This window comes from Larkinella rosea (assembly GCF_003858635.1).
GTDB lineage: Bacteria > Bacteroidota > Bacteroidia > Cytophagales > Spirosomataceae > Larkinella > Larkinella rosea.
The window spans coordinates 230,687-346,029 of the sequence record NZ_RQJO01000009.1; the positions used below are offsets into that span (position 1 = coordinate 230,687).

Genomic DNA, 115,343 nt, shown 5'->3' on the forward strand with positions numbered 1-115,343 from the left:
AAGGTGAACGGCGAAGCGATGAAAAACGGAGCCGGTTTTGTGACGTCTAACCTGTTCTTTATCAACGAACAAAAATACTTTGCCTCCACGGACGGTTCCTACATCGATCAAGATGTTCACCGCATCTGGCCGACCTTTACCGTGACGGCCGTCGACCGCCAGGCCGGTAAATTCAAAACCCGCGACGCGCTCAGTTCGCCAATGGGCATGGGTTACGAGTATCTCGACGGCTCAGCAGCCGACAAAATTCCCGGTCCGAACGGGCTGATCAGCTACCGCAATTCCTACGACATGGTGGAAGACGCGACCGTTGCGGCCCGGCAGGCGAAGGAAAAGCTCACGGCCAAATCGATTCAATCCGGAAAATACGATCTGGTGCTCGATCCGAATCACCTCGGGTTGACCATCCACGAATCGGTCGGACACGCCACGGAACTCGACCGCGTGTTGGGCTACGAAGCCAATTATGCCGGAACAAGCTTCGCGACGCTCGATAAATGGAAATCGAAAAACTTTCAATACGGCAGTAAACTGGTCAATATTGTGGCCGACAAAACCCAGCCGCACACGCTCGGAACCGTGGGCTACGACGACGAAGGTGTTCCGGGGAAAGAATGGGATTTGATCAAAGACGGTATTCTGGTGAATTACCAGGCCATTCGCGATCAGGTCAAAATGTTGGGCGGTACCGAATCGAACGGCTGTTGCTACGCCGACAACTGGGATTCGATCCAGTTTCAGCGGATGCCGAACGTTTCGCTCAAACCGTCGGCGGAAAAACGCAGCGTTTCCGACATGATCAAAGGTGTCGACAAAGGCATTTACATCATGGGTCGTGGTTCTTATTCCATTGATCAACAACGGTATAACTTTCAGTTTGGCGGGCAATTGTTCTACGAAATCAAGAACGGACAGATTGTCGGGATGCTCGACGATGTGGCCTACCAGTCGAACACGCAGGAATTCTGGAACTCCTGCGTACAGCTTTGCGACAAGGACGATTACCGGACATTCGGTTCTTTTTTCGACGGAAAAGGCCAGCCTTCGCAAGTGAGCGCCGTCTCGCACGGTTGCCCCACCACCCGCTTCAACGGCGTCAATGTGATCAATACCGGGCGGAAGATATAAAATCAGTATTCGGTGAGAACGTACCCACGGACTTTAGTCCGTGTTCATTATCGGGTCTAAAAACACGGACTAAAGTCCGTGGGTACGTTTTACCGAATACCGTAAACCTCTCTAAAAACATGGCGATCTTAACGAAAGAAGAAGCGAAAAAGATAATCGATAAGGTTTTGGGCTATTCCAAAGCCGACGAGACAAGTGTGAGCCTGAACGGAAACCGGACCGGTAACATTCGCTACGCCCGAAATACGGTTTCGACGAGTGGCGAAACCGATAACCTGGCGCTGGCCGTTACGGCGGTTTTTGGTAAAAAAGTCGGTTCGGCAACCATCAACGAATTTGACGATCAGTCGCTGGAAAAAACCGTTCGAAGAGCGGAGGAAGTAGCGCGGCTGGCGCCCGAAAATCCGGAATATGTACCGATGCTGGGTCCGCAGAAATACATCGAAACCGCATCTTACGCCGAAAGCACGGCCAAAATCAATCCGGAATTCCGGGCGCAGGCGGCTTTCGACAGCATTGAACCCTGCAACAAGAAGAATCTGACCGCAGCCGGTTACCTGGAAGATACGACCGGTTTTTCGGCCATTGGAAACAGCAAGGGACTCTTCGGCTACAATCCGGTTACATCGGCCGTTTTTTCAGTAACGACCCGAACGGCTGACGGCACCGGTTCCGGCTATGCGTCCCGCGATGTTAATGATGTGTCGAAACTGAGCACCAAAGAAGCCACCGAAGTGGCCATGAACAAGGCGCTGGCGTCCGTCAATGCCAAAGCGCTGGAACCGGGGAAATACACGGTGATCCTGGAGCCGACGGCGGCTGGTGACCTCATCAATCTGATGATGAATAGTTTAGATGCCCGCAATGCCGAAGAAGGCCGGAGTTTTCTGAGCCGGAAAGGCGGAGGAACGCGGCTGGGCGAAAAATTCTTTGACGAACGCATCACGATTTTTTCCGATCCGGCGAACGTTGAAATTCCGGGTTCGCCCTTTACCGGGGGTGGGGGAGGCCGGTTTGGTGGGGGTGGCGTCGACGGTCGTCCGCAGGAAAAAACGCTGTGGGTCGAAAACGGCATTGTCAAAAACATGAGTTATTCGCGGTATTGGGCGCAGAAAAATAATGTCAAAGCCGTGCCTCCTGCCGGCGGCTTTATTGTGCAGGGCGGAAATCAATCACTGCTGGATTTAATTAAAAGTACCCAAAAAGGAATTCTGGTTACCCGGTTTTGGTACATCCGCGCCGTCGATCCGCAAACGCTGTTGTATACCGGTTTGACCCGCGACGGAACCTTTTTGATTGAAAACGGACAGATCAAATACCCGGTCAAAAACTTCCGGTTCAACGAAAGTCCGGTGATTATGCTGAACAACATCGAAGCACTGGGGAAAGCCGTCCGGTCGGGCGGCAATCTGATTCCGCCGATGAAAATCCGCGATTTTACGTTCAGTAGTTTGTCGGATGCGGTGTAGCGGTTTTCCGCCGTTGGCCAAAACGGCCGGTGCGTGAAATAAACTCGTATTTTGCGCACCGACCCATTTTCATTCCCATGCACGTCCTGTTCCCGAATTATTTCCGAAGTATGGTTGGCCTGATCCTGCTGGCCGGTTTTTCAGCATGGCGTCCACCGGTTTCAACGACTTTTGCCACCGATTATCTCCGGTTCAGTTTCGACCAGTCCGGTAATCTGTACAGCCTGATCGATAAAGCGACTTCCAACGAGTATGTGCCCACCGGCGAAAAGGCTCCGTTGCTTTCGCTGATGCAGGATTCGGTGGTGATCAAACCGCTGTCGATGACGTACAATGCCGCCAAAAAGCGACTGGTTTTGCGGTATCCCAACGGGTATTCGGCAACGATTGCGGCCGAAAACAAAGGAAGTTACCTGCGTTTCGAACTGCTTTCGCTGACACCCCGTAACGACATCAAGCTGGTGGTTTGGGGACCGTATCCGACCACGATCAACCAGCAGATCGGCGAAACCGTTGGCGTGGTGCACAACGGAACGTTCGGCATCGGAATTCAGGCGCTGAACGTCAAAACGCTGGGCGGTTATCCAACCTACGACAACGACATCGACCCGGCTTACGACATTTTCCAGACTAATTCACTGGTGGATATTGCCAGCGATCAGAAAGTGCTTTACCGGGGTCAAACCGCCAAACCCACGTCGTCGGGCAGTGTTTTGCAGGCCTATTGCCGAAACCGGTTTGCCGACCGGATTATTTCTAACTGGGAACATAAAAGCTACCTGGCTCCGGCCTTCAGAGATGGCGGTGTGATTGGTTCCAAAATTGCGCTGTGGGGCGCCCCCGAAGCGCAGCTTTTGCCGGTTATTGAAAAAATAGAACTGGGTGAAGGCTTGCCGCATCCGCTGCTCGATGGCGTATGGGCCAAGCGGAATCCGCTGGCGACGGCGTCGTACCTCATTCTGAATTTTGGCGAAAACAACGTCGAGGACGTGATCAGCCTGACCAAGAAAGCCGGTTTGCAGTACTTTTACCACGGTGGCCCGTTCGACACCTGGGGTCATTTTAAGCTGAACACCAAGGAGTTTCCGAACAATTGGGCCAGTCTGCGGGCGTGTGTTGCGAAAGCCGAAGCCGCCGGGCTGAAGGTGGGTGTGCATACCTTGTCCAACTTTATTACTACCAATGATCCCTACGTAACGCCGGTTCCGGACGGGCGTCTGGCCAAAGTCGGAAAAAGCGTGCTGACGACTTCGGTCGACGAAAAGGCCACGCAGATCGTGATTCAATCGCCGGTATTTTTCGATCAGATGAAGAACAATACGCTCAAAGCCGTGGTGGTGGGCAATGAGATTATCCGGTATCGGGCGGTGTCGGCCACGGCTCCGTGGACGTTGCTGGATTGTGTGCGTGGCGCGTTCAAAACCACTCCCCAGAGCCATCCGGCAGGCGCGGAGATCGGCAAACTGATGGACCACGGCTACCAGGTTTTTCTGGCCGATTATCCGTTGCAGGAAGAAATGGCCGGTACGCTGGCGAAACTGTACAACGAAACCGGGTTGCGTCAGATTTCGTTTGACGGGCTGGAGGGCACCTGGGCCACCGGCATGGGCCAGTACGGGATTCAGTTGTTTGTTAAAACCTGGTATGACCAGTTGAAACCGGGGCTGAAAGGTGCCGTTATCACCGATGCCAGCACGCCGGGGCATTATTTCTGGCATTCGTTCACGCGCATGAACTGGGGCGAACCCTGGTATGCGGGTTTTCGGGAGAGCCAGACGCAGTACCGGCTGAAAAATCAGGATTATTTCCGGCGCAATCTCATGCCGGGCATGTTGGGCTGGTTCAGTATCAAGCCGGAAACCAGTCTCGAAGACCTGGAGTGGATGCTCGCCCGGGCCGCCGGTTTCGACGCCGGTTTTGGGCTGGCTACGTCGATTGACGATCTGCGGAAACACGGTTTTAGCGATGTTCTGCTGAATACCATCAATGTCTGGGAAACCGCCCGGCTGTCCGGTGCGTTTTCGGCGGAACAAAAACAGCAACTGCGTGACATCGGCCGGGAGTTTCATCTGGAAAGCGCGGGCGATGGCGTCTGGCGGTTAGCGCCGGTTCATCAGGCTTACCTGGTTCATGAACAGAAAGTCCGGCAGCCCGGCGAACCAGTCGCTTCGACCTTCGCATTCACGAATCCGAATGATGAGCAACCGCTGCGGTTTACGCTGCAACTGACGGCGGGCGAAAAAGGAACGACTTCCGGGCTGGAAAATCCGGTGATCGAAATCAACAACTACAGCCGGATCGAACTCCCGTTTACGCTCGAAGAAAACCAGCTGGTTCAGTGCGACGGCAAATCCCTCAATCTGCTGGATCGCCAGTGGCATGTCCTGAAAACGATTACCTTACCTGCCGGTATTCCCAAACTGATGCATGGTAACAACACGGTTCGGATCGACGGGGCTTTTCAGGGATCGAAAGCCGCCACGGCCAAAATGGAAATCCGGTCGATGGGCGAGCCGCTATTGATCCGGAAAGGTACCCGGTAAATGCTTTCCTGAAGTGGCCAATATCCTCCAATCCGGGGTATGGTTTCAATGGAGTAAAGTTGCATTTTAGCCGGAAGTCAACTGGTTTTTGACGAAGCTCCGGCGCACTGACGCCGGTTAGATTAAAGGAGGATTTACTATTACTTATTCCTTTTTTGAAATAAATTCATTCGATTGGGACTGAATTTCGTTTAAATTGAACAACCTAACTTTATCAAAAACTGATTTTGAACCGTCGAGATTTTCTTCAGCTGACCGGGTTGGGCACCGGCGCTTTCCTCTTGCCCAACAGCACGGTTTTCGGCCGCTCGGTTGCGCCGGAAGCGTTGCTGGAACCCGGGTTAGACGTGGCCGTTAAGAAACGCCTGGCCGATGCCGCCCTGAATGCGGCCAAAGCCAAAGGAGCCAGTTACACCGATATTCGGATTGGCCGGTATTTGCGGCAATTTGTAACCACGCGCGAAGACAAAGTACAGAATATTGTCAATACCGAGTCTTTCGGTGTCGGGGTACGTGTGATTGTCGATGGCTGCTGGGGCTTTGCTTCCGTGGTCGATGCCAAGAGCGAAGCCCAAACCGCCAAAGCCGCCGAGGATGCCGTGGCAATTGCCAAAGCCAATGCCCGGTTGATGAAACAACCCGTACAACTCGCTCCGCAAAAAGGGTTTGGCGAGGTAAGCTGGAAAGCACCGATCAAGAAAAATGCCTTTGAAGTGCCCATCAAAGAGAAGGTTGACCTGCTGTTGACAGTCAACGATGCGGCCCTGAAAAATGGGGCTAACTACGTCAATTCGGTCTTGTTCATGGTCAACGAGCAGAAGTACTTTGCATCGTCGGACGGTTCGTACATCGATCAGGACATTCACCGGATGTGGCCCACGTTTAATGTAACGGCCATCGATCCGAAAACCGGTAAATTTGAGACGCGGGGCGAATTGAGCGCGCCGATGGGCATGGGGTACGATTACCTTCAAGCGAATCCGAGCGACAAAATAACCGGGATTACAACCCGCTACAACAGAGGCTACGACATGCTGGAAGACGTGACGGCGGCCGCTAAACAGGCGAAGCAAAAGCTCACGGCGAAGTCGGTTGAAGCCGGAAAATATGACCTTGTGCTGGACCCATCGCACCTCTGGTTGACCATCCACGAATCGGTGGGCCACCCGCTGGAGCTGGACCGCGTGCTGGGCTACGAAGCCAATTTTGCCGGAACCTCCTTTGCCACCCTCGATAAATGGAAGTCGAAAACCTTCAATTACGGCAGCAAGCAGGTGAATCTGTTTGCCGATAAAACACAGGTGGGTTCGCTGGGCGCCGTGGGTTGGGACGACGAAGGCGTGGCCTGCAAAAAGTGGGATCTGGTAAAAGAAGGCACGCTGGTAAACTACCAGGCCATTCGCGATCAGGTGCACATCCTCGGCGAAAACGAATCGCAGGGCTGCTGCTACGCCGATAGTTGGGGTTCGGTGCAGTTTCAGCGGATGGCGAATGTGTCGCTGGCGGCTGGCAAAACGCCCTTGTCGGTGGAGCAGATGATCAAGGACGTCAAGAAAGGCATTTACATCATCGGCGATGGCTCGTTTTCGATTGATCAACAGCGGTATAACTTCCAGTTCGGCGGTCAGTTGTTCTACGAAATCAAGAACGGACAGATTGCTGGAATGCTGAAAGACGTGGCGTATCAATCGAATACGCAGGAATTCTGGAACTCCTGCACCCAGATTTGCGACGAGCGGGATTACCGTCTGGGCGGTTCGTTCTTCGACGGAAAAGGCCAGCCCATGCAGGTAAGCGCTGTCTCGCACGGCAGTTCGACCACCCGTTTCAACGGGGTCAATGTGATCAATACAGCACGGAAAATATAAGTTCAGTTTACAGTTTTCAGTGTTCGGTTTTCGGTCGGCTAACGCGAGCTATACGAATGCGTCAACCAGCCGAAAACTGTAAATCGAAAACCTTAAACCCATAACCGATCTTAAAAATATGGTTCTTCTAACCGAAGCGGAAGCGAAGGCGTTGCTTCAGAAGGTGTTAAGTTATTCAAAGGCGGACGAATGCGTGGTGAATTTGTCGGGCGGGGAGAGCGGCAATATCCGCTATGCCCGGAACGAGGTGTCGACCAGTGGGTCCACCATTAACCAGAATTTGCAGGTGCAGTCGGCCTTCGGGAAAAAAGTTGGTGTGGCCACCATCGACGAGTTTGATGATGCTTCGCTGGAAAAAGTGGTGCGCCGGGCCGAAGAACTGGCACACCTGGCCCCCGAAAATCCTGAATATGTCAGCGTTCTTGGACCGCAGCAATACCTGAAATCGACCGGTTTTTTTGAATCGACAGCCAAAATTACCCCCGCAACCCGCGCTGAAGCGATTGCCAAAAGCTTAGATGTATCGGGGAATCAAAAGCTGGCGGCTGCCGGTTTTCTGGAGGATTATCGCGGTTATTCGGCCATGATGAACTCCAAAGGACTGTTTGCGTATTACCCCAGCACGAACGTGAATTTTTCGCTGACGGTTCGCACGGACGACGGCACGGGTTCGGGATACGTGACGCGTGGCTACAGTGATTTTTCGAAACTGGACACCAGTTCGGCCACCAAAATTGCGGTCGAAAAATGCCTGGGTTCGGTGGGCGCACGGGCGCTGGAACCGGGAAAATACACGGTGATTCTGGAGCCGACGGCGGGCGTGGTGCTGCTCGAAAATATCTTTTTTGGGATGGACGCCCGCAGCGCCGACGAAGGACGGTCGTTTCTGAGCAAACCGGGAGGCAAAACCAAGCTGGGTGAAAAGATTGTGGATGAGCGGGTTACGATTTTCTCCGATCCGACCAATCCGGAATTGCCGGCTTCTCCTTGGGCGGGCGATGGTCAGCCGCGGGAGAAGATCAACTGGATCGAGAAAGGCGTTGTGAAAAACATGGCCTACTCGCGTTTCTGGGCGCAGAAGAAAGGGGTAAAACCGGTTCCGTTTCCGAGTAACGTGATTATGGCGGGGGGCACAGCCTCGCTTGATGACATGATCAAGAGCACGCAGCGCGGCATTCTGGTGACCAAACTCTGGTACATCCGCACCGTCGATCCGCAAACGTTGTTGCTGACCGGTTTGACGCGCGACGGTACGTTTTACATCGAAAACGGCAAGATCAAGCACCCAATCAAGAATTTCCGGTTTAACGAAAGCCCGGTCATTATGTTAAATAATCTGGAAGCATTGGGAAAACCGGAGCGGGTGGTCAGCACCGAATCGAATTCAAACTACCTGATTCCGCCGATGAAAATCCGGGAGTTTACATTTAGTAGTCTTTCAGACGCGGTATAGATACAAGGTGTTACACAGAGTTTATCAGGGAACATCAGAGGTAATCAGAGGAGTTCTCTGATAAACCCACATAATCTCTGATTAACCCTGCGTAACAATCTTTATCTGAAGAATTTTGTTAATTCGCTAAAACAATGCGGCTATGAGCAGAACAGAAGTAATTATTCAGGAAATAAACACGCTAAATTCGGATGAATTAGAGGTCGTTTATCGTGAACTTCTTAAACGACTGAACCGAATTGGCCGAATCAAAACAACCCTGACTAAATTCCGGGGAAAAGGCGAAAACGTATGGGCGCAGGATGCGCAGGAACATATAAATAAATTACGGGAAGATGACCGTTTCTAGAATTTTTATTGATACGGCACCGCTGATTTATCTACTACAAAATCATACTGAATTCTACCCAAAAGTGGCTGAATATCTGTCTCAGGCCGTTGAAAACAACGTTGAATTTGAAACCAGTGTGCTGACTGTCAGCGAATTTTGTGTTAAGCCCGAACAGACTGGACGGTATGATTTAATCGAAGATTTCGATATTTTTCTAAAAGAGCTTGACTGCCGGTTAGTTGATGTAACCTTGGAAATTGCAAAAACCGCATCGAAACTCAGAGCCAAATACTTGTTTTTAAAAGCTGTCGATTCGTTACAGATTGCCACTGCAATTGAGAATCAATGTGACAGGTTTCTGACGAATGATAAAAAGCTTAAAGGCATACAGGAAATCGAAATAATTGTGATTGCTGAGCTTTAACCAGGTTCGCGATCAGGTAAATAGTATATTTCATCAACGCATTTTGAAACCGTTCTTTTTCACGCGCATCCAGTATACTTCCGGCGATTGGGATACGGACCAGCGAATGCCGTCGAATCTGCTGCATTCCCTGGTCGAGTATACCACCATTCCGGTCGATGAGAAAGAGAAAGTGGTGCCATTGACGAGTAATGAGCTTTTTAAAAGCCCGTTCTGCTACCTGAGCGGCCATAAGCTGGTCGAGTTTTCGACGCAGGAACGCGATCACTTCAAACGCTACGTCCAGAACGGCGGTTTTGTGTTTGTCGACGACTGCAACCACGACATCGACGGTCTTTTTGCCAAGTCGTTCGAGCAGGAAATGGCCCGCACGTTCGGCCCGAAAGCATTGCAGAAAATTCCGAATACCCACCCGATTTACAATTGCTTCTTTCATTTTGACGAAGGCCCGCCCACTACAACGTTCGAGTTGAACGGCTGGGGCGATGACCTCGTCCACGATTACCTCAAAGCCGTTCTGATCAATGGACGCATTGGGGTGCTTTACAGCAATAAAGATTACGGTTGCGAATGGGATTATGACTTCCGCAACAAACGATTTCTGGCCGAGGATAATACCAAATTTGGGGTGAATATTGTCACGTACGCATTAACCGCCTGATCATTGGAAACAAAGGAACTGACGCATTATAAAACCGTAGTAGCCAAACTTCCGCAGCTGAAAAAAGAAATCGGCAAGGTGATTGTCGGACAGCAGGAAGCCATCGATGAAATCCTGATTTCGCTGCTGGCGGGCGGTCATTGTCTGCTGGAGGGTGTGCCGGGATTGGCGAAAACGCTGATGGTGAAAACAATGGCGGAGGCTTTGGAGATGAATTTTAAACGGATTCAGTTTACGCCAGATCTCATGCCGGGCGATATTATCGGTACGGAAATTCTGGAAGAAGATCACAATTCCGGTAAGAAATTCTTCAAATTCAACCGGGGGCCGATCTTCGCCAATGTGGTGCTGGCCGACGAAATTAACCGGACGCCCCCCAAAACGCAGGCAGCTTTGCTGGAAGCCATGCAGGAATACAAAGTGACCTATGGCGGAACTGACTACGAATTGCCCCGACCATTTTTGATCATTGCAACCCAGAATCCGATTGAACAGGCCGGAACCTATCCGCTGCCGGAAGCCCAGCTTGACCGGTTTTTACTCTACATCCGCTTGCGTTACCCGTCCGAACAGGAAGAATTGAACGTGTTGAAAAGCACCACCGGAACCAGCCGACCGGAACTGAAAACCGTATTGACCGATCAGGAAATTATTGATTTGCAATACCTTACCCGGCAGGTTCACATCGGTGATGAACTGATCGGATCCATTAATAAACTTGTTCGTTCAACGCGCCCGGAAAGCAGTTCGTCAGCCTTTGTCAAGCAATGGTGCGACTGGGGGGCGGGGCCGCGCGCCGGACAGGCCCTGGTGTTGTGCTCGAAAGCGAGAGCGGTTTTGAATGAGCGGTTTTCAGTGATTCCGGAAGATATTCAGACATTGGCATACCCGATTCTGCGCCACCGCATCGCTCTGAATTTCAGGGCCGAAGCGGAGAATATTACGACGGATCAGGTGATTCGGGAGTTATTAAAGTGAAGTTATTTCGCAGAGTTGAGCGGAGTTAAAAAGAGTTCAGCGAAGAAATACTATTTAGAACTCTGCTTAACTCATTTTTTACTCCGCTCAACTTCGCGAAACAATCTTTATCATGCTAGCAACAGATCTCATCAAACTCAACAACCTCCAACTCGCCGGGAAACTGGTGAGCGACGAGTTGTTGCTGGGGATTCATGCCAGTAAGCGGTCGGGTTCGGGGACGGAGTTTGAACAATACCGCCATTATGAACCCGGCGACGATCCCCGGCGCATTGACTGGAAACTGTATGCCCGGACGGACAGGCATTTAGTGCGGGAATCGGCGACGGAAAGCAATTTGCAAATCCGGTTTTTGCTGGACTTATCCGGTTCCATGAATTACAGCGAACAGAGCGTTAGCCGACTCGAATACGCAAAAATACTGCTGGCTTCGCTGGCTTATTTAGGCTATCGGCAAAGCGACCAGATGAGTTTATACGCGCTGCAAAACGGAGCATTACAAACGTTGGTACCGACCGGTAAACAGGCGTTTCAACGGATTTTATTTGCCTTGCAAAAGGCCGAAGCTTCCGGGCAATGGTTGCCGCAACAGGCTCGCTTTCCGGAGTTTCAGCAGAAACAAAAAGAACTGCTGGTGATGGTTACGGATTTCCTGCAAGCGGATAACGAATGGCTGGAACTGATTAAAACCGTAGCCAGTCCGCGCCGGGAAATTGTGATCTTTCAACTGCTGGGTGATCAGGAAACGGATTTTAACCTGAGCGGTTTTTACCGGTTTAAAGATTTGGAAACCGATCAGGAAATTGAAGTTCAGGCAGAAACTATTCAGGGAACTTTTCGTCAGGCGGTTTCTGATTATTTTAAAAAAATAGAGGAAGAATTGTTGCTGCCGCACGTTCATTTGATTCGTACAAAACTCAATGAACCTGTTGCGAGGGCATTGAAGGGTTTTCTGACCAGACGGAGGATTTAATGGAGTTTCTACAACCGGTATTGCTGTGGGGAATCGGGGCCATTGGTATTCCGATAGCCATTCATTTCTGGCACCAGAAAAGGGGTAAACCCATGGCGTGGGCGGCTACCCGTTGGTTACAGGAAAAGAACCAGCAACCGCAGCGGGGAGCAAAGCTGGATAAAGTTTTATTGTTGATTATCAGGTGTTTGCTGCTTATTGCGCTGGCCGTTTTGTTAAGTCGGCCCGTTGTTACCTGGTTCGCTAAATCAGCAGCTGTTCCGAAAATTCACCTGGTTCAGCCTGAAAAACGGGTGGTTGATAATTTTCGATTTGAATTGGAAGAAGCGATCAAAAAAGGCGAAACCGTTTACTGGGTTAATTCCGCAACGGAGTTAGTAAAAAAAACGGATCAATTACCTGAAGAACGGTTTTTTAACCCGATACAATTGCAATCATCGATTAACAAGGTAATCGGCAATCGGTCGGAACTTCATCTGTATCTGATGAATAACCAGCAGTTGGCAACCGTACCGTTTATTCGGGTTCCGGCCCGGTATAAATTGCATACGGTTAGTGATTCTTCCAGCAAACCGAATAGGAATTACCTGGAGTTAACAGCTACTAAAAAAGTATTTGTAAACCAATTCAATCAGTTGGCAAATCGCCCGGTTTTAGAATCGCCCGGTCGATTTCAAACAGTTCCGGTGCATACCGGCTCATTAACGGTGTTTGTTAATTACCAAAATAAACTGGAAGAAAAAACCGTACTCGCGGCACTCAATGCACTTTCGGAAGTGTATGCGCTCGATTTAGTCATTGATTTCCGGGCAAATCCGGCTCGAAAATACGACTGGATTTTAACCGATCAGGAGGTTCATAAACCGCTGCCGGAAATACTTTACGTTGTGTCAGGAAAACTTAAAATTCCGATCCGATCCAATGTGATTTATACAGAAGAAAAACTCAGTCCGAAAACCGCCGAGATCGCCAGGAACGGGCAATTGCCGGAATGGTTGGGTGAGTTGTTAATCCGGCATTTTAAACTCAATCCGAGTTCGATGTCACTCACTCAGGAGCAATTAAATGCCCTGTTTATTCCCGTAAATCAAATGGATCAGAAGCAGCCGGAACGTATCCGCAACTGGATTTTGCTGGCATTCGTTTGCTTGGTTGGCGCAGAGCGTTGGATGGCTTTGACGAAGAACGCATGAACGAACTGAAACGCACGGTATCGGCCCTTGTTTATCAACTCATTGCCAATGCGTTGCTGAAGAGTATTTTGCTGGGTATCGCGGTCGGTTTTGGTTCCCGGATTTTCCGTTTTTCGTTCGAAATGACCGCTTTTTTTGGCATTCTGGGGTTTGGTTTGGGAGCCTGGTTATCCCGGCTTTTTCAGAACAAAAAACCGCAGGCAATCGCCATTATTCACCGAACGATTGGTGATGCGGAATATAGTTTGCCGTTGCTGGATAAAGACGAGTTGAATGTCGCCGAACGGCTTCAACTGGAGCGATTAAATGACCGAATTCAGACCATCCGGATTCCGGTTCGGCAGCTCTTTTCGGTCGTGTTTTCCAAAACCGGTTTGTACGTTTTGCTGGTTTTTATTTCCGTGGTTATTTCTTACGGTTTTACTGATTTTAAACCGTCCAATCCGGTTCATAAATGCTTATCCGAATCCAATTTTTCAAGTCAGAAAGAAAACCGCCCGGTTATTCCTGTTTTTCAAACCGCTTTGGTGCACACTCACCCGCCGGATTATACCGGTTTGCCCGACAAAGAATCGTCCGACCTGAACGTTACGGCTATCAGTGGGTCACGTCTGACCTGGCAAGTACGATACAGCAATCAGAAGAATGTATCTGTTCGATTGATCAATGGCCGCGGTGAAGAACTGGTATTTAGAAAGACAGCGAATTATTTTGAATACCGCGACCAACTGGTGAGTTCAGGGGTTTATGCCATCAAAGCTTACTGGAATTCTCCGTCGAAAAAAGATTCGTTGATTTATCAATCCGACTTCTACCGACTGGAAGTTCAACCTGATCTGGCGCCTAGAATTCAGCCGGATTCCAAAGAGTTATACCGTTTTCATTTCCTGAACGATGATAAAAATCTGCGTATTTCGGCCCGGGTTTCGGATGATTTTAAAGTCAGGCAGTCGTTTATTGTAGCAACCTTAGCGCGTGGTTCCGGAGAGAATGTCAAGTTTCGGGAAGTAAAATTTCCGGTGCGGCAATCAAATTTTAAAGATGCCCATCTAACCAAAACAATTGATTTGAAAGCGCTCCATTTCGCGCCGGGCGATGAATTATATTATTACTGGGCCGCTATCGATAATAAAGAACCGGAGGCCAATTTCGCCAAATCGGAAACGTATTTTGTCGTGTATAAAGACACGTCGAAAGTAGAAGAAGCTGAATTGGCTACGATGGCGGTTAACATCATGCCGGAGTATTTTCGGAGTCAGCGGCAGATTATTATCGACACGGAAAAACTGATCGCTAAACGTAAAAAACTCGCAGCCAGGGATTTTAAAAGCACGTCGAACGAAATCGGTTTTGACCAGAAAGTGTTGCGGTTGCGCTACGGACAGTATTTGGGTGAAGAGTTTGAAAATTCGATTGGCGGACATGACCTGGCGGCTGAAGGGAATGTGCTGGAAGGATTTATCCACAAACACGACACGGAAGAAGAGAAAAACGCGCCGAAATCCTTCGCCTTCAAATCCATCGAAAAAGCTGAAAACGAGCAGAAAAAGACGTTGCCTGCACCGGATGAACATGGTCATGACCACGGCAAGAGCGAGTCCATGGGTGGAAAGGACGACCCGGTGGCGGCTTTACTGGAACAATATATTCATTCGCACGACGATGGTGAAGTCAATACGTTTTATGAGCAATCGACCCGAAGTTTACTGAAGATGGCGCTGGAACAGATGTGGCAATCGGAGTTACACCTACGTTTATATGAACCGGAAAAGGCGTTGCCGTTTGAGAATAAAGCGTTGATTTATTTAAAGGCAGCCCAACATAAAGCCCGGACTTTTGTAAAGAAAAGTGGTTATGATCCGCCCCCAATTAAAGAGAAGGAAACCCGCTTAACCGGTGAATTAAACAAAGTCAATACCAGCTATAGCCAGGAACGAATGTATAATCAAATTCAGATTGAAAAACTGGTAAGTAACGTATTGGGTTATCTGGACTTGAATGCATTGACGCCCCAACAGCGATTAAGGGTTCAGCAATTGAGCGCAGCACTCACTTCTGAAGTCGTCAATAGCAATTTATCAAATTGGTCAATCATTACGGTTTTGCAAAAATTGGGTGCAGGCAAACCGCTTTCGGAAAAAGAGAAAACAGGATTAAAGACAAAATTATATCCCCTCGCCGGAGCCACAACCCGAAACGGACAGCGATCCACGATCGGATCGTATTCGAGCGAACGGAGACTTGAACAGTCGTTCTGGCGCCATTTGAAATGAGATTATTCGATTCTTTTACCATCACGTTTAATCCCTCTGAACCAATTAGCTGGGTCATTCTGGCCCTATTGGTACTGTTATTTATTGTAAAAGTTTGGTTAATCGTCAGAAGCAAATCACTTTCGATTCAGCGAAGATGGATTCGATTTGGTTTAAACGGGTTATTGTGGATTCTTCTGGTTGGATACTTTTTGCAATTGGAATGGGTGATACCGGCGAATTCAAACCCGGTTTTAATTGCCGATGCAAATGTGCCCGCTACCTATTTAAACAAGCTGAAAGATAGCCTGAAAATTGCCGACGTTGTTCGGGTTAATGCGTTAAATACCGCATTGTTTCGTTCGCGTCTTTTTGATGGGATGATCGATTCGGTTACGTTAATTGGTACCGGTTTTGCACCCGATGTGCTGGGGCAATTGAGTCGTCAGACTGTGCAATGGATTCCGTATGATCCACCCGATCAACTACAACTTATCAGGTGGAAAGGAATGATTCGGAAAGGCGAGATGCAGCGCGTGAGCGGTTCGATTTATTCCTCGCAGAAACAGGTACTTAAAATACAGTTTGGCAACCAGACGTTGGACAGTTTATCGTTGCGCGCCGGGCTGAATGATTTCACACTGGAGTTTCCCACTTTTGTGCAGGGCCGTACTGAAGTGGAGTTGGTTCTGAATCAAAAACCGCTCGATACGCTTCGCTTTTTTGCCCGAAATCCGGAGCCGGTTTCCTACCAGTTTATTCTTGACAGCCCCGATTTTGAAAGTAAAACGCTCGCCGATTGGCTGGGCAAACAGGGGCATTCCGTTCAGTTGATTGCTACCATTTCGAAGGATATCCGCAACCGCGTTAACATCAACCGGGGGGATGTCGCGGACGTGCTTATTACCGATCCTGCTAATGCCACCAATCCGGTTGTAAAGAAAGCCGTTGCGCAGGGTAAACCCGTTCTGATCATGAATGTATCGGATGCCGAAACGGAGTGTAAAACCGTCAATCAGGCATTGGGAACGAACTGGAAACTCAGGAAAACCGCCAACGAAACCACCGTTTCAGTCGGAAACGGAGTTCGGGCACTGCCTTACCAATTGCTGGATGCGGTCAACCAGTTTCCGGTTCCCGGTTTTCCGGTGGCTGTTCAGAAAACCCCTGCGAAAATCGGACTGAGCTTGCTCAGTGAAACTTTCCCCTTGAAATTGAGTGGCGACAGCATTGCGTACGGGCGCATCTGGACAGCTATTCTGACGCTTTTGCAACCCGTCCACACGAATAATGTGGAGATTGAAGCACCGGTTTTTAAAGGAATCCGTTCCCGAATCCAGTTGAATCATTTAACCGGTAAACCCACTGCGGTTCGCATCGGAAAAGATGCGGTTAAGCTGGATTATTCGGCCATCAATGGCTTGTCGGCGGAGGCTTCGTATTTGTTTGGGCAGGCTGGCTGGCAGTGGTTTCAGGATTCCTTGGCGATTTATGTGGATAAACCGGACAACAAAACCGGATTTGACAACCGCCTGATGAGCGATTATTTGCGGAGCCGTTCAATGGAATTTTCCGTTCAGAAAACCGCTTCACTCCATGTTCTTCACGTTAAAATCCCAGATTGGGTTTGGATACTGCTATTCATCTGCACTTTAACGATGCTTTGGATTGAACCGAAACTTAGCATTTGACCTGTCGTAAAATTCCAGTAGCTTTGTGGCTGTTTTTAGTCTTAAATCTTACGTACGATGCCCTATCTATTTACCTCAGAGTCAGTCTCTGAAGGACATCCCGACAAAGTTGCGGATCAGATTTCCGATGCATTGATCGACCATTTTCTGGCTTATGATCCTTCCAGCAAGGTTGCCTGCGAGACACTCGTTACAACCGGACAGGTAGTTTTGGCCGGGGAGGTAAAAACGACAACATACCTCGACGTTCAGAAAATTACCCGGGAAGTGATCCGACGCATTGGGTATACCAAAAGCGAATACATGTTTGAAGCCGATTCCTGCGGCATTCTTTCGGCCATTCACGACCAGTCGGCCGACATCAATCAGGGCGTTGAACGTTCGAATCCGGAAGACCAGGGCGCGGGCGATCAGGGCATGATGTTCGGGTACGCAACCAACGAAACGGACAACTTTATGCCGTTGCCGCTCGATCTGGCCCACAAGATTTTGCAGGAAATGTCGTACATCCGGAACAACGATTCGAGCATCCTGCCGTATCTCCGCCCGGATGCCAAATCGCAGGTAACGATTGAATACAGCGATGATCACAAGCCCGTACGGATCGATACGATCGTGGTTTCGACGCAGCACGACGATTTTGGCAGCGACGAAGCGATGCTTGCCCGGATTCGCGAAGATGTGATCAATATTGTCATTCCGCGCGTGAAAGCCGCCCTGAAACCGGAATTACAAGACCTGTTTACGGATGATATTACGTATTATATCAACCCAACGGGCAAATTTGTCATTGGCGGACCGCACGGGGATACGGGTCTGACGGGCCGTAAAATCATTGTCGATACCTACGGCGGAAAAGGCGCCCACGGTGGGGGGGCATTCTCCGGCAAAGATCCCTCGAAAGTAGATCGATCGGCGGCTTATGCTACCCGGCACATTGCCAAAAACCTGGTAGCGGCCGGTCTTTGCGATCAGATTCTGGTTCAGGTTTCGTACGCCATTGGGGTGGCAAAACCGTGCGGATTGTACGTCAATACGTATAATTCCGCGAAAGTTGACCTGACCGACGGTGAAATTGCGACCAAAATCGAAGAGCTTTTCGATATGCGTCCGTACGCCATCGAGCAACGCCTGAAACTGCGGAATCCGATTTATTCCGAAACGGCAGCTTACGGCCACATGGGTCGGAAGAATGAAGTCGTTATGAAGACATTTGGAATGAATGGCAACTCGAAAGAAGTAGAAGTTGAGCTGTTTACGTGGGAAAAACTCGATTACGTCGATAAAATAAAAACCGCATTTGGATTATAACGTACCTACGGACTTTAGTCCGTGTATATAATCTTACGGACTAAAGTCCGTGGGTACATACGAAAAAAGCCGCCTTTTTAAGGGCGGCTTTTTTGTTGAAAAACTCAGCAACTAATACTCGATGTCTTCATTTACGACATCTGCTTCGACTAAATCCTTTGATTCATTGATCTGCTGGGCAGAAATATTTCGATGTTTATCTTTATGACGCTTCAACTTGTTTTTGAGCATATCGATCACCACGTCGGTTGATTCTTCGAACGTAGTGCCCTGCTGGCGGACGAAAATGGAGTCGCCCGGCAAAAACAGTTTTACTTCGACGATTTTCTGTTTGACTTTACTGGTATCACTTCCTTCTAACCTCAAATACACCTCACCACTAATAATCTGGTTGTTGAAGGTGTCTAATTTGTCAAGCTTCTTCTGAATGAAGTCCAGCAACTTTTGGTCTGCCGTAAAATGGACGCAATGAATCTGAATTCTCATACGTGTCACATGGTTTTAAGTTAAACAAGGAACCCACGGACTACCTAAGTTTGGAAAACCATTTGACAGAGTCAATAGGCTGAAAGAAATGTCCAACTTAGGATATTGTCCCAATTGATGCGAATGCTACCTTACGGCTCATAACCAACACTTATCGTACCAATCACAAACCGGGTTGGTGTAAAAATTCTTTTTATTATCTAATTATTGAATCTGAAAAATACGGTTTTATGGCCTCTTTTTCCGGTAATTCAGGAATTAACAACCTCGCCACCGTTGACGTGCATGACCTGGCCCGTAATGTAGGAAGCGTCTTCGGAAGCCAGAAAAACGTAGGCCGGAGCCACTTCTGCTGGTTGTCCGACGCGTTCCAAAGGAGTATCTTTCCCAAACTCAGCCACTTCTTTTTCTGTTTTGGTCGATACGATTAAGGGCGTCCAGATGGGGCCGGGCGCTACGGCGTTGACCCGGATACTGCGCTCCACCAGATGTTGTGATAAGGAACGGGTAAAAGCCGTCACGGCGCCTTTGGTTGAGGCATAATCGATCAATGCTTTACTGCCCCGGTACGACACGACGGACGTCGTATTGATGATGCAATCGTAAGCGCCCATGTGCGGCAATGCCCGTTTGGTAAGCCGGAAAAGGGCCAGGATATTAAGCTCGAACGTTTCGATTAACTGCTGGTCGGTAATGTCGGCAAACTCCTTTTGCTCAACGTGATTCGCTGCGTTGTTTACCAGTATATTAAGGTGTTGGTATTCACTGATTACCTGATCAATTACTTGTCTGATAAAAGACGGATTTCGAAGGTCGCCCGCGATAAGCAGACAGCGCCGTCCTTCGGTTTCAATCAGTCTTTTGGTTTTCCGGGCGTCTTCTCCTTCGCGGGGATGATGGACGATCGCCAGATCGGCACCCTCGCGGGCAAAATGGACGGCAACCGCCCGGCCAATCCCGCTGTCACCACCGGTAATGAGAGCTATTTTATTCTCCAGCTTTCCACTGCCGACATAATCGTTCCGAATGTAAATCGGCTGGGGATGCATTTCGTATTCCAGACCCGGTTGCTCATCCTGGTGCTGGGGCGGGGTTTCAAGTTCTAAATTCATGGTTGTAAAGAAGTTGAATCAGGCGTTGACAATCGTGCCGCCGTTGGGGTGGATGGTCTGACCGGTCACATAACTGGAGTCGTCGGACGCCAGATAAACATACGCCGGAGCCACTTCGCTGGGCTGTCCGGGGCGTTTCATCGGCACATCTTTGCCGAATTGCGCCACTTCCTTCGCCGGAACCGAAGCCGGATTCAGGGGTGTCCAGATGGGGCCAGGGGCCACGCCGTTTACCCGGATTTTCTTCTCGGCCAAATTCGACGACAGCGCCCGCGTAAAACTCATGATGGCACCTTTCGTCGCGGAATATTCCGGCAAATCGGCCTTGCCCTGAAAAGCCGTGACCGAAGTGGTGTTGATGATACTATCGCCCTCATGCAGGTGTTTTACGGCCGCCCGCGTCACCCGAAAAAACGAGTAAATGTTGATTTCAAACGTATTGACCAGGTCATCGTCGGTCATCTCTTCAAACTTCTTGTGCATCAGTTGAAGTGCCGCGTTATTCACCAGAATGTTCAGTTTACCAAACCGCCGGATGGTGTCTTCCACAATCTGTTCGCAGTAAGCCGGATCGCGCAAATCGCCGGGTAAAAGCAGACATTGACGTCCTTCGGCTTTCACTAACTCACTGGTTTTCTGCGCATCACCTTCTTCCCGCGAGGTGTAGGAAATCGCTACATCAGCGCCTTCACGGGCAAAATGAACGGCAACGGCCCGGCCAATGCCGCTGTCTCCGCCCGTAATCAACGCTACTTTTTCCTTTAATTTCCCGGAGCCCACATAGGTGTACCGAATCACTTTCGGTTGCGGATCCAGCTCGCTTTCCAGTCCCGGCTGTATATCCTGATGCTGGGGCGGAATTTTCGTTTCCATACCGTTCCTTTTGTCGTTGAGTAAATCAGAAAGCTGATTAGATAAAAGAGGTTAGACAAGAGAATAAAGACCATCTAATTCGCAGAATCTAGCCTCTCACCTCTTTTATCACTTGTCTAGTTAATAAACCCGTTCGTTTGTTGATTGATCGGATTCTATTATTTAACGGGCCAATAAAAAAGCCCAACGTTCGCAAACACCGGGCTTTTCGAAGCAATAAGGTATTAATTATCAGGTGGTTTTCTGCGGGATTTCGGCGGTCAGCGATTCCCAGATTTTTTCGTAAACATCCACCGCTTTGAGCGGTTTTTGTCCCAGCCCTTTCCGCGACGATACAAAAACCGGGTGATAGGCGGTTGGTGTCCCCACGCGGCCGTGTGATCCCTTGATCAAGGTTGCATCGAGCGGAATGACGTTCATCAGGTAACGGAAGCCCAGTTTTTTCCGGATCAGTTTGTAACCAGCTTTCAGCTTGATCATCGGATTGGCCGGATCCATAAACATTTCGACCGGATCGTAACCCGGTTTGCGGTGAATATCGACCAGTCGGGCATAATCCGGGGCTTTGGTGTCGTCGAGCCAGTAATAATAGGTAAACCAGCTTTCGGCATCGGCCATGACGACCAGATCGCCCGCCCGTTCGTGATCGATGTGGTATTTTTCCTTCCCGGCTTCGTCCAGAATCAGCTCGACGCCCGGCGTTTTCTCCAGAATCGAGCGCACCTGCGCGGCACAACTCGGATCGTTGATGTAAATGTGGGCAACCTGATGATCGGCCACGGCAAACGCCCGCGACGCGCCCGCGTCCAGTAATTCCAGCCCCTGTTCGACCCGTACGTTGATCAGCCCGGCGTCGCGGAATAACCGGTTTAAATGAATCGGTTTGCTGACGTTCGTAATTCCGTATTCCGACAGAATGATAATTTCCGCGTTTTGCCGTTCGTAATGCTGAATCAGGTCGCGCAAAACGGCATCGATCTCGTTCAGTTCTTTCGAAATTTTACTAAAATCAACCCCGAACTTTTGCAGGCAATAATCCAGATGCGGCAGATAAATCAACGTCAATGTCGGGTTGTGCCAGCGGTCGACGAGCAGCGACGCATCGGCTATCCAACGGGTCGATTTGATGTTGGCGTTGGGTCCCCAGAAACTGAACAGCGGAAACGTACCGAGCGCTTCCTGAAGCCGGTCGCGGAGGTCGGAGGGGTGGCTGTAGCAGTCGGGTGCTTTGACGCCGTCGGCGTGGTATTGCGGTCGTGGTGTTACCGAAAAGTCGGCGGAGGAATACATATTGTACCACCAGAACATTTTGGAAACCGTAAAGGACGGATCGAGTTGCCGGGCGCGTTCCCAGATTTTTTCGCCACCGACCAGCTTGTTCGATTGCTTCCAGAATTTGACTTCGCATTCGGTCCGGTCATACCAGCCATTGCCGACAATCCCGGTTTCGGTCGGCCATTTCCCCGTGACGTACGTCGATTGAACCGAAGTCGTAACCGCCGGTAACATCGGTTCGATAGAAGAAAGTTGTTTGTCAGACACCCACTGCTTCAGAAAGGGCGTATGCTCACCAATCAGCGAAGATGATAAGCCCACAACGTCGATTACTACGGTTTTTTTCATTTTTTGATTTCATTCATCACCCATTCCATTTCCCGGATAATCGAATCATTCAGGCGGTGTCGGAGATCTTCGGGCAGCACTTCCCAGGTGTAGGTTTCCACTTCCATCTGGGTTGTAAATGGGGTTTGTTTCTGTAAACGAATCACTTCCGAAATATCATCCTGGGTCGATTGCAGCAGTCCGTAATCGGCTACAAACAGCGGAACGTGAAAGTGCGACCGCCACTCGACGTGGTTTTTGTTGAAAGCCTGTAATGCTTCGGGCAGGTCCGGAAACCGGAGCAGTTCACCCGCCGAATCCCGCGCTACCACCTGATGCAGATAGGTCGGTTCGTTGAACTGCCGGAATTGATCCAAAACCGCTTCCCGGCTGTTGCGTTCCAGCGGAAAAGTTGCCTTCAATGCCGCGCTGATCTGGATCTTGCCCACTTTCAGGTCGTTGTCGTTCAGCTTTTTCAGCACTTCCCCCGGGCGTTCGTACCCCACCGCAAAATGGCAAACGTCGTAACAAAGTTGAACGTGTTCGCGCAAAGCCGCTTCGCATTCGCCCGCCGACAAGCCGAACTCGTCGTTCAGTCGTTCAATCCCAATCGGTAACAGATACAGGTTAAACCATTCGATGAATTCGTCCGCGGTTTCCAGCAATCCGTCGGGTTCGGGCTCGAGATCGAGGTGCAGACTGACGCCGTCCTGTTGTTTGATCCGGACCAGTTCTTCCACCACGGTCATCAGCCGCTGCGTCGTCACTTCAAAAACCCGGTCGCGTTCCCCCGGTTTTTCCCACTGGAACCAGTGACGGTAGGAGAGAGGAGAGGTTGAAATACCGCCTTCGGTAAGTCCACCCGCAGGTAGCAGAGCCGCCAGCAACTGGAAAAGCCGGATGGTGTAATCGACGCGTTCGGGCGTTTGCCAGTCGGGCGTGTGAACCTGATCCTTCACACGGGTCCGGTGAAAACCGCCGTACGGAAAACCGTTCATCGTGAAGACGTAGCAGTCGTTTTCGGCCAGCCAGTCCTGAAACTCTTTCAGACGCTCCGGCTGGTTGATTTCCTCACTGGCGATGTTCGACAATCGCAGTCCGATTCCAAACGGCGCATCGGGCGAAAGCCGTTGTTTAATAGTTGGAATGGCTTGTTGAAGGGCACTGAAATGCTCCGTCCAATGTTCACCGGCATGAATGTTCGTGCAGTAACCGAGGTGTCCCAGCGGGGTTTTCATGCGGGCTGTATTTCGTCTTCTTTTAAGATACCAATCACTTCGCGAATCAGTTCCTGATCCATTTCGTGTACTTCCACGCCTTTCCCAATCGCTTTCAGTAACATGATGGTCAGTTGGCCGCCGAGGTGTTCGCGGAATTCATCCAGTCCTTTCAGAACGCCGTCGCCGTCCAGCGCCGGATGAAAGAGGGGAAAACCGAGCGTCCGTTCCAGGTTCAGAATGCGGTTGGCGTCGCTTTTGCTCAACCAACCCAGGCGCTGCGAGTATAGACTGTCAAGGGCAATGCCAATGGCCACCGCTTCGCCGTGACGGACTTCAAAATCAGTGAGTTGTTCGAGTTTATGGGCGCTCCAGTGCCCAAAATCCAGCGGTCGCGACGAGCCCATTTCGAACGGATCACCGCTGGCAATGTGGTCGAGGTGGAGTTCGGCGCAGCGGTGAATAAGCTGTTGCATCGTGCCCAGATCGCGGGCGGCCAGTTTTTCAGCATTAGCTTCCAGCCACTCGAAGAACGGTTCGTCCTTGATCAGAGCCACTTTGATGGCTTCGGAAATGCCCGCCCGCCAGTCGCGGTCATCGAGGGTTTTCAAAAACTCCGCGTCGTTGAAAACCGCTACGGGGGGGGCGAATGAACCGAGGAAATTTTTCTTCCCTTTGTAATTAACGCCGTTTTTTACGCCGATTCCCGAATCATTTTGTGACAAAACCGTCGTCGGAATCCGGATGTGGCGAATGCCCCGATGGGAGACGGCGGCAACAAAACCGACCAGATCCAGCACGGAACCGCCACCGATGGCAATGACGTAGGAATGCCGGTCGATGCCGTACCGATCCACGGCGTCGATGAGTTGATCGACCAGCGCCGGATCGTTTTTAGACCCTTCGCCCCCCGGAATAACGATCAGATCCGGAATCAGATCGACCATCGAAATACCGGCAAAATACGCTTTAATTTGGTGCAGTAAATCCGGATGACTGTTGGTAACACCTTCATCCAGAACGAATAAAAGCTTTTTGCGAAATCCTTCCGAATGCCGTTTTTTCAAAAACTCAAGCAACGTTGGATTGGTACTTTCGAACAGACGATCAGAAAAGAAAACGTCGTAGGTGAACTGAACGCTAAAGGATTGGTGAAGGGTATTCATTCCCGAAATAACGATTAAATAGAATGCAAAGGTACTTAAAAAACAAAACTGACGGTTTGTCTTTTAAAACAACGTATTAACCGGATGGGTTCGGTTATGTTACGGCAAATACTTTCGCCAGCAGTCGCGACAGGGGCAGCAGACAGACCACCAGCATCGCTAGTGGAAACGAAGCAAAAGCTGCCACCCAGGCTGCATTCATCACAATTAACGACAATACGCCCGATTTGACGGCCATGCCGATGTGGCGCCCGGTCGGTTCGCGGATAGCCTGCCAGAGGGGTGGAAAGATGAAATATCCGAAGAGTAACAGGAAAGGAACAGCGGTTCCGAGCTGATGTTGTTGTTGGGCAATTGCACCAATGCATCCGATGACCAGGCCGTAGAGCAAACCGGCCACCCGCAAAACCATCGGATTTCCACCGTGCACTTCGCCCCGGCTGATCATCGTGATAGCGGCAATGTAGACGATCGGAATGACGCCCAGCGACGCCCACAGCGGCACCTGGTCGGGCAGAACGCTGATGCCCATGACCAGATTCAGGCCCCGGCAAAGGCCCATGTTCACCGGACCCAGAATGGCATTGTGTTTCCCGAACTTGTCGTACACCAGCGACGCTACGCTGATCGCAATGGCCAGCATACCCGCCGTCGGATTGACCATAAAGGCTGCGGCAATACCAATAGCTAATAAAAAACCGCCCAGCACAGCTGCCTGCGTCAAACTCACCTGCCCGCTCGGAATGGGTCGCTCCGGCCGCTCGACGGCATCAAGTTCAGCGTCGAAAACATCGTTAAACACTACCCCACCGCCATACAATCCAACCGTCGACAGGCACAGCCAGCCCACTGGTGCCGGTGCGGCATCGGGAATGACGTAATACCCGGCAATGGCCATTCCGGCCATGACATCGGCAACGGACGTGATGAGGTTGGCAGGGCGGGTTAGGCGGAGGAGGGGAAGGAGCATTGAAATGAACAATGAACAATGAACAATGAACAATGAACAATGAACAATGAACAGAAGCGGCAGCCAATTCATTGTTCATTCTTCATTGTTCATTTATTTTATTATGGTTGATGATTTGTCGACCCGGGGCGCTTGCCCTCCGCGGAGAATGGAACTGCCGTTGTAGCGCTGGCTCTGGTCGATGTCGATGGGTTGTTCGAAATCTTCGGGGCTGATTTGGCCGCTTTGGGCAAACGCCGTGACGGCATTCTGGAACGTGACCAGTCGGATGGTTTCGTCGGAAATACCGCTTTCTTTCATCAGGGCTGCGGTTTTGGGCAAGGCCAGCGGATCGCTGATGCCCCAGTCGGCAGCCGAATTGATCATGATTCGTTCCGGGCCGTATTGTTTGACGACCTCAACCATCCGCTCGTTGCCCATTTTGGTAAACGGGTAAATCGTAAACCCGGCCCAGAAACCCCGGTCGAGGACTTCCCGGACGGTTTCTTCGTTATTATGATCGACAATCACCATGCCGGGTTCCAAACCGTGTTCGAGCGCAATGTCCATGCTGCGGCTGGTTCCCTGTTTTTTGTCGCGGTGGGGCGTATGAATCTGTACGGGCAAACCGGCTTCCCTGGCCAGATCCAATTGAGCCCGGTAGTATTTTTCTTCGGCGGGTGTCTGGTCGTCAAAACCGATTTCGCCGACACCGACCACTCCTTCTTTGTAAATAAACAGTGGCAGAATTTCCATCACCTGCTCGGCGAGGGCTTCGTTGTTGGCCTCTTTAGAGTTCAGGCCGATGGTGCAATAATGCCGAATCCCGAACTGCGACGCCCGGAACCGCTCCCAGCCCACCAGACTCGCAAAGTAATCGCGGAACGAATCGACGCCCGTGCGGGGCTGCCCGAGCCAGAAAGCCGGTTCGATAACGGCCACAACGCCAGCGTCGGCCATGGCCTGGTAATCATCCGTGGTGCGGGACGTCATGTGAACGTGCATGTCGAAAAACTTCATCCCGCGTACTGTATCTAAGAAACTCATGATTTTGTGGGCTTTAAAAAGCAAAGTTAGCTGGCCTGCAACCCAGTTGCAACGTACTTACGGACATTCGCCGTGTTTTTCTATTGAAATAAGGTTTTTCAGTGGAAATCATACTCGGGAAAATAAAAACTAAACCGGTCGTTGCCCCATTAGATTTTAATTAAAAACCGAATTACGCGCCGTTTGATTAATCAAATGCCCTGCCTTAATCGTTATTTATTTAAAAGTTGATTTCTAAATTTTATTTCGAAACGATGAAAACCGTATTTCAGATTCTGCTGTGGGCGAGCATTAGTGGAGGAATTGGAAGTGGGATCAGTTCCTGCCGCCCCGATCCGCTCAACGACCTGACGCCGGAAGACAGCCAGGTTTTTATTACCAACCACGACCGATCGGTCAATTTTGCAAACTATAAAACGTACAGCCTGCCGGATTCGGTGGTGGAAGTGGCCAATGACCGGCAAACCGTATCGATGACACCCCTCGACCAGCGTGTGCTGGATAAACTGGCGACAACGATGACCGGTTTGGGTTATCAGCGCGTAAGCGGGAAAGACAGCTCCGATTTGGGAGTCGCCGTGATGAAAATCAACAACAGCTACGTGGGCGTTACCTCGAATCCCTATTCATCGTACTACCTGAATTACTGGGGCTACGGTGGCCTGGGCGGTTATGGCGGTTACAGTCCCTATTACCCAAGCTATTACTCATTTTATGAGGTAAGCGACACCTACTGGCTGATCCAGTTGATTGACCTGAAGCATCCCAACACCGCCGATCAGAAACTGAATGTTGTCTGGCAAGCCCAGGTTCGCGGCAACGGTATTTTCGACGAAACGTCCGTCGATTCCATCATTACCAGCGTGTTCAATCAGTCGACGTATTTAAAAGGGAATAAAGAATAGAGATAAGGGCGATGAGATCATAAAATCTCTTGTCTCTTGTCTCTATTCTTTACTCTAACAAAGATCATGAAAAAGAGAATCATATTTAGCCTGATTGGGCTAATCTGGGCGCTGGGAGCGGCTGCTCAGTCGGATAAGGAAGAAAAGGAACAGAAAGAGCGATCCCAAAGTTTTTCCCAATCGCTTTACGAACGCTTCGTGTCGGGCCGGGGAACGGTTTTTTACGGCGTCGGAATTCCAATGGGCAGTCAGCAAGATTACATCAATAAAACGGGAAACCGCAATTTTGGGCTGGCGGTGGAAGCTATGTTTCCGGGGCGGTTTTCGGTGGGCGCACGCATTGGTCAGCAATACGTGAGTGAGCAGCTGCCGCGCCAGGTGTATACGTTCGACGACGGCTCGGAAGTTTCGGCGGTACAAACCCGGACGTTGAACATCGTGCCGCTGATGGCCATCGGATCGATTTATCTGAATGATATCAAGTCCGTTTTCAGGCCATACCTGCAATTGGGAGCCGGTGGCGCGTACGTCAATTATGCCAAATACTACGGCACCCTGATTGATCAGAAAACTGGAGTTCGGGCAGCTTTGGCTCCGGCGGTCGGGGCTAAGTTCCAGTTTGGAAAGACCAGCAACCTGGGCGGAGAAATCCAGGCACAGTATCAGAACGTGTTTTTCAAGTATAACGAACTGAAAAACAGCAGTAACCTGTTACTGTCCGTTGGTATATCCTACCGCTGGCTCTAACGTAAACGTACCCACGGACTAAATGGGAGCGCCCGCCGGTCCGTGGGTACGAAATAAATCCTCCAGTTCGGTTCGATTTGTCTCGGTAACGAACGGTTTGACCAGTGTCCACAATTCCGGGTGAATGGCGCGTCCGGCCGCCCGGCGCTCCTGGGCATAGTCGATGGCAATTCGGGCTAGTTTTTCGTTGGTTCTTTCCTGAAAACCGGTGATTTGCTCCACCGGTTTATCGCTGAAGAACGCTTTCATAATCAGTTGGTTCCAGGCTGGTTCGTCCAATTGCTCGGCCGGATACGGATTGTGGAGCATAATGGCTTCCTGCACGGGGCCCATGTTGCTCCGGACGGCTTCGGTAGCCTGAAACCGCCAGTGTTCCGGGTAATCGAGAACAGGGAGGGCCGAGTATAAAGCCGCCAGTTCGTTCATTTCTGCTGCCAGAAACAGATTCTCGATGGTGCTAAAATAAACCGCTGAATCATCGGAAGCGAGTTGCCTCAACCACCAGACGCGCGCCAGTCGGTCGAGCGACCAGCCACCGACCGTGAAACCGGGCCGGAGTGCCTGAATCTCCTGATTTTTTTCGGGTGAAACGGTTATCGTCTGTTTACCGACAAAGCGCGGAAGTGCGGTAAAAACACGGTAGAAAACCGCCTGAGCCGGATTGCTGTGGTAGGAGTCGGCCTGTTGTGTCAGGTACGTTACGGCTTTTTCGGCATTGGGCTGCTGCCGGATCAGATCGAGTAGGGTTGCGGAAAGTGCTGATGCATTCATGCCGTAAAAGTAGTAAGCAGATCGGCGACTGGCAACTTACCCGGCTTTGGGATGCGCCTGATTGTATGCTTTCTTCAGTTTATCGATGGTCGTGTGCGTATAAATTTGCGTCGCAGCCAGACTGCTGTGGCCCAGCAAATCCTTAATGGCGTTCAGATCGGCGCCCCGGTTGAGCAAATGCGTCGCGTAGGTATGGCGCAAAACGTGCGGACTCTTCTTCTCCAGCGTGGTGACCAATCCCAAATACCGCTTCACAATGCGCTGAATCAGAACCGGATACGATTTGATGCCCTGGTCGCTCAGAATCAGATAAACCGGGTCGGCTTTTCCCGCAAATTCGGTTTCTTTCAGTTGCTGGTACTGCTGAATGAGCGCAAAAAGCGGGGGTGGAACCGGGATAATCCGGTGTTTATTGCGTTTGCCCAACACCGTAATGGTTTTTTCGTAGAGATTCACGTCGGCCGTTTTCAACCCTACCAGTTCCGCCAACCGGATGCCGGTGCCGTAGAGTAATTCCAGGACCAGTTTGTCCCGTAATCCCTTGAAATCATCCGGAAAATCGACATCGTCGAGCAGCGTTTCCATCGGTTTTTCTTCGACAAAAACCGGTATTTTTTTGCTCGTTTTGAGCGCCGATACTTTCAGCATCGGGTCGGCGGCAATGACTTTCCGGCGCAGCATGAACCCGAAAAAACTACGGAGTGTGGCAATTTTCCGATTCACCGACGTCTTATCCAACCCGCTTTCGACCAGACTGACAATCCACGACCGAATCATGTGAAAGGTCGCATTCTCAGGCTGTTCCAGCTCGTACTGGCTTTTCAAATAGTCCTGAAACTGGTCAATATCAATGCGATACGCCGTTAGCGTATGGTGACTCAGGCGTTTCTCGTAGCGGATGTGTTCAAGAAAAAGCGAAACCATAGGGCGCGGGGACGAAGAATACAGGACAAGATACCATAAAAAAAGCAGTAAGCGAATGCCTACTGCCAACCCATGCTGTTTCGGAAAATGGTCTTAAAGACTATGCTTCACTGTTGCTGCCGTACATTTTTTCGCGGTAGACGGCTTTCAGAATTTCCTGGCGACGTTTGATCGACGGTTTCTGGAAAGCAGTCCGGGAACGTAGGGCGCGCAATACGCCGGTTTTTTCAAATTTTTTCTTAAAGCGCTTGAGGGCTTTGTCAATTGACTCGTTTTCTTTGACGTTTATGATAAGCATATCCTGCAATTCGTTAATTTTCTGATACCAAACGGATTGCAAAGGTATGTTTCCGGAAGGAAAAAACCAATAGTTTTGTGCGAAATGATTAACAGCCAAATCCGTGTTCCTATCCAAAACCTTATAACAGTAAACCACCAGAATTGCATGAAACAAGCCGTTATTGACCTCGGGACGAATACCTTCCATTTGATGATTACAAACGCAGGTCAGACGCTGTTTCGGGAAAGCCGCCCGGCAAAAATTGGCAAATCCGGCATCAATCAGGGCTTGATTACCGACGAAGCCACCGAGCGGGCAGTAGCGGTTTTGCGGTATTTTCGGACCATCATCGATCAGCATCAGCTACCGGTCGAACAGGTCGTAGCCATCGGAACCAGTGCTATCCGGAACGCCGGAAATCAGTTGGCGTTTATCGAACGGATTCAGCAGGAAACCGGTATTGTGATTCGCTCCATTTCGGGCGACGAAGAAGCCGGTTACATTTACGCCGGTGTCCGGGCCGCCGGAACGCTCGACGACCAGATGGCGTTGGTGGTCGACATCGGCGGGGGCAGTGTTGAGTTCATTCTGTGTACGAAAAAACGGATTTACTGGAAGCAGAGTTTTGAGATTGGCGGTCAGCGGTTGCTGGAGCGGTTTATGGAAACCGACCCGATCAGCCCTTCAGCGGTGAGTCGATTGAACCGGTTTTTTCAGGAACAATTATTGCCGCTCACCAATGCGGTTCATCAATATGCGCCGGTTGTTCTGGTGGGGTCGTCGGGCTCGTTCGACACACTGATCGATTTGCAGTTCATGCACGAAAAAGGGCAGTTACCGGACGCAAACCGGACGGCTTTCGACCTGTCGGTCAGTGAATTTTACCGCTCGTATGAACAACTCCTGACCCGAAATCACGCGGAACGGATGCAACTGCCGGGCATGATCGAACTGCGGGTCGACATGATTGTGGTGGGTGTTTGCCTGATCGATTATGTGTTACGGGCGTACGGCATTCGGCAGATTCGGGTTTCCACCTATTCGTTGAAAGAAGGGGTTTTGGCGGATTTATTTCAGCCTGAAAATGACTCATAATGAGACAGAATCCGGGCGGTTTTTGTTTTCAAAATGGGGGTATATACATTTTAACGAGTTTACATTTTACTACAATTCTTCAAATCACTAATGGCAGCAGACGAAAGAGAACGATCGTATAATTGGGAAGATCCCATGCAGGGCGCACAGGCCGCTAAAACCATGTCCGGACTGGAATACCTACAAAGCATTCTGGACGGTGTTAATCCGCTTCCACCCATTTGCCAGACGCTGGATTTTGATCCGGTGGCGATGGAAGACGGGAAGGCGGTTTTTGCCGTTACGCCTTCCGAATTTCATTACAATCCGATCGGCGTTGTGCACGGCGGTTTATTAAGCACACTTTGCGATTCGGCCATGGGCTGCGCCATTCACACTAAACTGGCGGCCGGAGTGGGCTATACCACGCTGGAACTGAAAGTCAATCTGGTGCGACCGGTGACGGCTAAAACCGGTAAACTGATTTGCACCGGAACCGTCATCCACGTTGGCCGGAGCGTCGCCACCGCCGAAGCCCGCGTCGAAGATGCCCAGGGCAAACTCTACGCCCACGCGACTTCGACCTGCATGATTTTGAAATAAAGGAGGAAGGGAGGATCGGAAGAAGGGAGAAACGGAAAAGAGAAATTAATCCTTTCCTTCCTCCCTTCTTCCCTTCGTCCGATTTTCCCTTCCTCCTTTATTTCCGATAAATGGTTGTGGCTGCGGCCTGGGCGGAAGCCAGAATCGTGATGTCGGCGATGGTGACGTGGGCCGGAGCAGAAACAGCGTAGGCTACGGCGTCGGCAATGTCGGTGGCGGTTAAGGGCGTAAAACCTTCGTAAATCTTGGCGGCCCGTGCTTCGTCGCCTTTGAAACGCACCAGCGAAAATTCGGTTTCGACGGCGCCGGGAGCGACGTTGGTTATCTTGATGCCGTGTTGGGTCAGATCCAGTCGCATGCCTTCGCTGAGAGCCTCTACGGCAGCTTTCGAGGCACAATAAACGCCACCATTCGCATAGGTTTGCTTTCCGGCAATCGAACTGATGTTGACGATGTGGCCGCGACCGTTTTTTACCATTCCCGGCGAAACCGCCCGGGTAACATAGAGTAGCCCTTTTACATTGCCGTCGATCATCGCATCCCAGTCGTCAACGTCTCCTTCGTGAATCGGCCCCATGCCGTGGGCATTTCCGGCGTTATTGACGAGTACATCGATGGTTTGCCAGTCTTCGGGTAAAGACGCAACGGCGGTTTCGACGGCGGCCCGGTCGCGAACGTCAAAGTTGAGCGTGTAGGTATCGATTTCGTTGCCGAGGGTTTGCTGTAATTCATCCAGCCGTTCCTGACGGCGTCCGCACAGAATAAGGCGATAATTGAGTTTGGCAAATGCGTTGGCAATCGCTAGACCAATGCCGGAAGTGGCGCCGGTAATGAAGGCAGTTTGGGCCATATTCGTATTCCTATTTTAAAAAAACGGTTTAAAACAAAGCCAAAGATCAGGATAAATCAGAATAGAATTGGCTTTGCAGGTGTTTTAAGCGGCTATAAATAGTAATTTTTCAGCTATTCTTTTCTATCTTGGGATTTAGACCTGACGTAATGAACCCCATTCTTGCCCTGTTTCTGCTTCTTGCTATTTTCTTCCTGCCTGCCGACCGGCTAACGCGGAAAGCCCATAAAATCCACCAGCGAATACTGACGCTCGATACACACGCCGATGCCCCGATCAACATGGTAAAAGACGGATTTGATGTGGGTGAACGACACGATCGGGTGCGTGATAAATCGCAAATCGATTTTCCCCGCATGAAAGAAGGTGGCATGGACGCCATGTTTTTTGCGGTGTATATGGCACAGGGGCCGCGCACCCCGGAAGGACATGCCGAGGCCAAAGCCAAAGCGCTGAAAATCTTTCAAAGCATTAGCGATGCACTCAAAAAACACCCCGATCTGGCCGAACTGGCGACTACTCCTGACGATGCCTACCGCATTGAAAAAGCCGGGAAACGAGCGGTTTTTATCGGAATGGAAAACGGCTATCCGGTTGGCGAAGATCTGTCGCTGCTGAAAATATATTATGACCTGGGGTGCCGGTACATTACACTGTCGCACTTTGCCAACAACGCCATTTGCGACTCTGCTACCGATCCCGATGGCCCGATTCACAACGGATTGAGCTCGTTTGGGCGGCAGGTTGTGCAGGAAATGAACCGGTTAGGCATTCTGATCGATGTCTCGCACGTTTCCGACAAGTCGTTTTACGACGCGCTGGAATTGTCGAAAGCCCCCCTGATTGCGTCGCATTCCAACGCCCGCGCCCTCTGCGATTTTCCGCGAAACATGACCGACGAAATGATCAAGGCCATTGCCGCCAAAGGGGGCGTTGTGCAGGTGAATTTTGTTACCGATTACCTCCGAAAACCGTCCGATGAGCACCGTCAGGCCCTGAATTCAATTCGGATGGCGGGTGTGGGCCGGGTGGTAACCCCGGAAATGCGGGCCAGACTGGATGCGAAAGAAGATTCGATTCAGAAACGATACGCCTACGAACGGGCAAGCGTGTCGGATATTGTCAAACACATCGACTACATTGTGCGGCTGGCCGGCATCGACCACGTCGGGATTGGCAGCGATTTCGATGGGGGCGGGAGCGTCAACGGCATGGAAGATGTTAGCGAGATTGAAGCGCTGACGCTGGAACTGGTCAAAAAAGGCTATTCGGAACAGGACATTGCCAAAATCTGGGGTGGTAATTTGTTGCGGGTTTTGGGACAAGCCAAAGTGCCGCAGTAACTTACAACCGTCCGACCGGTTTTTTCAGCATTGCGGCATTGCGCGTTTGCCAGATGGTTTTCCGTAAACTGATAAAACCGCCCGTTGCGTTGTCATACAACTGCCCCGAATCCACCGCAACTGCAGCGGTCAGCCAACTGCCGCCCAGCCAGGAAACCGGTAACCCAAACTGGATAATCGACGACCATTGCGGCAAAGTTTTCGGGAATGGGAAATTATATGTGCCTTTATTTTCACTATAAGATACTTTAGCAATGACGTCGATCTGATTAGCCAGCGTGGCTTGTAGTCCAAAATGAGCCATTTTAACCCGGTTATTATTGATAACGTAGCCGATCCGATTTTCCGGTTTGGCATCGATTAACCGCGTCAGGAAGGGCGACCCGATCACCCGATTTCGATAAATCCAGCCTTCCTGATATTGGGCGTGGTTAAAATTATTATCGCCACCCCATCCAAACTGTAGATTCTTCTGATCCGGATCACCACTTTGAAAAACTGTCGATAAAAATTCCACATTCAGGCCATTCAGACGGAAAAAAGCGTTTGAGGTACCGATCGTTCGCAGCCGGATTCCGTAAAGACCGTCCGGAAAATTCTGGAAGAGAAAACTGGATGCGTCTTCGTAGGAATGCTGATGATACAGCAGCACATTAAGCCACGGAAGCAGCACTTCCGTGGCTGCGTCGATACTGCCAACGTGATTCCCGTACATGTTTTCCCAGTCGAATCGCGTAATGCGATCATTGTTCAGCCCATTGGTGCGGATGGCGAAAACGACGTTGGGCAGGTCGCTGAACCGATTGGGCATCTGGCCATTGATGGAGATGGAGTTGTCCGGCAAGTAATCGGTATGTCCGGCCCACTGGACGTTATGGTTGATGCCCGCGTAAAACCGCACCCGCGAAGATGGCTTTCCGATACGCCAGGTAACATTTTTCTGGTGCAGGTACGAACGTTTCACGTACCAGGTGTTGCCAAACCATCCGTGCGCAAAAAACGCACTAACGGCCAGCCAGCTCCGGCGGCTGAAGGGGATAAAACCGCGGGTGCCAATCTGGATTTTTGGAAGAGGCAGGGCATTGCCTGAATAGCCATACGACCCGCTGGACAGCGTGGAATCAACCAGTCCCATTACTTCCCGGCGACGCCCCGCGACAATCTCCAGCCCTTTGTGGGTGAGTTTAACGTAAGCTTCCGGGACCAGAATCTGGTTGACGTTTCCGGCGTTGCCGACGCCTTCCGCTGCATAAGATAAAGTCCATTCCCGGTTGGGACGAATAAACGAACGAACGGAATTTGTGTCTGTTAATAGGAGAGAGCCCTGCACCCCCAGCCGAAACGTACCGACTGGAGCTGATAGTGGAATAATTCCATATTGATTGGCTCTTAACCAGAAAGGAGTTCTATGGGTTGTTGAACCCATTACCCCGATTTCAGCATATGCTGATGCCTGATGAGGGTATAAATTTTGAGCCAGGCTGACAGATGAATATAAAATGCAGGCAATTAACAGACGGTAATTGTTTTTCATGTCACAAGAAAATACAAAATTTTTCTATTTTCAATAGTTGACAATGCCAGCAATCTTTATTTTTTCTGTAGTAATGTAAACAAAAAAACCGGTAGTGGTCAACTACCGGTTTCGAATATTTAAAATGTTAATGGTCAGGCTTTTTCGCAAAATTCTTCAAAAGCCATTTCCAGGTGCTGCGCGATCATCTGGGCCGAGCGGCCTTCAATGTGGTGCCGTTCGATAAAGTGAACCAGTTCGCCATCTTTGAAAATACCGATGGCGGGTGATGATGGCGGATAAGGCAGCAGGTATTCACGCATCCGGGCCGTTGCTTCAAAGTCAACACCAGCGAAAACCGTCACCAGTTTATCCGGTTTGATACCGCTCAAATTCAGAGCTGCTTTTACACCCGGACGGGCCGCGCCAGCCGCACATCCGCAAACCGAGTTGACAACCACCAGCATGGTGCCTTCGGCATTGTCCATTACCTCATCGACTTTTTCGGCAGTATTCAGGTCCTCGAAACCGACACTAACCAGGTCGTCCTTCATCGGAGCAACTAAATGTGGAGGATACATTATATTGAGTTTTTAAAGTGTAAGTTAACTATTTATGGACTAATGGTTTGATGGCTAAAAATGCTTAAATGGCTTTTCGTTATTTCAATGATCAGGTCACTTTATAACCACTTAATCAGGAAATCATTACAACCATTTAACCGTTCATTTTACATAAAACCTAATTCCAGTTTCGCCACTTCCGACATCATTTCGGTCGTATAGGGTGGATCGAACGTCAGCTCGACGCTCACGTCGTTAACGCCTTCGATGGCCCGGACTTTGGCTTCGATCTCGCCCGGAATGGTTCCTGCGGAAGGGCAGGAAGGCGACGTCAGGGTCATCAGGATATAAACGTTATTGATCGGGAATATTTTTATTTCGTAGATCAACCCCAATTCGTAGACGTCCACCGGAATTTCCGGATCATACACGCCTTTCAGGGCTTTGACTACTTCTTCTTTCAATTCTTCGTCATTCATAATTTTCTGCATTAAATCGCTGACTGCCCGGAGGGCTGGATTTTACCACTATTGGCGGCCGAAAACTGCTTCATTTGCTGAATCATTGACGCCAGTCCGCCCGCGCGCCGTGAGGTTACCAGGTTACTCAATCCGATCCGATCGATGAAATACAGGTCGGCGTTGGCAATGTCTTCGGCTTTTTCATTCGACAGAATTCGGATCAACAAACTCACCAGCCCTTTACTGATCTGGGCCGTGGGTTCGCTATCGGCTTCAAAATGAACCGTGTCTCCCTGCATTTCGGAGTGCAACCACACTTTTGACTGGCACCCGCGAATCAGGTTTTCATCCGTCTGGAACTGCACCGGCATAGGTGGCAGTTTCTTGCCTAAATCAATGATATACTGCGTCTTATCGAGCTGATCATCAAAGAGATCAAAATCCTCGATAATTTCATCCTGTTTCTCGTTGATGGTCATAGTTATAATTTCACCAATCGGCGACAATCAGGTGTATTTCAAACGGTAATTACGGTTACAACATCATCTTCTTAACCCGCAACAACCCCTGTACCAGTCGGTCGATCTCTTCTTTTGTGTTGTAAACCGCAAAGGAGGCCCGGGTGGTTCCCGTAATGTTAAACCGGCTCATCAACGGCTGGGCACAATGGTGGCCCGTCCGAACGGCGATGCCCTGCTGGTCGAGAATGACACCCGTATCCTGGTGGTGAATGCCATCCATTACAAACGAAACAACGCTGATTTTCTGCGCGCCCGTTCCCACAATCCGTAAACCGTCGATGCTTTTCAGTGCTTCGGTAGCGTATTCGAGCAAACCGTGTTCGTAGGCCGCTACATTTTTTTTACCAAGTGTATCGAGGTATTCCAGGGCGGTATAAACCGCAATGACGTCGGCAATGTTGGGCGTACCGGCTTCGAATTTGTAGGGCAGATCGTTGTAAGTGGTTTTCTCAAACGTAACTTCCTTGATCATTTCACCACCTCCGCGCCAGGGCGGCATCGCATTCAGAATATCCTTTTTGCCGTACAGCACGCCCATGCCCGTCGGGCCGTACAGTTTATGGGCCGAGAAAACGTAAAAATCAGCATCCAGTGCCTGAACGTCGATGTCGATGTGGGAACTGGCCTGGGCGCCGTCGATCAGCACTTTGGCGCCAATGGCGTGGGCTTTTTCGATGATGGTTTCAACCGGATTAATAATCCCCATCGCGTTCGAAACGTGCACCACCGAGACAAATTTAGTCCGTTCGGAAAGCAGGTTTTCGTATTCTTCCAGAATCAGGTCCCCGTTATCGTCGATCGGAATCACTTTCAGCACGCAGCCTTTTTCCTCACACAACATCTGCCAGGGCACGATGTTGGAATGGTGCTCCATCGTGGTGATGATGATTTCGTCACCCTCGTTCAAAAACCGCCGTCCATAGGTTTGAGCCACCAGGTTGATGCCATCCGTTGTGCCGTACGTAAAAATGATTTCCTCCACGTGAGCGGCATTCAGGAACTGCTGAATGGCCCGGCGCGACGCTTCGAATGCCGAGGTCGCTTTTTCAGCCAGGGTATGAATGCCCCGGTGAATGTTGGCGTTGTACCCTTCGTAATAGCGGGCGAGGGCGTTGAGAACCGGGAGCGGTTTTTGCGTGGTGGCTGCGTTGTCAAAATAAACCAGTTGCCGACCATTCACCACCTGATCAAGAATCGGAAAATCCCGGCGAATGGCAGCTATATCAAGAATTTCGTGTGTCGCAGTTTGCATAAAATAACGGTAATCTCTCAGGAGGTAACACGAAAGGAAAGCGAATGGTGCTATGAAGAAAAGTAATAATGAATAATGAATAATGAATAGCGAATATTGAATAGCGAAGTAAAACACACTCTTCAATTTCAACATTCGTTACCGCGCGGGCGGCCCCGTCAATATTCATTATTCGCTATTTTAGCCTTATTACCGGGCGAGTTTGGCCTGAATCCGGCGCTCCAACTGCTCGCGGAGGGTATCAATTTTGATCTTTTTGATCACATCCTCGGCGAAGGCATACATCAGCAGCGACTGGGCTTCCACCTTCGGAATACCGCGCGAACGGAGGTAAAACAAGGCTTCCTCGTTCAGTTTACCGGTTGTGGTTCCGTGCGAACATTTCACGTCGTCGGCAAAGATTTCCAACTGCGGTTTGGTGTTCATTGTGGCGTCGTTCGAGAGCACCACGTTTTTGCACGATTGGTAGGCGTTGGTTTTCTGGGCGTCCTCGCGTACGAAAATTTTACCGTTGAAAACACCCGTTGAACGGTCTTCCAGAATCCCTTTGTAGAGTTCGTTGCTGTGCGAATTCGGTTTGCGGTGATCGACCAGCGTGTGATTGTCGATGTGCTGGCGACCGTTCGGAAAATACAAACCGTACATGTGCGCTTCGCATTCCGAACCGTCGAGGGCGATGTTCAGGTTGTTACGGATAAAACCGCCATCGAGCGTCACCGTGGCCGAATAAAAGTGGCTGCGGTCTTTCTGATGCACCTGTGTGGTACCGATGTGGTAGGCCATGTCCGACTCGTTCTGGATTTTGTAATATTCCACCCGGGCATCTTCGGCCACGACAATTTCCGTAACGACGTTCGTAAAGCTGGCCTGATCGCCTAGTGTGCGGAATGATTCGGCTATTTTTATTTCTGCGTTGGTATTGACAATGAATAGATTGCGGGGCTGTGAAGCTACATTTAAGTGCCGGGCATCGGAAACAAACCGCAGAATGGTTGAGGCTTCTACCGTTGTATTCGCTGGTACGTTGATCACGACACCATCCTGCGCAAAAGCCGTATTCAGCGCCGTAAACGCGTTATCCTGGAAGTCGGCATATTTGGCAAAATACTGATGCAGCAGATCCGGCGTGGTTTTGACAGCTTCGGCCAGAGTCGTAATCGTCAGCTGGCTGGCGGGGCTTACAATTTTCGATAAATGCGGCTGATACTGACCGTTGACAAAATACAGAACGTTCCCGTCTAAACGCGACGATTCAAGCTGAGCCAGGTCTTCGACGGTCAGTTCGGAAGACGCATTGAATTCGAATACTTCCTTAATTAAACTATTGACATTGGTATATTTCCACTCTTCGTGCTTGACGGTTGGAAAACCCAGTCGATCGAACTGGTTGAGGGCTTCGCGCCGGATTTGGTGCAACGCCGACTTGCTGGCGCCGTTCATCCGCTCTTCCGAGGTCCGAAAATCCGCCAGTAGCTTGGATTTGAGATCGTTATTGGGCTGATTATTCATTTCAGTGAGTTAAGAATTAAGAGTTAAGACGGGGCCGCCCGTGCGGTTAAGAGTTAAAAAAGCGTGCATTAGCCAACTTATCACTCTTAATTCGTAACTCTTAACTAAAAAATTAAACCGTTTCCACTTCTGCTTTAATCCAGTCGTAGCCTTTTTCCTCCAGTTCGAAAGCCAGTTCTTTCGGACCGGACTTCACGATACGGCCTTTATACAACACGTGAACGTAGTCGGGGACGATGTAATCGAGCAGCCGCTGGTAGTGGGTAACCACGATGGTGGCCCGTTCCGGCGAGCGCAACTGGTTGACCCCTTCGGCCACAATCCGGAGCGCATCGATGTCCAGACCGGAATCGGTTTCGTCCAGAATCGCCAGTTTCGGTTCAAGCATGGCCATCTGGAAAACTTCATTGCGTTTCTTTTCACCACCCGAGAATCCTTCGTTCAGCGACCGGCTCAGCAACGACTGGTCGATGTTCACCAGTTTCATCTTCTCCTTCATCAGTTTCAGAAACTGGACGGCGTCCAGCGGTTCCAGCCCCCGGTATTTCCGAATCTCGTTCATGGCGGTTTTCAGGAAGTTGGTGGTACTGACGCCCGGGATTTCAACCGGATACTGAAAAGCCAGGAAAATACCTTCGGCGGCCCGTTCTTCCGGGGCCAGATCCAGGAGGTCTTTGCCTTCAAAAAGCACGCTGCCGTCGGTCACGTCGTAATCTTCGCGACCCGCCAGCACCGATGCAAGGGTACTTTTTCCGGAACCATTTGGCCCCATAATCGCGTGTATCTCACCGGCTTTGACTTCCAGATTGATACCTTTCAATATTTCTTTACTGCCAATAGACGCTTGTAGATTGCTAATAGTTAGCATAACAGAAGATTGATTACTACTTAATTAAACCGCAAAGGTAATGAGATGCAACGATAGCTACACGATCGGGTAACAATTTAGACCCGTTAAAAGTTGACGTTCACGGCATTTCCTTGGCCTGAGATCACCGACTTTTTTTTTCAGTACCCAAAACCTTACCTTGCAATCGGAAGAAGTGTTCCCTTTTTTGGCAAGTAATACTATGCAAAATGGCAATCATCAGGTACGTTCGCAGGAAATCAGAGTGACTTCGGAAGTGGGTTCGTTGAAGCGTCTGCTGATTCACAGTCCGGATCGTGGCCTGGGCAAAGTGATCCCTTCCAAAGCGCAGGACTGGCTTTTTGAAGACATCGTGCATCTGGAAACGATGCGCAAGGATGAATATGATTACTACGTAAAACTGCTATTGTATTTTCTCGATCCGAATAAAATTCGCGGGAAACTCGCCCGGATCAATGCCGATCCGGAACGGAATTTTTTCAAACCGGATCATCCGGATTATTTTCGTTCCGATTCCGTTGTTGATATTCAGTACCTGCTGACCGAAATTCTGGAAGATGAAGTCATTCGGACCCGCCTGATATCGGGTATTTGCGCCGTTGAACGCTGTCGGTTTCACATTCAGAACCAGTTATATACGTATGATGCGTTCGAGTTAGCTAAAATTCTGATCTCCGGTTCGCTGCCCGATCGCACGATGTTGTTTGCACCAATGCCAAATTTTATTTTTACGCGTGACATTGGCATAGTTATTAATAACCATATCCTACTCAACAAACCCGCTAAACTGGCCCGCACCCGCGAAGCTTTTCTGGCGCAGTATATTTTTTTCTACCACCCATTATTTAGTGGGTACCGGGATAAAATCATTGAAATTCCGGACAATGAACACCATTTTTTGTTACCTGATAACGAGGTAAGTAACGACTATTCGCGTTCGACCCTGGAAGGGGGGGATGTCATGATGGTGGCCAAAAACCACCTCTTGATTGGCTGCAGCGAACGAACCACGCTCTATGCCGCCCAACAGGTGATTCGAATCATGTTTGACCGGAACGTGGTTGATAAAGTAACCATCATTAAAATCCCTAAGAAACGGGACTACATGCACATCGACACCATTTTTACGCAGGTCAAGCGGAATACCTGGGTGTTGCTGGGGTCGCTGGGTCGGGTGGGAGATGAGGCCAAAAAGCGGGATTTGCTGCATTTTCTGGCACCGAAAGACGTCCCGGACGAACTGCGGATTATTCAGTTTACCAAAGGTTCGGAGCATAAACCCGTCGAATTCGAAAACCTGGAAGATTTGCTGACGTCCATCAGCCGGGACGATCTGGGATGTTCGGAACCGGTGAAATTTATTTATTCCGGGAACAACGAATTTCCCTTCGGAGCCCGTGAACAATGGACGGATTCGTGTAATCTGCTGGCATTGAAAGACGGGGTTGTGATCGGCTATGACCGCAATGATAAAACCCTGGAAGCCTTTCGCCAGGCCGGATTTGAAACCATACAGGCGGCCGATCTGCTGGACCGGTTTGAGCGCGGAGAAGCCGATCCGGAAACCCTCGAAAATACGTTTATCATGCTGCCATCGGCAGAATTGTCGCGGGCGCGGGGCGGTTCCCACTGCATGAGTTTACCTTTATTACGTGCCGAATTATAACCCTAACTCCTATCCGTATGCAAGCCCAGGCCACCTCAAACATCCTCATGATCAGACCTGTACGGTTTGGTTTCAATGAACAGACTGCCGGAAGTAACTCGTTTCAGGATCGGACGATGGCGACTAAAAACCGGGATGAGGTTCAGCAGAATGCCCTGCGTGAATTTGATGAAATGGCTCACCAGTTGACGGCCGCCGGAGTCAATGTCATTATCTACGATGACTTGCCGGAATTGTATACGCCCGATTCTATTTTTCCCAACAATTGGGTATCCTTTCATTACAGCGGTACGGTTGTTGTTTATCCGATGGAAGCACCCAACCGGAGGCTCGAACGGCGAATGGACATCATCGACGATCTGGGCAAGAATTTTCACATTGCCCGGATTATCGATCTGACGCATTTTGAGAAGGAAAGTAAATACCTCGAAGGCACCGGCAGTATGGTGTTAGACCGGATGAAACGGATTGCCTACGCCTGTTTGTCGCCCCGAACGGATGTTGATGTACTCAAGGAGTTCAGCAAACAGACCGGCTATCGGGTAATCACCTTTTCGGCGACCGATGCGGCAGGCATACCGGTTTATCATACCAACGTGGTGATGTGCATTGGCGACGTTTTTGCTATTGTGTGTTTGGCGGCCATTGCTGATCCCGACGAACGGTTGATGGTCAGGCAGTCGCTGGTCAATAGCGGGAAGCATGTCATTGATATTACGATGGATCAGATGGCGCATTTTGCCGGGAACATGCTGCTGGTGATGACCCGGAAAAGTCAGAAGTTACTGGTTATGTCGACGCAGGCTTTTCATTCATTGACGGTTCGGCAGCGCGACGAATTGGACGATTTCGCTACGCTGTTTCATTTTGACTTAGAAACCATTGAAAGCAATGGTGGTGGTTCGGCCCGCTGTATGATTGCCGAACTCCACCTGCCATCCAGATAATGAACATTTGTTGATAAGAAAGTGTGGAAAGGCCATCTGAAAGGAGGTTTTAGCGCGTTTGACCCGGTATGTAAGTTCGGTGGGTGGTTTTGCTGTTAAATTGTATTTATTGCATATAATCTTGTGCTTAAATACCGTTTAATAACTTAATTGTATCAGCAAGTATCATTGGTTTTTGAATTCTGGCAAAACTATAGTCATTTGTGTTAACAAATTAATACTAATGGGATTGTATTTTTTTTAATCAATTGCTTTGACAAACTAATTTCAATTAAGTTCGTTATATTTACATATCGGTAACATAGTAGAGTGTGCTAATTTTAAAACCCTAGCAATCATGATCGCAGAAAAAAAACGGATTTCAAAGTACAGCAATTGCCTTAATTTCACGGCAAATGCACTAGCGAGAGTAATGACTAATATTTCCGACGACGAATTTGGTCGGTTGGGACTGACGGCTTCCCATGCATTTGTGTTGAAGGAGGCCATCGAAAACCCCGGTATTCAGCCTAAAGAATTGAGTGGCGAGCTGCATTTAACTCCATCAACCATCACCCGTTTGATCGAAAAACTCGAATTGAAAAAACTGGTAGAGCGGAAGATCGAAGGAAAACATACGCTGGTTTACGCTACTGAGAAAGGGATTGTCATGTTACCGGATATCAAAAAAGCATGGGATAATCTGATGCGTCGCTATGCGGATATCCTGGGCGATGAAAGTTCCCGTAAGATGACGGATTTGCTTTATGGCGCTGTAAAAGCGCTGGGGAAGGATTCCTGATCGCTTTGTTTTGGAAAATAGCGTATTGATTGTGCAATCATGATTAGGTTGCGAACACCAAACAGACCGTTTTTTTGAACAATTTTGATGGTTGGATTGTAGACTTGATAGGATAAATTCCCGGGCCTTGGCTCCGGGTGAAGTTCAGGTCTACAGTTCAATCATTGAAGTTATGAACACCAATCACGAAAAAGTTGCGCTAGTGACCGGTGCTAACCGGGGACTTGGAAAAGAAATTTCCCTGGAACTTTGTAAAAAGGGGTATGCGGTTTTCATGGCGTCCCGGGATATCGAAAAGGGGCGAGCGGCTGTTCACGAACTGTGTGAACAGGGCTACGAAGCCATTTTCCTTCACATGAATGTGACCGATCCGGTCAGCATCAAAAACGCCTACGGAACTTTCTCCCAAAAAGCCAGTCATCTGGATGTACTGGTCAACAATGCGGCCATTCTGGAAGATTCTGACCGGCATGTGTCTATCTGCAAACTCAATATCGAATCGCTGGAGCGGGCCCTCAAAACCAATCTGATCGGCCCTATTATGGTGATTCAGGATTTTCTGCCTTATTTGGAAAAAAGCAAAACCGGTGGCCGGATCATCAACCTAACGAGCGATCTGGGTTCGCTGGCGCATATGCAGGACAGTTATCCGGCCTATAGTCTTTCAAAAACCGCCCTGAACGCCATGACCCGGCAATTTGCAGCTGCGGTGGCGGGCAAAAATATTGCCGTCAATTGCGTCAATCCGGGCTGGGTAGAAACCGACATGGGCGGTTCCGGTGCCAACCGCTCCCTCGAAAAAGGCGCGGAAACGACGATTTGGCTGGCAACCGAAGCTTCACCTCACGAAACGGGTAAATTCTGGAAAGACAAGCGGGAAGTGCCGTGGTAAACGGAATTCGCTATATTTGCCTATTCCTGAACCTCAAAACTACTCCTATGATTTTTAGTAGAAAAGCCGGACTCTTTTTTACGGTATTGATTCTGTGTGCCCCCAAAAGCTTCAGTTACGGGCTACACTCGGGCCGAGCAGATTCCGTGAAAGTGACGGCTGTCGGAGCGACCCCGAAGCAGATTTCCAACCAGTTTAAGTTTACCGAAGGGCCGGCCGTCAATAAAAAAGGGGATATTTATTTCACCGATCAACCCAACGACAAAATCTGGAAATACGATACCGACGGAAATCTGACGCTTTTCATGGACAAAACCGGTCGGTCGAACGGGCTTTATTTTGATAAGAAAGGTAATATGATCTCCTGCGCCGACGAAAAAGACGAATTATGGTCGATCAGCCCGAAAAAGAAAGTCACGGTTTTAATGACCGATTTCGAAGGCAAGCGCTACAATGGACCCAACGATTTGTGGATTGACGCGAAAGGCGGCATCTATTTCACCGATCCGTATTATCAGCGGGATTACTGGGAGCGTAAAAAGCCGGATCTCGAAGGACAGAAAGTGTATTATCTGCCCAAAGGGAAAAAAGAGGCCGTGGTGGTGGATGGAGATCTAAAACAGCCAAACGGTATCGTGGGAACGCCCAATGGCAAATTCCTGTATGTAGCCGATATTCGGGATAATAAAACGTATAAGTACCAAATCAATGAAGATGGGTCGTTAACGAACCGCCAGCTTTTTGTTTCGCAAGGTTCTGATGGCATGACACTGGATAATCAGGGAAATGTTTATCTAAGCGGCCGGGGCGTTACGGTTTACAGCCCGACGGGTGAAAAGCTCCAGGTCATCCCGGTTCCGTCGCGCTGGGTCGGTAACATCTGTTTTGGCGGAAAAAAACGCAGCACGCTGTTCATAACGGCCTCCGAGTCGGTTTACACGATTGAAATGCAGGTAAAAGGGGTTGAGTAAGGCTCCGGATTTTCCGTAAACAAACAAAAAAACCGTTCCGATGCCGGAACGGTTTTTTTGTTTGTGAAGAACAGCAGATTACGCCAGCACCCGAATCCGAACCGGTTGGGCCACGACTTGCGAGCCATCATCCAGTGTTACGAGAAACATAAAAGCAATTTCCCGGAAGTTTGGTAAAGCCACCGGCGTAATGGCAACGGCTGGACGTTTGGTTGCAAAGTCCTTCAGTGTAGTCGTAAAATCGACCGTTGTGCCACTACCGGCGATCGGAGCTGCAATGTAGTTCGTTGAAACCGTGTTCAGCGTAGCCACGTTGATGCTGGTCGCACCAGCCGCCACCCGCGTAATCTCTTTGATCGTCCGGCCACTGGACGCAGGGATCGAGATCGAGATCTTGATGTTACCACCCGCTGCGGTCGAAACTTCATAGTAAGGATCAAAACCGTAGGTTGTAGCACCCGTATAGGTCACCGGTACAGCAGGGCGATTGTCCCGAACCAGATCGCTATAGACGCCGTCGTCTTTGCAGGAAACTCCGGCCAGAGCAACTACGGCGAGTAAAAGAAGTTGAAACGCTATTTTTTTCATGAGTATAGTTTCGTTAACGAATGACCGATTAATCAACATCCCACCACAGTTTTGCATTGGATTGCGGGCCCGGGTTGGGGAAATTCGGATTCCGCTCAATTTCCTGCGTGATGTAAGCCGCGCGCACCGGACGCGTACCGTCGATACCAACGGCGTTTTGCGAAGCGGTCAGCCTGGGATAACCCGTCCGACGCCAGTCGTTCCAGGATTCCAGACCGTTGCCCGTCCAGGCAATCCATTTCTGGGTAATGATCTGCTCGAGCTTTTGTTCGTTCGTGCCGGTCAGCGTGGCAATGTTTGGATTTGCCGTCAGGTAAGCCGCGATGGCTGCATCCGTAATACCGGCCAGTTTCATCGAAGCCGTGATGCCTTCGGTATACAGCGCCTGAGGATCACCCGCCGTGCCCAGCGTTAAGGCCGATTCGGCCAGAATGAAAGCCCGCTGGAAGTTGGTAATCAACCGGACTGGACCTTCGCCCTGCGCGCCCGTTACGTAAGCACCATACCGCGACCAGGTAGTGGTCGGCGTTGGCAAGGTTCCGGCAAAACCGTTATCGATGGAAACATAGTCCGTCGACGGTTTGGTGTAGAAAACCGCCAGACGCGGATCGGTTTTGGTGGCATCAGTGGCGCTGGGGCGGAGTACGTTCAGGAAACGCGTGCTCAGAATCAGTTCGTTGCTGAACGATCCAAAAACCGCCAGGTTCCAGATGGCGCTGGTACTACCGACGCTGCTACCAAATTTAACGTTCAGATCCTGTGCGTTGCTGGTGATATACAGATTTTTGGCCAACACTTCGGTGATAATGGTTTTCGCCAGCGCGGGTTCTTTTTTGCTGATTGTGTTGGCCATTTTCAGCATCAGGGTGTAACCGGCCCGTTTCCAGTTGTCGATCGTTCCGCCGTATACGATGTCATCAGCGGCCGGTTTGGACGTACTGGGAGCTTCCAGATCAGCCAGCCCTTCGCGAACCAGATCAAACAGGCTCTGAATACCGGAAGCCTGGTTACCTTTGTAGATGTCCTCCTGCTTATCCAGACGCGGTTGAATAAACGCTTCACCCTGCAATGCCTGTGAGTAGGGAACATCGCCCCAGATATCCGTCACCATACTGAAGGTATACGCCTTCATGATTTTGGCAATCCCCGTATAGGCTTTTGAATTTGTTTTATCAGCAGCCTCAATCAGTTTCTGATAACCTACCAGCGCACCCCCGTAGATATCGAAACGCCATTGGTTTCCAAAATCAGCCCCGTTCGTATTAAACCGGTCGTAGTTCGTTGGGCTACCACCCGCACCTGACAGGTAATTCATCACCACCGATCCAAACCGGTTTAGCTCGCCGTTATTGGCAAACGCGGAACCGGCCAGTGCTGAAGGCAGCAAAACGGGCGGGGTTACTTCCGTCGGGTTATTCGGCGTCACATTGACGTCGAGGTAGTTACTACAGGCACCCATGGAAAGCAGGAAGGGCACCAACAGAAATTTTTTATAGCTTGAAATCTTCATTGTCGAAAAAATGATGAAGGTGATTAAAACGTAAACCGCAGGTTAACACCGTAATTCCGCGTGTTGGGAATACCGTTCAAATCAAGTCCCTGAATGTTACCGGCACCTTGCGTGTTGGTTTCGGGATCAGCCATGTAGTTGGGCGCATAGAACCACAGGTTACGACCGCTAACCCCAATGGAAACCGCACCGAAGGGCGTTTTGCCAATCAGGCTGGCGGGCAGGCTGTAATTCAGGGCCAGTTCGCGCAGGCGGTAAACCGTTGCGTCGAAAACCGCAGCCTCGGAAGCCAGACCACCCAGATTCGCCCAGTAGTTTTGGGCGCTCAACTGAATGTTGTTCGGGTTATAGGTTTTCGAACCATCAGCGTTGGTTACTTCGATCACACCCGGCAGAATACGGGGCTGATCCCGGTCAATTCCGGTTACGGCTAAGTGGCCCTGACCGCGTAAATCGACGGCGCCAAATGAGTACAACTGGCCTCCCTGGCGGGTGTCAAACAGAACCGAAAGTGCCAGACCTTTGTAGCTAAACGTGTTGGTCAAACCCGCCGTCCAGTTCGGGTTCGGGTTGGAAATCACCTGTCCGGCAATACCTGGTACGAACAAACCGGTGTTCGGGTTGATCAGGTATTGGCCCTGCGGGCTGCGGGCATTGGCTGTGCCGACAATGACACCGTATGGCTGACCCACCACGATCGACGGGTTGATCCCGACGAATGCGCCCCCTGTGATCGGCGATTGCGTTACACCCGGAGCGATTTCTTCCACTTTGTTCCGAATCCGGGTAAAGTTCAGCACCAGATCCCATTTGAAACCATTCTGCAAACGAACTGGCGTCGTGTTCAGCACTAATTCGATCCCTTTGTTGCTCAAGGCACCAACGTTGGTGGTGCGGGTATCGTAACCGGTTGAATTAGAGACCGATACGTTGAAGATCTGGTTGGTACTGCGCGTGTCGAAGTAAGCCAGATCAAGGCTTGCCCGGTTGCGGAACAGCCCCAGATTCAGGCCGAATTCATACGAACGGACAAACTCGGGCGTCAGGTTGTTGTTACCAATCCGCGTACTGGGGCTAAAGCCCGGCAAATTGGCGCCACCCACGGAAATTGGGAACGTGATGCTGGCGGAATTGTTCCCATAACTGGAAGCGACAAAAACCGAGTTCAGCAGATACGGGTCGGCATCCCGGCCTACCCGGGCTACGCTCGCGCGAACTTTGGCATACGACAGCACGTTCGAGTTGAGCTTGAAGGCATCGGTCGGAACAAAGCTGACGGAAGCCGCCGGATAGAAGTAAGTGTTGTTCGCTTTCGGCAGCGTCGATGATTGGTCAACCCGGCCCGACAATTCCACGAATAAGTAATTTTGGTAACCCAGCGATAACTGACCGTAGTAACCAACCAGTCGGCGCTTCGTGTTGTTCTCCTGACTGGCTGTAAAAACTGACCCGTTGCTGACGTTGTAGAAGCCCGGAATGGTCAATTGCTGTGCCGACAGGGTGGTGTTCTGGTCTCTCCGCTGGTTAATGTTATTACCCAGCAATATGTTGGCGTTCAGTCCTTCCAGAAACAGGTTATCTTTGTGGGCATTGATCAACAGGTCGCCGTTCAACTCTGAGCGGAAGAACATGTCTTCGATAATCTGACCAGCGGGACCGCGGGCCGATCCGATCGCGAAGCTCATTTTCCGACGGTCGGTGTAGGTATCAGCCGTTACGCGGTACGATACGTTCAGCCATTTTGCGAAGTCGTAACCTACCTGGAAATTTCCGAAAACCCGGTCAACCTGACTTTTCATCGTCTCGTTGTAAGCACTCCACAAAGGATGGTTTTGCGTAGTCGAGTAATAAATACTTTTACCCTGCGCATCCTGATACGGCGTTCCGTTCAGGTCATAACTCCGGGGAATCCGGGTGATTTGACCAAACGCGCTACCACCGTTACCAACCGGCGTTCCGTTCTGGGCGGTTTTTACATAAGTAACCGTACTGCTCAATTTGAGGCCGTTTTGCAGTTTGGATTCACCACCCACCTGCACATTGGTTCGGTCGAATTTACTGTTCGGGACGATCCCTTTTTGCAGCGTATTTCCAACCGCCAGAATGTAGTTACGTCGTTCGTCGCCCGAAGCGATGTTGAACGAGTTTTGCCACACACTACCTTGATCGTAGAAATTCTTGACGTTGTCCGGATAGGCCTGGTAAGGAACCGTATTTCCCTGAAGCGTCGTCACCTGGGTCAGGCTACCGCCGAATTTGGGGCCCCAGGAGTTACCGGATGTATTGATGAAGTTATTCTGGGTACCTTGTCCGTAGTCGTTTTGCAGCGGAGGTAATCCGTAAACGTTTTGAACATTAAAAGAAGAATTAACGGTTACTTCGGTTTTCCCTTTCATATTCCGACCGGTTTTTGTCGTAATGACAATCGCACCGGCGGATGCGCGGGAACCGTAGAGAACCGAAGCGGCCGGTCCTTTCAGCACGTTGATGGACTCGATGCTTTCCGGGTTGATGTCGGCCAGTCGGTTCGAAGCCTGTGCGCTGAACAGCGAGTTGTCCGTGGAAGGATTCCGGTTGACGTCGTTGTTGAAAATAACACCGTCGACCACGATCAACGGCTGGTTACTTCCGTTAAACGACGTAATCCCGCGGATGTTGATGTTAGTCGAAGCACCCGGCGCACCGCTGGAAGGCGTAATATTCACCCCGGCCAGTTTCCCTTGCAGCGCGTTCAGGACATTGGGTTCCGAGCGCTGGGCCAGCACATCTCCCCGAACATCCTGGGTCGAATACCCCAATGAACGCCGGTCGCGTTCGATCCCCTGGGCAGTGACAACGACTTCCGACAACTGGCTTGCGTCAGATTTTAGTTGTACATTGATCGTCGATTGATTGCCGACCACAATTTCCTGGGTCGCGGTTCCGATGAAGCTAAAAACCAACCGGGCGTTGGCTGGAACGTTTGGCAGACTGTAATTTCCGTCTGAATCCGTGGTGGTACCGCGGCTGGTACCTTTCAATTGGATGCTCACACCCGGGAGAGTGGAGCCGTCGTCGGATGAAGTGACTTTACCGGTCACCGTCCGATCCTGGGCTAATGCGGGCAGGGCAAAAAGCACGCACAATAGCCAGAATCCGGCTAAACGTTTTCTCATAGATAGGTTTTTAATAGATGAACGTAAAAAAATGGATGCAAAACTACTTTTATATCCGCAATAAATAAACCAAAAAACTAGTTTGGTGACATTTTTTTTAGAAGTACTTATAAAAATGTCTTATTAAGGTTGATAGATATATGATCAAGTTAATAAAAAATAAAATAAAACCTTTGTCTACGCTGAAATAAATGCGCCAGATTTTCATTTCAAGCCGCGTGGCTTAGGAGAATTTGCATGCGAGGATCAGGATAACTAGTAGACTGTCTGACGATTAGTCGATTTTGGTGTTCTCGCGGGGAAAACCAGGGGCGGAATGATTGTTGTATTTTTCCATTTTACATTAAATTTATTATGCGCGCTGCTAAACCCTTTTATTGGCATATAACATTGCCTTTTTTTGTTAAAATTTGCCGTAATTAGGAAACAAAACGATACTGTTGTCTCGATGAAGTTAATCATTTGTACTTACAAAATACGTTTAAAAATGAGCAATAAGACGGTTTACGCACTTTTTTGCACCCTTTTGCCTTTTGCTTTGCAGGCACAGTCACCTCTAAAAAGTCAGATTACTAAAACCGCTGACGGCCTGGAGAAAAAAGTGGTTGCGTGGCGACGCGAGATTCACCAGAATCCGGAATTGGGTAACCGTGAATTTCAAACCTCCGCCAAAGTGGCCGCTCACCTGCATTCGCTGGGAATCGAAGTAAAAACCAATGTGGCTAAAACCGGCGTAGTCGGCATTTTGAAGGGCGGGAAACCGGGTCCGGTTGTGGCTCTACGGGCTGACATGGACGGTTTGCCGGTGACCGAACGGGGCAATCTGGCGTTTAAATCCACGGTAACCACGGAATTTAACGGACAGAAAACCGGGGTCATGCACGCTTGTGGCCATGATTCACACGTCGCTATCATGATGGGCGTTGCCGAGGTGCTGGCCAGCGTCAAAAACGATCTGAAAGGAACCGTTAAGTTTATTTTCCAACCGGCGGAAGAAGGTCCACCGGCGGGTGAAGAAGGTGGAGCGCAACTGATGGTGAAAGAGGGCGTACTGGAAAATCCCAAAGTCGATGCCATTTTTGGGCTGCATATCAATTCACAAACCGAAGTGGGCACGATTAAATACCGGCCGGGTGCGACGATGGCCGCCGTCGATTTTTTCAGTGTGAAAGTCAAAGGCAAACAGACGCACGGAGCAGCGCCCTGGTCGGGCGTCGATCCGATCGTGACGAGCTCGCAGATTGTAATGGGATTGCAGACGATCGTGAGCCGGAATCTGCCGATTACGGAATTTCCGGCGGTCGTAACGGTGGGCGCGGTACACGGCGGAATCCGGCAGAACATCATTCCGGAAGAAGTCAATATGATCGGCACCATCCGCTCATTCACGCCCGAAATGCAGCAAACCATTCACCGTCGGATCAACGAAGTGGCCACGAATATTTCGGAAAGTGCCGGAGCCAAGGCCGATGTCAAAATTGATGTAATGTATCCGGTAACCTACAACGATCCGGCGCTAACCGATCAGATGGTGCCGACGCTTGAAGCCGTGGCCGGAAAAGACCACGTCCACATCCGGCCGTTGGACACCGGTGCCGAAGATTTTTCCTTTTTCCAGCAAAAAATACCCGGTTTTTTCTTTTTTCTGGGTGGCATGCCGAAGGGGACCAAACTGGAAGATGCCGCCCCGCACCATACGCCGGATTTCCACATCGACGAAAGCGGTTTTGGATTGGGCGTTAAAGCCCTCTGCCATTTGACTGTGGACTATATGGAACAGTGGAAGGGCGCGGGAACGGCCAGTGTGAAAAAGAAATGAAGGTGCTATTGACCATTGTATGGAGGATTGGTTTTACTTAATCCTCCATACAGGACTGATTGGCTAGGTGGATCAGCCGCCGAACCATCGGACCGGCGTAAACCGGAAACCTATTTTCCCTTATACTTCGCAATTGCTTCCTTAATCCGTTCGATGCGGTTATCGGGATCAGGGTGGCTGCTCATGAACTCGGATGGGCGATTGGGACCACCGGCGGCTTTCAGGATTTCCATCACCTCGATCATCGCTTCGGGTTTGTAACCGCTCTCGATCATCCAGCGTACACCCAGTTGATCGGATTCAATTTCGTCATCGCGACCGTATTTCAGACCGATCAGGTTGGCAACATAAGCCGCAATGGCGGAACTGCGGCCCGGCGAATTGGGGTCTTCCGTAGCAACCGCAGCGGCTCCGGCCAATCCCTGCGTTAGCTGCTGCTGGGCAATTTGCTCGGCCGAGTGTCTGCCGACCACGTGCGTAATTTCGTGGCCCAAAACGCCCGCCAGCTGATCTTCGCTCTTCAGTTTGTCGAGCAAAGCCGCTGTTATAAAAATCTGTCCGCCCGGCACGGCAAACGCATTGACGATTTTATCGTCGGCCAGGACGTGAAAATCAAATTTGTACGGACTGGTTTTGACGCTGGTCGCATTGACAATTTTCTCGCCGACGCGCTTCACCGATTGCTGCACTTTTTCGTCCGGGTAAAGCCCGCCAAACTCCCGGGCCATTTGGGGGACACTTTCCAGCCCGAGTTGAACCTCCTGCTCGGGCGTCATGCTAATGTGCTGTTTTTCACCCGTTACCGGGTTTTCCTGGGTGTTTGTAAAATAGGTAAACAAGGCCACCAGGGCCATTACCAAACCAATAACAACTCTTGTCGCCCGCGAACGCATGATGGGAAAGGATATGGAAGTTCTATTTAGTCGTATAGTTAACCAAAAAGGAACAGAATGTTCCCGCGTATATTTCGAATGTGTAAAAAAAAAGCAAAAAAACGACTTTCTCCGGCGCTGATTTTAAGCCATTTGCCGGTTTTTCAAGACCATTCTTCTCAACTTGCCCTGAATCGGCATTTCAAAAAACCGGTGCGACAGAAAGCTCAGTGCAATTAACACGGCGAAGAAAACCAGTAATAAAACCGGAGATTCAAAAACGGCATGGGTGTAACCTAATTTGGTGGCCAGCAAAACCGTCGCCAATTGAAGCGGGAAATGCAGTAGGTAAGACGAGTAACTGATGTCGCCGATAAAAGCAATCCGTTTCCCCAGCGAACCTTTTCTAACTTCCCAGACCACCAGCGCCAGGATCGTTACGGGAAACAAGAAAACACTGATAAAAAGAGGAATAAACCGATCAACTAAAAAAACATATTTCTGGGCAATAGCCAACTGATTTAAAAAACCAGAAAAGAGGGGTTTTGAAAAAGAATAGTGAACTTCCAGAACTACAAGAGTCCAGACTAAAACAGTTGCAGTCAGGAGAAAAACAGCCATTTTATCGGAAATCATTTTTGAATAGAAAGTGGAAAATAATCGATACGTTATTCCACCGATAAAAAATGAAAAAACGCCCTGTGCCAGTTGATAGCCCCGAAAATAGAAGATTACATAACTGGCGATTATGAGAAGAATCAGGAAAAGCAGTTTGTCTTTTTTGTACCAGCTAATAGTGAAGAAAATGATGTATAGCAGGATTTCTATCGAAACCGACCAGATTGGCCCATTAAACGAAAAACCCTTTTCAAAACCCCAGTTTGAAGCAAAAAATAGCTGTAGAATAAAATGATAGGAATCATTGAATGGGTATATGAAGTAACACCCCACTGATGATCGATACACGGTTTGAAGAAATAATACCAGAAGAAGAGTTGAAAAATGGAGCGGATATAATCGGGAAAATCGAAGGAGTGCAAACTCGTTCAATGAAATTTTATGCTTACTAATTCGATCGGCGTATAACCAGAAAAATATAAATCCGGAGAGCGTAAAAAATAGCTCGACGGCTTTTTGACCTTGTTCGTAGAAAAACTGTAAAAAAAAGAAAAATGGTTGATTTTCGGCCACAAAACCGGTATGCGAGGTACACTGATAAAAGCCATGACGCCAATGAAATAAAACAACGGATAATGACGCCAATCCCCTTAAAATGTCTAAAGAATAAAAACGCCTGGGAAGCAAACCGTTCTTCGTTTTTGTCATCCTGCCCTTCAGGTCACACCTGTTAACCTTACCCATCCGAGTGAGATAGGTTAGGGTGATGATGTAACTGAACAATTGATTTTAGTAGGTAATTAATGACAAATCTAACACCCAACGGGTGTCTAGAGTGAAATACTTATTTACTGGCTACTGATGATTCTATTCTGAAGAGCGGGAAAGTTGAGCGCTAATCGGGCGCAGGGAAATTGAATATACGCTTATTTTGAAACTTCGACCCGCCAGTCCGGGCCGCTATTGACTTTATACTTTTCGGAGAAATTTCCCATGTTGATCGCTACCGAAAAATCCATCAGGCTGTTAAAATAAGCCACATTTTCGCCTTCTTTCGACTCACCGAAGGTGTTTACCAGCACCATTCGTCCGTCGAATACTTTTTCGTCTTTGTTATAAAACCGCACCTGCAGGTTTTCGCCGGTTTTTATGCCCAGTTTGGCAAACCAATCTTTGGAAATGTTGGTCCAGACGTTGCCGTATTGCACATCCAGCACCGGAATCATTCCCTTCAATACACCATTTTCAAACGTTGGTTTCTGGTACGGAATTTTCACAACGGCAGGTGGCAACGGCTTCCCTACCTGCGCATAGGTAATCACTTTGGCCGCCAGACGAGCCCCCGTATAGGCGTACACGTCGCGTCCGTGGAAGGTGTATGACTCGTTTGAATTTCGACGGCGGTTGATGGCTTCATCGATTTCCCGTACTTCCTGAATACCCAGTTTTTCGGAAATGAGCGTGAGCGTTCCGTTGTCGGGAGTTACAAAATAATGCCCGGATTTGGTGAGTAAAACCACTGATTTCCGATCTGTTCCGACGCCCGGATCACAAACTGAAACGAAAACCGTTCCTTTGGGATAATACGGAGCCGTTTGCAACAGCCGATACGATGCCTCCCAAATATTAAAAGCTGGAATCTCGTGGGTCAAATCAACGATTTTAAGCTGGGGAGAAACGCCAAGCGATACGCCTTTCATGGCCGAAACCGCCCCGTCTTTTACACCAAAATCCGATTGAAAAACCAATATGCCGTTTTGAGCAACCAGCACAGAGGACACTAACCAGCAGTGGATAAAAAACAGGGCGGTTTTGCGGTTCATGGCGTTACGGTTTTCCGTTTTCGGTATCCGGTTTTCAGTGCTGACGCGTTCTCTTGCATGCGTCAGCCAACCGAAAACCGGATACCGAAAACGATTTACTTGCTCGTTCCTTTCAATTGCTGAACAATCCAGTTTGTCATCAACTCGGTTTGTTCGGGATAAGTCCAGTGACCGGTGTCTTCGTAAAGTTTGAGCTGTTTCGGGGCCGAAATAACATTGTAGGACGCATACATCGAGGTTGGCGGGCAGGTCTCGTCGTTAAAACCCCATGAATAATAACCGGGTACTTTGATCAGTCGGGCGAAATTGACCACGTCATAATACGATACGGTTTTGATTTTTGCGGGCGTATTGTTGTAGGCCAGCGACTTTCCGGTGAACAAATGCGGCCATCCGCCCGCCCGGCCTTTCAGGTACCCCGTGACGTCGGACAGCGCCGGATAATACGCCCCGAGCCACTTCACGCGGGCGTCCAAACCAGCGGTGGTGATGGACAACGCGCCCCCCTGACTACCGCCCGTTACGGCCAGATTGCTTCCGTCGTACTGCGGCAAACTCACCAGAAAATCGTTGGCCCGAACGCAGCCGAGGTAAACCCGTTTGTAGTAATACCGGTCGCGGTCGTCGAGGTTAATATTGAAATAACCGGTTAAGGCTCCGGCACTTAAATTGGTATAAACCACGGGGTCCATATTGACCGGAATGCCATGAATACCGATTTCCAGCGTAATGATGCCTTTTTCGGCATCGGACAGGTTCCCGGCATAAGGCCGAATTCCGGCTCCCGGCACCCGCAGCAAAGCCGGGTATTTGCCTTCTTTTTTGGGGATACACAGAATACCGTATACCCGCGAGTTGGCGTAATTCTGGATATTGACGTGATACACGTTCACGTTTTCGGTACAGCGCTCGGGCATCAGCGTCATGCGGGCGTCGAGCGGAATGCGGCTGAGTTCGGCTTTGGCACTGTCCCAGAACATCTTAAAATCCGCAGGATTATCGACGGTTGGGGGTATTTGCAGCGGATTGAACCCCGCCGTTGCCAGGTTCCGATACGTTTTGCCGTTGATTTCGGCCGTCGCAACACAGCGCAAAAAACCGGGTGTTTTCATCGTGCCGCCGTCAACGGTGGTCGTCCCGTTGGCGAGAGTTACGGTTTCCTGTTTGGTTGGATCCATTTTTTCCGGCCCGATTTCGTACTTGATTTTGGCCCCTTTGATTGGGTTTCCGTACTGCAACACCGAAATGGTGAATTTTACCGGTTCGCCGGGGCGGTATTGCCAATCGGTATGATCGGGAGCCACAACGATTTTAATGGGTCGTTCGGCGGGTTGAGCGAACGCGCAAATTGTCACCAGCAGGTACAGACCAACCAGCAAAGCGTATTTTTTCATAAAGGTTCAGGCATTGAAATGTTAAGATTTTATATTGGTAAGTAAAAAACACGCCTTTTCTACCTGTTAGAAGGCATTTGCTTTCAATCTTGGATCAGAGCGCCGGTTTGTTTTTAGCCCAGGTTTCATAAACCTGATCAATTTATGAATCATATTAACCAACAAGGCCCGGATTTGCGTCCGGGCCTTGTTGATGAATTCCAGTTTTACAGGCCCCAGCTCTACAGCTTCCCAACGGAACCGTCCGGTTTGGAGTACATGAAATCCGTATTGATTGGCGCTCCGTAGTAATTGATTTTCAGCGCATCCAGGCGTTTTTTATGGACGTCCAGCCGCCGTTTGAAATCGTCGATGTTTTTGCGGTCTTTGGGCGTCCAGCCGGTTTCAGCCATCGCGATTGCGCGGGGAAAGAGCATGTATTCCACGTGTTCCGGCGTTTTGACATATTCCGTCCAGAGGTTGGCCTGAACGCCAATGATGTGTTTCTGTTGCTCGGCTGTCAGGCTGTCGGGGGCCGGATCATACGAATACGTTTTTTCCAGCGGCAACAAACCGCCAATGGACAGCGGCTGCGGGGTGGTTTTGGGGTCCGCCTGGTAATAATCCAGGTAGAAATAGGTAGTCGGTGTCATGATGGCATCGTGGCCTTGCCGGGCCGCAGCAATACCGCCGTCGACCCCACGCCAGCTCATCACCGTAGCGTTGGGCGACAAACCGCCTTCCAGGATTTCGTCCCAGCCGATCATTTTGCGGCCTTTTGCTGTAATAAATTTGTCGATTCGCCCGATGAAATAACTCTGCAATTCGTGTTCATCTTTCAGACCCAGTTTTTTAATCAGATCCTGGCAAAACCGGCTGGCAATCCACTGGGTTTTCGGACATTCGTCACCGCCGATGTGGATGTATTGGCTCGGGAACAAATCAATTACTTCGGTCAGTACTTCCTGCAAAAATTGAAAAGTTTCTTCGCGTGGAAAAAGTACATCTTCGTGGACGCCCCATGTACCCGTAACCGGCACAATCTTGTCCGCGCTGCTGCCCAGTTCCGGATAAGCCGACAGAATCGCCATCGCATGACCCGGCATCTCGATTTCCGGAATGACGGTAATAAACCGGTCCTGCGCGTATTTGATCACTTCCCGGATTTGATCCTGCGTATAAAAACCGCCATAAGGCGTTTTGTCGTACTTGTTATTCCGGTATTGCCCCAACATGGTTTCTTTCCGGGTGGAGCCGATTTCGGTCAGTTTGGGGTGTTTCTTGATTTCAATTCGCCAGCCCTGATCGTCGGTCAGGTGCCAGTGAAATGTATTGATCTTGTGGAGTGCAATCTCATCAATGACTTTTTTCACTGCGGGAACCGGGTAAAAATGGCGGCTCACGTCCAGCATAACGCCCCGATAGCCATACCGCGGCTGGTCTTCGATGGAACAACACGGCACCGACCAATCGACACCCGACGCCACCGATGCTCCAAACACCTCGGAGGGCATCAATTGCAGCAACGACTGCACCGCGTAGAAAAAACCGTTCGGCTGTTGGGCCGTCAGCGTAATGCGCCTGGGCGTTACGTTCAGAAGATAACCTTCCTGGCCTAATTTGGGACTTTGTGCCGACGCAAAAACAATGGAACCACTTTTGCCGGTTTTGATTTGGGCCTTTCGCCCCGTTGCTTTACCCAGTTGCGCAGCCAGCATTTCGGCCACCCGGCGAACGTCGGCGTTATTGCTTTCGACGCTAATGACAAGATTGGCCGGTACTTTAAAATCCCCTTTCTGTTCGTCCAGACGAACGGGCTGAGGAACCAGCGCATATCGGGAGGGTTGTGCTTCGGAGAACTGAATTGTCAGACAAAGAAGCGCAATACATAGAACCAGATTTTTCATTCGGGAATCAGATTTGTTAAGGAATTTCTTCGTGATCCAGCAAGCACTGAACCACATAGGCCTGGGTGCCGCAGAGTTTAGCCATTTCGCCCAGGCGCGAAACCGCAATGACGAGTTTTGTTCGAAAATCGGCCAAACAATATTTGTCGATGGCCTGTTCGATGGGCCGGGTAATTAGCCGTTCGGCTTTGCCCACAACGCCATTAACGATGATGAGTTCGGGATTGAATAAATGAACGGCGATGGAAAGACCCTTGCCCAGTTCGTTGCCTAATTCGGTCAGCAGATCAATAGCCAGTTCATCGCCCGCTCTGGCTTTGTCAATCACCAGTTCGACATCGATGTCCTCAAAATTTTCTTCGGCGAGTTTTGAAACCCGACCTTCGCGCAACCCGGCTTTTACCCGACGAATCAGCGACGAAGCGGAGGTCAGCGTATCCAGACAGCCCACTTTTCCGCAGGTGCACAATTCACCGTCGGCCTGTAGCTGAATGTGGCCCAACTCACCGGCAAAACCGGCTAACCCCTGCAAAATTTCGCCGTTATTGATGACGCCTAATCCCACACCCCAGTCAATGTTGATGGATAAAACATGGTTTTTGCCTTTCGCGAGTCCGAAGCGGTGTTCACCCAAAATAGTGGCTTTGGTATCGTTGAGAAGGTAAACCGGTGCGTCGAAGCTCTCCGCCAGCAACTGCCGCAGCGACTGTTCGGGGCGGTTTAATTTTTTGTAGGTATAGTTGATTCCGGTGCGCGGGTCGACCAAACCGGGCAAAGCGCAACCGACGCCAATGATCTTCAGCTGTTTTTCCTGAATGCGCTGCGCCACTTCTTCCAGTGGACCTTGTAGCGCTTCCAGAAAAGCAACGGAATCTTCTAATCGCAGATTGACATCCAGGCGGTCGAGCACCCGATTGGTCAGATCAAAAACCACCAATTTGATGTCGTGAACACTGATGTCAATAACGACAATAGCCTGATTACCAGGCCGAAGTCCAAATAACGCTGGTTTGCGACCGTACTGCGCAACACCGGTCCCGATCTCCTGGACCCAGCTCTCGGATGCTAATTCGTCGATCAACATCGTGACTGATGGCACGCTGGCGTGCAATGCTTTCGCCAACTGAGCCAGCGTTCGGGAGCCCAAGCGGTACATTTCTTTTAAGATACCGCGCTTTAAACGACTTTTTTTCTTATCAACAATCGATATAGTATAATTTGCCTCCATACAAAATCAATGCTCACCGAAGAGCTCCATGAGATGAAAAACGATGAAATATAAGGAGGATATTTTTAAAATAATTTATTAATAGTGCGATTTAATTAAATTATTTACAAAATAACAAATTTTTGTTGTTTACCATCCTTACAAACACATTCGAATTTCTACAAAAGCGGAAGAAACAACGGTTTTTACTTATCCGGCAAATCAATTGATTTAATTAGTCAACCGCGACGCTGACCAACGATTTCCGCTCGTCCATCCAGTTGCGAATGATTTGGGATAGTGGTTTGGTTTCGATCAAAAAACCATCGTGGCCATAAAGTGAATCGATTTCTTCGTAGCGGGCATCGGGAATGTGCCGGGCCAGAATTTTCTGTTCGATGGGAGGGAACAGGATATCGGATTTGATGCCAACCGATAAAGTCCTGGAAATCACCTGCTCAAGAGCCAGGGTGATGCTCCCCCGGTTTCGCCCGACGTTGTGCGAATCCATTACTTTCGATAACGTCCAATACGTGAAGGCATTGAACCGGCTGGCTAGTTTCTCGCCCTGGTATTGCTGGTAACTGGAAGCCTTGTAGTGATCGATTTGCTCGTTATTGTCCAACGCCTGCGTAAAACCGTAGGTGTCATAGTTCCGGTACGACAACATCGCAACCGCCCGGGCGGCTTTCATTCCGGCTTGTCCGGCATCGGCACGGCGCTCAATCCAGGTTGGATCGGCACTGATCGCCATGCGCTGGGCTTCGTTGAACGCAATTCCCCAGGGCGACATCACGGCGTTGGTAGCGATCAGAATCAGATTCTGGATTACATCGGGTTGCTGAATAGCCCATTCCAGTGCCTGTTGACCACCCAGTGAACCGCCAATGCAGGTTTCAATTTTTTCGATGCCCAATTCCAGCCGCAGCAAATCCAGTGCTTTGGCAATGTCATGAATCGTGATGAGCGGAAATTCGTGGTAGAAGGGGCGACCGGTTTGGGGATTGACCGCCAGCGGTCCGGTGGAGCCGTAGCAGGAACCCAATACATTGGCACAAATAATAAACTGGCGCGCCGGGTCGTAGAATTTACCCGGCCCAATCATACCGTCCCACCAGTCACCGGCATCGGCACTACCCGTCAGGGCATGACAAACCCAGACCACATTTGAACGGTCGGCGTTCAGTGTTCCGCGGGTTGTATAGGCTAGCCGGAAGCCCGGTAAGTCAGCGCCACACTCTAAAGAAAAGGTGTATTTGTAATCAAAAAATCGGGTTTCCAATCGAAAAAGAATTGTCTGTTTACAGTGACGGTTTTCAGTATACGGTTTTCGGTTGCTGATGCATTAGCCTTCGTGCGTCAGCAACCGAAAACCGTATACTGAAAACTGAAAATCGTGCACTAAATATTACGCACTAATGGCCGCAAATGCCTGCTCAAGATCGGCTTTAATGTCGTCGATGTGTTCCGTACCGACCGAAATACGCAGCAGACCCGGTTCGACACCCGCACTGAATTGCTCTTCGGAACTCAATTGCTGGTGTGTTGTGGCCGCCGGGTGAATGATCAATGTTTTCAAATCGCCGACATTGGCCAGGTGGCTGATCATGGTCAGGCTATCGATAAACTGATCCGCAGCGGCTGAACCGGCTTTCAATTTGAACATCATGACGCCACCAAAACCGCGTTTAAGGTATTTTTTGGCTAATTCATGATACGGACTGCTTTCCAATCCCGGATAATAAACGCTTTCAACGCCCTCGTGCTGTTCCAGCCATTTGGCAACAGCCAGCGCATTCTCAACCGTGCGGTCAACCCGCAGCGACAAGGTTTCCACGCCCTGCAGGAGTAAGAACGAGTTGAACGGACTCAGCGCCGGTCCCCAGTCGCGGAGCCCTTCTACCCGGGCGCGAATGATGAACTGGATGTTACCAAAAGGCCCGCCAATGCCGAATACATCGTTGAAAACCAGGCCGTGGTACCCGTCGGCGGGTTCGGTAAATTGCAGGAATTTCCCATTGCCCCAGTTGTAATTACCGCTATCGACAATCACACCTCCAATGCTTGTACCGTGTCCGCCGATCCATTTTGTGGCCGACTCCACCACCACTGCCGCGCCGTGTTCGATGGGCCGGAACAAATAACCGCCCGCGCCGAATGTGTTGTCGACAATCAGGGGCAGATCGTATTTCTGAGCCAGAGCCGCAAAAGCGTCAAAATCAGGAACATTGAACTTCGGGTTACCAATCGTTTCCAGGTAAATGGCCTTTGTTTTGTCGTCGATCAGTCGCTCGAAGCTTTCCACGTTGTCACCTTCGGCGAAACGGGCTTCAATGCCCAGCCGTTTGAACGAAACCTTGAATTGATTATACGTTCCACCGTAAAGGAACGGACTGGTAACAAAGTTCTCGCCGACGGTCAGAATGTTGTTCAGCGCAACAAATTGGGCCGCCTGCCCGGACGCAACGGCCAAAGCTGCCACCCCGCCTTCTAGAGCCGCCATGCGCTTCTCGAATACGTCGGTGGTAGGATTCATGATCCGGGTATAAATATTGCCAAATTGCTGTAAAGCAAAGAGTTTAGCACCATGTTCGGCGCTGTCAAAAACATATGAAGTCGTCTGGTAAATAGGAACAGCCCGTGAATTGGTGGTGGGATCGGGTTCCTGTCCTGCATGTACTTGCAAGCTTTCAAAGTGCAATGGGGTTGCCATAATTTTGTTGTGGATTTATGAGTGTAAAACAGAAGGATTTGATTTTTGCAAAACGGACGCGCCATTGAGCCAACCGCCAAAACGGATCCATTTTCGGGTGATTGGCTTGCCGTTGGATATAACTTAAGCAGTCAATCTGTAGCCGATAGCCTCTCCCGGATGTCGGTATACTGGAAGTGTGTGAGATTAGTTGCCCGCCGGGGGCATACACCATCGGATGTTGATCATGAGCTTGTTCGATTTATATCTCCTATCGGTTTTGCCGGAGCAAACCGTAGGCGGGATGTAGCACCTTGCCGCACGGCAGGTTGCCAGAGGTTCACCGAGCCCGGTCTCTTGCCTCTTCTTTATAAATCAAGCGCAACAGGAAATCCGCTGCAACGATTCGGAAGTACTCGAACCGGTCTGGAAACTTGATTTGAGCCGCAAGTATAGCGAAGGAAGTCCGTTGCTGCAAATTTTTTCGGTCGAAACAGCCACCATACCGCCGAATAGCCAAAATGGATTACCGAATGGGTTTGGTTAAACATACGAAAGCCTCCCGTTTACCAGTCCAGGGACTTTAAAACGGGAGGCTTTGAGCGCGTTACGATAAGTTCAGCGTTTCAAGTTTATCATTTGCGGCATAACCCACTGATAATAAATCGGGTTAGTGCTCATTTTTCGAAACTATCAACACTAAACTGTAAACGGGGTAACTATTTTTGCTTACATCGAGAGCTTCCAGCCATCACGGTATTGCCGCGAAACAAACTGGTTGGCATCGTCGAAGTTCGTAATTTTCATATTCTTACCATCCCACATCAGGCGTTGACGACCGGGATAGGTAAAGCCTTTTCCGTCGGCTTTCGGCGTCCGGAGCATGTAGCTGCGAATGGCCAGGTTACCCATCAGAACCGATTCGGTCAGCGGACCGGAGAAGTCGAACGAAGACGTTAACCCTTTGTGTTCCTTGCTGTTAAAGCCGGCTTTGCAGGCTTCCGTCCACAGAATCTGGTGGCCATTTTCGGGCCAGGGTTTGCCATCGGTCGGTTTTGGTTTCGCCGGAGCTACTATTTTCTGACCATCTTTGGTATACAGAATCGGGTCATCACCGTACATCCCGCAGGCAATCAGCCCTTTATCACCGATCATGAACATGCCGTTTTCGCCACCTTCGGGGTAGGCTTCGCCCGCGGGCAGCATATCTGGCCGGAACGGACGAATACCGCCGTCGGACCAGACCAGTTTCACTTCGGATTTATTCTTGGCCGATGCCGGGAATTTCAGTTCCACGTGCGATGCGGGCGGACAACCTTCGGGGTTGTATTCCGGCGTCCAGTCTTTCAGAAACACCGAGCTGATGCTGGTTTCCACTTCCGTTGGATAGCCCAATCCCAACACACGGAACGGAATATCCATGATGTGGCAACCGATATCGCCGAGGGCGCCAGCACCAAAGTTCCACCAGCCGCGCCATTTGAACGGGTGGTAAGCTGGCGTATAGCCCACTTTCTGAGCAGGTCCCAGCCACAGATCCCAATCCAGGTCGGCAGAAGGTTCGGAGAAATTAGTCGGCACTGGAATGCCTTGCGGCCATACCGGGCGGTTGGTCCAGATCTGAATGGTACTTACTTTGCCCAGCAAGCCTTTGTCGAACCACTCCACCATCGTTTTTTGCTGCGGATTCGATGAACCCTGGTTTCCCATCTGGGTTACCACTTTGTATTTTCGGGCTGCTTCAGTCAGCATCCGGGCTTCGTGGATGTTGTGTGTCAGCGGTTTTTGTACGTAAACGTGTTTGCCCCGCGACATAGCCGCCATTGCCACTACGGCGTGGGTGTGGTCGGCGGTCGAAACCGTGACGGCGTCAATGGTTTTTCCTTCTTTTTCCAGCATTTCACGGAAATCCTTGTAGCGTTTTGCGTTCGGATGTTTCGTGAAGTTCTCTTTCACTCGGGGAAGACCCCAGTCCACGTCGCAAAGTGCGACAATGTTATTGGCTCCGTTGTTGTACGAATTGTTCGTATCGCTAAACCCTTTTCCGCCGAAACCGACTCCGGCAATGTTCAGTTTGTCACTCGGAGCAATAAATCCTCTCCCCAATACATGACGGGGTACGATGAAGAAGCCACCAGCAGCCAGTGCCCCGGCCTGAATAAATTTGCGACGCGATGTTTGCGACGGTTTGTCAGAAGATTGCATAAATCAGTTAAGGACTATGGATTAATCAGTACAAATAAAGTCCAAATTAGGAAAGATTTACCAATAACGGACGAAAAATGGTTCTATTGCCTGAAAATGGTTGGACGGCTGAAGGATGAGTGAATGGTTCTTAGGGTTAATCTGGCTGAAGGCTGGTTAAGGATGATTAGACAGTTAATGGCTTGAATGGTTGAAAGATACTAAAAATTCCAACAGCCATCCAACCATTTTTTACCCGTTAAAACCATTCAATCCTCTCTTTTTAGAAACTAAAATTTTTCCGTTGTTGGCTTGCCATTCGTTCCGGGCGATCGTTACCTTTGTAGTAAGACACCGTTTCGTATGGCACAATATTATCGTTTTGACAAAGAAAATGCTTCCCGTCGCGCCGGGACGGTTGCACTAAAAGATGCCATCGGGCAGATGTTGAAATCCTATCAACTGCAAACCCGCTTCAACGAAACCTACCTCGAAGCTTTTTGGGAGAAAATGATGGGCAAAGCGATTGCTTCCCGGACCAACCGGCTTTACGTCAAAGACCGTAAGCTACACATCGAAATCAGTTCTGCCCCGCTCCGCAGCGAACTGGTGATTGCCAAACAGAAAATGATTCAGCTGATCAACCGCGAAATGGGGGCTGATGTGCTGGAAGACGTCATTTTTATCTGATCCGGAGCCGCTTGTGTCCATAATTGCCACTGTAAACGGGCCCAGACCAGCACGCAGCCAACGGCTTTGATGCGGTACGGCACAAAAAACTCGTTCCGTATAAACCGGGGAAAGATGTCCGTCGGCGACAGCGAGGTAAACACAATTACCGTCACTAATAAGGCCCAATCAAAACGAGTTGGCGATTCGAGCGTCAGCCACCAGATTGCCACGCCCACTACCGCCAGCACGTAGGTCGGTGATTCGGCCATTTTGTTGAAAATAATGATGAACAGCAGGAAATAGGCAATCATCCGGTGCTGAAACAAGCGGTTTTTCCAAAGGGTGAATCGCAGAAAAGGCAGGAGAAAAAGCACGATTCCGACGGCTTCCACCATCCGCAGATTGGCATCGGTTTTGGCCATGCCGAACCAAACCTCCAGAATGCCCATCACGGAAACCAGTCGGCCTAAGGTACTGACCATTACCACATTGAACCATTCAACGTATTCGTTTTTTAAGCTGCTCAACGGAATGATCGTTGCCGGAGCCAGCGCAAACAAAACCGTCCAGACGGTCATGGCCAGCAAAAACTGCGGTTTTTTGGGATAAAAAACGAAAAACAAGGCGGCCGTAATACCGTAAAACTTCACAAAACCGCATAATACAAAGAAAAAAGCCGCCTGCCAGACCCGCTCATTCCGCAGGTGGTACAAACCAAGCAACATCGCCCCGATGATCAGGTTGTTGCTTTGCATGTTCTGGGCCGTAACGAGCGCTTCCGGAAAAATGATCAGCAATGCAACCCAGCGTTTTCGGGCGGCATCTTCTTCATCTTCCAGAAAATACCAGATTCCCACCGCCAATACCACCGAATTGATCAGGTTCCAGAAGAAAACCCCGAGACCGATCGGCATGTAATAGAAAGGCCCCATCAGCCAGGCAAACGTCGGGCTGTATTTGTAGTTGTCGTTGTAGAGATCGGGATGTAAACCGTAAATACTCTTGTCGAGCAGCAGGTTATGAAACGGTTTGGAAAACATCAGGTAGTTATTGATGCTCCCCATCATGTATTTCTGAAAGGCCGCCCCGGTCAGGATGAAGATAAACAACCCCAGCAGTCGGGGCAGCGTCAGCCAACGCAAACTCATACGTTTGAAGGAAGAAAAATGGTTTCCGAAAATTCCCGCATCGTCCGGAATTCGCCTTGCGGAGCCAGGTAGCGCAACAATAGTTCGACGCGGTCGAGCAACCGCTGGTGGGAATACCGCCGGACATAGGCCGGAATTTTGGTGTAATCCGACAAATCCGTAAACTCCCAGGGATGAACGTAGAGATTCAGGAAACCGTCGGTTCGAAGGGTGTTCATGCACAGCCGCTTGTAAATCTCAAACGGGAAATTTTTCAGACTCAGCCAGAACAGCGGCAACCGCAATCGGGGCGTTACCGACGCCGGAATGTGCAGGATATTCCCGCTCTGAAACGGTTTGCGCGGCTCCCGAAGGTGGTTATAACGCCCCGGCAGAAACGTCGGATGCAGGGATGAATTGTAGCGGTATCCCGCCAGAAACAAATCCGTTTCATCCACCGCGGCCATCCGCGCCCGGCGAAAGCCGACCACCTCCTGGCCCGTTATCGATTCCAGCGTCCGGCGCGATTTCAGTAAATCGGCGGGTTCAAATGTCGTGTGATAAAAACCGTGCGACGCGATTTCGTGCGTTTTAGCCAGATTTCTAACCAAATCCGCTTCGTGAAAAGCATAATTGGCGGTCGTAAACAGCGTTGCCCGGACGTTCAGCGTAGCCAGCCGATCGGTCAGCAACCGCAAGCCCCGCGTCGAAACAACCAACTGTTCGTCGAGCGACAAATTGTGCCCATACTCCAGCGCCGTGTCGAATTCCTCGACATCGACGGTGAACATAATCTGACGGTTTACCGATTCCATGCTTCCGTTTCCACACTGACGACTTTGTCCACCAGGTTCGATTCGTAGATCAGGTAGGTGGGCCGATGCTTCACTTCCTGGAAAGCCTTTCCGAGGTAAATGCCAATGATGCCCATCATGATAAACTGAATGCCGCCGATCAGCACAATGAGGAGCACGATCGAGGTCCAGCCGGAAACCGTATTGGCCGTGAAATATTTTTCGTAGAGCACTTCGGCGCCGAATAACAGTGCAAACAGAAACATCCCGAAGCCCAGCACAACCGACAGATAGAGCGGTTTGGTGGTAAAGGACGTGATGCCCATCGTGGCCAGATTGAACATCTTGCGGAATGAATACTTGCTTTTTCCGGCATACCGCTGGGCGGGCTGGTATTCGACCCGGCTTTGCCGAAAGCCCATCCAGGAAATCATTCCCCGCAGAAACAAATCCGTTTCCTTGTATTGTTTCAGGCTATCGACCACCTTGCGGTCGAGCAACCGAAAATCGGCCGCCCCTTCCTCCAGATTTACGTCGGAAACCATTCGGATAAACTTGTAAAACCAGCGGGACGTTTTTCGTTTCATCAACGGTAGCGTTGGATCGGCTTTCCGGATGGCACAAACCACATCGTAGCCTTCTTCCCACTGCGTAATGAGCGTCGGAATCAGTTCGGGAGGGTGTTGTAAATCAGCATCGAGGCAGATGACACAATCGCCGGTGGCATGATCAAAACCGGCTCGCAGGGCGGCCTGGTGGCCAAAATTGCGGGAAAACGACAGATAACGAACGGAATGATACAGGCTGCTCAATTGCTGCAAAACATAGAGCGTATCATCCTTGCTGCCATCGTCGATGATCAAAATTTCAAACTCCTGATAGGGCGCCAGCACATTTTCCAATCGACTTACCAGGACGGGCAAGTTCTCCTCTTCATTGTGCGCCGGAACTACAATACTGATTTTACCAGTACGTTGGTTCAATAATACATTCGGCATTTTATCTTTGTGTACGAGATGGTAGGTAGTTTACTCTTTTGAGTAACAGTAAACAATAATAAGTATTTTTGCAGCCAGTTCAAGTAGGTAGTTCCCATTACTTCAAAAAATGGTCTTTAAGTCCTGCAATATCAATTAGTTATCGGAAATTAATTTTTCATTAGAATTGCGGTCAAAGGGCTAACCTACTGGTTATCTTGTTTATACAACAGTCGTCGATGCCGCTGGTCGGCATTGGCCGCGACGATTCAGCCCGGTTTGAAACCGGAGCGGATTCATTCCTTAAAAACCTGAAAATATTTTGATACAGCCTCCTTTTTTACAACCCGGTCAGCGTGTGGGCGTAATGGCTATGGCCAGCCGTCTGGAGTATGAGTCGCTCGAGCCGGCCTTCCGGATTCTTCGCGAAGAGTGGCAGCTGGAGGTGGTCGAAGGCGAATCGCTTCGGAGTAGTTATTTTCAATTTGCGGGCGATGACGATTTGCGCCGGCGCGATCTGCAAGGCCTGCTCGACGACCCGACCATCCACGCCATTTTTTCGGCGCGCGGAGGCTATGGCAGCTACCGGATTCTCGACCAGCTTGATTTTACGCAATTCCTGAAACACCCGAAGTGGATTATCGGCTTTAGTGACATTACGGTTTTGCATTGCCATCTTCACCGGCTCGGCGTTCAAAGCTTACACGCCATCATGCCCCGGTTGTTTGGAAATGACGGCGTAGCCGACTCCATCGAAACGCTGCGCCAATGCCTTTTTGGGGAAGCTGTTACTCCTTACACCAGCCCGATCAACTCCCTCAACCGGGCCGGAGTTGCTGACGGTCAATTGATTGGTGGAAATCTGGCGCTGCTTTTGCACTCCTTAGGAACGCCTTCGGACATCGATCTGACCGGTAAACTTTTTTTCATTGAAGACATCGATGAGACGCTTTTTTCACTGGATCGCATGATGATTCAGCTCCGGCGCTCCGGACGGCTGGCGGGTTTGGCCGGAATGATCGTGGGACAGTTTACGGACATGCGTATCAACGAATCGTCTCCCTTCGGAAAAACCGCCAATGAGATCATTGCCGAGCATCTTCAGGGCTATGCGTTTCCAGTTTGTTTCGATTTCCCGGTCGGCCATGTTCCCCGCAACCTGGCCATGCCACTCGGGCGAATGGCCCGGCTTGAAGTCAACGAAGGAGCGGTTTTGAAATTTTGAGGAAGAGATAACGGATTTGACATTTCGAAGGTTTTGGGGAAAAACCGTTTCGCTCCGGTGACCCACCGAAACGTCGGCCCGGCGAAAACCGTAAACCGAATTCACAACTCCTTTCCGCAATGGGGGCAATGCGGCTTATGAACGGCTTTCTGGGAGCGGATATGTTCAGCGAAACCGGAGGCTAAAATACCGGTCGGGAGGGCGAACAGGCCGATGCCCAGCACCGCCGTAATCCCCGCGAGCATTTTTCCCATCGTTGTCATCGGATGGATGTCGCCGTAGCCGACCGTCGCCATTGCGTTGATGCCCCACCACAACGTGGCCGGAATACTCGAAAATTTATCGGGCTGGGCCGCGTGTTCGAGGTAATACATGACACTCGAAATGATGACGAGCATGAACATCAGAAACGAAACGCTCAGCACGAGCTCTTCCTTTTTGTCTTCCACCACACTCTGAATGACCTGAAACGCGCGGGAGTAGCGGGTGATCCGGAACAGCCGGAAAATCCGGAAAATCCGCAGAATCCGAATCAGGGCCAGATCGGTGTGGAAAAGCGTGACATAAAACGGCAGAATGGCCAGCAAGTGAATGATGGCGGTGGTCGACAGCATGTAGCGTAATCGCCCGAAAACCGGGTGGCGGTATTTCTCGTTTTCGACGCAAATCCAGATGCGGACGAAGTATTCGATCGTAAAAAAAATGACCGAGAATACTTCAAAATCAACAAAAAAATGGTCGTAGTGCAGCTTGAGCGACGGCACAGTGTTCAGAATAATCGCCAGCGCATTGAGCGTAATGACACTGATCAGAATGAGGTTGAACACCAGACTGAGCCCTCTTTTTTTACCCGTCGTAGTCTCCAGAATCTTGTACAGGTTTCGGCGCAGCGAGTTGGCAGGGTGATGGTCGACGCGAATGGGGGGTTGCATAAGGCTAAAAAGAATGGAATAGATCGGAGGGTTCAGTTCAAATAAGTTGGATTACCGCTGAAAAAGTTTTTCACCACCAACCCACGTTTGCGCCACTTGTACTTCGCGGAGCTGCGGGGCCGGAATCGTCATAATGTCCTGTTGCAGAACGACAAAATCGGCTTGTTTACCCGTTTCGATGCTACCGCGGAGGTGATCTTCAAAATTAGCAAAAGCCGCCCAGCGCGTCATGGCTTTCAGGGCAGCCGCCCGATCGACGGCATTTTCCATCTGAAAACCACCCGCAGGGTAGCCTTTCGCGTCGACCCGGGCCACGGCGGCATGAAAACCGTAGAGTGGATTGGGGGATTCGACCGGAAAATCACTACCGAAAGCAATCAAACCGTTCTGTTTCATCAAATCGTTGAACGCATAGGCACCCTTGACGCGGTTTTTTCCGAGACGATCACCCGCCCAATACATGTCCGACGTTGCGTGCGTGGGCTGCACCGACGGAATGACCGAATACCGGTTGAATTTCCAGAAATCATCCGGCGAAACCACCTGCGCGTGTTCGATCCGCCAGCGACGGGGATTCGGTTTCTTCAGCATTTTGCCGTATAAATCCAGAATCAGGTGATTGGCCGAATCGCCAATGCAGTGCGTATTTGCCTGAAATTTACTTTTTTCCAGTAAGGTCAATACCCGTTCGAGTTCGCCGGGATTGAGCAATAAAAAACCGGAAGTTTCGGGCCGGTCGCTATACGGTTTTCGAAGGCAGGCTCCGCGCGAACCCAGGGCTCCATCAGCATACAGTTTGAACGCGCGAACCGTCAGCCGGTCGGTTTGAAAAGGGCCACGTTTCAGGTAATACTCCAGATTGGGTTCGCCGAGGCTGATCATCACATAATCACGGATTTTTAGCTTGTTCCCTTTCTGCAATCTTTCGATTAGTTCGATATCTTCCCGGTTTAACCCGGCGTCCGAAACCGTTGTCAAACCCAAGGATAGACACACTTGCTGAGCCGCCAGCAGCATCCGTTCCTTGTCTGAGGCATCGGGCTGCGGAATCACGCGTCGGATCAATCCCATCGCGTTATCGACCAGCACGCCCGTTGGTTCGCCGTTTGCCATCACCACTTCGCCACCCGGAATTTTTGCCCCCTTGCCAATGGCCGCGAGTTTAATGGCTTTGGAATTGATCAGCAGGGCGTGGCCATCGACACGGGTGATGCAAACCGGGACGTTGGGAAATGCTGCGTCCAGCTTTTCTTTGGTCGGAAACTGTTTGTCGGGCCAGTCGTTCTGGTCCCAACCCCGGCCAAGCAGCCAGGAATTGGTCGGGTGTTTTTCGTAAAACGCTTTCAATCGCTGCACTATCTCCTCGAATGAATTAGTCCCGACCAGATCGGCCTGATCCAGTACCTGCCCCAGCCCCAGAAAGTGGGCGTGCGGATCGTAAAAACCGGGGTAAACCGGCTGGCCTTTCAAATCGACGACGCTATCCGCCCGATAAGTTGCCAGAATCGTTTCGGATGTCCCGACGGCGACAAATTTCCCTTCTTTCACCGCAAAAGCCTGTGCGTTCGTAAACAGGGAATCGGCGGTGTAGATAACCGCGTTGTGGACAATCAAATCCGCACTCTTTTTAGACGAACAGGCTGTTAAAAATGCAATTAAAAGGCAGGCAACCAGGCAGCGGTTTGGCATAGCGCATTGAAAGAAAGATCGTTTCGGAAAGATTAGATTAAGAATAAATCCGACCAAATCTAATTCCGGAATAGATAGAATGACAGAATATAGTTTAATTTTGAAGGTCAATTACCTAAAAATAATACCAGAATGCGCTTCTTTCTTAGCTTAACCTTCTTCATTTCGTTTATTACCGCCTGGTCCCAGCCCGTACAACCGCTTTCTCCGCGTACCCGACGTACTTCCGTGATCACTCAGCAGGGCGAAACGCTGAATTTGCAGGAAGCGATTTCAGCCGCTCTTGAAAAGAGTTACCAGATTCGCATCTTCAAGTCGCAGGAGCAAATCGCCCGGACGGATTTCAGAACCGCCAAGTATAGCTTTTTCCCGAACGCAACGGCTAACTTCACCAACAACAGCAACTTACAAAATTTACGGCAGGAATTTCTGGACGGGCTGCGTCCTCCGCAAAATCTGTACGGCATTACCAACCGCAATACGCAGGCTGGGGTAGCTTTAAACTGGCTGGTATTCAACGGGTTTGGGAATTTTATTGCCTACGATCGCCTGGGCGAAGTCGTGAAAATTACCGAAGCCAATACCCGCGCCAATGTGGAAGCCACGGTGGCGAGTGTCGCGACGGCCTATTACGATGTGATCCGGCAGTTGCAGCAACTCGTATCGCTCCGGCAGGCACTCGATATTTCCCGTGACCGACTTGAACTGGCCCGCGCCAACTACGAAGTCGGCACCCGTTCGCGGGTCGATTACCTGAGCGCGCAGGTGGATTACAACGCCGACAGTTCGGCCCTCGTGGCGCAGCAGCAGAATGTGCGTAATTCCAAAGTTTTCCTGAACACGCTCATTGTCCGGGATCCGGCTACGGAGTTTGCGGTTCGGGATACGATCATTGTCCGGACGGATATTTCGCTCGACCAGCTTCGGCAATCGCTGACGAACAATAACCCTTTGCTGATTGCTGCGGCTCTGAACCGGCGGGTTGCCAACCTCAATGTGAAACTGGCGCAGTCGCAGCGGCTACCGACGGTCAACCTGGTTGGCGGGTATAACTTTCAGGCCATCAATAACCAGGGCGGTTTTGGGGTGGGAAGCGCCCGCAACGACGCACTCCAGTACGGTTTTCAGGCCAGCGTTCCGATTTTTACCGGTTTCAATCAGCGCCGGTTGATCTCCAACGCCCAAACCAACGCGTTAGTAACAGAATATCAGGAATCCGATCAGCGGCTGCAACTCCAGCAAGCCCTCGAACAGACGTATTCGCAATACCGTAACAGCCTGATTCTGGTCAACCTGGAAGTGGAAAGCTACCGAATTGCGAACGAAAACGTCGAGATTGCTTTCGAACGCTACCGGGTCGGCAACTCCACGGCGGTCGAATTTCGGGATGTGCAGCGCAACGCCGTCGCGGCTGAAACCCGCCTGATCAACGCCGAATACAACACCAAAATCGCCGAAATCGAACTTCTCCGTCTCAGCAGCCAGATTCTGCAGCAAAACAAATAGAATTAAAAATGAACAATGAAAAATGAAAAGTAACCAGAAAGAACGGGCGGACGATAACAATCTAAGCCTGACCGGGTTTTAACTTTTAAATTTTCATTATTCATTTTTAATTGTCATGCCCTGGACGAAGAAGGATTATCCGGTGTCGTTGAAGAACTTTATGGCACCGGTGCGGAACAAGGCGATTTCGATTGCCAATGCGTTATTGAAAGAAGGAATGCCGGAGGAGCGGGCGATACCGATTGCCACCTCCCGGGCCGAAGAATGGGCGGCCAGCCGACATCTGAAAATCCGGAAAGATAACGCACCTGAACGTTCGAAATCTTAATCGATGAATAAAGAGGAGCCATTTCAGGCTTTTGACTGGCACCGCATCGCCATGCACGACTTTCCGTTGAGCTACCTCGCCGAGGTGGCTTTGCGGACGGTTATCATGTTTCTGATTCTGCTCATTGCCCTGAAAATATCGGGCAAGCGGGAGGTCAAACAACTATCGGTTTTTGAACTGGTGCTGGTCATCGGGCTGGGTTCGGCCGCCGGCGATCCCATGTTCTACCACGATGTGCCGTTGCTGGCTGCCGCCGTGGTTTTTGTGGTGATGATGAGCTGCTACAAGTTTTTCACCCGACTCAGCGACAAGAGTAAACCGGTTCGGGAGTTTCTGGAAGGAAAACCGGTCTACGTCATTGAAAACGGCTGCATTCTGGTTCAGAACTTCGACGACGAAGACCTTGGCCTGGATGAGTTATTTGCCGAACTCCGGATGGCGGGTGTCGAACACCTGGGGCAGGTCCGGACTGCGATTCTGGAACACAACGGCGAAGTCAGTATTTTTCAATACAAAGACGACGAGGTAAAACCTGGCTTACCGATCCTTCCCCACAAATTGGATGAAACCTTCAACACCATCGCCGAAGCCGGGCGTTACGCCTGCTGCCGGTGTGGGCAGGTGGTCAAATACGGCAAAGACCCCATTGCAAACTGTCATCGGTGCGAACACCAACGCTGGGTGAAAGCGGAGGGTTAAATCAGGCACTTACGGAATATAATCGGGGGGGCTACCGCTGGTATTTCGTGCTGAAAGTGTATTTTTAGCCTTTCCTGTGATGAATCATGGCGAAGAACAAAAAAACCCAGACCGAAAATAGTGTGACCGGTTTTCTAAGCTCGATTTCCGACGAAACCAGGCAAAATGATTCGTTTCGTTTAGCCGAGCTGATGCAAAATCTGACCGGTTTTGAACCCCGGATGTGGGGTGCCAGTATCGTCGGTTTTGGCAGCTACCACTACAAATACGACAGCGGCCACGAAGGCGACGCGCCTCTGATCGGTTTTTCGCCCCGGAAAGACGCCATTTCGTTATACCTCGCCCTCAACGCCGAACAGCGCGACGAACTCCTGCCCAAATTCGGCAAACACAAAACCGGTAAGGGGTGTATTTACATCAAAAAACTCAGTGATGTGAACGCCGACGTTTTCAAGGACATGATTCAGGCTTCCGTCGAGAATATGAAAAACCGGTATCCGGCGTAAAGCCGGGTTTTGCCGTCATCTTATCGTCAAAAACCGTAAAATTTCCTGCCGGTCTATTGCCACAGTTGAATCGAATCGTTACCTGATGTATAAATATGACTGAACGTATCATCGGAATCATGGGGGCCATGACCGAAGAAATTAGTGGCGTGGTTGATCTGCTGTCGGAGCGGGAAGAAATGACCGCAGGCATGCGAACCTATTACTCCGGAAGGCTCAACGGAATTAAAACCGTGGTTGTGTTTTCGAGATGGGGCAAGGTGGCCGCAGCCACTACCGTATCGAACCTGATTCTGGAATTTAAAATCACTGAATTGATTTTTACCGGAGTGGCTGGCGCCCTCAATCCGGATTTACGAATTGGAGATATTGTGATCGCAAAACGCCTTGTTCAACATGATATGGATGCCCGTCCCATCATGAAACAGTTTGAAATACCGCTGTTGGGCATAACGTTTTTTGAGTGCCAAAGGGAACAAGTAACGATTGCTTCGAATGCCGCCACTGAGTTATTGGGAAACAAACACCTTCATACGGTTTTTGATCAAAAAGAATTAGAAGAGTTTGGAATCGAAAATCCAAAACGAGTCATTGGCGATGTGGGCAGTGGGGATAAATTCTTTTCAAGCAGTCAGGACAAGCATGACTTACTGGCTAAACTGCCCACCATCCTGTGCGTGGAGATGGAAGGCGCAGCGGTTGCTCAGGTCTGCTACGAATACGGCCTTCCGGTGACGGTTATCCGTACCATCTCAGACGTAGCTGATGAGAAATCACCCATTGATTTCGTATCGTTTATTAAAAAAATATCAAGTACATATTCCGTTGAAATCATCAAAAATATCTTTCGGCAATACGCACTGTAATTTCTCTTTTCGGTGAAACAAATGCACCAATTGGGCGTAATAAAACGGGTGGATTATCCTTCAAAAACCGCAGTCAAACCTTGATTCTCGCGCGTATATTTCCAACGCCTTTGACGATTGACTTTATGCTATGAATGTTGAACGGAATTATATCGCTGAGATTAAAAGCATTTTAGCGGCTGCCCGAACAAAAACTTACACGGCAATCAACAGTGCGATGGTGAGGTATTATTCTGTGCACTGAAAAAAGCGAAACCGTAGTAAAATATTCCGTCATGAACGACACGCCACAACTTTTGCCAGCAAATACATGCCTTTTCTCCCTACGGAGCAGGAGTTAATCGCCGAGATTGAACGGGAAAAGCTAAAACTGAGATTTTTAAATGATCAGTAAGAATGAAGGTCGATAATGAACCTGTCACTTCTTCACCTTATCCTTCAAAAAACGCAGCAGCAATTTCTCAATGGGGTCTAAACCGTATTTTGACGTTTGCCGAAACTGGTTTTTGCGTTTCAGGTACGGGGTCAAATCCTGGCATTCGTAGGCTTCCAGAATTTGCGGATGAACGTAGTATTTCCGGCTGACGGTGCGCGTGTTTCCTAGCCGATGCGCTACTTGCTCCAATACCGTGTTGATGTTTTTCTTCGCTTCTTTTTCCGTCGAACAAGGTTCCAGTTCGGCCAGTAACCGCAGGGCATTGACGGTTCCGGCCCAGGTGCGGAGGTCTTTGGCCGAAAACTCTTCACCGGTGCATTCCCGCAGGTATTCATTGACCATCCCGGAGTCGATGCTGCGGTGTTCACCGGTTTCATCGTAGTATTGAAACAACTCCTTGCCCGGAATATCCCGACAGGCTTTGACCAGCCGCGCCAGCCGCCGATCCTGCACCTTTATGTCGTGGTAAATGCCTTTTTTGCCCTTGAATCGAAACTGGATGCCGGTGGTTCCGACGTTCACGTGTTTGTCTTTGAGGGTGGTCAAACCGTAATGTCCGTATTCTTTTTCGTAGGACGCGTTACCGATCCGGATCAAGGTTTGTTCCATGACGCTGAGCGCAATGGCAATCACTTTTTCTTTGGTCAGCTCCCGGTTTTTCAGATCCTGTTCGATGCGGGTGCGGAGTTCGGCCAGCTGTTCTCCGAAGGCAATCATCCGAAAAAACTTGGTTTCGCTGCGAATGGCGTTCCAGTTTGCGTGGTAGCGGTATTGCTTCCGGCCTTTCGTGTCGATACCGGTGGCCTGGAGGTGGCCGTTGGGTTTGGCACAAATCCAGACGTGTTCCCAGGCGGGTGGCAAGGCCATTTTTCGAATCCGCGCGAGCGTTTCCTCATCGTCAATTTTGTGGCCCAGGGTGTCTTTATACGTGAAATGGTCGCCCGCACGATGGCGCGAAAAACCGGGTGTTGCGTCGCTAACGTAGACTAATTTGACGGCCTTGGCCGCTTTGGCAGGATCATGGATAAGTTCTGCGAGATTCATCGGATACGGTTAAAATCTCAGCATAAACTCGCCGTAGCAGCAAATGGTTAAGCTGACCCGGCGATAATTTGGTAAAAGATATATGAACAAACGCCAATTGATCGTTTATCGGACGCACAAGATCTGATTTCGATGAAAAAGTGCTTCGGTTTCTTTTTTATGCTGGGATTGTTGTCGACCCATTTGCGGGCTCAGATGCAGGTTGGCGTACGGGCGGGCGTTCATTGGTCCCGGATTCAAAACCGGTCGATGGGTGCGGATCATTCATTCATACCCGGTTTTTCGGTCGCCTTTCCAATTCGGATTCCCGTTACAGATCGGTGGAGTCTGCGAGTCGAACCGTCGATCATTCAGAAAGGTTGGCGGTCGAAAGCGGATTATACCGTTCCTTTGGGCCAACCCGCCGGTACCGGCGATCTGGTGCTGCGGTACGAAGAAGCTGAAGTGCCGCTGTTGTTTTCTTACCGGATAAATCAAACCAATCGATTGGCTTATTACGTGTTAGCTGGTCCCGGTTTTTCGTATGCACTCGGCGGACGATTCAAAATTACAGATAAAAATACACTGATTTTGAGTGATAAACTGACGTTTGAAAACCGGATTCAACCTGGAGGCTGGATCGGTGGAGGGGTAGAAATTCCGTGGGGCACCTTAACCACTTTTCTGGATGCCCGGTATCAATTCGGGCGATATCCAGCAACGTTACGATCGGCTGATGCAGCGGAGATTATCCACGGTTTTTCACTGTCCGTCGGCTGCTGGCTGCCATCCAAAAAATAAGTCTGACCGGATTCGCCAGTCAGACTTATTGACTTCTATGACACAAAGTTTACTACCTGATTTTCTCAATTTCGCGCAGATGCCGGCTGCGCATGGCACTGATGGATTCCGGAATGGGGGGACGGTCTTCAACGGGCTCGCGCAGAAAAATGAGCTGAATGTTACGCTGGAAAGCCGTCTCCTTGAAATTATCGATGGTGTTCATCACATCACTGTCAATGTATGACGAATTGGTGCAGTCAATTTCGACCACCGCGTTGTTCGGAATACTGGTCAGTAATTTTACCATGCTGGCTTTACTCAGAAACGACACGTAATCACCCATACTGATCCGGATTCGTTCGTTTCCGCCCTCCTGAAACGTCTGGATGCGGTGTGCGTTCCGGTAGTTTTCGCGCAGAATAAAGAACAGCGCCACCAGCATTCCCACGGCAATACCGGTCAGCAAATCCGTCAGCAGAATGGCGGCAACTGTGGCGATAAACGGAATAAATTTGGCGATTCCTTCGTTCAGCAGCTGCTTGAAAATACGCGCATGAGCCAGTTTATACCCCGTAATGAGCAGGATAGAGGCCAGGGCCGCCCAGGGAATCCGGTTCAAAACCGTCGGCAGCGCAATGGCCGAAACCAGCAGCAGTAGGCCGTGAATGAGCGCGGCCCGTTTGGTGCGGGCACCCGCATTGATGCTCACCGAACTCCGGACAATGACGGACGTCAGCGGAATGCCACCAATCAAACCGCTGACAATATTGCCAATGCCTTGCGCCTTTAACTCGGTGTTGGTGGGCGTTTTGCGTTTCTGAGGGTCCAGTTGGTCGGTTGCTTCGATGGCCAAAAGGGCTTCCAGGCTGGCAACGAGCGCAATGGAAAGAGCCGAAATGTAAACCTGGGGATTGTGCCACTGGCTAAAATCCGGCATGGTAAACAAGCCGAAAAAACCGCTCAGGCTATCGGCCACCGGCAACTGAACCAGGTGATTCCCTTTCAAAATCGAGGACGGTGCAAGGAGTCCCACCAGTTCATTGATCGAAATGCCCAGCACGACGACCACCAGAGCTGCCGGCATGTTTTGCAGCCACTTGATTCGTTTTAGGAAAGGACGCTCCCACAGCAGTAAAATACCCAGCGACACGGCCGCAATCAGGATCGCAACCCCGTTGAGCTGGCCGATCGCCATCTTAAATTGACTGACAATGTTGAAACCTTCCGGCTGAAACAGCGAAATTTCTTCCGCCGAATCGGCATCGTAGCCGACCAGGTGCGGTATCTGTTTGATAATCAAAATTAACCCAATCCCCGCCAGCATCCCTTTAATCACGGACGACGGGAAAAAATTACTGATGATCCCCGCCCGCAGGTAACCGAGCCCAATCTGAATCAGGCCGGCTAAACAGGTAGCAAGTAGGAAAGCCGGAAACGAGCCGAGGGATTCGATGGCGGCCAGAACAACCACGATCAAACCGGCTTCCGGCCCGGAAATACTGACTGCCGACCGACTGAACAAACCCACCACGAGCCCACCGGCCAGTCCGGCAATAATGCCCGAAAAGAGGGGCGCGCCAGACGCCAGTGCAATGCCCAGACAGAGCGGCACGGCGACCAGAAAGGAAACAAAGCCCCCTCGAATGTCGCCTACCAGCGTGCTGGAATCACGTTTTTGGGGGCTTTTTTGGGTTGTTTTTATCGGATTCATTTGCATGTTGTCTCAATAGGTTGGTATGGAAAAAGCCGCTATGGCAAAAGCCGTTGCGTGTTGTATTCGTTTAGGACAGGAGTAGAAAAACCGGAAAGGCTGCGCTAACCGGTTTAATCATTACTTCTTAACCTAAACTAATTGTTGATTAATTGCCCGCTTTTGAAACCAGAATCGCTTCGGAATCGATCTGATTTCGGCCGCTTAACTCCTGACTTTTTATCCGGTTCTGACCGGATTTAATCTCAAGTAACTGGCGTTCCAGCTGGCTTTTTACGGCGCGCAGCGAGTCCGCTTCCGAAACCTTGGCTTCGTATTGTGAGCGAATAACTTCTTTATCCTGTTTATCCTGACGGTAATCGATGTAGAAATTCAGCGCGATAACGGCAAAGATCAATCCCCAGATGGTTCCCCAGTTAACGAAGTCGCTTGCCCGTTTTCTGAAATTGGAGTTGGTAGCCATAGCATTGAAACCGGTTTAATTGTGATTCATACAAAGTTACCGATACAATACAATGCTCTAATTAAGAGGTAATTAGAAGTCGATGAGAAGGCGGTTATAAAATGATTAGAAACCGATTAGAGCGTTTTGGGAAATTTCAATAAAAAATTGGTTCCTTCGTTGATCCGCGAAAAAACGTTGATCTCTCCCCGGTGTAACTGGATAATCCGGTAGGTAAGTGGTAACCCAATCCCGTAGCCATGAATTCGTTTCGCGTTTTCGGCCCGGAAAAACGGTTCGTAAATATGCCGGATGTCGGCTTCGGCAATTCCGATCCCATTGTCTTTGATTTGAATGGTAACCCACTGTTCGTCAGCACCTAGAATAACTTCGACCTGATTGTCGGGCGAGAACTTGCAGCCGTTTTCCATCAGGTTCAAAAAAGCCGAAATCAGCAGCGAAATGCTCCCCTGAACGGTTAGTGACGACTGCATGGCTTCCGTTTCGTTCGCGAACGAAAAGATGACGTGGTAATCCGGTCGGCGGGTTGTCAGCATTTTGGTTGCCTGATAAATGGCATCATCCAGCGACACTTCATTGAATTTCATGGTGGCGTCGTCGAGGCTGACCTGGGCCAGTTCGAGCAGGTTGTTGGCCAGCACGTTCAGCCGCTTGATAACGTCCTGAACGGCTTTCCACTTGGCTTCGTGTTCTTCAACTGTCCGCTGTTTGATCAGCGTGACCTCAATCTGTCCGGTAATGATCGTGAGGGGAGTTCGTAGTTCGTGCGACGCATTGGCCACAAAATTGCGCTGCACTTCAAACGCTTCCTGAACCCGGTTGAGCATCGAATTGAAGGTATGCGCCAGTTGGGAAATTTCATCGTTGTTATCGCTCACGTCCACTCGTTGGTTCAGGTTCGAAACCTTGATCTGATCAACCTGGTGAATTACCTTGGAAATCGGGCGCAGAAACCGTCCGGCAAATACCCAGCCCGACCACCCGACCAACGTCAGACTGAACGCCAGTCCGAAGGCAAGAATGGTCCTCAGATGCGCCATTTCGGTCAAACCGTATTCGTCATACGCCGACGCAATGATCACGTATTCCTGGTTTTGATGGGTGTAAGTCAGTCCGGCAATTTCCCGGTTGCTGCGACGTAGATAAATCTGTTTCCGCTCCCGAATCCGCTCCAGCAGATCGTTATGGGGGCCCAGATCGCCGGTCGTATCCGCGCTGGCGTAGATTACTTTATTTTGCTGGTTGTAGACAATGATGTGCTCTTCCGGGAGCGAAGTAAGGTTTTTACGCTCGATTAACTGGAGAAGCTTGGGATTGATTTCGTCTTCTTCGATCAGCAGCAAAGCCGTCGTTTTGGCTTTATCGCCCAGCCGCGTATAAAAATGTTTCTGGCGAAAATATTCCGAAATAAAATAGATAACCAACGAAAAAACGACCAGATTCGCGGCCACAATAGCGAGAAATGTAACGGAGATTCGAGCGCGTATTTTCATTCGTTAATCTTCAGATTCCTGCATGATATATCCAATGCCGCTGATCGTATGAATCAATTTGGGTGAGAAGTCTTTATCTATTTTTTTTCGCAAATAATTGACGTACACATCAACCACATTGGTTCCGGTATCGAAATTGACATCCCAGACTTTCTCGGTAATTTCATTCCTGGAAAGGGCTTTATTCTGGTTCTTCATAAAGAATTCCAGCAGTGCCAGTTCACGCGCGGTCAGAATGATTTTCTGATTGCCCCGTTTCACGGTTTTGCTTTCCAGATTCAGCTCCAGATCGGCAATTTTAAGTAAAACCGTATCGGATGGAGAGGTAATCCGGCGTCGGTTTAACGCCCGTAACCGGGCAATCAATTCCCTGAATTCGAAGGGTTTAATCAAGTAATCGTCTGCTCCGGCATCAAAACCACTCAGCTTGCTATCCGTGCTGCCCAGAGCGGTCAACATCAGAATCGATACATCTTCGTACCGGCTTCGAATGATTTTGCACAACTCAAAACCGTTGATCACCGGAAGATTAACATCCAGAATAATGGTATCGTAAGTGGCATTGGCCAGCTTTAACTGGGCTTGTAGCGCATCGTTGGCAATGTCGGCACTGAAACCGTAATCTTCCAGTCCACTCTGAATGAATGCAGCTACTTCCTGCTCATCCTCTACGATTAAAATCTGCATAAATGGTCAACACTAATTTTATAAATCCCGCAATAACTCCGCCATCGCCCGGTATAACTTCGGAGCGGTTTCCGGTCCCGTGGAGTTGACCTCGCCGTAAGGTCTATCCTTCGAATTGTAATTATGGGGAGCTTCGGTATCCCATTCACTTTTCGGAATAATATACCCCAATTCGTCGTTTGCTAACCCAATCACAAACTTATATTTTCCCTGCATCAGACTCCGAAGGGGTGGCGTTTCGAGCGGTTTCATCCGGAAATCGGCTCCGACCGGATTTTCCACTCCACCGTTCACAATTTCGGGGTAAATCTCGCCCGGTACACACAGGAACGACGCTTCGCCTAACCGAAAAGCCGCAATTTCGCTCCGGAAGTTCCCCCAACTGCTGTAGCCGGCATCCAGAATCCCCAGGCCAACCGCCAGTTGGAACAGTTTGTTCGAGAGCGGAATCTCAATGTTTTGGGCTTTCAGCCGGATATCCGCCGGTCGAACCGTGGTTGTATCTTTTTGTAATGACTTGTAAATCAGCATCGCCAGTGCTTTTCCCTGCGCATCGGCCTTCTCAAACGTCGGCTCTTTAAACCGTTCGCCCGTCAGCGGGTCCTGCACCGTCACTTTCGGCGAGGTAGTCATCAATCCACCCACGCAACCCGACGCATACACTACCGTGCCACCCAGCCCTTTCTGAACCACCGAATCACCTTTTAGAATGCCTTTCTCGAGATAATCCCGAACGTAATGCGGGAAATCAGAGGTTAGCAGCAGGTTTTTGCTCCAGAGCGTTTCGGGATGATTTCCCCAAACGACCAATGTTCCCAACGTGCTGTCTTTCACCGCGTCCAGTGCCTGCATGATGTACAATCCGGAATCGGTGACCAGCGGTTTTCGGGTATCCATCAGCAGCGAATCCGCACCGGTCAGATCCTGCGCAAACCGCAGCCGGGCCGGACGCAGGTTTTTTGCCGCTTCCAAAACCGCCCGCGTAATCTGTTGCTCAACAAACCGTTCATACGATTTGTTAACGCCACTTTTTAGCGGGCTGCCGCCCCACATGCCCAGAAAATCCGGGGCTTCGTGGGTGTGCGTGCTGCAAACCATCGTGTAGGTAATGCCCGCACTCGACGGCATGGATTTCCGGACGTTGATGACATTTTTATTCGGAAAACCGATCAGATCGACGGCAACGATGGCTAGCCGGGTTTGGCCGTCATCAACCACGACGGCGCGCGCCCATAAATCGTCGTGAACGCCATTGGCCGCGCGTTTCTGGCTGAATCCCGCCATCCAGTACGCATCGAATTCGCCGTTGGTATTGCCGTCGGTGTACGAATCACCGTCACCCGTTTTATAAGCGGCATCGTGGTTTGTGTCCGTCCAGCGGTCGGGGAGATGGGGAGTGATTTTCAGGGCCGCAAACCCGACTTTGAGCGGTTTTGGCTGGCTAGGTGCCGAAATGTTGAGGTTAATCGAATAACCGGGGTGCCGGTCGCGGCTGTTGTAATAACCATACCCGGCGCCGAGTAGCACCACGGCACCAATAAAGATCAGAAATCCAATGAAAAATTTACGCACGGGCAACGGGTTCAGGAGGTTAAAAAGAGGTAATTCCCAAATTAACTGACAAAACCGGTTATTTGCGAATGATCAAATTAAACTTCCTCAAGCTTTTCCCGGGAGTAGTTAAAAAAGACATTGCCACCGCTGACCGGGTCTTCGACCGCTGGCAGGGTGTGGCTGGCCCTGCCAGCGGTCAAAGACCCGGTCAGCGTCCCTTTTAAATTTACCTCCTATTCCAAAACCGCCACAAAATTACAATCCATAACTATCCCAATACCGCTGCATCGACTTGGTAAAAACCGCCATGATGTTGTCCGTAAGATCCTGATTCTCAAATGCTCCGTAGAGCGAATCAAACGCCAGGTTTTCTGCTTTTTTGTAAAATGCCACAAATTCATCCCGCGTCAACAGAATCTGGTTGGGGTAGCTGAACATCACCGCGAGGTGGCGTTTGCTGCGGGAAAGCAGCAGCGTGTCCCCACAAAGCAGGGTGCCCCGGTCCGACGAAGAAGGAATATGCAAAACGCAGCTGCCCGGAAAATGGCCGCCGGTGTGAATCATGCGAATACCATCCCAAAACGACAGACTGTCACCACTCCATAATTGAAGTGAATCGCTCGGATACATGATCCAGGGCTGGTCGTTTTCGTGAATATACACCGGACAATCGAACAGCGACGCCCATACGTTCATTGTGCTGTAATAATGCGGGTGCGAAAAAGCAATGGCTTTTAGCCCACCCATTGAACGGATCAATGCAACGGTTGGGGCGTCGGGCAGCGGAATGCAGTCCCACAGAATGTTACCACCGGGTGACTGAACCAGCAACGCCCGGTTGGCGATGGCAAAATCAGGCTGCATTTTCAGACTGTGAATCCGGTCGGTCAGCGGGCTGATTTTTACGGTGTAGGTTTTTTCCAGATCCGGCAGCGTGGTCCAGTTTTGGCCGTTTTCGGGAATGTACTGGCGGTCGTCGTTGCAGATCGTGCAGAGTTCGGGTACCGGCTGATGGGGCGGATACTGGGTTCCGCAGGTGGTACAAATCAACGGATCATTTAACGTCATTGCAGTTGTTGTTTTAAAGCTGGAAGCATTTCCGAAGCGGTTAGCAAAGATATCAAACCCAATCCATTTTGTTGAATCGGGTCAGGTAGTAGAAAAGGATACGGTTTCCCCTTTATTTATACCGGAAAGCGGTGGTAATTTCGCCGATCAAATCAGTAGTACGTCAAAATAAACATGCATGAGAAAGATGAAGGCAGCAGCCTCGCTTAAATACCTTTTACTCCTCTTCCTTTTTCTGCCCGGGAAATGGGCCATCGCTCAACAGACTGCCCAGCCGGTTTCGGAATCTCCGAATGCACCTTTTACGCTGAAAAACGGCGATCGGGTGGTTTTTCTGGGCAACTCATTGTTTGAGAATGACTACCAATACGGTTACCTGGAACTGGCCCTGACCACGCACTTTCCCGACCGGGATGTAACGTTTCGGAACCTGGGCTGGGCAGGCGACAACGTCTACGGCGTGGCCCGCAGCACGATTACGAACCCACCGACCGGCTACGAATTGTTGATGGAACACCTCACCAAAACCCAGCCGACGGTTGTTTTTCTGGCATTCGGCGGCATTGAAGCCCAGGATGGCGAGGCTGGGCTGCCGGTTTTCCGGGAAGGGTTGCTAAAACTCCTCGACAAGATCGACCAACTGGGAGCCAAAGCAATTTTGTTGTCACCGATTCCTGTTTTATCCACCGATACGATTGCGCATAAAGCGAAGAATAACGCGTTGCTGGAAATCTATTCGTCGGCCATTGCGAAGATCGCTTCGGAACGCGGCAAGCGGTTTATTGATCTGTATAAACCCGTTCAGGAACTGAGTAAAACCGTAGCCATTACCGAAAATGGCATTCATTTAAACGAAACCGGCTACTATTACCTGGCCAACATACTGGAAAAGAGCCTGGGGCTGGCCCCGCGGACGGAGACGGTTTCCATCAACATTTCCAAAACCGGTGCCGAAGCTTCAACTCCCGCCAAAATGATGAATGCCGGGAAGAATGCGGCAACGCTGACCTTTACCATGGACGAAAAGTACCTGCCGCTTCCGCAGCCCGCGGGACTGGCCGAAAAAACAACGAACGCCCGTGTCCTGAAAGTAACCGGTTTGAAAAAAGGATTTTATAAGCTGACAACTGAGAATCAGGAAGTGGTCACCGCTTCGGCGAAGGAATGGGAAAATGGAGTCCTCATTCAGCAGGGGCCGTCGTTTAATCAGGTGAACGAGATCCGGCACATGATTCTGAAGAAAAATGACCTGTTTTTTTTCCAGTATCGCCCGCCCAACACAACCTATATTCTCGGGTTTCGCTCCTACGAACAAGGCCGTCACGTGAAAGGGCTGGAGGAACAAAGCTTCATCATTAAATGGCTGGAAAGCCAGGTTGCCCTCAACCGAGCGCCCCGATCAAGTGTGTATCAACTGACCTTATTGAAGTAAACGAATGAAAAATAGCCCTTCCCTGACATTTTTGCGCAGAATCCTGATTCTTCCGGCCATTCTGCTGATGACATCCTCCGTGACGCAGGATGATCAAAAAGATGTACCGAATCCGGACGTAAAGCGCGAACTGGAATCGTTTAAAATTGCCGACGGTTTTGAAGTATCCCTGTTTGCCTCCGAACCGCTGGTTGCCAAGCCCATTCAAATGAACTGGGACGCCGACGGTCGGTTGTGGGTGGTCAGCAGTACGGCCTATCCACACCTGAAAACCGGGGAAGAAGGCAACGACAAGGTATTTGTGCTGGAAGATACCGATGGCGACGGCAAAGCCGATAAATCGACCATTTTTGCCGAAGGACTGATCACTCCGACCGGAATCCTGCCGGGCGACGGTGGCGTTTACGTGGCCAATTCAACGGAAATTCTGCATTTGATGGATACCGATGGCGACGGCAAAGCCGACAAAAGACGCCGGGTCTTGTACGGTTTTGGAACAGCCGATGTGCACCACCTTATTCACACGTTTCGGTGGGGACCGGAGGGCAAGCTGTATTTTAACCAGTCGATTTACACCTATAGCCACGTTGAAACTCCCGGTGGAATCAAACGGCTCGAAGGGGGTGGTGTCTGGCAATTGAATCCGAAAAACCTCGAGCTGGACATTTACGCGCGGGGCCTGATCAACCCGTGGGGGCTGCAGTTTGACCGCTGGGGACAGTCGTTCCTGACCGACGGAGCCGGTGGCGAAGGCATCAACTACGCCTTTCCGGGCGCGACGTTTGTGACGGCGCCGGGTGCCGCCCGAATTCTGCGGGGCTTGAATCCGGGACAACCCAAGCACAGTGGTTTGGATGTGGTGTCGGGGCGGCACTTGCCGGAATCCTGGTTGGGAAGTGTGATTACCAACGACTTCCGGGCCAATCGGATTAACCGGTTTAAACTGGAAGAGCAGGGCAGCGGGTATGCTTCCAAACAGGTTGAGGATTTGCTCTGGACGGATCACGTCGCGTTCCGGCCGGTCGATATCAATGTAGGGCCGGATGGTGCGATTTACGTAGCCGACTGGTACAACCCGATTATTCAGCATGGCGAGGTGGATTTTCATGATCCGCGCCGGGACAAAGAACACGGACGCATCTGGCGGATTGTGGCTAAAAACCGCCCGCTGGTTAAAAAACCACAACTGAGCAAAGCCAGCGTCGGCGAATTGCTCGAAACCTTGAAGTTGCCGGAAGACTGGACGCGCGCCCAGGCAAGACAATTATTGAAGGAACGCGGAGCTACCGAAGTGGTTCCGGCCCTGCAGAAATGGATGCAGGGGCTGGATAAACAGGAGGCCAACTACGAACACAATCTGCTCGAAGCACTGTGGGTTTATCAGTCAGTTGAAGTGGTGAATGAGCCATTGCTCTTAAGTTTGTTGAATGCCCAGAGCCACAATGCGCGGGCTGCGGCTTTGCGGGCGCTCGAATTCTGGTCGGCCAAACTTTCGAATGTACCGGCTCTGCTGGCTAAAGCCGTGTCCGACAAACATCCCCAGGTGCGTCTCGAAGCGGTTATTGCTTTGCGAAAAATACCGAGTGCCGAAGCCGCCCGAACGGCTTTGGTGGTTCTGGAAAATCCGATGGATGAATTTCTGGATTACGCCTTGTGGCAAACCGTTCGTGAACTGGAGCCGCAGTGGTTGGCCAAACTGAAGGCAGAACCCGGTTTTCTGGGAAATGCCCGAAAAACCGCTTTCGCCCTGAAGTCGGTTAGTAGCCCGGCTGCGGTGTCCCAACTGGCGCAGCTGTACCAAAAAGATCAGGTCCCCGAAGAGTATCAAAAGGATGCACTGGCTTCGATTGCAAAGTTTGGAAACGGTGCGGATGTGGATCTTCTGTTCGACAAAGCCGTGCAGGGAAATGCGGGGCAGAATAAAGCGGTGGCAGCGCAACTGGTTACTCTGGTCGAAGCGGCCGGTCGGGGTGTCAAACCGTCCCAAAATCTGAACCGGATTACCGGTTTTATCGGTAATGAAGACGATGCCATTGCGACCAGTGCAATTCGGTTAATTGGTTTGTGGAAACTGGCCGATCAGACGGGAACGCTGGTCAATCTGACCCAAAAAGGAGAAACCACAACGAAGAAGGCTGCTTTAAATGCGTTGGCTTCCCTGGATACGGAACAATCCCGGAAGGCGTTAGTGGACATGACCGGTGTGAAAAATTCGCCGGAAATTCGGATGGCGGCAACCGCTCAACTGGTTTCGGTAAATCCAGCCGAAGCCGCGCGGATTGCGGGCGATTTATTGCGGAGCCTACCGGCACAAACCGATGTTTCAGAACTTTTCCAGGCCTTTATACTCAATAAGGCGAGTCTTCAGGCCCTGGCCGACGAGCTGGTGGCCCGGAAAATTCCGGAAAACCGGGCGAAGGAAGGTCGGCAGATTATGCAGCGTCGGGTACCTTATAACCGGCGGGGCGAAGCTGCGGTCAAGGCGGTGGCGCTGGCGCTTGAAGCCTCGGGCGGAACGTTGCCTACCGAAAAAATGCCGCAGGAACTGAACGCTCAGGCCATCAGTAGTCTGGCCAAAACCGTAGCCGAAACTGCCGATCCGGTGAAAGGTGAACTCGTTTTCCGGAAAACCGCCCTGACCTGTCAGACCTGCCACGCAATTGGCGGAGCGGGCGGACGCATTGGCCCGGATTTGAGCAGCCTCGGGACCAGTTCGCCGGTCGAAACCATCATTAAATCCATTCTGTATCCAAACGAGTCCATCAAGGAAGGCTATGAACTGCAGCGGATCGCGAAAAAAGACGGCAGTGATATGATGGGTTATATCGTCAGCAACGGCACCTCGGATATTGTGGTGCGCGATATTACCGGACAGGAAGTCTCCATTCCGAAAAGCCAGATCAATGTCATGGAAAAAGTGCCCGGTTCGCTGATGCCGCCGGGTCTGACGGCCAGTTTGGACAAGAACGAATTTATCAATCTGATCGGTTTCCTTTCCAAAATGGGCGAATCCGGCAAATTCCGGGTGCCGACGGCCCGGTTTGTCCGTCGCTGGAGTACGGTTCCGGCTACGAAAGAAGCGGCCAAAAAGATTTTGACTGATGGCCCCGGTTTTATCGTGAAAGACAATGCGAAAGTGTTCTGGCAACCGGCTTACAGCAAAGTTTCCGGTGAACTGCCGTTGGATGAACTGCCGGTTGTGGAAGCCAGCGCGGCTAAACGGTACAGCCTGATCCGGTTTGATATTGAAGTACTCAGCAAAGGAAATGTCAATCTGACTATGAGCTCGACGGCGGGAACCAGCGCCTGGATTGGTCAAAAACCCGCCAAACTGACTGACCGTGGATTGGTTGCCGATCTGGCGCCGGGCGTTTATACCGTTACGCTGGCCATCGACCGGAATGTTCAGAAAGACGGCCCGCTGACTATTCAACTGCTGGATGCTGAGAATGCACCCGCTCAAACCCGTTTGGTGATGGGGAAATAAGAAAACCGCTCCCAAAAAAACGCGAAGTCGGCCCGTTCAAGCCAGCTTCGCGTTTTTTTTGCCTCATGAGCCCGGTGAGCCTGATTCATGCCATTTTTGACTTTATTTGAGCTTTTTTTTAAATCAGCTAAGGTGATTGTCGTGCAAAGTTGTCTGTACTTATATAAGGGGATGATTTCTTCTGAGGGAATCTCGTTTTAAAATCAGGTTAGGCAAACCCGCCAACGGGTCGAACCGCTGATTTATTCATCAGACCCCAACGAAATCGCAGGAATCCAAAGCCCTGGTTCATTGCTGCTTCCGTTTTACTGGTTGTCAGCGTGGCGGCTTTTTTATTCCGGAATGCCATTCAGTACCAGACCTTCGAGACGGAATTCGGCGAAACCCGCTCGTTGGAAGCCAGCAAAGCGGTTTTCAAACCCTGTCAGCGGTTAAATTGAGCCTTACAACCTGGTCAACACTTTTACAACCGCTGTCAGGGTTGTAACTTCCCGACAATGGTCATCACCAGATTGGCAGAATTGCGGGCGGCAATTTTGAAAAACGTCAGCATGTCCTGCCGGGCGTTGGAATTGGCTTTGTCGCTCAAACTCCGGATAACCAGACAGGGAACCTGCTGTTGGTAACATACCTGCGCTACGGCGGCCCCCTCCATTTCGGTGGCATCGGCTTTGAACTCCGACCACAAACTGGCCACTTTTTCTTCCGAAGAAACAAACACATCCCCGGTTACGACTGTGCCGACGATGATCGAGGGTGGCCGTGAGGTCGATGGAATGCTTTCGAACGGGACGGTTTTGGCCGCTTCCTGTGCGGCATGCATCATGATTGAGTCGGCGGGAAAATACGTCGGATTGAGCTGTTTGGTGATCGCGTTGCGGGTCTGGTTGGTTTTCTGTTGCTGAAACGTGATGTAACCGTAATCGTGGTGGGCGGTTTGCCGGGCAATGACGATGTCGCCGGGCTGCAGATCCGGATTCGTACCGCCCGCGATTCCCGTGAAAAGGACCTGTTCCGGTTTGAAATAGGCCAGCACAAACGCCGTTGTCATGGCCGCATTCACTTTGCCAATACCGGTTTCGGCCACCACTACCTTGCGGCCGTTGATCCGCCCCGTCATGAAATGGATGCCGTTCAATGTCCGACTTTTTGGGTTTTTTAGTGATTTTTGCACTAGCTTCACTTCTTCGTCGAACGCACCAAGCAGGGCGGTGATCGGTCGGGTTTTATACGTCTGGGCGTTTGTTGAAACCGCACTGAGGAAAAGCCAGATTACGCACAGGCCGGTTTGCAAAAGGAGGTTCGGACGAATGGATTGGGAGGATTTGTCTTGCATGATTCACCTGGTTAAACAACTAAAATACGATGGAAAAACGGATCCTTTTTACTTTGGCGGTGCTTTTGATAGCGGTTTTTAACGGTGTTTATGCACAATCCGGTCAGAATGCAATTGAAAAACAGAAATTTCATTTTGGTAAAACCGGGGAAGATGGCGCGGGGTATTCGCAGGCCGTCAAAGTCGGTAAAACGATTTACATTTCAGGAACCGTCGGCGTGGGCGATGCGGCTACGGCCCTGACGAACGTGTACAACGGGCTGCAGAAAACGCTGGCTTTTTACGGCGCCACTTTTCAGAATGTGGTCAAGGAAAACTTGTACACGACCAATATCGAGGAAATGAAAAAGCACAACGACATTCGGAAAAAGTATTATAACAACGACTTTCCGGCGGCTACCTGGGTTCAGATTCAGCGGCTTTACATGGAAACGGCCTTGGTCGAAGTGGAACTGGTTGCCGTACTTCCCTGAAATTCAGTGCCCGGAAAAGAGCGACAGGATGCAGAACAGATCGACGATGAGTAATCCGACCGGGACCTCGTTGGTTTTTCCCAGCGATAGCTTGACTATTGTCCAGGTCAGAAAGCCCCAGGTCAGTCCCTGCGTGATCGAGTAGCTGAACGGAATCAATACCATCGACAGGTAGGCGGGTAAGGCATTGTCCAGTTGGTTCCAGTTGATTTTTGTGATCGGTTTCATCATAAACGCCCCGACCAGCACCAGCGCCGGGGCGGTGGCAATGCCCGGTATAACCGATAGCAAGGGTGACAGAAACAGAAACGGCAGAAAGAGCAAACCGGCTACGATGGCCGTTAGCCCCGTACGGCCACCCTGGGCAATGCCCACCGCCGATTCGATGTAGGCCGTGCCGGGGCTGGTTCCCAGTAGCCCCGCCAGTGTGGTGGCAACGGCATCGGTCAGCAGCGAGCGGTTCATGTTCCGCGGATTTCCATCTTCATCGTACAAATCGGCGGCTTCGGCAACCCCCACGAAGGTGGACAGGCTATTGAATAAATCGGTAAAAACGAAGGCAAAAATAACCGGCCAGAGGGTCCATTGCAGCGAATGGATCAAATCGAGTTTCCCGATTAAACTAAAATCCGGGGCGGCAAAAATACCGTGGAAGTTAACGAGGGTTTTGGTTCCGAAATTCACCGCCGAGGCATCTCCCCACCACCGGCCAACGGGCACGGCAGCCAGGGTCGTCAGGACGATCCCGATGATGATGGCGCCCGGAACCTGACGAATCATCAGAACGCTGGTGAGCAACAGGCCGAAAATAAACGTCAGGACGATGGGATCTTTCAGGCTGGCAATACTGACCAGGGTGGCCGGATTGGCCACGATGAACCGGGCGTTTTCAAAACCGATGAGCGTGATAAAGAGACCAATACCCGCTGAAACCGAATACCGCAACGTTTTCGGAATGAGTTTGACAATGGCGGAGCGGACATTTAGTACCGACAGGATCATGAACAATACGCCCGCCCAGAAAACCGCACCCAGCGCCACTTCGGGCCGAACGCCCATGACCTTGACGGCAGTAAAGGTGAAAAACGCGTTGATACCCATGCCGGGAGCAACCACCATCGGATTGCGGGCGTACAGGCCCATCATCAGGCTGCACGCGAACGACAGCAAAATCGTGGCCGTCAGGACTCCGCTGAACGGCAAACCGGACTGACTCAGAATGGCCGGATTGACCACAATGATGTACATCGTCGCCAGAAAGGTAGAAACACCCGCCAGAATTTCCGTGCGGATCGAAGGAGTGGCAAGGCCGGTTTGCATGCGGGGCGGTTGGATGGATCGAAGTCCGAAAATACGGATTAGAAACGCCAATGCAACTCTCAAACAGCCAATTGAAACCTATTTTACCCAAAAAAGCCCCCGGTTCGGCGCAAAATGCCCAAACCGGGGGACTCGAACCAATTTAACCAAATTATTATTTTGAGACGGGAGAAAATAGACAAGAGAAGTGAGACGTAACGTCATCGATTACAAAGTCTCTATTCTCTTGTCTTACCTCTCTTGTCTATGCGCTCAATTCAACTCCGCGGCCAGCCACTGCTGATCGTTCTGGATGGGGTTGCCACCGGTTTTTTGCGAAACCGCCCATTGCCGCAGCGCCTGTTCCAGAACCGCTTTCAGACTTTCCTGGGTTTTAGCCTGTTTAATATTGAGTCGTTTTTTGGAAAGGACTTCCTTGTAAATGAGCTGGTTATCGTCATTGTAAAAGAGCGCAACGCTTTTTTGCCTGGGTTGCGATTCAATGACCCAATACCCTTCGCGGGGCGAATTGGTCAGGCGGTTTTGCCGTCCCTGCCCAAAAGTGGCTGCCGTTACCGATAGGGATAAAATCACAGCCAGGAGTGTTAGCCGGTAGTACGTGTTATTTTTCATGGTCGTGTCGCCGGAGCGATTCGTTCGTAGATGTTGTTTATGTCGTAATTGACGGTTTAAAAGTAATGTCCACGAAAATTCCATGCTTGCCTTTTCGTCCAATGGGCGGGTTGGCGGTTGATACGTCAACCGAATGGCGACGAATGAGAAAAGGCCAGTAAATCAGGTCGTTTAGCGACGAAGAGCCGCCGTTCGTCTACAATTTGCCCGGATCATAGCGGTTTTGGTGTCGTTTGTCTATATTCGGTCAGCCATCCGGTCGTCGTATGCAACTTGCCAACAACAACTTCATCTTTTCCAATCAGCTTCGCTACCGTCTGGCGCGTCACGGGCTTTTCTGGGGTGTCGTCTGGCTGTATTTCACGTTGCTGTACGGCGTTTTTCCGATCATCGATTTTGTGAATAAGGGATACGGCAATGCCCTGTCGGTTTTCATGGGTTTGCTGTCGTCGGGTATTGGTGCCGTCATTTTTATGCCGGCCCACATGATTCTGGCCTACGGCATTATTTATGTCCTGTTTGCCCGCTACCTCGACAAGGGGCAGTACCTGAAGATCGTCATCGGCGTCATCTTCTTTTCGTTTTTGAGCGCTTCGGCTTCCGCAGCTCTCTCGGTGGGGGTGGTCACGCCCTTGCACAACTGGTTTGGCACTCCGCGGGTCCGGGGAGCAAATTTGAGTTATCTGCTGATGGCAGGTTTGCGGGGTGGAATTACCGTGGCTGGTTTTGTAGCCGCTATCAAACTGGTCAAAATCTGGTACCTGAAAGAGCAGGCTTTCCGGCAAATCGAGAAGGAGAAATTTCAGGCCGAATTACAGTTGCTGAAGTCGCAGATTCACCCGCATTTTCTGTTCAATACGCTGAATAATCTGTATGCGTTGACCTTGCGAAAATCCGAACAATCACCGGCGGTGGTGCTGAAATTGTCGCAATTGCTGAGCTACATGCTTTACGACTGTAATGCGTCGGAAGTTTCGCTCGAAAAAGAGCTGGCTTTTATCAAAAATTACGTTGGTCTGGAACAATTGCGCTACGGCTCGCGGCTGGATATTTCACTGAATTTTCAGGGTGATTTGCAGGGTAGGCAGATCGCGCCTTTATTACTGATTCCGTTTCTGGAGAACGCCTTTAAGCACGGAACCAGTGAGCAACTGGAGCAAGCCTGGATTTTTATGGATCTGGCCGTTGATGATAACGTGCTGACTTTTAAGTTGGTAAATAGTCGTGATTCGGATACTTTTGCCCCAGCCTCCGTTGGGGGCATTGGTTTGCAGAACGTTCGGAAACGGCTGGAACTGTTGTATCCGGGAAAATATCAACTGACGATTCAGCCCGAGGAAGAGACTTTTCTGATCGACCTGACGTTGCACTTGCCGAAGAAACCAGCGGTTTTGAAATCGGATACGTTGCCGGTAGCGGAACTACCGGTCTAGTTTACAACAACAAATACATACCTTACTATGAACTTACGTTGTCTGCTGATCGATGACGAACCCCACGCTGTGGAAATTATCGAATCGTACATCGAAATGGTCGATGGACTCGAGATCGTTGGCAAATGCCACAATGCCGTTCAGGCCTTCAGTCTACTCCAGTCCATGCCGGTCGATCTGCTGTTTCTGGATATTAAAATGCCCAAACTCACCGGGACCGACTTCCTGCGGAGTTTGCGGAATCCACCCAAAGTGATTTTTACGACGGCCTATCGCGAATACGCCCTCGACGGTTTTGACCTGGATGTGATCGATTACCTGCTGAAACCAATTCCGTTCGAGCGGTTTTTGCGGGCGGTTTCCAAGGTCATGCAATTGGAACCCCAGTCGGTTTCGCTTCAGGGGGCTGAACCGGATCAGCCGTTGGTCGAAAAAGAGCTGGGGCCGTCGGAACGCGGTGCATTTCTGTACTTCCGCGCCGATCGTAAAATGGTGAAAATCTACACCAGGGACATTCTGTACGTCGAAAGCCTGAAAGATTACATTAAAATCATCACGACGACCGCCAAACCGCTGGTGGTGAAACAGGCCATTAGCTCGGTCGAATCCATGCTACCGAACCGGGATTTTCTGCGCATTCACCGGTCGTTCATCGTCGCCATCGACAAGATAACCGCCTGGTCGCCCAGCCACATCGAAATCGCCGGTCAGGAACTCCCGATTGGGCGGCTCCATCAAAAAGAAGTGGGAAAGGCGTTGAAAATGGAGGTATAGTTTGCTGCAATTGGTGAGCGGTTTGCGGTTTTAGATTCCGGGTTGTTCAACTGGCGTTTCTGGCTTAGGGACAGTATATTGACCTGAAAACCAGCTGATTTCTAAAAACCGTTTCCTGTCATGTTCATCGAACGAAATGTATTTTACCTGAAATTCGGGGCGAGTCGGGCCGCGATTCAGCTTTGGAAGGACTATTTGAGTGCTGCTCACGAGTTTGATGACCAGATTCAGGCCCGGCTACTGACCGACCTGAGCGGCACCGGCTACGTGTTGGTGCTGGAACTGACCTATCCTACCTACGCCGAACTGGAACCGTCGCGCTGCCGACTGACCCAACTGCCTTCCTGGCGGGAGTTTTATCAGAAATTCATCCCCTTGTGTGAGCGCTCGGAGCGAACCTTGTATAAGACGGAAGTTGCGTATTGATTCTTTTTGCCGGAAAAACCGTATTTTGCAGTAAATGATATGATATGGAGACGCTTGAGAAGAAGGAAGTTTCTGGACAATCCCGTAAAAAAGTAGGTGTCAAATCCTCGGTAAAAACGTCTAAACAAACAGTAGCGCTTGAATCACTGGTTTACGAAGTGCTAGATGGGCGACCACTATATTACCGTGGATACGAAGACGTTTTGATTGGCAGAAAAACACCGGAAGAAATTATGGGTTCCAGTTCATTGCAGTGGGTTCTTGTCACTTATTTCATGAGAATAATGATTCGTTCGCTGGATGAGAAAAAGTATTGGTTTGCTTCAAATGAAGCGGGTGTACATCTCGATCATCGTAACAATTTATCCCACGCTGTAGCGGTTTATGAGAAAATGGTTCTAACGCCCGATAAAATTAGTGTCCATTACGTTGATGTCCCTGCCAAAGTTGTCATTGAAATTGATGTGAAAGCTGACATTTCTAAAATCGAAGACTTCAACTACGTCAACAAGAAAACCCGGAAACTGCTCGATTTTGGTACCAGTAAAGTAATTTGGGTTTTCACCGACACCCAGCAAGTGATGATTGCCGAGCAATCCGCCGACGCCTGGCTTACGATGGATTGGAACCGGGAGTTGGAATTACTGGATGGTCAGTATTTTAATATTGCCCGGTATTTAGACGAAGAGGGAATTAAGGTTGGGGAATGATTTTAAGCACATTAGCAGAAATTGGTAACGTTTTTTAATGTGCTTAAAATCAATCGATACGGTTAGTTTTTCAAATACTTTTCCAAATATTCAGTATACTGCTGGTGAAGCAGGAGCGAGGTCGTGCTGTTGTAGGCAACCCCGTGAGCACCCGGCGGATAGATGCGCAAATCGGCGTCTTTTCCGGCGTCTTCCAGCGCATTCATCAGCTGCATGGTGTTCCGAACGTGCACGTTTTCGTCCATCGTCGAGTGGGCGATAAACATTTTGCCCTGCAAATTTTTGGCGTTGGGCGAAACTGCGCTTTTCTGATAAAGGGCTTCATTTTCAGGCAATAAACCCATATAGCGCTCGGTGTAAATGCTGTCATACAACCGCCAGTCGGTGACGGGAGCACCCACCAGCGCCACCTTGAAAATACCGGGATGAGTCAGCATCGTGTAACTGCTCGAATACCCGCCGTAGCTGTGGCCTTTGATGGCCATCCGGCCCGCGTCGATCCAGGGCAACGTGCCCAGGTATTTAGCGGTTTCGACGAAATCGCGGCTTTCGTAGAGCCCCAGTTTTTCGTAGACAATTTTCTCAAAAGCCGAACCGTAACCCCCGCTGCCCCGGTTGTTTACGCTGACGATCACGTACCCCTGCTGCGCCAGAAACTGGTGCCAGCCCGAGGTTGTGAACTCATTGTAAACCGATTGCGCGCCCGGCCCCCCGTAAATATCGATTAAAACCGGATACTTTTTAGTCGCGTCGAAGTCGAGCGGTTTTAGGATTGAGATATCGATTTTCTGCCCGTCGGAGGTGGTGAAATGGGTAATTTCTTTCGGGACATACGCATAATTGTCCAAAAATCGGCTCACATTCGCATTGGCTTCCAGCGTTTTCAGCGTCTTGCCTTTGGTGTCGCACAGATCCACGCGCAAAGGGGTGGTGACGTTGGAAAACCGGTCGATGTAGTATTGACTGCCCGGCGAAAAATCGATCTTGTGTCGGCCCGGCGTCTGGGTCAATTTCTGTTTGTTTTTACCGTCAAAATCAACGACATACAACTGCCGGTCCGTCGGAGATTGCTCTGTCGATGTGTAGTAAATTTTCTTGTTTTTGGCGTCGACATTGTGCACAAAAACCACTTCCCAGTTGCCTTTCGTAACCTGATTCAGCAGTTTACCGGTATAATCGTAGCGGTAAATATGCGCCCAGCCGTCGCGCTCCGAAACCCAGAAAAACTCCTGTGAGTTGGCCGGGAAGTAGAAATAATGCAAAATACCGGCGAAAAAATCGAATACATCGATCCACGATTTCGAGCTTTCTTCCATGATCAGTTTCGCGTCGCCGGTGCGGCCATTTGCCAGAAACAACTTGAGGTGGTTTTGCTTGCGGTTCAAATGCACCAGCGCCAGTTGCCCTTCCTGCGAGGTCCAGTAAATGCGCGGAATGTACCCGTCGGCCAAATCGACTTTCATCCAGTGCGATTGCCGGGTGCCAATTTCAATGACACCGATCCGCGCCGTCGGGTTTTTGTCGCCCACCCGCGGGTACGGCAGTTTGGTGAAGTTTTCGTCAAAACCCTTGTAATCCGTCATGGCATAAATCGGAACCTGGCGTTCGTCGATCTGCCAGTAGGCAATGAATTTGCTGTCTGGCGACCATTCCCAGGCTTGTGCCAATCCGAACTCCTCTTCATACGCCCAGCCAAACCGGCCGTTGTAGAGCGACGGAGCCGCGTCGTTGGTCAATTGGCTTTCTTGCTGCGACGCAAAATCGAAAACGAACAGGTTTCCGTCCCGCTCGTACCCAATTTTCGAACCGTCGGGCGACAATTCGGCGGTTTGGGCGTCTTTGGCTACCAGCTTCAAACCTTTGTCGGCTACCGAATACACGTAATAATCCGAAATGCCCGACCGACGCCAGACGGGCCGGAAATTCGTCTGGAACAGGAGATTCTTGGAGTCTTTCGACCATTGAAACGATTCGTAGGCAAACGCTTGGGCGGTTCCGGGAAACGTCAGTTTACTCCCATCAAAGATGACTTCTTCGCGTTGTTCTTTGGGCGAATAAGATTTGATGACGCCTTTGTCGATGAACGAAAACCGGGTGCCGCCATCGATCCAGTTAACGCTGGCCGGCCCCTGTGAACCAGTTAGTTGCCCCGTTGCAGCCAGTGCCTGTTGCAGGTTTTGAAACCGCTGTTTTTGCTGAGAAAATGCGGGAAAACTCAGGACAACGACGAAACCATACAGGAAATATTTTCGGAACATAAAAACCGCTGTTTGTTGATGCAACGTCAAATTTAACGAAAAAAATAGATTGAATTTATGGGCGATAGTTGAGTAGATAAGTAGGGTAACTGGGCTCTTATCGCGTATCGGCAATCTTTTTTACAATCCGGAATGATTTATTCGGTAACAACGGACGATAAAACCTTGTGGCAGGCTTTTAAGCGGGGCGATGAAACCGCCTTCTCGCTGCTCTACCAGCGGTATGTCCGGGTGTTGTTCAGTTACGGCAAAAAAATAACCGGTGACGAACAGGCCGTTGAAGATGCCGTTCAGGATTTATTCGTTGACTTGTGGCAGAGCCGCAGTCGGCTGAGCGACGTCGAATCGGCCCGGTTTTATTTGTTTCGATCGCTACGCCGAAAAATTCACCGGTCCATTCGCCCGGATCAGGTGCTGTCCGAACGCTGGGAAACCACTGACGAACTGCTGTTGCCCATCAGCCATGCCGCCGAAACGGAAGTGATCAATGCGGAACTGTTACAGATTCAAACCGCTGATTTACAGGCCAAACTAAAATCGCTTCCGCTGCGGCAATACGAAGTTTTGATCCTTTACTATTACCAGGATTTTACGTATCCTCAGATTGCTATGATGCTGGGAATCAATGAACAATCGGTCCGTAACCTGCTGCAACGGGCCCTGCTTAAACTCCGGCAATTTGCTTTTTTGCTGACCTTCCTCGCCTTTTTTCTACTTTTTTTGCCTGAAGTGAGTTAAATGCCCGCTGCGTCGTCTCTTTCCTGATAAAGGGATAATCTAATTTTTTACCCAAAAAACCGCATAATGGATTTCGCCAATTCTGACCTGGAGGCTTTGTTAAAAGATGAAACCTTTCGGCAATGGGTGTTTGAGCCAACGCGCGAAACCGACGCCTTTTGGCAGCAGTTGCTGGATCAGTTTCCGGAGAAGCGGGCCCTCGTCGAAAAAGCCCGGGCGGTTTTGCTGGGGATTGATCAGGAGGTGGTGGAAAATTTCCCGGATGAGGAGCAGGTTGGGCGGATGTTTGCCAATGTGCAGGACCGCATTCAGTCGGCTCCAGGCTCCCGGTTTCAGATCGGCTGGCGGTGGCTGGCGGCTGCGTCGGTGCTGCTTTGCCTGGGGGTGTGGTTGTATTCGAAAAACCGTCCGGCCACGCAATATGAACAATTGATCGATCAGGCTTCGGTGGCGCTGCTCGAAAAAGTGAATACGTCCGGAACGCCCGTTACGGTTTCGCTGCCCGATGGAAGTACGGTTTTGCTGCAACCCAACAGCCGGATCGGTTACGCCCGGGACTTCAATCGACAGGACAAGCGGGAAGTGTATCTATCGGGCGATGCGTTTTTTCAGGTGACCAAAAATCCCGGTAAACCCTTTTTTGTCTATGCTGACGAGTTGGTTACAAAAGTGTTGGGAACCAGTTTCTGGGTGAAAGCCGCCGAAGTCGGGAAACAGGTGGTCGTGCAGGTGAAAACCGGGAAAGTGTCGGTTTTTGCCCGAACCGACAGCCGCGCCAACGAAATGCAGGCCAACCGCGAACTGGAAGGCGTGGTATTGACCCCCAATCAGCAAATTCTGTTTTCCCGCGATGACATTCGGATGAAGAAAACGCTGGTGGCCGAGCCGCTGCCCGTTCTGGTCCAAAACTTTGAGTTTAAGGACGAGCCGGTTTCCAAAATATTCGCAGCGCTGGAGCAGGCCTACGGGGTCGATATTGTGTACGATGAAGACCTGCTCGGTCATTGTTTGTTAACGGCGTATTTATCGGACGAACCGCTTTTTGAAAAACTTTCACTGCTCTGTAAGGGTATCGAAGGGCGATATGAAGTGGTTGACGCCCAGATTGTTATTTCAGCCAAGGGTTGTCAGTAGTTGAACTGGATTGACAACTTGATTTATACTTACAAAAAAAATGTATATAAAATCTACCGGTTTTGTGAAGTAAAAAGCTCCTGATTGATCATAGAGCTATATATTTGCCCTATCGGAGCAATGGAGAATCTCATTATGCAATCAATAACCCAACTAAGTGACTAGATGAAAATAAATCTTCCTACCTTGATTTCCTGGCGAAAAGCCTTGGAAATGAGTTGCCTGCAACTATTTATTTCCGGTTTCTTAACCAGCATCGCTTTAGCCACCGGTATTCGTGCACAGGCCATTTTAGATACCAAAGTGACGATTCAGGTGCAAAGCCAGGATGTAAAATCCGTGTTGGCGCTCATTGAAGAGCAGACCAAAATCCGGTTTCTCTACAGCACCAGTCTGATTCAGGCCGAACGAAAAGTGTCGCTCCATGTGCAGCGCGAAAAGCTGGGAACCGTGCTGGAAGAAATGCTAAAACCGCTAAACCTCGGCTACGAGGTGTCGGGTAAACAGATCATTCTGAACCGTTTACCGCTGGCGCCGGTTCCAAACGCCAAATCATCTTCATCTGAATCGTCCGGGCTGGTGCAACCCGCCGAGGAAACAATTACCGGAACGATTGCCGACGAAAAAGGAGAGGGGTTGCCTGGTGTTTCCATCATTGTGAAAGGCACCCAGCGCGGCACCACCACCGACGGCAACGGCCAGTTTCGGATTCAGGTGCCGGATAAAGCCGCCGTGTTGGTGTTCAGCTATGTCGGTTATCTGACGCAGGAAATTCCGGTCGGCACCAAAACCGTTCTGAACGTCACGCTGGTAACGGACGAAAAAACGCTGAGTGAGATCATTGTAGTAGGCTACGGAACCCAGAAAAAACGGGATTTGACGGGGGCTATTTCGTCGATTTCCAGCAAAGATATCGCCGAAACGCCGTCGGCCAATTTTCTCGCCAATGCGCAGGGCCGGCTGGCGGGGGTCGACATCGTACGGGCCAATGGCGCTCCGGGTTCCAACCCGACGATTCGGATTCGCGGAAACCGGTCGATCAACGCCAGCAATAATCCGCTATACGTCATCGACGGCATTCCGACCGACGTGAATATCAACGACTTCAACCCCAACGACATTGAGTCGATGGAGGTTCTGAAAGATGCCAGTGCCGTCGCCATTTACGGATCGCGGGGCGCTAATGGTGTGATTCTGATTACGACTAAACGCGGCAAGGAAGGGAAAACCGTGTTGAGTTACGATGGCTATTACGGCGTCAAAAAGGCCAAAAAGGACCTGAATCTGATGAATGGCGAGGAGTTTGTCCGGTATGCACGCATCTCGCGCGGACTCGCTCCCGACAACGCCAGCCAGGATGCTTCGCTGCTCAGCAGTGTGGAAATCGACAATCTGGCGAAAGGCCTTTCGACCAACTGGCTCGACCTGATTCTGCGCGACGGCGTTCAGCAAAGCCACCAGCTTTCGGCCAGTGGCGGGTCCAAGAATACGACTTATTACCTGTCCGGTTCGTTTTTCGACGAAAAGGGCGTCATGCAGAAAAGTGATTACCGGCGCTATTCGTTTCGGGCCAATATCGACACCAAACTGACCGAGCGGCTTCGGCTGGGGGTAAGCGCAACGGTTTCGACCGATGTACAGAACCTGATGGCAAACGCGCCTTATACCAATGCCCTGACGTTTTCGCCCCTGGTGGCACCGTACGATGCCAATGGCGGTTTCTTAGCGTATCCGAACCCCCGCGAAGGCAATATTACGAGTCCCTTGCTGGAGTATCAGCCGAATCAATTCGTAGACGAGCGGAAGAAATACCGGATTTTTGCCACGATTTTCGGCGAATATACAATCGCCGAAGGGCTGACGTACCGACTGAACTACGGCCCGGATTTCAGTACCTACCGCCGGGGAAATTACAACGGCACGCTGGCCGGAAGCGCCAGCACGGCCACGGTCGAAAACCAGCAGAATTTTGCGTACACGCTTGAGAATCTGTTGAGTTACAACAAGAAATTTGGGGCGCATTCGCTGAATGTAGTGGGGCTGTTCAGTACGCAGAAAAACCGCTTTGAATCGTCGAGCGCGAGCGGGCGGGATATTCCGATCGAAACCTCCTCCTTCTACGATCTGGGAAGCGCCACAACCGTTACCGGCATCACCAGCTCCCTGACGCAGTGGGGGTTACTGTCGTACATGGGCCGGATCAACTACGGTTTTAAAGACCGGTATCTGCTCACGCTGACCGGCCGCGCCGATGGCTCCTCGCGCCTGTCGAAAGGAAATAAATGGGCGTTTTTTCCGTCGGTTTCGGCGGGCTGGGTAATTTCGGACGAGGCCTTTCTGTCGGGTAATAAAACGCTCTCGTTTCTGAAACTCCGGGTGGGTTACGGCGAAGTCGGCAATACGTCGATTGCGCCATACCAGACGCTGGGCGGGCTGGGCCGTTCGATCTACGCCTTTGGCAATGATCCCGGTTACGGCTACGGCTTGAGCGTTATCCCGAATCCCGATCTGAAGTGGGAAATCTCCAAAACCCTGAACGTTGGGTTTGATTTCGGTTTCCTGGGCGACCGGATCACCGGTTCCATCGAACGGTACGACACCAAAACCAGCGATTTGCTGCTGAGCCGGCTCATTCCGATTTCGTCTGGTTACGCATCGGTTTTGCAAAACATCGGCGCCACCCGCAACCGGGGCTGGGAACTGACGCTGAACGGCACGGTTTTAAACACCAGTTCTGGTTTTAAATGGGACGCCGGACTGAATCTGTTTGCCAACAAGGAAGAGATTGTTGATTTGTTCAACGGCAAGGACGATGTAGGTAATCAGTGGTTTATTGGTCAGCCGATCTCGGTTTTTTATAACTTCAAACAATTGGGTATCTGGCAGACCGGCGAAGCGGCTCAGGCGGCTGCCGAAGCGAAACAACGCCCCGGCGATATTAAAATTGCCGACGTTAATGGCCGGGATGCCGCCGGAAATTTGACCAACAAACCCGATGGCGTGATCAATTCCGACGACCGGACGGTGTTGGGTTCTACCGTTCCGAAGTGGAGTGGCGGTTTGACGAACCGGTTCAGTTTCAAGGGAATCGACTTTTCGTTTCTGGTCTATGCGCGGCAGGGGCAAATGCTCCGGAGTGATTTTCATAACCTGGGCGGAAACCAGTGGCAGGGGCGGTTCAATAGCCTGAATTTTGATTACTGGACGCCCACGAATCCCTCGAATTCCATTCCGATGCCCTACGCGGCATCGGCGCCTTTGTACGCCGACGCGGTGCGGTTTTACGATGGGTCGTTTGTCAAAATCCGGAACATCACCCTGGGCTATTCGCTGCCGAAAAGCCTGCTGGCGAAAGTGCACATTTCGAGCCTGCGGATTTACGGAACCGCCGATAATGCCTTCATTTTCTCGCCGTACAAACTGGTTGATCCCGAATCGTCGACGGGCATCGTGGGCGGAGCAACGCCAATGACATCGGCAACCTACGTATTCGGTCTGAATCTTAAATTTTAAGTCGTGCCTCAAACCATGAAAAATAGCAACCTTCTACTTAGTTTACTGATTCTGGTTACGGGCTTTTCCGGTTGCCAGAACATTCTGGAAGAAACGCCCGTGGGGCTGGCCACCGCCGATAGTTATTACTCGACGCCAAAAGGGCTGGAAGACGGTCTCAAGGCGGTTTACACGCCACTCCGCCGGTTTTACGGCCGGGAAGAAGCGTTCTTCCTGACGGTTCCCGGAACGGATGATTTCACCAACGGTTTTGGCGGGGTGACCAATTACCCCGATATCAATAATTATTCGGCCAATTTCCTGGGTTCCAATGCGTTTGTAACGGTAATCTGGGATAATTTTTACGTCGGAATTAACCAGGCCAATGCCGTGGTCAACCGGGCGCCGGGCGTGGCCGGGCTGACCGAAGCAAACCGAAACCGCATCGTGGCCGAAGCCCGTTTTCTGCGGGCTCTGTACTATTTTCACCTCGTTCAGCAATTTGGTGACGTTCATTTTTCGCTGGAAGAAACCATCGGCGTGGTCACAACGGCCAATCGAACGCCCGTTGCGACGATTTACGAAAAAGGCATTGTTCCTGATCTGCAATACGCCATTGCGCAACTTCCGGCCAAAGCGGCAGCCTACGGGCGGATTACAAAACCGGCTGCGGAAGCGCTGCTGGCGCGGGTGCAACTCACCTTGGGCAACTGGGCCGAAGCCGAACGACTGGCTAATCTGGTAACGAAAAGTTATGATTTTCAGCTGGTTAAACCGTTTGCCAATATTTGGGATATCAACAATGAACTGAATTCCGAGGTGGTCTGGTCGGTGCAGTATACTGCCGATCCGCTGACCAATGGCGAAGGCAATCAAAGCCACCTGTTCTTTGTTTTCGACTACACCCAAAACCCGACCATCATCCGGGATTTGCCCAACGGGCGGGCGTATCAGCGGTTTATGCCGACAAATTACCTCATCAAACTGTTCGATCCAGCCAAGGATAGCCGGTGGGACGGGTCGTTTAAAACCGTCTGGTTTGCCAACAATAAGGGAACGATCAACGGGAAAACCGTTATGCCGGGCGATACCGCCATCAAAATTGTTCCTTACTCCGTGCCCGACGCGGTTCAGAATCAGGCACCTTACTGGTACATCGATTTTAAGGATACCTGGGTGGGGGCGTCAACCATTACGAACAATGAAATCGGTGGAGGGCAACGTCGGCGGTTTCCGGTGCTCAAAAAATACATCGATCCCCTGCGGACGAGTGTAAACGCCACCGATGGTCGCCGGGATTTTATCGTGATTCGGCTGGCCGAGATGTACCTGATTGCGGGCGAAGCAGCCTGGCGTCAGAACAAAACCGCCGATGCTGCGGCTTATTTCAACGTGGTGCGGACCCGGGCGGCACTGGCCGGAAAGGAAAAAGATATGCAGGTGACGGCCAATGATATTAACCTCGATTTTATCCTGGATGAACGGGCCCGCGAACTGGCGGGCGAAATGCACCGCTGGTATGATTTGAAACGCACCGGGCAGTTGCTGGCACGGGTCAAAAAATACAACCTGGACGCGGCCCCCAATATCAAGGAGACGCATCTGGTACGGCCGATTCCGCAAACGCAGATCGACCGCGTGACCAATCCGGGCGAATTCACCCAGAATCCGGGGTATTAGTATCTTATCTGGTTTAAAGGTTTTGGTTTATAGTTCAAATACTTCTGTTATGTAGCTTGGATTAAGTGGGTTATCTACTAATATCTATACGAATTGAATGATTTGGTTGTACCCCACCCCAACCCCTCCCCCGTAGGGAGGGGCTTTGCAAGCAGACCGGTTTAGCCCCTCCCTACGGGGGAGGGGTTGGGGTGGGGTTGTCGCGGTCCGGCATAATGATAGGAATAATCTAATCACTCAATACAACTATAGACTATAAACTCTAAATTTTTTAAACTTTTACAGGTCAATGAAATGGATTTTGGTTTGCGCGATTACCATCGGTTTGCTGGGTATGCTGGCTCTGACCCGAACCGGACAAAAACCGTCCCGGCATCCAAATGTGCTTTTGATTTGCATCGATGACCTGCGTCCTGATTTGAACTGTTACGGAAATCCGGTCATTCATTCGCCCAACATCGACCGGCTGGCGAAGCAATCGGTTTTGTTTAGTCGTCAGTACGTGACGCAGCCGACCTGCGGGGCGTCGCGGTATAGCCTGTTGACGGGCCGGTTGCCGCGCCATCCGGTGGATGTCACGAACGAAGCGCTCGAAAAGCAGGTGGCCGGAAAACCGCGAGCCGAGGTCCCGGAAACCTTCATTGACAATCTGCGCCGGAATGGCTATTACACCGTGGGCATGGGCAAAATCAGTCATTCGCCCGATGGTTACGTGTATGGCTACAACGATCCGAAAAGCGATAAGCTGGAACTGCCGCACAGCTGGGACGAAATGCTGTTCGATCCGGGGAAATGGGTGACGGGCTGGAATGCTTTTTTCGGTTACGCGGATGGCTCAAACAGACAAGGAAAGAAGTCGAAAGTAAAACCGTATGAGGAGGCCGAGGTGGGCGATGACGGGTATCCGGACGGGTTGACGGCCCATCTGGCAGTGGGGAAATTGAAGGAGTTGGCGACGAAAAACCAGCCCTTCTTTCTGGGCGTCGGTTTTTTCAAACCGCACCTTCCCTTCACGGCGCCGAAAAAATACTGGGATCTGTATGACGAAGCGAAAATTCCGCTGACGGATTCACCGACGATTCCCGAACACGTTAATCCGGCGAGTTTACACCAGAGTTCCGAGTTCAACCAATACGCGCTGGGCGACGAACAGGCGTCGCTGGAAAAACCGGTTTCGGATGCCTACGCCCGGAAGTTGCGCCATGCGTATTACGCGGGGGTGAGTTACACCGATGCACAGGTGGGCAAGGTGCTGGACGCGCTGAAGCAATTGGGATTGGATCAGAACACGATTGTGGTGCTGTGGAGCGACCACGGCTGGCACCTCGGCGATTACCGGGTGTGGGGCAAACACACCATTTTCGACCAGTCGGTTCGTAGTGTGCTGATTGTCAAAACACCCGAACAAAAAACCGGTCTGGTTCGGAACGAGATTATCAGCTCCATCGACATTTACCCGACGCTGATGGAGCTCTGTGGGGTCACATCACCGGCTCCGGTCGACGGCAAAAGTTTCAGCAGTCTTCTGAAAAAAGGAAAACCGGCAAACTGGAACAACGTGGCCTATAGCTATTTCAAACAGGGCATCACGGTGCGGACCGATCAATACCGCTACACCCGGTATTTCCGGGCGCAGCAGCCGACGGTGGAACTGTACGATCATCAAACCGATCCGCACGAAAACCGCAACGTCGCCGATGCCCATCCGGACGTGATTAAACAGCTCGAACCGGTTTGGGCAAAAGGCAATACGGGTGTGTTTAACTAATCAGATGTAAAAAGTAAAACCGTATAGGATTATGGTAATCAAATTATTAGCACCCTTTCTGGCCTTGTCACTCTTTGTTTCTCCGGCGCTGCAACCACCGCCCAAAAAGCCGAACATCATCGTGATTCTGGCCGACGATATGGGGTATTCCGATATTGGCAGCTTCGGATCGGAAATTAAAACGCCCAATCTGGATGACATGGCGAAAAACGGGCTTCGGATGGCGCAGTTTTACAACGCGTCGCGGTGTTGTCCCACCCGGGCGTCGTTGCTCACCGGTTTGTTCCAGCACCAGGCCGGGGTGGGCGATATGGTGAACAGCCGGAAGCAACCCGCCTACCAGGGCTACCTGAACCAGAATTGCGTCACCATTGCGGAAGCGTTGAAGCAAAGCGGTTACAAAACCTACATGGCGGGCAAATGGCACGTGGGCACCAAACCCGAATACTGGCCCGTCAAGCGCGGTTTCGACCGGTATTTTGGCCTGATCGACGGTGCCAGCAGTTATTTCGGCAACGAATCCTACCGCCCGAATCAGAAGCTCACCCTTGCGCTGGATGATCAGGAATACAAGCCGGAAAAGGGCTATTATGCGACCAACGCCTTTGCCGATCATGCGGTGGAGTTCATCGGGCAGCATCCCAAAGACCAGCCTTTTTTTCTGTACATGGCCTTTACATCGCCCCACTGGCCGTTGCATGCGCTGCCGGAAGACATTGCCAAATACCGGGGAGCCTACGCCAAAGGCTGGGACAAACTCCGCGAAGAGCGGTACCGCCGGATGCAGGAATCGGGCATTCTGACGAAAAATACGAAGCTTTCACCCCGCGATCAAAAGATTCCGGCCTGGGAAACGCTGAGTGAGGAGGAAAAAAAGAGCTGGGAAGATAACATGGCGGTTTATGCGGCCATGATCGACCGGATGGACCAGAATATCGGCCGCATCCGCCAAAAATTAAAGGAAACGGGGCAGGATCAGAATACGGTGATTCTGTTTTTGTCGGACAACGGTGCCAGTCACGAAGACATCAAACCCACTAATTTTTTACCGGCTATTTACGAAAGCAGCAAGAAACCGTCCAGCGATCCCTCGTCGTTTACGGCCTACGGAATGCGGGGTGCGAACCTGAGCAACACGCCTTTTCGGCAGTACAAACACTGGGAGTATGAAGGAGGAACAGCCACGCCTTTCATTGCTTACGGGCCTTCGATCGTAAAACCGGGTCGCATCGACCAACGGCCGGGCCACATCATCGACATCATGGCGACCTGCCTCGACCTGGCGGGCGGCACGTATCCCAAAACCTACAAAGGCAACGCCATCACGCCCACGGAAGGCGTAAGCCTGGTGCCGTTGTTTCGCGGAACGACCTGGAAGGGGCACGATGCGCTCTTTTTTGAACACGAAGGGCACCGCGCCGTTCGGCAGGGCGACTGGAAACTCGTTTCGGAATACCCGGAAAACCGCTGGGAACTCTACAACCTGAAAACCGACCGGTCTGAGCTGGAGGATGTCAGCGCCAAAGAACCGGAGCGCGTCAAACAACTGGCGGCCCTGTACGACGCCTGGACGCAGCGCGCGGGCGTCATTCCATTCGCGGAACTGGGCAAATCCAAAGGGGAGTAAAAACCGGTTCTTTGAACAATTGTGGAAGCTCAAAGAACCGGGTGTTTTTTGTGGAAAACCGTCGCATCCTGATAGGCTTTGGCAACGGCCAGCAATCGGCCTTCGTCAAACAATTGACCCATAAACGTAATGCTCGTGGGCAATCCTTTGGCGGTAAAACCGTTTGGAAGGGCCACGCAGGGATGGCCGGTCAGGTTGGTCAGCGCCAGATTTGAATTGCCAAAAGTCGGGGTAATGTACACGTCGAAACCCTTCAGGGTTTGCGCCATTTCGTTGATGAGTTGGGTCCGAACGCGGTTGGCCTGAATGTATTCGACCGCTGGGATAAACCGGGCCGAACGGAACGAATTCGGCCAAGCACCGCGAACCTGCCGCACCAGTTGATCGTCCTTACCCGAACGCGTTAGTTCGTCAAAAGCCGCAGCCGCTTCAGCACTCAAAATGTGGGACATTTTACCGACGGGAATGTCCGGTAGCTCAAACGGTACGAGCGTGGCACCGAGTTTGCGGAGCGTTTCGAGCGTCGCCTGATCGTTGGCTTTGTTGGGGTAGTCGGCATCGAACACTTTTTTCACGTACCCAATCTTCACATTCTGCAACGACGCCAGCGGAGCATACCGGAATGGAGCCGCCAATACCGTCGGATCATGCCCGTCCGGGCCGTAGATCGCGTTGAAAACCAGCGCACAGTCTTCGACCGACCGGCACATCGGCCCAATTTTGTCCATCGACCAACTCAACGCCATCGCACCGTAGCGGCTGACGCGTCCGTACGTCGGGCGTAGGCCGGTGATGCCGTTGACGGTGGAGGGCGAGACAATGGAACCGAGTGTTTCAGTACCAATTGCGAACGGGAGCAATCCCGCTGAAACACTTGAACCGGAGCCTGCCGACGAACCGCTGGAACCGGTCGACGGGTCCCACGGATTCCGGGTTTTTCCGCCAAACCAGACGTCGCCCATCGCCAGTTCGCCCATTGTCAGTTTGGCGCACAAAACCGCTCCGGCTTTTTCCAGTCGTTGAATGATCGTCGCGTCGTAATCCAGCGTCTGGTTCTGGTAAGGCACTGATCCCCAAGTCGTTTTATAACCTTTCTTCGCAAACAAATCTTTCGCGCCGTACGGAATACCGTGCAGCGGTCCCCGGTATTTGCCCGCCTTGATTTCGGCATCGGCCCGGCGAGCCTGTTGCAGGGCGGTTTCTTCGGTAAACGTGATGACGCACAATAGCTTGTCGTTGTGGGTTTTAAGCCGGTTGAGGAAGAATTTGGTCAGTTCTTCGGATGCGATCTGGCGCGTGCGGAGGAGTTCGCCCAGTTGGCCAACGGAATAATAAGCCAGTTCGTCCCGATTAGCGGGCAGTACGGTTTTCCCAACGGGGCTGGCTTTGAACGAAGCTGCACCCTGCGGCATTTTAAAACCGGTGGGTAACGGATTGAAATACAGGGCCGGAGCCACGTCGTTGGTCAGCTCTATTTTCCGGATGGCGTCGTAGTTGCTGCGGTAATTGTTGAGGTTTCCCAGCATCGAATCGCGTTCGGCGGCAGTAAAAGTCAGTCCGAAAACGCTGGAAGCTGCATCGACGATTTCGGAGGTTAACGGTTTGGCCGGATCGTTGTCGGCGACAAAAGCTCCGGCCAGAAAACTAAGCCCGCAGGCGGCAATGAATAGCAGTTTTTTCATAGTACTCACGGACTTCAATCGTGTTTTTTAGAGAACAATTTACAAAATAGCCTCAAAAAAATACGGACTGAAGCCCGTAGATACGTAAAAAAGGCGGATTATTCCTGCGCTCGGCTGAAGATTTCGTGAAGCCGGATAACCTGGGGAATCAGCAACTGGGTTTCGTTATTATAAATCACGTAATCAGCCATTTCGATGCGTTCCTCGTCGCTGATCTGCCGACTGATGATGTTCTTGATTTCTTTCTCCGACCGGTGCGGATCGCGTTTGTGAACGCGTTGAATGCGAAGCTCCAGGGGCGACTGGACGACGATCAGTTTATCGAGGTTATTACCGTCTTCACCGGCTGCCCGCAGCAAAGCCGCTTCCTTGATAACATACGGTTTTTCCGAAAAATCGCTCGCCCAAAGTGCGGTGTCGGCATACACGCGCGGGTGAATCAACGCGTTGAGCTGCAGCAATAAATCGGGTTTCCCGAATACCTGCGCGGCCACCCAGCTCCGGTCATAATACCCGGTGGGGCCGTATGCTTCGGGACCCAGTAACCGGGTAATATCCGCTTTCAAAATGGCATCATGATCGACCAGCCATTTGGCCCGGTCATCCGCGTAATAGACGGGAATTCCGAAGGCTTCAAAAATGCGGCATACAGTGGTTTTTCCGGAACCGATTCCGCCGGTGACACCAATCAACAGGGGCCTTTTCAACGGTAGGCTCATTTTTTACGGACAGATTTCGCTTTGGCAGATTTCTTAGCTTTTACCGCTTTTGTCGTTTTAGCGGGTTTTTCGGGTTGGGGGGCAGGAGGGAGCGGAAGGGGCTGAAGTAATTCGGCGACTTCAAAACTGACCGTTACCTGATCGGCGCTGGCCCGAATGAGCGGATGGCGGGGAATAGGCAGCCGCAGTTCTTCGTCGTAACTGAGGGCCAGCCGCCGGGCCGGAATCTTCACTTTAATCGTGTCGGGCATGGCGCGCAGCAAGCGGGCCGGGCCCTCAAACCGGATGGTTCGGGGCGATACATTGATGAAACTCGACACCACCATGCGATCTGCCAGATCGATGCCTGCGCTATCGACAATAATCGGCACCTCCTGTGCGGCCAGTCGGTCGAAATTCAGCGTTAGCGTATCGCCAGCCACAAAATTGACCCGGACATCCTTCGCATGATCGGTTAAAGCAGCCGCCAGCGAAGCGGTGTTGATGAATTTGGTTTGCAGCGGATTCGCAACCGGATAACGAATGGGTTGCGACCGAAACGGAAGCCATGATTTCCGGAAAAGCTTCCAGCCGTTACCCGTTATACTGACGCCAATCGTTTTGGGCAGGGGCGTTGTGGGAACGTACAGTTTCTGGTTGTAAACGAACTCGATTGGATACTGCACGCTAACCGTATAATTATTCTTGTTGAGGGCATTCAGCAACCAGATAACAGCAGCCGCCACCAGACACAAAACCAGCGTCGGCAGTTGAACAGGGCGTGATTGGGTGGTCGTTAGTGGCACAAGCGAAGAAGGGAATTATGGATGATGACGGAGCCGCCCGCGCGGTGCTGAATTATGAATGAGTTTTGTCGATAAACATTCATCGTTCATCACCGTGCGGGCGGCTCCGTCATCATTCATCATTGAATTTTAATTACGCTGGCAATTTGACCGTTGCTTCGCGGGAGATGGCGGTTTTTTCAAACGTCAGTTTCAATCCTTTGTCAACTTCCAGTGTGATGGTGGTGCCTTCAACGGAGTAGACTTTGCCATGCAGACCACCGATGGTGACCACGCCGTCGCCTTTTTTGAGGTTCTCGATGAAATTTTTCTGATCCTTTTGCTTTTTCTGTTGCGGCCGAATCATGAAAAAGTAGAACACCACGAAAATACCGACCCACAGAACGATATTCCAAACCATGGAATTGGACGATCCGCCCGGTAATTGCACTAAAATTGACTGAAAATTCATTTTGACAAGGAGAAGTTTAAAATGGATTGATTGCTATTTTGAGTGGTTATTCGGTGGCAATAAAACCGGTTTATTTCGCACGGCTAACCGAACTGGAATCTGCCCGCGGGTTTACCATGACCCGAAACGCGAGTTCGGTATAGGCCGGATCAGTGTTGGCATAAACCGTTACGGTTTTATTCTGAACCCCCCGTTTTCCCTGGCTGTTGAACAACACCTTGATGGACGATTCCTGGCCGGGTTCAATCGGCGTTTTGGGCCATTCGGGGGTCGTACATCCGCAGGAAGCCTGAATGTTGTTGATAATCAGCGGAAATTCTCCTTCGTTTTTAAATTTGAACTGGCGCGCAATCGTATCGCCTTCGGTCAGGTCGCCAAAATCGTAAACACCTTTGTCGGCGAAAACAATTTTGGGCATCTTACCGGCCAATTCTTTTTTCGAGTCTTTCTGACTCTGGTTGCAGGCTACTGCGCCAGCGAGGAGCAGCAGACCCATGATAAGGTTTTTCATCACGTGGTGTTAACAGAATAAATGGTCAGAAAACCGTTCA

Annotated in this window: 99 protein-coding genes and 1 riboswitch (1 of these 100 cut by a window edge); of the genes, 47 read left to right on the top strand and 52 right to left on the bottom strand. The window is 50.6% G+C overall.

Annotated features, from left to right (window positions below):
• From EHT25_RS16905 to metK, 14 genes are all read left to right on the top strand, one after another.
• Window positions 1–1,128, top strand: the 3' portion of a protein-coding gene (locus tag EHT25_RS16905; RefSeq protein ID WP_124876322.1) for a TldD/PmbA family protein. 516 nt of this gene lie to the left of the window's left edge; 1,128 of the gene's 1,644 nt are visible here — the last part of the coding sequence; the start codon falls outside the window, past its left edge; it ends in the stop codon at window positions 1,126–1,128.
• A gap of 119 nt (window positions 1,129–1,247) precedes the next feature.
• The gene (locus tag EHT25_RS16910) at window positions 1,248–2,597 is read left to right on the top strand and encodes a TldD/PmbA family protein (RefSeq protein ID WP_124876323.1); all 1,350 of its coding nucleotides are present in this window, start codon (window positions 1,248–1,250) and stop codon (window positions 2,595–2,597) included.
• Between the two features lie 77 nt (window positions 2,598–2,674).
• Window positions 2,675–5,140 carry a hypothetical protein gene (locus EHT25_RS16915; protein WP_124876324.1) on the top strand — a complete coding sequence of 822 codons (2,466 nt, stop codon included), beginning with the start codon at window positions 2,675–2,677 and terminating at the stop codon, window positions 5,138–5,140.
• Between the two features lie 227 nt (window positions 5,141–5,367).
• The gene (locus EHT25_RS16920) at window positions 5,368–7,008 is read left to right on the top strand and encodes a TldD/PmbA family protein (protein ID WP_124876325.1); all 1,641 of its coding nucleotides are present in this window, start codon (window positions 5,368–5,370) and stop codon (window positions 7,006–7,008) included.
• Window positions 7,009–7,126: 118 nt separating this feature from the next.
• On the top strand, window positions 7,127–8,461 hold the full coding sequence (locus EHT25_RS16925; RefSeq protein WP_124876326.1) for a TldD/PmbA family protein: 1,335 nt from the start codon (window positions 7,127–7,129) through the stop codon (window positions 8,459–8,461).
• 142 nt (window positions 8,462–8,603) lie between these two features.
• Window positions 8,604–8,810, top strand: coding sequence for a hypothetical protein (locus EHT25_RS16930; RefSeq protein ID WP_124876327.1), 207 nt, complete (start codon window positions 8,604–8,606; stop codon window positions 8,808–8,810).
• Window positions 8,797–9,216, top strand: a complete 420-nt coding sequence (locus EHT25_RS16935; RefSeq protein ID WP_124876328.1) for a type II toxin-antitoxin system VapC family toxin — start codon at window positions 8,797–8,799, stop codon at window positions 9,214–9,216. The genes EHT25_RS16930 and EHT25_RS16935 overlap by 14 nt, the downstream gene beginning before the upstream one ends.
• A 43-nt stretch (window positions 9,217–9,259) precedes the next feature.
• Window positions 9,260–9,877, top strand: a complete 618-nt coding sequence (locus EHT25_RS16940) for a DUF4159 domain-containing protein (protein ID WP_124876329.1) — start codon at window positions 9,260–9,262, stop codon at window positions 9,875–9,877.
• 3 nt (window positions 9,878–9,880) lie between these two features.
• Window positions 9,881–10,855 (top strand): AAA family ATPase, encoded by a 975-nt coding sequence (locus EHT25_RS16945; protein WP_124876330.1) that lies wholly within the window; start codon window positions 9,881–9,883, stop codon window positions 10,853–10,855.
• Window positions 10,856–10,967: 112 nt separating this feature from the next.
• Window positions 10,968–11,828, top strand: a complete 861-nt coding sequence (locus EHT25_RS16950) for a DUF58 domain-containing protein (protein ID WP_124876331.1) — start codon at window positions 10,968–10,970, stop codon at window positions 11,826–11,828.
• Entirely contained in the window at window positions 11,828–13,021 is a 1,194-nt protein-coding gene (locus tag EHT25_RS16955; RefSeq protein ID WP_124876332.1) for a BatA domain-containing protein, read from the top strand. The genes EHT25_RS16950 and EHT25_RS16955 overlap by 1 nt, the downstream gene beginning before the upstream one ends.
• Window positions 13,018–15,294 (top strand): hypothetical protein, encoded by a 2,277-nt coding sequence (locus tag EHT25_RS16960; RefSeq protein WP_124876333.1) that lies wholly within the window; start codon window positions 13,018–13,020, stop codon window positions 15,292–15,294. Before EHT25_RS16955 ends, EHT25_RS16960 begins: the two co-directional genes overlap by 4 nt.
• A gap of 164 nt (window positions 15,295–15,458) precedes the next feature.
• Window positions 15,459–16,964, top strand: coding sequence for a hypothetical protein (locus EHT25_RS16965; protein WP_229311583.1), 1,506 nt, complete (start codon window positions 15,459–15,461; stop codon window positions 16,962–16,964).
• Between the two features lie 57 nt (window positions 16,965–17,021).
• Complete coding sequence (metK, locus tag EHT25_RS16970; RefSeq protein WP_124876335.1) at window positions 17,022–18,275, top strand: methionine adenosyltransferase; 1,254 nt, start codon at window positions 17,022–17,024, stop codon at window positions 18,273–18,275.
• Between the two features lie 111 nt (window positions 18,276–18,386).
• Here the strand turns inward: metK and EHT25_RS16975 are convergent, their stop codons facing one another.
• The 8 genes from EHT25_RS16975 to EHT25_RS17010 all read right to left on the bottom strand — a co-directional run bounded on the left by EHT25_RS16975 (window position 18,387) and on the right by EHT25_RS17010 (window position 26,727).
• Window positions 18,387–18,761, bottom strand: coding sequence for an HPF/RaiA family ribosome-associated protein (locus tag EHT25_RS16975; protein WP_124876336.1), 375 nt, complete (start codon window positions 18,759–18,761; stop codon window positions 18,387–18,389).
• Between the two features lie 251 nt (window positions 18,762–19,012).
• Window positions 19,013–19,873 carry an SDR family oxidoreductase gene (locus EHT25_RS16980; protein WP_124876337.1) on the bottom strand — a complete coding sequence of 287 codons (861 nt, stop codon included), beginning with the start codon at window positions 19,871–19,873 and terminating at the stop codon, window positions 19,013–19,015.
• An 18-nt stretch (window positions 19,874–19,891) separates the two neighbouring features.
• Complete coding sequence (locus tag EHT25_RS16985; RefSeq protein WP_124876338.1) at window positions 19,892–20,746, bottom strand: SDR family oxidoreductase; 855 nt, start codon at window positions 20,744–20,746, stop codon at window positions 19,892–19,894.
• 231 nt (window positions 20,747–20,977) lie between these two features.
• Window positions 20,978–22,369, bottom strand: coding sequence for an alkaline phosphatase family protein (locus tag EHT25_RS16990; protein WP_124876339.1), 1,392 nt, complete (start codon window positions 22,367–22,369; stop codon window positions 20,978–20,980).
• On the bottom strand, window positions 22,366–23,586 hold the full coding sequence (gene eboE / locus EHT25_RS16995) for a metabolite traffic protein EboE (protein WP_124876340.1): 1,221 nt from the start codon (window positions 23,584–23,586) through the stop codon (window positions 22,366–22,368). The genes EHT25_RS16990 and eboE overlap by 4 nt, the downstream gene beginning before the upstream one ends.
• On the bottom strand, window positions 23,583–24,731 hold the full coding sequence (locus EHT25_RS17000) for a 3-dehydroquinate synthase (RefSeq protein WP_124876341.1): 1,149 nt from the start codon (window positions 24,729–24,731) through the stop codon (window positions 23,583–23,585). The genes eboE and EHT25_RS17000 overlap by 4 nt, the downstream gene beginning before the upstream one ends.
• Before the next feature lie 94 nt (window positions 24,732–24,825).
• The gene (gene eboC, locus EHT25_RS17005; protein ID WP_124876342.1) at window positions 24,826–25,701 is read right to left on the bottom strand and encodes a UbiA-like protein EboC; all 876 of its coding nucleotides are present in this window, start codon (window positions 25,699–25,701) and stop codon (window positions 24,826–24,828) included.
• 93 nt (window positions 25,702–25,794) lie between these two features.
• The gene (locus EHT25_RS17010; RefSeq protein ID WP_124876343.1) at window positions 25,795–26,727 is read right to left on the bottom strand and encodes a TatD family hydrolase; all 933 of its coding nucleotides are present in this window, start codon (window positions 26,725–26,727) and stop codon (window positions 25,795–25,797) included.
• 254 nt (window positions 26,728–26,981) lie between these two features.
• On the opposite strand from EHT25_RS17010, the gene EHT25_RS17015 reads away from it, so the two are divergent.
• Together EHT25_RS17015 and EHT25_RS17020 are read left to right on the top strand one after the other, a co-directional pair.
• Window positions 26,982–27,632 carry a DUF4136 domain-containing protein gene (locus EHT25_RS17015; protein WP_124876344.1) on the top strand — a complete coding sequence of 217 codons (651 nt, stop codon included), beginning with the start codon at window positions 26,982–26,984 and terminating at the stop codon, window positions 27,630–27,632.
• Window positions 27,633–27,698: 66 nt separating this feature from the next.
• Window positions 27,699–28,379 (top strand): hypothetical protein, encoded by a 681-nt coding sequence (locus tag EHT25_RS17020; RefSeq protein WP_124876345.1) that lies wholly within the window; start codon window positions 27,699–27,701, stop codon window positions 28,377–28,379.
• Window positions 28,380–28,397: 18 nt separating this feature from the next.
• On the opposite strand, the gene EHT25_RS17025 is transcribed toward EHT25_RS17020, so the two are convergent.
• The 3 genes from EHT25_RS17025 to rpsU form a co-directional block, all read right to left on the bottom strand.
• Window positions 28,398–29,150, bottom strand: a complete 753-nt coding sequence (locus EHT25_RS17025) for an EboA domain-containing protein (RefSeq protein ID WP_185731400.1) — start codon at window positions 29,148–29,150, stop codon at window positions 28,398–28,400.
• Window positions 29,151–29,186: 36 nt separating this feature from the next.
• The gene (locus EHT25_RS17030; RefSeq protein WP_124876346.1) at window positions 29,187–30,074 is read right to left on the bottom strand and encodes a tyrosine-type recombinase/integrase; all 888 of its coding nucleotides are present in this window, start codon (window positions 30,072–30,074) and stop codon (window positions 29,187–29,189) included.
• A gap of 100 nt (window positions 30,075–30,174) precedes the next feature.
• The gene (gene rpsU / locus EHT25_RS17035; RefSeq protein ID WP_038120545.1) at window positions 30,175–30,372 is read right to left on the bottom strand and encodes a 30S ribosomal protein S21; all 198 of its coding nucleotides are present in this window, start codon (window positions 30,370–30,372) and stop codon (window positions 30,175–30,177) included.
• A gap of 147 nt (window positions 30,373–30,519) precedes the next feature.
• Between rpsU and EHT25_RS17040 the strand changes: the two genes are divergently transcribed.
• The gene (locus EHT25_RS17040) at window positions 30,520–31,449 is read left to right on the top strand and encodes a Ppx/GppA phosphatase family protein (RefSeq protein WP_124876347.1); all 930 of its coding nucleotides are present in this window, start codon (window positions 30,520–30,522) and stop codon (window positions 31,447–31,449) included.
• 90 nt (window positions 31,450–31,539) lie between these two features.
• Window positions 31,540–32,031 (top strand): PaaI family thioesterase, encoded by a 492-nt coding sequence (locus tag EHT25_RS17045; protein ID WP_124876348.1) that lies wholly within the window; start codon window positions 31,540–31,542, stop codon window positions 32,029–32,031.
• Window positions 32,032–32,128: 97 nt separating this feature from the next.
• Here the strand turns inward: EHT25_RS17045 and EHT25_RS17050 are convergent, their stop codons facing one another.
• The gene (locus tag EHT25_RS17050) at window positions 32,129–32,881 is read right to left on the bottom strand and encodes an SDR family NAD(P)-dependent oxidoreductase (protein ID WP_124876349.1); all 753 of its coding nucleotides are present in this window, start codon (window positions 32,879–32,881) and stop codon (window positions 32,129–32,131) included.
• A gap of 149 nt (window positions 32,882–33,030) precedes the next feature.
• Here EHT25_RS17050 and EHT25_RS17055 point away from each other — a divergent pair, with 149 nt between their 5' ends.
• Window positions 33,031–34,224, top strand: a complete 1,194-nt coding sequence (locus EHT25_RS17055) for a dipeptidase (protein WP_124876350.1) — start codon at window positions 33,031–33,033, stop codon at window positions 34,222–34,224.
• A gap of 1 nt (window position 34,225) precedes the next feature.
• Here EHT25_RS17055 and EHT25_RS17060 read toward each other — a convergent pair whose 3' ends face one another.
• From EHT25_RS17060 to sufC, 7 genes are all read right to left on the bottom strand, one after another.
• Entirely contained in the window at window positions 34,226–35,650 is a 1,425-nt protein-coding gene (locus EHT25_RS17060) for a capsule assembly Wzi family protein (RefSeq protein WP_185731401.1), read from the bottom strand.
• A 242-nt stretch (window positions 35,651–35,892) separates the two neighbouring features.
• Complete coding sequence (locus EHT25_RS17065) at window positions 35,893–36,318, bottom strand: BrxA/BrxB family bacilliredoxin (RefSeq protein WP_124876352.1); 426 nt, start codon at window positions 36,316–36,318, stop codon at window positions 35,893–35,895.
• Between the two features lie 149 nt (window positions 36,319–36,467).
• Window positions 36,468–36,779, bottom strand: a complete 312-nt coding sequence (locus EHT25_RS17070; protein ID WP_124876353.1) for a DUF59 domain-containing protein — start codon at window positions 36,777–36,779, stop codon at window positions 36,468–36,470.
• An 11-nt stretch (window positions 36,780–36,790) separates the two neighbouring features.
• Window positions 36,791–37,240, bottom strand: coding sequence for a SufE family protein (locus tag EHT25_RS17075; RefSeq protein ID WP_124876354.1), 450 nt, complete (start codon window positions 37,238–37,240; stop codon window positions 36,791–36,793).
• Window positions 37,241–37,295: 55 nt separating this feature from the next.
• On the bottom strand, window positions 37,296–38,534 hold the full coding sequence (locus tag EHT25_RS17080) for a cysteine desulfurase (protein WP_124876355.1): 1,239 nt from the start codon (window positions 38,532–38,534) through the stop codon (window positions 37,296–37,298).
• A gap of 189 nt (window positions 38,535–38,723) precedes the next feature.
• Complete coding sequence (gene sufD, locus EHT25_RS17085) at window positions 38,724–40,043, bottom strand: Fe-S cluster assembly protein SufD (protein ID WP_124876356.1); 1,320 nt, start codon at window positions 40,041–40,043, stop codon at window positions 38,724–38,726.
• Between the two features lie 112 nt (window positions 40,044–40,155).
• The gene (gene sufC / locus EHT25_RS17090; RefSeq protein WP_124876357.1) at window positions 40,156–40,911 is read right to left on the bottom strand and encodes a Fe-S cluster assembly ATPase SufC; all 756 of its coding nucleotides are present in this window, start codon (window positions 40,909–40,911) and stop codon (window positions 40,156–40,158) included.
• A 202-nt stretch (window positions 40,912–41,113) separates the two neighbouring features.
• On the opposite strand from sufC, the gene EHT25_RS17095 reads away from it, so the two are divergent.
• The 5 genes from EHT25_RS17095 to EHT25_RS17115 all read left to right on the top strand — a co-directional run bounded on the left by EHT25_RS17095 (window position 41,114) and on the right by EHT25_RS17115 (window position 46,168).
• On the top strand, window positions 41,114–42,577 hold the full coding sequence (locus tag EHT25_RS17095) for an arginine deiminase family protein (protein ID WP_124876358.1): 1,464 nt from the start codon (window positions 41,114–41,116) through the stop codon (window positions 42,575–42,577).
• Between the two features lie 17 nt (window positions 42,578–42,594).
• Window positions 42,595–43,524, top strand: coding sequence for a citrulline utilization hydrolase CtlX (ctlX, locus tag EHT25_RS17100; protein ID WP_124876359.1), 930 nt, complete (start codon window positions 42,595–42,597; stop codon window positions 43,522–43,524).
• Between the two features lie 337 nt (window positions 43,525–43,861).
• Window positions 43,862–44,305 carry a MarR family winged helix-turn-helix transcriptional regulator gene (locus EHT25_RS17105; protein ID WP_124876360.1) on the top strand — a complete coding sequence of 148 codons (444 nt, stop codon included), beginning with the start codon at window positions 43,862–43,864 and terminating at the stop codon, window positions 44,303–44,305.
• Between the two features lie 172 nt (window positions 44,306–44,477).
• Window positions 44,478–45,197, top strand: a complete 720-nt coding sequence (locus EHT25_RS17110; protein ID WP_124876361.1) for an SDR family NAD(P)-dependent oxidoreductase — start codon at window positions 44,478–44,480, stop codon at window positions 45,195–45,197.
• 47 nt (window positions 45,198–45,244) lie between these two features.
• On the top strand, window positions 45,245–46,168 hold the full coding sequence (locus tag EHT25_RS17115) for an SMP-30/gluconolactonase/LRE family protein (protein ID WP_124876362.1): 924 nt from the start codon (window positions 45,245–45,247) through the stop codon (window positions 46,166–46,168).
• Between the two features lie 78 nt (window positions 46,169–46,246).
• Here EHT25_RS17115 and EHT25_RS17120 read toward each other — a convergent pair whose 3' ends face one another.
• The 3 genes from EHT25_RS17120 to EHT25_RS17130 are packed head-to-tail and all read right to left on the bottom strand — an operon-like array spanning window position 46,247 to window position 51,421.
• A complete protein-coding gene (locus EHT25_RS17120) occupies window positions 46,247–46,756 on the bottom strand; it encodes a hypothetical protein (RefSeq protein WP_124876363.1) in 510 nt (169 codons plus the stop codon).
• A gap of 28 nt (window positions 46,757–46,784) precedes the next feature.
• Window positions 46,785–48,266: a SusD/RagB family nutrient-binding outer membrane lipoprotein gene (locus tag EHT25_RS17125; protein WP_124876364.1), complete on the bottom strand. Its 1,482-nt coding sequence runs from the start codon at window positions 48,264–48,266 to the stop codon at window positions 46,785–46,787.
• Window positions 48,267–48,289: 23 nt separating this feature from the next.
• Entirely contained in the window at window positions 48,290–51,421 is a 3,132-nt protein-coding gene (locus EHT25_RS17130) for a SusC/RagA family TonB-linked outer membrane protein (RefSeq protein WP_124876365.1), read from the bottom strand.
• A 487-nt stretch (window positions 51,422–51,908) separates the two neighbouring features.
• Between EHT25_RS17130 and EHT25_RS17135 the strand changes: the two genes are divergently transcribed.
• Window positions 51,909–53,240, top strand: coding sequence for an amidohydrolase (locus EHT25_RS17135; protein ID WP_124876366.1), 1,332 nt, complete (start codon window positions 51,909–51,911; stop codon window positions 53,238–53,240).
• Window positions 53,241–53,350: 110 nt separating this feature from the next.
• Here EHT25_RS17135 and EHT25_RS17140 read toward each other — a convergent pair whose 3' ends face one another.
• The 9 genes from EHT25_RS17140 to EHT25_RS17180 all read right to left on the bottom strand — a co-directional run bounded on the left by EHT25_RS17140 (window position 53,351) and on the right by EHT25_RS17180 (window position 65,937).
• Complete coding sequence (locus EHT25_RS17140) at window positions 53,351–54,133, bottom strand: M48 family metalloprotease (RefSeq protein ID WP_124876367.1); 783 nt, start codon at window positions 54,131–54,133, stop codon at window positions 53,351–53,353.
• A gap of 123 nt (window positions 54,134–54,256) precedes the next feature.
• Window positions 54,257–55,474 carry an acyltransferase family protein gene (locus tag EHT25_RS17145; protein WP_124876368.1) on the bottom strand — a complete coding sequence of 406 codons (1,218 nt, stop codon included), beginning with the start codon at window positions 55,472–55,474 and terminating at the stop codon, window positions 54,257–54,259.
• 182 nt (window positions 55,475–55,656) lie between these two features.
• Window positions 55,657–56,553, bottom strand: coding sequence for an SAM hydrolase/SAM-dependent halogenase family protein (locus EHT25_RS17150; protein WP_124876369.1), 897 nt, complete (start codon window positions 56,551–56,553; stop codon window positions 55,657–55,659).
• A 95-nt stretch (window positions 56,554–56,648) separates the two neighbouring features.
• Window positions 56,649–57,947 carry an acetylxylan esterase gene (locus tag EHT25_RS17155; protein ID WP_124876370.1) on the bottom strand — a complete coding sequence of 433 codons (1,299 nt, stop codon included), beginning with the start codon at window positions 57,945–57,947 and terminating at the stop codon, window positions 56,649–56,651.
• A gap of 221 nt (window positions 57,948–58,168) precedes the next feature.
• Window positions 58,169–59,833 carry a beta-N-acetylhexosaminidase gene (locus EHT25_RS17160; protein ID WP_124876371.1) on the bottom strand — a complete coding sequence of 555 codons (1,665 nt, stop codon included), beginning with the start codon at window positions 59,831–59,833 and terminating at the stop codon, window positions 58,169–58,171.
• A 16-nt stretch (window positions 59,834–59,849) separates the two neighbouring features.
• Window positions 59,850–60,989 carry an ROK family protein gene (locus EHT25_RS17165; protein ID WP_229311587.1) on the bottom strand — a complete coding sequence of 380 codons (1,140 nt, stop codon included), beginning with the start codon at window positions 60,987–60,989 and terminating at the stop codon, window positions 59,850–59,852.
• 286 nt (window positions 60,990–61,275) lie between these two features.
• Complete coding sequence (locus tag EHT25_RS17170) at window positions 61,276–62,322, bottom strand: homoserine O-acetyltransferase family protein (RefSeq protein WP_124876373.1); 1,047 nt, start codon at window positions 62,320–62,322, stop codon at window positions 61,276–61,278.
• Window positions 62,323–62,448: 126 nt separating this feature from the next.
• Complete coding sequence (locus tag EHT25_RS17175) at window positions 62,449–63,753, bottom strand: O-acetylhomoserine aminocarboxypropyltransferase/cysteine synthase family protein (protein ID WP_124876374.1); 1,305 nt, start codon at window positions 63,751–63,753, stop codon at window positions 62,449–62,451.
• Between the two features lie 238 nt (window positions 63,754–63,991).
• Window positions 63,992–64,109, bottom strand: a riboswitch (SAM riboswitch).
• Between the two features lie 352 nt (window positions 64,110–64,461).
• Window positions 64,462–65,937, bottom strand: a complete 1,476-nt coding sequence (locus EHT25_RS17180) for a Gfo/Idh/MocA family protein (RefSeq protein ID WP_124876375.1) — start codon at window positions 65,935–65,937, stop codon at window positions 64,462–64,464.
• A gap of 342 nt (window positions 65,938–66,279) precedes the next feature.
• On the opposite strand from EHT25_RS17180, the gene EHT25_RS17185 reads away from it, so the two are divergent.
• Window positions 66,280–66,606 (top strand): DciA family protein, encoded by a 327-nt coding sequence (locus tag EHT25_RS17185; protein WP_124876376.1) that lies wholly within the window; start codon window positions 66,280–66,282, stop codon window positions 66,604–66,606.
• Here EHT25_RS17185 and EHT25_RS17190 read toward each other — a convergent pair.
• From EHT25_RS17190 to EHT25_RS17200, 3 genes are read right to left on the bottom strand one after another with little or no spacing between them, the layout of a single operon-like run.
• Window positions 66,549–67,736, bottom strand: coding sequence for a glycosyltransferase family 87 protein (locus tag EHT25_RS17190; RefSeq protein ID WP_124876377.1), 1,188 nt, complete (start codon window positions 67,734–67,736; stop codon window positions 66,549–66,551). The two genes, EHT25_RS17185 and EHT25_RS17190, sit on opposite strands and share 58 nt — an antisense overlap.
• Window positions 67,733–68,530, bottom strand: coding sequence for a polysaccharide deacetylase family protein (locus tag EHT25_RS17195; protein ID WP_124876378.1), 798 nt, complete (start codon window positions 68,528–68,530; stop codon window positions 67,733–67,735). Before EHT25_RS17195 ends, EHT25_RS17190 begins: the two co-directional genes overlap by 4 nt.
• Window positions 68,518–69,492, bottom strand: a complete 975-nt coding sequence (locus tag EHT25_RS17200) for a glycosyltransferase family 2 protein (RefSeq protein ID WP_229311594.1) — start codon at window positions 69,490–69,492, stop codon at window positions 68,518–68,520. Before EHT25_RS17200 ends, EHT25_RS17195 begins: the two co-directional genes overlap by 13 nt.
• 316 nt (window positions 69,493–69,808) lie before the next feature.
• Between EHT25_RS17200 and EHT25_RS17205 the strand changes: the two genes are divergently transcribed.
• Window positions 69,809–70,711 carry a S66 peptidase family protein gene (locus EHT25_RS17205; RefSeq protein ID WP_124876380.1) on the top strand — a complete coding sequence of 301 codons (903 nt, stop codon included), beginning with the start codon at window positions 69,809–69,811 and terminating at the stop codon, window positions 70,709–70,711.
• A 101-nt stretch (window positions 70,712–70,812) separates the two neighbouring features.
• On the opposite strand, the gene EHT25_RS17210 is transcribed toward EHT25_RS17205, so the two are convergent.
• Window positions 70,813–71,643 (bottom strand): ion transporter, encoded by an 831-nt coding sequence (locus tag EHT25_RS17210; protein ID WP_124876381.1) that lies wholly within the window; start codon window positions 71,641–71,643, stop codon window positions 70,813–70,815.
• Between the two features lie 51 nt (window positions 71,644–71,694).
• Complete coding sequence (locus EHT25_RS17215) at window positions 71,695–73,332, bottom strand: amidohydrolase (protein ID WP_124876382.1); 1,638 nt, start codon at window positions 73,330–73,332, stop codon at window positions 71,695–71,697.
• Between the two features lie 132 nt (window positions 73,333–73,464).
• On the opposite strand from EHT25_RS17215, the gene EHT25_RS17220 reads away from it, so the two are divergent.
• The 5 genes from EHT25_RS17220 (at window position 73,465) to EHT25_RS17240 (ending at window position 77,237) form a co-directional block, all read left to right on the top strand.
• Complete coding sequence (locus EHT25_RS17220) at window positions 73,465–74,838, top strand: TolC family protein (protein ID WP_124876383.1); 1,374 nt, start codon at window positions 73,465–73,467, stop codon at window positions 74,836–74,838.
• Between the two features lie 115 nt (window positions 74,839–74,953).
• Window positions 74,954–75,166 carry a DUF2188 domain-containing protein gene (locus tag EHT25_RS17225; protein ID WP_124876384.1) on the top strand — a complete coding sequence of 71 codons (213 nt, stop codon included), beginning with the start codon at window positions 74,954–74,956 and terminating at the stop codon, window positions 75,164–75,166.
• 3 nt (window positions 75,167–75,169) lie between these two features.
• Window positions 75,170–75,865 carry a DUF421 domain-containing protein gene (locus EHT25_RS17230; RefSeq protein ID WP_124876385.1) on the top strand — a complete coding sequence of 232 codons (696 nt, stop codon included), beginning with the start codon at window positions 75,170–75,172 and terminating at the stop codon, window positions 75,863–75,865.
• 86 nt (window positions 75,866–75,951) lie between these two features.
• Window positions 75,952–76,371 (top strand): DUF1801 domain-containing protein, encoded by a 420-nt coding sequence (locus EHT25_RS17235; protein ID WP_124876386.1) that lies wholly within the window; start codon window positions 75,952–75,954, stop codon window positions 76,369–76,371.
• Window positions 76,372–76,490: 119 nt separating this feature from the next.
• Window positions 76,491–77,237, top strand: a complete 747-nt coding sequence (locus EHT25_RS17240) for a 5'-methylthioadenosine/adenosylhomocysteine nucleosidase (RefSeq protein ID WP_221622297.1) — start codon at window positions 76,491–76,493, stop codon at window positions 77,235–77,237.
• Window positions 77,238–77,655: 418 nt separating this feature from the next.
• On the opposite strand, the gene EHT25_RS17250 is transcribed toward EHT25_RS17240, so the two are convergent.
• Complete coding sequence (locus EHT25_RS17250) at window positions 77,656–78,717, bottom strand: DNA topoisomerase IB (RefSeq protein ID WP_124876388.1); 1,062 nt, start codon at window positions 78,715–78,717, stop codon at window positions 77,656–77,658.
• A 132-nt stretch (window positions 78,718–78,849) separates the two neighbouring features.
• On the opposite strand from EHT25_RS17250, the gene EHT25_RS17255 reads away from it, so the two are divergent.
• Entirely contained in the window at window positions 78,850–79,497 is a 648-nt protein-coding gene (locus tag EHT25_RS17255; RefSeq protein WP_124876389.1) for a porin family protein, read from the top strand.
• A gap of 52 nt (window positions 79,498–79,549) precedes the next feature.
• Here EHT25_RS17255 and EHT25_RS17260 read toward each other — a convergent pair whose 3' ends face one another.
• The 5 genes from EHT25_RS17260 to EHT25_RS17280 form a co-directional block, all read right to left on the bottom strand.
• The gene (locus EHT25_RS17260) at window positions 79,550–81,190 is read right to left on the bottom strand and encodes a SulP family inorganic anion transporter (protein ID WP_124876390.1); all 1,641 of its coding nucleotides are present in this window, start codon (window positions 81,188–81,190) and stop codon (window positions 79,550–79,552) included.
• A gap of 148 nt (window positions 81,191–81,338) precedes the next feature.
• On the bottom strand, window positions 81,339–81,653 hold the full coding sequence (locus tag EHT25_RS17265) for a hypothetical protein (RefSeq protein ID WP_124876391.1): 315 nt from the start codon (window positions 81,651–81,653) through the stop codon (window positions 81,339–81,341).
• A 116-nt stretch (window positions 81,654–81,769) separates the two neighbouring features.
• Window positions 81,770–83,146, bottom strand: coding sequence for a sensor histidine kinase (locus tag EHT25_RS17270; RefSeq protein ID WP_124876392.1), 1,377 nt, complete (start codon window positions 83,144–83,146; stop codon window positions 81,770–81,772).
• Between the two features lie 3 nt (window positions 83,147–83,149).
• Window positions 83,150–83,833, bottom strand: coding sequence for a response regulator transcription factor (locus tag EHT25_RS17275; RefSeq protein WP_124876393.1), 684 nt, complete (start codon window positions 83,831–83,833; stop codon window positions 83,150–83,152).
• Between the two features lie 18 nt (window positions 83,834–83,851).
• On the bottom strand, window positions 83,852–85,405 hold the full coding sequence (locus EHT25_RS17280) for a neutral/alkaline non-lysosomal ceramidase N-terminal domain-containing protein (RefSeq protein WP_124876394.1): 1,554 nt from the start codon (window positions 85,403–85,405) through the stop codon (window positions 83,852–83,854).
• A gap of 68 nt (window positions 85,406–85,473) precedes the next feature.
• On the opposite strand from EHT25_RS17280, the gene EHT25_RS32990 reads away from it, so the two are divergent.
• Window positions 85,474–85,611, top strand: coding sequence for a hypothetical protein (locus EHT25_RS32990; RefSeq protein ID WP_221622298.1), 138 nt, complete (start codon window positions 85,474–85,476; stop codon window positions 85,609–85,611).
• A 31-nt stretch (window positions 85,612–85,642) separates the two neighbouring features.
• Here the strand turns inward: EHT25_RS32990 and EHT25_RS17285 are convergent, their stop codons facing one another.
• Complete coding sequence (locus EHT25_RS17285) at window positions 85,643–86,455, bottom strand: MBL fold metallo-hydrolase (RefSeq protein WP_124876395.1); 813 nt, start codon at window positions 86,453–86,455, stop codon at window positions 85,643–85,645.
• 178 nt (window positions 86,456–86,633) lie between these two features.
• On the opposite strand from EHT25_RS17285, the gene EHT25_RS17290 reads away from it, so the two are divergent.
• Together EHT25_RS17290 and EHT25_RS17295 are read left to right on the top strand one after the other, a co-directional pair.
• The gene (locus tag EHT25_RS17290; RefSeq protein WP_124876396.1) at window positions 86,634–87,887 is read left to right on the top strand and encodes a GDSL-type esterase/lipase family protein; all 1,254 of its coding nucleotides are present in this window, start codon (window positions 86,634–86,636) and stop codon (window positions 87,885–87,887) included.
• A gap of 4 nt (window positions 87,888–87,891) precedes the next feature.
• The gene (locus EHT25_RS17295; protein ID WP_124876397.1) at window positions 87,892–91,374 is read left to right on the top strand and encodes a PVC-type heme-binding CxxCH protein; all 3,483 of its coding nucleotides are present in this window, start codon (window positions 87,892–87,894) and stop codon (window positions 91,372–91,374) included.
• A 475-nt stretch (window positions 91,375–91,849) separates the two neighbouring features.
• Here the strand turns inward: EHT25_RS17295 and EHT25_RS17300 are convergent, their stop codons facing one another.
• Entirely contained in the window at window positions 91,850–92,710 is an 861-nt protein-coding gene (locus EHT25_RS17300) for a 5'-methylthioadenosine/adenosylhomocysteine nucleosidase (RefSeq protein WP_124876398.1), read from the bottom strand.
• Between the two features lie 29 nt (window positions 92,711–92,739).
• Between EHT25_RS17300 and EHT25_RS17305 the strand changes: the two genes are divergently transcribed.
• A complete protein-coding gene (locus EHT25_RS17305; RefSeq protein WP_124876399.1) occupies window positions 92,740–93,183 on the top strand; it encodes a RidA family protein in 444 nt (147 codons plus the stop codon).
• Window positions 93,184–93,186: 3 nt separating this feature from the next.
• On the opposite strand, the gene EHT25_RS17310 is transcribed toward EHT25_RS17305, so the two are convergent.
• Both EHT25_RS17310 and EHT25_RS17315 read right to left on the bottom strand, forming a co-directional pair.
• Complete coding sequence (locus EHT25_RS17310) at window positions 93,187–94,503, bottom strand: NCS2 family permease (RefSeq protein WP_124876400.1); 1,317 nt, start codon at window positions 94,501–94,503, stop codon at window positions 93,187–93,189.
• 252 nt (window positions 94,504–94,755) lie between these two features.
• Window positions 94,756–95,115 carry a hypothetical protein gene (locus tag EHT25_RS17315; RefSeq protein WP_124876401.1) on the bottom strand — a complete coding sequence of 120 codons (360 nt, stop codon included), beginning with the start codon at window positions 95,113–95,115 and terminating at the stop codon, window positions 94,756–94,758.
• A 266-nt stretch (window positions 95,116–95,381) separates the two neighbouring features.
• On the opposite strand from EHT25_RS17315, the gene EHT25_RS17320 reads away from it, so the two are divergent.
• The 4 genes from EHT25_RS17320 (at window position 95,382) to EHT25_RS17335 (ending at window position 98,458) form a co-directional block, all read left to right on the top strand.
• On the top strand, window positions 95,382–96,548 hold the full coding sequence (locus EHT25_RS17320) for a sensor histidine kinase (protein ID WP_124876402.1): 1,167 nt from the start codon (window positions 95,382–95,384) through the stop codon (window positions 96,546–96,548).
• A gap of 27 nt (window positions 96,549–96,575) precedes the next feature.
• Window positions 96,576–97,322 carry a LytR/AlgR family response regulator transcription factor gene (locus tag EHT25_RS17325; protein WP_124876403.1) on the top strand — a complete coding sequence of 249 codons (747 nt, stop codon included), beginning with the start codon at window positions 96,576–96,578 and terminating at the stop codon, window positions 97,320–97,322.
• 120 nt (window positions 97,323–97,442) lie between these two features.
• On the top strand, window positions 97,443–97,748 hold the full coding sequence (locus EHT25_RS17330) for a hypothetical protein (protein ID WP_124876404.1): 306 nt from the start codon (window positions 97,443–97,445) through the stop codon (window positions 97,746–97,748).
• Window positions 97,749–97,792: 44 nt separating this feature from the next.
• Window positions 97,793–98,458 carry a Uma2 family endonuclease gene (locus EHT25_RS17335; protein ID WP_229311596.1) on the top strand — a complete coding sequence of 222 codons (666 nt, stop codon included), beginning with the start codon at window positions 97,793–97,795 and terminating at the stop codon, window positions 98,456–98,458.
• A 62-nt stretch (window positions 98,459–98,520) separates the two neighbouring features.
• On the opposite strand, the gene EHT25_RS17340 is transcribed toward EHT25_RS17335, so the two are convergent.
• Entirely contained in the window at window positions 98,521–100,716 is a 2,196-nt protein-coding gene (locus tag EHT25_RS17340; protein WP_124876405.1) for a S9 family peptidase, read from the bottom strand.
• Between the two features lie 132 nt (window positions 100,717–100,848).
• On the opposite strand from EHT25_RS17340, the gene EHT25_RS17345 reads away from it, so the two are divergent.
• The 6 genes from EHT25_RS17345 to EHT25_RS17370 all read left to right on the top strand — a co-directional run bounded on the left by EHT25_RS17345 (window position 100,849) and on the right by EHT25_RS17370 (window position 111,155).
• Entirely contained in the window at window positions 100,849–101,454 is a 606-nt protein-coding gene (locus EHT25_RS17345; protein WP_124876406.1) for an RNA polymerase sigma factor, read from the top strand.
• A 66-nt stretch (window positions 101,455–101,520) separates the two neighbouring features.
• Window positions 101,521–102,588, top strand: a complete 1,068-nt coding sequence (locus EHT25_RS17350) for a FecR family protein (protein ID WP_124876407.1) — start codon at window positions 101,521–101,523, stop codon at window positions 102,586–102,588.
• Window positions 102,589–102,753: 165 nt separating this feature from the next.
• Window positions 102,754–106,101, top strand: a complete 3,348-nt coding sequence (locus tag EHT25_RS17355; protein ID WP_124876408.1) for a TonB-dependent receptor — start codon at window positions 102,754–102,756, stop codon at window positions 106,099–106,101.
• 15 nt (window positions 106,102–106,116) lie between these two features.
• Window positions 106,117–107,760: a RagB/SusD family nutrient uptake outer membrane protein gene (locus EHT25_RS17360; RefSeq protein ID WP_124876409.1), complete on the top strand. Its 1,644-nt coding sequence runs from the start codon at window positions 106,117–106,119 to the stop codon at window positions 107,758–107,760.
• Window positions 107,761–108,049: 289 nt separating this feature from the next.
• Window positions 108,050–109,528 carry a sulfatase gene (locus EHT25_RS17365; RefSeq protein WP_124876410.1) on the top strand — a complete coding sequence of 493 codons (1,479 nt, stop codon included), beginning with the start codon at window positions 108,050–108,052 and terminating at the stop codon, window positions 109,526–109,528.
• Window positions 109,529–109,559: 31 nt separating this feature from the next.
• Window positions 109,560–111,155 (top strand): arylsulfatase, encoded by a 1,596-nt coding sequence (locus EHT25_RS17370; protein ID WP_124876411.1) that lies wholly within the window; start codon window positions 109,560–109,562, stop codon window positions 111,153–111,155.
• Between the two features lie 29 nt (window positions 111,156–111,184).
• Here the strand turns inward: EHT25_RS17370 and EHT25_RS17375 are convergent, their stop codons facing one another.
• From EHT25_RS17375 to EHT25_RS17395, 5 genes are all read right to left on the bottom strand, one after another.
• A complete protein-coding gene (locus EHT25_RS17375; protein ID WP_124876412.1) occupies window positions 111,185–112,837 on the bottom strand; it encodes an amidase in 1,653 nt (550 codons plus the stop codon).
• A gap of 98 nt (window positions 112,838–112,935) precedes the next feature.
• Complete coding sequence (gene coaE, locus EHT25_RS17380) at window positions 112,936–113,556, bottom strand: dephospho-CoA kinase (RefSeq protein WP_374756165.1); 621 nt, start codon at window positions 113,554–113,556, stop codon at window positions 112,936–112,938.
• Entirely contained in the window at window positions 113,553–114,341 is a 789-nt protein-coding gene (locus tag EHT25_RS17385; protein ID WP_124876413.1) for a YbbR-like domain-containing protein, read from the bottom strand. The genes coaE and EHT25_RS17385 overlap by 4 nt, the downstream gene beginning before the upstream one ends.
• Window positions 114,342–114,474: 133 nt before the next feature.
• Window positions 114,475–114,741 (bottom strand): preprotein translocase subunit YajC, encoded by a 267-nt coding sequence (yajC, locus tag EHT25_RS17390; protein ID WP_124876414.1) that lies wholly within the window; start codon window positions 114,739–114,741, stop codon window positions 114,475–114,477.
• A 121-nt stretch (window positions 114,742–114,862) separates the two neighbouring features.
• Complete coding sequence (locus EHT25_RS17395; RefSeq protein ID WP_124876415.1) at window positions 114,863–115,303, bottom strand: DUF1573 domain-containing protein; 441 nt, start codon at window positions 115,301–115,303, stop codon at window positions 114,863–114,865.
• Between the last annotated feature and the right edge of the window lie 40 nt (window positions 115,304–115,343).

Bases quoted from the DNA above. Each gene is read 5' to 3' on its own strand.
- EHT25_RS17395 (WP_124876415.1), bottom strand. From the start codon at position 115,303: ATGAAAAACCTTATCATGGGTCTGCTGCTCCTCGCTGGCGCAGTAGCC.
- EHT25_RS17075 (WP_124876354.1), bottom strand. From the start codon at position 37,240: ATGACCATCAACGAGAAACAGGATGAAATTATCGAGGATTTTGATCTC.
- EHT25_RS17135 (WP_124876366.1), top strand. From the start codon at position 51,909: ATGAGCAATAAGACGGTTTACGCACTTTTTTGCACCCTTTTGCCTTTT.
- EHT25_RS17045 (WP_124876348.1), top strand. From the start codon at position 31,540: ATGGCAGCAGACGAAAGAGAACGATCGTATAATTGGGAAGATCCCATG.
- EHT25_RS17195 (WP_124876378.1), bottom strand. From the start codon at position 68,530: ATGGAATCGGTAAACCGTCAGATTATGTTCACCGTCGATGTCGAGGAA.
- EHT25_RS17165 (WP_229311587.1), bottom strand. From the start codon at position 60,989: ATGTACCGCTTGGGCTCCCGAACGCTGGCTCAGTTGGCGAAAGCATTG.
- EHT25_RS17250 (WP_124876388.1), bottom strand. From the start codon at position 78,717: ATGAATCTCGCAGAACTTATCCATGATCCTGCCAAAGCGGCCAAGGCC.
- EHT25_RS17080 (WP_124876355.1), bottom strand. From the start codon at position 38,534: ATGCAAACTGCGACACACGAAATTCTTGATATAGCTGCCATTCGCCGG.
- EHT25_RS17365 (WP_124876410.1), top strand. From the start codon at position 108,050: ATGAAATGGATTTTGGTTTGCGCGATTACCATCGGTTTGCTGGGTATG.
- EHT25_RS17050 (WP_124876349.1), bottom strand. From the start codon at position 32,881: ATGGCCCAAACTGCCTTCATTACCGGCGCCACTTCCGGCATTGGTCTA.
- EHT25_RS17265 (WP_124876391.1), bottom strand. From the start codon at position 81,653: ATGGCTACCAACTCCAATTTCAGAAAACGGGCAAGCGACTTCGTTAAC.
- yajC (WP_124876414.1), bottom strand. From the start codon at position 114,741: ATGGTTTGGAATATCGTTCTGTGGGTCGGTATTTTCGTGGTGTTCTAC.
- EHT25_RS16980 (WP_124876337.1), bottom strand. From the start codon at position 19,873: ATGAATTTAGAACTTGAAACCCCGCCCCAGCACCAGGATGAGCAACCG.
- EHT25_RS17240 (WP_221622297.1), top strand. From the start codon at position 76,491: ATGGGGGCCATGACCGAAGAAATTAGTGGCGTGGTTGATCTGCTGTCG.
- sufC (WP_124876357.1), bottom strand. From the start codon at position 40,911: ATGCTAACTATTAGCAATCTACAAGCGTCTATTGGCAGTAAAGAAATA.
- EHT25_RS17305 (WP_124876399.1), top strand. From the start codon at position 92,740: ATGGAAAAACGGATCCTTTTTACTTTGGCGGTGCTTTTGATAGCGGTT.
- EHT25_RS17040 (WP_124876347.1), top strand. From the start codon at position 30,520: ATGAAACAAGCCGTTATTGACCTCGGGACGAATACCTTCCATTTGATG.
- EHT25_RS17025 (WP_185731400.1), bottom strand. From the start codon at position 29,150: ATGAATGCATCAGCACTTTCCGCAACCCTACTCGATCTGATCCGGCAG.
- EHT25_RS17190 (WP_124876377.1), bottom strand. From the start codon at position 67,736: ATGAGTTTGCGTTGGCTGACGCTGCCCCGACTGCTGGGGTTGTTTATC.
- EHT25_RS17215 (WP_124876382.1), bottom strand. From the start codon at position 73,332: ATGCCAAACCGCTGCCTGGTTGCCTGCCTTTTAATTGCATTTTTAACA.
- EHT25_RS17275 (WP_124876393.1), bottom strand. From the start codon at position 83,833: ATGCAGATTTTAATCGTAGAGGATGAGCAGGAAGTAGCTGCATTCATT.
- EHT25_RS17230 (WP_124876385.1), top strand. From the start codon at position 75,170: ATGAATAAAGAGGAGCCATTTCAGGCTTTTGACTGGCACCGCATCGCC.
- EHT25_RS32990 (WP_221622298.1), top strand. From the start codon at position 85,474: ATGATCAAATTAAACTTCCTCAAGCTTTTCCCGGGAGTAGTTAAAAAA.
- EHT25_RS16925 (WP_124876326.1), top strand. From the start codon at position 7,127: ATGGTTCTTCTAACCGAAGCGGAAGCGAAGGCGTTGCTTCAGAAGGTG.
- EHT25_RS16990 (WP_124876339.1), bottom strand. From the start codon at position 22,369: ATGAAAAAAACCGTAGTAATCGACGTTGTGGGCTTATCATCTTCGCTG.
- EHT25_RS17150 (WP_124876369.1), bottom strand. From the start codon at position 56,553: ATGAACCGCAAAACCGCCCTGTTTTTTATCCACTGCTGGTTAGTGTCC.
- EHT25_RS17340 (WP_124876405.1), bottom strand. From the start codon at position 100,716: ATGTTCCGAAAATATTTCCTGTATGGTTTCGTCGTTGTCCTGAGTTTT.
- EHT25_RS17310 (WP_124876400.1), bottom strand. From the start codon at position 94,503: ATGCAAACCGGCCTTGCCACTCCTTCGATCCGCACGGAAATTCTGGCG.
- EHT25_RS17330 (WP_124876404.1), top strand. From the start codon at position 97,443: ATGTTCATCGAACGAAATGTATTTTACCTGAAATTCGGGGCGAGTCGG.
- EHT25_RS16915 (WP_124876324.1), top strand. From the start codon at position 2,675: ATGCACGTCCTGTTCCCGAATTATTTCCGAAGTATGGTTGGCCTGATC.
- EHT25_RS17010 (WP_124876343.1), bottom strand. From the start codon at position 26,727: ATGAGTTTCTTAGATACAGTACGCGGGATGAAGTTTTTCGACATGCAC.
- EHT25_RS17185 (WP_124876376.1), top strand. From the start codon at position 66,280: ATGGCACAATATTATCGTTTTGACAAAGAAAATGCTTCCCGTCGCGCC.
- EHT25_RS17125 (WP_124876364.1), bottom strand. From the start codon at position 48,266: ATGAAGATTTCAAGCTATAAAAAATTTCTGTTGGTGCCCTTCCTGCTT.
- EHT25_RS16930 (WP_124876327.1), top strand. From the start codon at position 8,604: ATGAGCAGAACAGAAGTAATTATTCAGGAAATAAACACGCTAAATTCG.
- EHT25_RS17070 (WP_124876353.1), bottom strand. From the start codon at position 36,779: ATGAATGACGAAGAATTGAAAGAAGAAGTAGTCAAAGCCCTGAAAGGC.
- eboC (WP_124876342.1), bottom strand. From the start codon at position 25,701: ATGCTCCTTCCCCTCCTCCGCCTAACCCGCCCTGCCAACCTCATCACG.
- EHT25_RS17015 (WP_124876344.1), top strand. From the start codon at position 26,982: ATGAAAACCGTATTTCAGATTCTGCTGTGGGCGAGCATTAGTGGAGGA.
- EHT25_RS17130 (WP_124876365.1), bottom strand. From the start codon at position 51,421: ATGAGAAAACGTTTAGCCGGATTCTGGCTATTGTGCGTGCTTTTTGCC.
- EHT25_RS17325 (WP_124876403.1), top strand. From the start codon at position 96,576: ATGAACTTACGTTGTCTGCTGATCGATGACGAACCCCACGCTGTGGAA.
- EHT25_RS17120 (WP_124876363.1), bottom strand. From the start codon at position 46,756: ATGAAAAAAATAGCGTTTCAACTTCTTTTACTCGCCGTAGTTGCTCTG.
- EHT25_RS16975 (WP_124876336.1), bottom strand. From the start codon at position 18,761: ATGAGAATTCAGATTCATTGCGTCCATTTTACGGCAGACCAAAAGTTG.
- EHT25_RS17360 (WP_124876409.1), top strand. From the start codon at position 106,117: ATGAAAAATAGCAACCTTCTACTTAGTTTACTGATTCTGGTTACGGGC.
- EHT25_RS17000 (WP_124876341.1), bottom strand. From the start codon at position 24,731: ATGAATACCCTTCACCAATCCTTTAGCGTTCAGTTCACCTACGACGTT.
- EHT25_RS17270 (WP_124876392.1), bottom strand. From the start codon at position 83,146: ATGAAAATACGCGCTCGAATCTCCGTTACATTTCTCGCTATTGTGGCC.
- EHT25_RS17335 (WP_229311596.1), top strand. From the start codon at position 97,793: ATGGAGACGCTTGAGAAGAAGGAAGTTTCTGGACAATCCCGTAAAAAA.
- EHT25_RS17145 (WP_124876368.1), bottom strand. From the start codon at position 55,474: ATGGGTAAGGTTAACAGGTGTGACCTGAAGGGCAGGATGACAAAAACG.
- EHT25_RS16950 (WP_124876331.1), top strand. From the start codon at position 10,968: ATGCTAGCAACAGATCTCATCAAACTCAACAACCTCCAACTCGCCGGG.
- EHT25_RS16910 (WP_124876323.1), top strand. From the start codon at position 1,248: ATGGCGATCTTAACGAAAGAAGAAGCGAAAAAGATAATCGATAAGGTT.
- eboE (WP_124876340.1), bottom strand. From the start codon at position 23,586: ATGAAAACCCCGCTGGGACACCTCGGTTACTGCACGAACATTCATGCC.
- EHT25_RS17160 (WP_124876371.1), bottom strand. From the start codon at position 59,833: ATGAAAAATCTGGTTCTATGTATTGCGCTTCTTTGTCTGACAATTCAG.
- EHT25_RS17350 (WP_124876407.1), top strand. From the start codon at position 101,521: ATGGATTTCGCCAATTCTGACCTGGAGGCTTTGTTAAAAGATGAAACC.
- EHT25_RS17290 (WP_124876396.1), top strand. From the start codon at position 86,634: ATGAGAAAGATGAAGGCAGCAGCCTCGCTTAAATACCTTTTACTCCTC.
- EHT25_RS17220 (WP_124876383.1), top strand. From the start codon at position 73,465: ATGCGCTTCTTTCTTAGCTTAACCTTCTTCATTTCGTTTATTACCGCC.
- EHT25_RS17030 (WP_124876346.1), bottom strand. From the start codon at position 30,074: ATGGTTTCGCTTTTTCTTGAACACATCCGCTACGAGAAACGCCTGAGT.
- EHT25_RS16955 (WP_124876332.1), top strand. From the start codon at position 11,828: ATGGAGTTTCTACAACCGGTATTGCTGTGGGGAATCGGGGCCATTGGT.
- EHT25_RS17300 (WP_124876398.1), bottom strand. From the start codon at position 92,710: ATGCAAGACAAATCCTCCCAATCCATTCGTCCGAACCTCCTTTTGCAA.
- EHT25_RS17320 (WP_124876402.1), top strand. From the start codon at position 95,382: ATGCAACTTGCCAACAACAACTTCATCTTTTCCAATCAGCTTCGCTAC.
- EHT25_RS17285 (WP_124876395.1), bottom strand. From the start codon at position 86,455: ATGACGTTAAATGATCCGTTGATTTGTACCACCTGCGGAACCCAGTAT.
- EHT25_RS17020 (WP_124876345.1), top strand. From the start codon at position 27,699: ATGAAAAAGAGAATCATATTTAGCCTGATTGGGCTAATCTGGGCGCTG.
- EHT25_RS16935 (WP_124876328.1), top strand. From the start codon at position 8,797: ATGACCGTTTCTAGAATTTTTATTGATACGGCACCGCTGATTTATCTA.
- rpsU (WP_038120545.1), bottom strand. From the start codon at position 30,372: ATGCTTATCATAAACGTCAAAGAAAACGAGTCAATTGACAAAGCCCTC.
- ctlX (WP_124876359.1), top strand. From the start codon at position 42,595: ATGCAAGCCCAGGCCACCTCAAACATCCTCATGATCAGACCTGTACGG.
- EHT25_RS17155 (WP_124876370.1), bottom strand. From the start codon at position 57,947: ATGAAAAAATACGCTTTGCTGGTTGGTCTGTACCTGCTGGTGACAATT.
- sufD (WP_124876356.1), bottom strand. From the start codon at position 40,043: ATGAATAATCAGCCCAATAACGATCTCAAATCCAAGCTACTGGCGGAT.
- EHT25_RS17055 (WP_124876350.1), top strand. From the start codon at position 33,031: ATGAACCCCATTCTTGCCCTGTTTCTGCTTCTTGCTATTTTCTTCCTG.
- EHT25_RS17180 (WP_124876375.1), bottom strand. From the start codon at position 65,937: ATGCAATCTTCTGACAAACCGTCGCAAACATCGCGTCGCAAATTTATT.
- EHT25_RS17140 (WP_124876367.1), bottom strand. From the start codon at position 54,133: ATGCGTTCGCGGGCGACAAGAGTTGTTATTGGTTTGGTAATGGCCCTG.
- EHT25_RS17210 (WP_124876381.1), bottom strand. From the start codon at position 71,643: ATGCAACCCCCCATTCGCGTCGACCATCACCCTGCCAACTCGCTGCGC.
- EHT25_RS17355 (WP_124876408.1), top strand. From the start codon at position 102,754: ATGAAAATAAATCTTCCTACCTTGATTTCCTGGCGAAAAGCCTTGGAA.
- EHT25_RS17225 (WP_124876384.1), top strand. From the start codon at position 74,954: ATGCCCTGGACGAAGAAGGATTATCCGGTGTCGTTGAAGAACTTTATG.
- EHT25_RS17095 (WP_124876358.1), top strand. From the start codon at position 41,114: ATGCAAAATGGCAATCATCAGGTACGTTCGCAGGAAATCAGAGTGACT.
- EHT25_RS16960 (WP_124876333.1), top strand. From the start codon at position 13,018: ATGAACGAACTGAAACGCACGGTATCGGCCCTTGTTTATCAACTCATT.
- EHT25_RS17065 (WP_124876352.1), bottom strand. From the start codon at position 36,318: ATGTATCCTCCACATTTAGTTGCTCCGATGAAGGACGACCTGGTTAGT.
- EHT25_RS17115 (WP_124876362.1), top strand. From the start codon at position 45,245: ATGATTTTTAGTAGAAAAGCCGGACTCTTTTTTACGGTATTGATTCTG.
- EHT25_RS17235 (WP_124876386.1), top strand. From the start codon at position 75,952: ATGGCGAAGAACAAAAAAACCCAGACCGAAAATAGTGTGACCGGTTTT.
- EHT25_RS17260 (WP_124876390.1), bottom strand. From the start codon at position 81,190: ATGAATCCGATAAAAACAACCCAAAAAAGCCCCCAAAAACGTGATTCC.
- EHT25_RS17370 (WP_124876411.1), top strand. From the start codon at position 109,560: ATGGTAATCAAATTATTAGCACCCTTTCTGGCCTTGTCACTCTTTGTT.
- EHT25_RS17175 (WP_124876374.1), bottom strand. From the start codon at position 63,753: ATGGCAACCCCATTGCACTTTGAAAGCTTGCAAGTACATGCAGGACAG.
- EHT25_RS17295 (WP_124876397.1), top strand. From the start codon at position 87,892: ATGAAAAATAGCCCTTCCCTGACATTTTTGCGCAGAATCCTGATTCTT.
- EHT25_RS17345 (WP_124876406.1), top strand. From the start codon at position 100,849: ATGATTTATTCGGTAACAACGGACGATAAAACCTTGTGGCAGGCTTTT.
- EHT25_RS17105 (WP_124876360.1), top strand. From the start codon at position 43,862: ATGATCGCAGAAAAAAAACGGATTTCAAAGTACAGCAATTGCCTTAAT.
- coaE (WP_374756165.1), bottom strand. From the start codon at position 113,556: ATGAGCCTACCGTTGAAAAGGCCCCTGTTGATTGGTGTCACCGGCGGA.
- EHT25_RS17110 (WP_124876361.1), top strand. From the start codon at position 44,478: ATGAACACCAATCACGAAAAAGTTGCGCTAGTGACCGGTGCTAACCGG.
- EHT25_RS17060 (WP_185731401.1), bottom strand. From the start codon at position 35,650: ATGGGTTCAACAACCCATAGAACTCCTTTCTGGTTAAGAGCCAATCAA.
- EHT25_RS17375 (WP_124876412.1), bottom strand. From the start codon at position 112,837: ATGAAAAAACTGCTATTCATTGCCGCCTGCGGGCTTAGTTTTCTGGCC.
- EHT25_RS17255 (WP_124876389.1), top strand. From the start codon at position 78,850: ATGAAAAAGTGCTTCGGTTTCTTTTTTATGCTGGGATTGTTGTCGACC.
- metK (WP_124876335.1), top strand. From the start codon at position 17,022: ATGCCCTATCTATTTACCTCAGAGTCAGTCTCTGAAGGACATCCCGAC.
- EHT25_RS16985 (WP_124876338.1), bottom strand. From the start codon at position 20,746: ATGGAAACGAAAATTCCGCCCCAGCATCAGGATATACAGCCGGGACTG.
- EHT25_RS17315 (WP_124876401.1), bottom strand. From the start codon at position 95,115: ATGAAAAATAACACGTACTACCGGCTAACACTCCTGGCTGTGATTTTA.